Source organism: Tunturiibacter lichenicola (genome assembly GCF_051013355.1).
GTDB lineage: Bacteria > Acidobacteriota > Terriglobia > Terriglobales > Acidobacteriaceae > Edaphobacter > Edaphobacter lichenicola_F.
Window position 1 is genome coordinate 2,533,975 of sequence record NZ_CP132944.1, and the last position, 115,343, is coordinate 2,649,317.

Genomic DNA, 115,343 nt, shown 5'->3' on the forward strand with positions numbered 1-115,343 from the left:
GTCAATCTGCTTATAAGAGAGAATCAGCGTCCCAGTCGTACTGAACGTCATGTCAACGCCGTACTTAGCCGGATTCAGCGTGACACCAGCTAGCTCGGTCCCGCGCAGGTTGATGCGCTTATTCGAAAAATAAGAGAACAAGTTCTCACGAGCATCAGCCCTGCTGCTCGACTGACGGATGATCTTGATGACGTTGTCCAGATGATCCAACGCGATCTGGTAACCAAGCAGAATATGTTCGCGATCACGAGCCTTGTTGAGCAGGAACGCAGTACGTCGCCGCACCACCTCAACACGGTGATCAAGGAACGCACGGATAGCCTGATCTAACGGCAACTCCTTCGGCTGCCCATTATGGACAGCCAGGAAGATCATCGAGAACGACTCCTGCATCTGCGTGTGCTTGTGAAGTTGATTGAGCACGATCTGGTGTTCAGCGCCACGCTTAAGACCAATCACAATGCGCATACCATCGCGGTCAGACTCGTCGCGGAACTCGTCGCGAGCGATATCAGTAATAACGCCTTCATTCACGAGCTCCGCGATGCGCTCAATGAGCTTGGACTTGTTTACCTGATAAGGGATCTCGGTAACGATGATTGCCTGACGTCCGCCGGAGATGTTTTCGATCGAAGCCTTAGCGCGCATCATAAAGCGTCCGCGACCGGTGCGGTAGGCGTTGGGGATATTAGTCTTGCCGAAGAGATAGCCACCGGTCGGAAAGTCGGGCCCGAGGACATGTTCAAGCACCAGATCCAGATCAGACCGGTGATCTTGCGGCGACTTGTTGAGCAGTGAGATACAGGCGTTCACGATCTCGGTGAGATTGTGCGGCGGGATGTTGGTCGCCATGCCAACGGCGATTCCTGAACTGCCGTTGACGATGAGATTCGGGATGCGCGCCGGCAGGACGGTCGGCTCAAGCGAGGACTCGTCGTAGTTGGGAGAGAAGTCGACGGTGTCGTAGTCGATGTCAGCCAGCATCTCGCCAGCGAGACGCGTAAGGCGGGACTCGGTGTAACGCATGGCAGCGGCGGAGTCGCCATCAACTGAGCCGAAGTTTCCCTGGCCGTCTACCAACAGGTAGCGGAGAGAAAACGGCTGTGCAAGCCGAACCATGGTGTCGTAGATGGCCGAGTCGCCGTGGGGATGGTAGTTTCCCATGACGTGGCCGACGACCTTAGCGGACTTGGTGTACTTCTTATTGAACTGAAGGCCCATCTCCTGCATGCCGTAGAGAATACGACGATGAACGGGCTTGAGTCCGTCGCGGACATCCGGGAGAGCTCGTCCGATGATGACCGACATCGAGTAGTCGAGGTACGACCGGCGCATCTCCTCCTCAATATTGATGGAGAGCATGAAGGCCGCGCCGCGCCCCTGCACGGTCGAGGGACCGTCGGGGGGAGAGCCTGCCGGGGGAGGATTGTTGGAGTTCGCGTCCTGCGGGGAGGGTGGGTTATTCGGGTCTTGCGGAAAGAGATCGTCTGCCATGGTTTCTTCTATGATAAATGCTTGATTTGGCGGGGTAAAGCGGACGATAAAGGGGTGATTTTGCAGTTGTTACTTCGTGCAGAAAATGCGGGACTTAGAGCGCTTTTAAATAAGCAAGTCGGAATGGTGGAAATATAAAAAGGGACAGGCTTTTGGCCTGTCCCTTTGAAGCTTCCAATAACTTACTTAGAAGTATAACTTCCCGGACAATTGCATGGTTCGTGCGTTGTTCAGGAAGACCTTGCCAGGCTGTCCGAAGAACGCGTTATCCACTGTCTGGAAGTTGACATAGGTGCTGGTGTTGGAAGTCGTATTGATGTTGTTGACCGTACCCGGAGTGTATTGGGCGTGGTTCAGGACGTTGTAGGCCTGCGCGCCGAACTCGAACGAGTAGCGCTCGCGGAAGGTGATGCGCTTGTAGGCCGCCAGATCGAAGTTATTGATCGGGCGAGTTGCCACCGTATTACGCTGGCCCGTAGGGAGGGTACCAGCCTGAGCTTGGATGTAATACGCGTTCGGGTTGTCTGCAACATAGCCTACTGTGTTCGCAGCGCATGTCGTCGCAGTTGGGTTGGCGTCGGTGGCGCAGAGGTAAGCAAGGTTAGAGGCAAACTGAGGGCTTACCGTGCTGGCGGTCCCCTTCTTGCCATTCGGGTTAATGATAGTCCGATCGATGATTGCACTATCGCCGTTCAGGTTGGAGTTCACGTTAGAGAGCGCAGTTGCGTACTCAGGCGATTCGTACGTGTAGATCGGTGACACCGTCCAGTTACCCACGACATTCTTCAGCAGGAACGAGTTCGAGTGCTTGTAAAGCTGCAGATCGTACACCGCTTCGAGAGAGATGCGATGCGTACGATCCAAAGCTGACCGGCTGTAGTCGGCGTTGACGTCCTGCGAGTTCTGCGGACGGCGCGGCGTGAGTGTGGTTGCAAAGACCTCAGCTGTCGCATCATCCAACGTCTTGCTGTAGGTGTAGGAGAGGTTGGCCTGCAGCCCGGCGGTAAAGTTGCGAGTTACGTTGGCAACCAGCGCGTTGTAGTTGGAGCTTGAGAATGGCTGGTACGAGGTTATTTTGCTGGTGAACCCGCCAAGCCCATCGGCGGGATTGCGGAATTGGGGCAAGATGTTGCCGCCTACTGACTTAGGATTAATTGCGCCCAATGTATTAGCGCCTGCGGGAGCGGTGACCGTTGTGGAACCTGACAAAAGGGTTGGAAGCTGATTCGCTGCGTTGACTCTGGGTTGGACGTTGAGTTGAATCTGAGTGGGCAGGTGGATGCCGCGAGTACCCACATATCCGATCTCAGCCGTATAGTTGGTGGCAAAGGTGCGCTGGATCGTGAGGGTATAAGTCTCGGCGTACGGCACTACTTGATTCGGTATGAAGGCTGCCGTAGATGCGCGCTGATCTGCGAGTCCCGCTGGAGTATTCGGGAAGACTAAGATACCACCGTTTCCTGGAGGCAAACCACCGCCTGCCAGGAAGCCTGGGTCACCCGGCGCGGGATTGCCGGGGTTGCCGACGTCGTTCGTTGAGGAGTACTGGGGTGGGAAGGAGAGCGTGCCCAGGTTATCAAAGAGCACGTCGTATGCGAGACCGAATCCAGCACGCACCGAGGTCTTGTCATCTGGAGCAAAGTTCACGCCGAAGCGTGGAGCAAAGCTCTTACCGGCAGGCTCCGGCTTGGCGAAGTTGATAAGTCCGAGAACTGACGCCGCTGCGTTCAATTGCTGCGCTCGCTCGCCAACCGGGACAGCGGTGAATTCATACCGAAGACCGGCATTAAGGGTGACCTTCGGGCTCACGCGCCATGTGTCGTTCACATAGCCATAGAGCGCTGTCTGATCGCCGTAGTAAGTCAGGTTGCCTGTCGAGCGCTCGCCGAAGCTGGTTGGGGCCAGGTCATGCATGTACTCCGACAGACTGTCCCACTCATAATCGCCGCGGGCACGTTGTGTGAATCCCTGTGGGGAGATGTACTTGCGGCCGTCAAAGCCGAACTTGAGGGTGTGTCTGCCTTTGACGTAGCTGATGTTATCCGTGAATTGATAGAGGTTTTGGATTGTGAACTGAGGTGCGTTGGAATCGGGTCCGAGGTTCACGAAACCCTGATCATCGAAGGTGAGGTTTGGAAACTGATCCAGACCGGGATAGCTAAAGTTTCCTGCAGTCAAAGTATTCGAATAGCGGTTGAAACCGATGCGGGCTTCGTTGGTCAGATTCGGAGTAAACGTGTGGAATTCGCTGAGAGCAATAAGCTGGAACCGAAACGGCTGCTGCGTAAAGAAGATAGGGAATGGAATTGTGCCCGTGGCTGTGTCCGTATCAGAGAGACGGTTGTAGACATAGCGTCCACGGAAGTTGTCTTTGCTCGAGATGGTGTAGTCCACGCTGGCCGTGAATACGTTGAAGTTGGAAGGAGCGCCTGCGGTGCTCTGGTAGTTGCCTAGTGGGATGGACGTGGAGGGTGATGCTCCACCGTAGATTCCGGAGCTCGGATCCAATGCCGTCCCCTGGTAAATATTCAGGGATTGCGGGCCGGTAGACTGGCTGCCGCACGAAACATCTTGGCTGGCGTCGATCGCTGAGCCATTAGGCCCGGTAATCGTTGCAGCAGGGGTGTACTTCAAATATTGAGCCAAATTAGTGGAGTTCAGGCCATAACTGGCAGGCAGGGATTGAAGGGCTGCAATTCCAGCAGCGGTCGGAACGCACGAGAAGATAGCAGGGTTCTGTCCGATCGAGTTGCGTTCATAGTTGGCGAAGAAGAAGAGTTTGTCCCGCACAATCGGTCCGCCGACCTGTCCACCATAGCGATTGTTGTCATAACGCGGATTGATCGCGGGCTTACCTCCCTGCGTTCCGCTCTCGGCGTTCAGATTGCGGTTCTGAAAGTACTCATAGATACGACCATGAAATTTATTGGTTCCCGAGAGGACGTTGGTGTTGAACTGACCGCCCGAAGAGTGGCCGAACTCGGGCGAGAACTGGTTGGTGATCAACGTAAAGTTCTCAACGGAGTCGTTCGGTATATAGATGAGAGGCCCAGTTACAGCCTTATTGTTATTGTCGATACCTTCAATAGTGAAGTTGTTGTTACGGGGACGCTGTCCGCCGATGGATGGGCCGACGCCGATACCGATGCCGCCGCTGGAGGCAACCCCCGGGCTAAGGAGCGAAGCATTCAAAACGCCGAAGCCAGTAGATCCGCCGGATGAAGTGGACGGAAGGTCGGTAAGTTCGACGTTACTGAACGATTGGGTAAGGTTGGTGCTGGTCGTGTCGAGGACTGCGCCTGCCTCAGCCGCAACCTCGACAGTGGCGTTTGCGCCAATGGTGAGGGTCACATTGGTTGTAGAAGTCTTATTAAGTTCGATCACCACGCCGTGAAGCGTATAGGGCTGGAAGCCCCCAGAAGTAATGACGAGATCGTACTTACCTGGAAGTAGGTTGCCAACGCGGAATTCACCGCTGGCCCCCGCCTTAACTTCAACAGCAACTGCGGTTTCTTCATTCGTAGCTTTTACGGTCGCGTTGGAGATGATGGCCCCTGAGGGGTCTTTGACTGTTCCTACTAGGTCGCCACTCGTGGTCTGACCCAGTGCGGCGCCCACGAATGCCATCGTAATGGCGGGTACAAACAGTGAGATATGTCGCATGTCTTATTTTCTCCAGTGCTGGTTGTTAATGAGCCCAAGATTGCAGCTTTGCTTCGAAACATTCTTTTGGAATCTGTACGGATACAGGACACTTGGCAATTCAATAGCCAAATTGACACGATTTAGCTAACTCACCTTGAACCTGATACATGCGCTACTTTCCCCGAAACTCCGATGAAAGTACAAATATGAATCTTTGTAGAATTCTTGGGTTACGTGCGGGCGAAACCGGCATGCGGACTGGAGGGCTCTAGGCCGAATGCGCCAAAGGTGGGGCCAAAAATATTGTTTTCAATAGATTTGTCATCTTTTTGTCCATTTTTACGTTTGAACATCGAATGGAAGCCCTTTTTTGGCATTCGGAACGAGAGCTGATAACGAATGTGCAAATTTATCGATAAATACTTTTTAGATATGAAAACTTCTTTCAAGAAGTGGGTTATATGGTTTTCAAAAGAATTTCCTTCGAAGCGGCCACGGGCAAGCTTGACTCTGACCCCGGTACTCCAAGCTTCGGTATCGTCCCTCAGATCGAAACTCGTCTTCGCTGGTTCTATCCTTTTATAATCATGCGCTTATGAGAAAATCAAGAATTGGACCGAATGGCATTAGACATGCTTGAGCCTTATCATGCTATTCGATATTTACCTTTCCGCCATTATTCTCAGCGTTGTCGTGTATCTGAAGCTTCTCAAAAAATTCTTCTCACGCACTCCAGGGAGCGCCGGTGGAATGTTGAAGGGTCTCGGATTCGCTCTGGTTCTACTCACCACTTCGATTTTTAGCTATGGACAGGCCACGTCGGTGAATGGTGGGTCCATTCAAGGAAGTATCACTGACCCCTCCGGGGCTGTGGTCCCAGACGCGAGCGTTACGGTCCTCGACACCGACACGGGTTCGTCGAAGACTGTTATCACCGACAAAGCTGGGTTCTACAGTGTCGGTCCGCTGAATCCTGGTAATTACACCGTGACCGTTGTAGGATCGGGTTTTGAGCACCTGTCAGTAAAGACGGTGGTGCGCACGGGTACGGCAACATCAGGAAGCTTCAAGCTGACCCTAGGTTCTTCCGCGGAGACGGTTGAAGTGAACGCCGGCGCCCTCCAGATTAATACCGATCAGATCGGTGTAGCGGGCGTTATCACCCGCGAGCAGATAGACTCACTTCCAGTCAATGGTCGCGACATCCTGGACTATGCTCAGTTGCAGCCCGGCGTCATTCTGCAGTCCGGTCAAACCTTCGATCCCACCAAGGCCGGCTACTCAGCTATCTCTGTTAGCGGCGTAGGCGGACGAACGACACGCATTCTCCTCGACGGTCAGGACATCACCGACGAAACCGTCGGTACGACTATCTACAATGTGCCCTCCGGCGCGATTCAGGAGTTTCAGCTCAACCGTTCCACCCAGGACGTCTCAGGTTCAGTAACCTCGACCGGTCAGGTTCTCGTTTCGACGCAATCCGGTACTAATGCCTTTCATGGAAATCTGTTCTACAACTTCCAGGATGCTCGCGCTGGTGCCGCGGAGGTAGGTGGACTGCAGGCTCCCTTCCAGCGCAACCAGTTCGGTGGCTACTTTGGCGGACCGATCATCAAGGACAAGCTCTTCTTTTACGGTGGCGCTGAGCGTATCAAGCAGTCTGAGGAGGATGTGGCCCTCGGAGCTAGCCCGGTGTTCTCGGCGATTCTTCAGCAGTATCCGTTTGTTCCCGCTCCGTTCACCGATACCTTCAGCTATGCGCGTTTGGACTACAACGGTCCAAAGGGAATCCACTTTTTTGTTCGCGGCGTCTACAGCGTCAATTCCGACCTCGCTACCTTCGGCTTGGCTCCCTACCAGCTTTATCAGAATCGCGACAACGTCCCCGGACTTGTAGGCGGAGCCGACTTCACGACTGGCCACTTCACTCACTCTTTCCGTGGCGGCTACGAGAAGTTTCATAACCTGCTCCAGGACGGAACCGCTGGACTGTCCTCTATCTATAATCCGTCTGGGCCGGCTTTGGGCGGCTTAGTCACCCTGACCGGAAGCTTGAATGCTGGTCCCAACTATCTTGCTCCGCAAGGAACATTCCAGACGGACAAGCAGTTCCGTTACGACGGCAGTTGGACCAAAAGTTCGCATACGATCAAGTTCGGCTTCGACATGAATCGGCTCGCCAGCGGAGGATTTGCTGAGTTCTTCGGATCCGCTCTGTTCACAAGCCTGGAGGCCACCCCCAGCAATCTTCCAGCGGGTTTGGATCCAACGAATCCGCTTAACTATGTCGCACAGTATTACTACATCGGCAATGGCAATAGCCTCTTCTCCGAAAGGCCGGGCTTTGGCCTGGCTGGTGGTCTCTCCCCCAGCTGGCGATTTGGTGCTTACGTCGCCGACACCTGGAAAGCGACTCCTTCCTTCACGCTCACTGCCGGTCTGCGCTGGAGCGTCGACACAGATCGCGCTAACCAGGATCTTCCAACTCCACTTTGCTCAAGCGTAGATCCCTCATTGCAGTTCGCTGGTTGCACAGGAAATACTCCTCTCTTCGACCAATATCAGGCCGGTCTCGGCGTACGCACCCACCAGCCCTACGCCAACTTTGGGCCTCAGCTCGGCTTCAACTTCAGCCCGGGAGACCACAAGACGTCACTTCGCGGTGGCATCGGTATCTTCTATGAGAGCAGCGTCTTCAACAACACGGGAAACGCGCGCACAGAGGTTGTAAACTCTGATTTCCCATCACAAAATCAGGCATTTGCTCCTCAAGGAGCATCAAGCATCCAACTGCCAGGCTACGGAACTATCACTTCGGCTCCAGACGGAACTCCCGTCTCTCAGATCCTGAGTGAGCCGATCGGTCAGGCTGCTTTTGAGCTGAACGCAATCAAGGCTGAGTATCAGGCGAAGGTGGCGAATGTTGCTGGCCCCAATCCCTCTTACATCGGCACAGGGAACGCTCTATATGCAAACAGCATATATGGGGGGCAGTACAAGAGTCCGTACTCGATTCAGTTCAATGGCGGCATTCAGCGCGAGCTTGCTAAAGGTCTAATACTGAGTGCCGACTATGTTCACAACGCGACTCTAAAAATTCCACTCACTGTGGACGTCAACCATTCAGGCGCAGCCCGCAACCTCAATGTAGCTGCAGCTAAAAACTCGATTGCTGCGACGACCGCAGCTTTCGGTTGCTCCGGCGGATCGTCGCAGGCGGCTATCAGTTGCGCCATCGCAAACACAGCCAACACCGTCCACCCGGGAACCGGCGCGCAGATTACGGACTTCGCTGCGGTGCAGGTCGATGCGGACGGCAATCCTATTGCCGGCGGTCTCGATTCTTCCGCCGTGTCTTTCAGCGGCGCTTCACCCTTGGCGTACGGACTTACGCCCGCGACCGGAGCAGCATTTGCGGGAGACAATCCCAACGTTGGCGCTGGCAAATTTATTCTTCCTGTTGGACGCTCTGGATATGACGCACTCCAGGTTGTTCTGCAGCAGCAGAAATCTCACCCTGCGCCTGGTATTGTGAGCAGCAACGTCCAGGTCTCTTATTCACTCTCACGCATCGTCTCTGGTAATAACGGGAGCAATCCCGCCGACCAGTTCTTCGCAGGGGCTCTTTCCTACGATAACGATGATCCGAATCGCTACCTTGGCCGCACCCCGCTGGATCATTCCAACGAACTAAGCTTTGGTGGAAGCCTGGGGCTCAAGTACGGACTGCAGGTAGCAATGATCGGTCACTTCTTCTCCGCTTCTGCTGCCTCACTCACTCTCGACAATCTCTCTGGAGCCACAGGACAGATCTTCCAGACGGATGTGAACGGTGACGGAATCGGAGGCGACCTTGTTCCGAGCACAATCCCCGGAGCTTATGAGCACGAGATTAAGGGAGGAAAAGGCCTTAACACCTTGATCAACAACTACAACGCTGCGTATGCAGGTACGCCGACCCCCGCTGGTCAAGCTCTTATTGCCGCTGGTCTCTTCACCCAGGGGCAGTTGCTTGCTGCAAACGGCGTGCAGCAGGCGATCGCATCGGCTCCCAGCAACCCGCTGAACAATGCGGCGCTTCGTACGTTCGATCTGAGTGCAAACTATCCGATCCGTTTCAATCGCTTCCACGAGGGCCTTGCTCTTATTCCTGGGGTTGCAATGTACAACGTTTTCAACATGAGCAACTTTGGCTTTATCCCTGGAATTGTAGGCTCTGCAACAGGAACGCTTTTGAATCAGGGTGATGCTGGGCAACCTGGGTATTACAACGGCACTAGCGACCAAGCCACGCTGAATCAGGCACGCACCACGCGTAACTCAGGCACTTTTGATCAGGGCGGACCTCGCACCACAGAGTTCCAGCTCAAACTCAATTTCTAACAACAATTTTTATTCGAAGGGTGGAGACTTTAGTCTCCACCCTTTTTTTGCGCGTTAAATCTCTGAGGTTCGGATACCGAATCCTGTCGCCGATCTCTCTAGTTTGCAAATCATCAGCGTGAGATCAGCGGCAGATGCGAAGCATTCCCAAGATCTACGACAAGATTGATCGTATATTTATAGTGAAATAGGACCGAGTCTGTCGTATATTAAAAGCATCGCAACTAAAGACAGTTTGTGAAGTTTGACCGTGGATGTGCAGGGTATGACCAGATCTCACGGGTTGTCTTGGCGGAGACCGCGAGAATCTGGAAGCTACAGTCGGAGTGAGTGCGGCTATCTGCATTAAATGGCTCGCCTGCCAAGCTGCTCGTAATCGGCTCAAAATCCACTGCAAATTTGGTACAGCTTCGAGATTCCTTAAGGAATATATCTCCCGCGAGAATTTCGAAGATTAGCGGTCAACGGTGAAACACGTCTGTTCGTGACTGAACCCGTTGACTGGAGTTGGATCGACCGCGAAGATCTACCTTTTCTCTGTCGGAATAGAGAAGTGATTGAACTTCGCGAGCGGAACAGTTATTCGAGGAGATGGGATGAAACGTAATACGCGTAAGATGACAGGCAGCAAGAGGGGCCGAGGGACGATCAGCTGCGGCCGCGGATGGATTGCGGCTGGAACCCTCGCAGCGTATGCGGCGATCGGTGGGACGAAAGTGGCAATGGCGTCTGTTGAGAGAGCGGGTCCAGCAGCCGACGGTGCGGCTGAAGCTACGCTGCCGTTGAAAAAGTTCGATATTGCTGCCGGGCCTCTGGATGTAGCGGTGAAGGCATATGAAAAAGCAACGGGATTAACAGTGAAGATCGTGCTGCCGGCGGGAACAGTGGCAGGGTTCAATTCGCCCGGGGTCGTGGGGCTGTTTCGCGAGGATGAAGCACTCCGGCAGCTGCTAGATGGGACGGGATTGAACTACCGTGTGGAAGATGCTGCAACAATGCTTGTGGGGGTGCAGTCGAAGGATACTGTCTCTGTAACCGAAGCGATTACAGATGCAGTTGCGCTTTCGAAGTTTACCGAGCCGCTCCTTGATACCCCACAAAGCATCACCGTTGTGCCCCAGTTTGTCATGAAGGACGAGGCTGTCACGACGCTGCGGGATGCCTTACGCAATGTGCCGGGTATCAGCTTGGCGGCAGGCGAGGCGGGAGCTCAGGGGGACAACCTCACGATCCGCGGCTTTACTGCGAGGAATGACATTTTCCTTGACGGGATTCGCGACTTCGGGAGTTACTATCGGGACTCGTTCAACTACGAGCAGGTGGAAGCGCTGGAGGGGCCCGCTGGGGTTCAGTTTGGACGAGGGTCAACTGGTGGCGTGATCAACCAGGAGAGTAAGGTTCCTTCGGTGCAGAAGTTTCTGAATGTCCAAACTCTGTTCGGGACTGATAAGACACGGAGGATTACCGGAGACGTCAATCTGCCAGCTTTGCACGTTGTCGGTGGAACGTCGTTTCGTGTCAACGCAATGGGACAGGAAAGCGGCGTTGCAGGACGCGATTACGCGGAGATCCGTCGATTCGGAGTTGCGTCGTCTGTCTCAATTGGATTCAATACCAAGACGCGAGCAACGCTTAGCTACTTTCATATCTCCGAAAGCGATACGCCAGACTATGGGCTGCCGTGGTTCTTCAACGGGGTTGCACCAGGATCAATCCGGCACAATTACTACGGATTGCCTGATGAGAATTATCTCAAGACCAACGATGACATTCTGACACTCAAGGCGGAGCATGAATTTTCTCCGAATCTGAATCTGCATACGATAGCAAGGGCTGCAAACTATCCACGGCAGGCGCAGATCACGGAGCCGCAGATATGCTCGAACGCCCCGCTTAGTGTGCCAGTGGGTGGATTTGTTACGTCTCTGCCGACCTCGGCGGTAAATACGGCGTTGCCTTGCGCATTCACTGCGTCGAGCGATCCAAGTACGATCGTGGTAAACCGCAACCAGATCCAGACGAAGAGCGTCGAGGGAGACCTATGGGATCAGACCGAGGTAACGGCACGATTCCAGACGTTTGGTATAAGACACGCGCTTGTCGCAGGTGTCGAAGGCGGGCAAGAGATCTCGAATCCTATCCGGTCGAGCTATGCCATCAACAAGATCAACACTGTGCCGTCAACGATGCTCGATGATCCAAATGCACAGCAGCCATTTAGCGGTACTGGATACATTTCGTCCATCGTGCATACGAAGTCGGAGAGCGTTGGAGTGTACTTTGTCGACACGATCAAGCTTGGACGGCTGTTTGAAGCTACTGGAGGAGTTCGGTGGGACCGCTTCGATACCGGGTACAACTTGTGGCAGCCGACTCCGCCTGCTGGCGGGATAGTGACGGCGCCTGTGGCTCCGATCAGTCGTGTGGATGAGCAGCCTACTTATCGAGCTGCGTTTGTGTATAAGCCTTCGGCTCGCGGGAGCGTGTACTTCGACTATGGGACAAGCTTCAATCCTGCGGCAGAGTCGCTTAGCTTGAGTGTTGGTCTGGCGAATAGCTCGGCAGCTCCTGAGGAGAACGAGACCTACGAAGTTGGTGCGAAGTGGAGCTTCCTCAACGAACGGCTGATGACAGAAGGAGCCTGGTTTCGCACAGAAAAAGACAATGCGAGGGAGACAGACCCGACCAACTCCAACAATATTGTTGCCGCGGGAAATCAGTTGGTGAAGGGCGTTCAGTTCAGCGTGGTGGGGCGGCTGCCACAGGGAATGGACATCGTTGCAGGCTATGCCTACCTGGATAGCGCGGTGATCTACTCTAAGTTCTTTCCCACGGCGGTGGGCTTTCCGCTGGCAAATGTGCCAAAGCAGACGTTCAATCTGTTTGTGACGCATAAGCTGCCCTGGCGGTTGAATGGTGGCCTGGGAGGAAACTACGTGGGTGCCCGTACCGCCAGTTCTACGGTGCCGTATATACCCACGTCCTACTCTGGTCCGATCAGTTATATCGGTCCGAATGGTGCTCCTGCGGTGCACTATGAGGTGTTGGCGACGGAGATCAAGCAGGTGCCTGGATACTGGATATTCAATGCGATGCTCAAACGGCCTTTGACGGAGCGATTTGAGTTGCAGGCGAATGTGAACAACATTCTGAACCGGTACTACATCGATCTGCCGCATCCGAGCCATCTGGTTCCTGGAGCTGGCGCGAGCGCCTTGATTGGTGTGAACTTCAAGTTCTAACCTTGTTCGTAGATTCTCGTTTGTAGATTGTAGAAGTCGGCTGGAATCTTTCCCGCCAACTTACTTTTTGTTTTGCGAGTTGTTTGCAGGAGTGGGTGGACGATGCTGATTACGATTCCCGATGTGTTGAGTGCTGGTGAGGTTGCGCAGGCGAGGGCGGCGCTCGATGCGGCGGAGTGGGTGGATGGAAAGGTGACGGCGGGGTACCAGGCTAAAAGTGTGAAGGAGAATCTGCAGCTGCCGGAGGGGCATCCGGTGGCGGTGAAGCTGGGGGAGATGGTGCTTGGTGCGCTGGCGCGGTCTCCTTTGTTCATGTCGGCGGCCCTGCCGCTGCGTGTTTTTCCGCCGATGTTTAACCGGTATACCGGCGGTGGGCACTTCGGGACGCATGTGGATACGGCGATTCGTTCGAATGCGACGACCGGTCAGCGGATACGGACCGATGTGTCGGCGACGCTGTTCCTGTCTGGGCCAGAGGAGTATGACGGTGGCGAGTTGTCGGTAGAGGATACGTATGGGGTTCATTCAGTGAAGCTGCCTGCGGGGCATATGGTGCTGTATCCGGCTACGAGCTTGCATCGGGTGTCTCCAGTGACGCAAGGGGCGAGAGTTGCGTCGTTCTTCTGGGTGCAGAGCATGGTCCGGAGCGATGGAGACCGGGCGCTGCTCTATGACCTCGACACGGCGATTCAACGGCTGGCGGTGGATGTTCCGGGAAACGCGGCTGGGGTGCAGCTGACCGGGGTTTATCACAACCTGCTTAGGCGCTGGGCAGAGATGTAGTGCCTGGGGGCGTACCCCCCACCCCCCCCCATACCTATGCGTAAAGCTGCTATTTTCAACGTTTTACCGATTTAGTTCCCTGTAAAAATGTCATTCTAAATGGGTTACGGCCAAATATGTGCAAACAAACGAGTTGCTTCGATTTGATACCTTCCAGATGAAAACTCCTCGCGAGTGACCGGGGTTTTCTGTTTCAATCCCTGATTAAGGATGATAGGACCAGAGACAAATCCATGCGCCATTCGAGTTCACTTTGTCTGGCGCGGGAATTTCGATCGACAGGTGCCCTCTATGCATTCTTTGCCAAAATTTTAGTGAAGTAGAACGTCATAAGAGTGCTTCCTGTGTTCGTGATGCCGTGGAGTACGTTTGCTTCGGAATACATCATGTCGCCGGGTCCTACCTGGGTCGTGACTCCATCGACAACGATCTCGCCAGTTCCTGCGGTGACTATTACGAGTTCCTCCTCGGGGTGACGATGAGGTGGGTGCGGCCGAGAGCCAGGTTCGAGCGTGACTACGCCAGAAGCCAGCGCCGCTAGCTGCAATGTAGGACCGTTAAAGTGGACTCTGGCCTTTGCGCCGGGGCTGTCGCCTACCGCGGGAAGGCCTTCGAGTTTCACGACTGAACTCTTGAGCGGGCTCCCCGTTTGTATGGTGTCAACGTGAGTGATCTGCTGAGACGCCTGTACAAACGCGCTCGGAAGCAGAGCTGTTGAGGCTAGAAATCCTCTTCGATTCATCGTCATCTCCTCGGCTGCTCCGTTAATCTGAAAGCTTATCGTATCTACAAAAGGCTGAATTCTAATTGTGGCGCTGGGCGTAGATGTCGTGCTTCGTACCGGACTGAGGTGAGTGTCGGGGTTTTCGTTTTCTACTCCTGATTTAAGGATAGAGGATTGGAGATAACTCATACGCCACGCCAATCCCCTTATCTGGAGCGGGGATTTGCAGTTTTGGGGCTTGACACGCGATTTTGCTGAGGTTTTTGCTGGTGATTGACTTCAAATTTTGAATTTAGCTTATGGCGCAGCCAACTGCCTATAGGCGACTATCGGGACTATTTCTGGTCGATCACAGAGTTTTTAGAAACGCGATCAATGCTTTGTGGTCTTCTTCGGAAAGATCGAGTCCGAACTCGTGGCCTTTTACGGCAAATGTTTTGACTCCATACGGTTTGAAGCCGGTGGGCACATAGTCGTCACGCAGGCGCGCCGGGTCAAACCAATCTTCCAAGGTGGCACACCACCCGCTATGACCGAACATGCTGCGATACCAGACGCCTTTGAGCGAGGGGACCTTGTAGTAGCCGGTCCCGCGGCGGGTGTTCATGGTGAGGGAGGGATCGGTGCCTACGGAGACGGAAGAGATGTTGTATTTCGCGCGTGCGTCTTCCGCTACGGTGAAGCCGGGAGCGGGGGTAAGCTTGTTGTTGGTGTAGAGGGGCGGGGTATGGCAGCGGGTACAGCCTTCGTTGGCAAAGACTTTTTGGCCGCGGGCGGCGTCGGCGTCGAACTTGTTGGGGTTGGGTGGGGGCTTGAGCGAATAGATGTAGAGAGCAACGGCGTAGAGCTGTTCGTCGCTGTAGCGGCCGCCGACAGCGATAGGGTCGGAGGGGTTTGGAAGTTTGTTGAACGTTGGTATGTCGGCGGGGATGAAGCCATCGAAGCTGGCGAGAGAATCCGCGCCTTGATTGAGGGCGGCGTAACGCATGAGATCGACAATAGAGTGCTGCTGCTGGAGCCCGGTACGATCCAGATAGTGGCGGTCCGCGACTCCGATCAGGTTGGGCACCTGGATAGGCTCGAAGAGACTCCCCCGATGGCGAGCAGCGACCCCGGCAGGGACCGAGGCAAAAAGTGCTCGCATCTGGTCCTCGGAGAGAGACTTCATGCGATCAGCGGGGTCTGGGGTCATCCAAGGCATGCCAAATAGCGCCTCCAAAACTGGGAAAGGAAAAGAGTCTGCCTGCGCCAGCGCGGGGCCGAAGGGAAGGTTTCCCTGTGCCCCTTTGATTACACTGCCGCCTGGCATTACTCGCGTATGGCACATGACACAACCGAACGAGCCTAGCTCGACTGTGCCTTTTTCACGGATGACATAGTGCATAAAGGGCATGATGCCGTCGGGGGTCAGGGGCATGCCGGTCTTTTCGTAGAACGCGGGGTTGGTCACGTCCTCCATGCGAAACCCACCCTTGTGTTCGGTGGAGTAGATAATGGAAGCGTCGAGGACGACCTCGCCGGCCTTGATCCAGTCGGCTTGAGTTTTCAGCTTCGGTTTGTGTGTCGTGCCGTCCCAGAGGACGATTGGCTCCTGTTGCTTGAGCCATTCCATGTATCCTGCAGGTTCGCGGCCGGGTGCGTAGACGGGATACTGCTTGTAGATCGGCCGCACTGGAATTCGGTAGTAGTAGTCGGCTGAGACGTGTTTGGGGGAACCGATTGGATTGGCCAGGGGGACTTCGAGCTTGTCCATCTCCGTGTCGTCCCAGGTCTTTGGAACGGTAAAATTCTTTGTCTGCGAAGACTGGCTAAACATCCCTGCGTGAGGCAGAAGAGTCAGTGCAAGTAGAGTTGGCTTTGCGGCGTGACGCAGTATTGCCCGGATCGTCATGGTGTCCCTCGGGTGTGTCGATTTGGCGACAAGTCCATCACGAACGACTATCTGCTGTGCTGCGGACGCCAGCCTAGTAAAAATGCGACATTTTATATGGGGGTGTTCAGAAAACGACCTAAAATACTTTTATTCAAGACGTTCGTCGATCACGGGCCCGCTGAGAAGGAGGGCACCTCGTGCGCACGATCCAGACAGCAAAGCCTCAACCTGAGCTGAGCGAGTTTATCGAGGTGTTTGCGCAGCGCGAGATGGACTGCGGCGGCGCAGCGTTCTCGCAGCCCAATAGCTCCAGCTTGCAGCAGGGGATAGCCTTTTACTTCGACGGTCAGGCGGTCCTTGACTATCCGGATGGTCGAAGCAGACTTGCTCCAAAGACTTACGTCTTCGGCGGGCTGACGCCTCCTTGCGGAGGCGTCAGTTTTTCCGGTCATGTCGTAGGATTCGCGATTTTCTTGAAGCCTCTTTCGTTATGGCCGCTCTTTCGCATCCCCTCAAGCGTTATTTTCAATAAGGACTACGACGCAGAGGACCTTCTAGGACGAGAGGTCCTGGACATGTGGTCAAAGCTGGCCGAGTGCGAGACCTTCGAAGAGCGCGTCCTTGCGGCCCAGCAGTACCTGACGCCATTTGTCTCTCGCGCGCGTGGACGCACATTGATCGCAAGGACCGCTCATTACATGCTGGACCGCAAGGGCGCGGTCCGCATCGATGAGATCGCAGACCAGGCGAGACTCAGTGTGAGGCAATACGAACGCAGATTTCTGGAAGAGATTGGGTTGACTCCGAAGAGCTTCGCACGAACGACGCGCTTCCAGCATGCGCTTGACGCGAAGCGTTGCTTCCCAAGGCGTACGTGGTTAAGCATTGCCCACGAGTTTGGGTACTTCGATCAGATGCACATGGTACGAGACTTTCAACGTTTGTGCGGCATTGCGCCGAGCGACGTGCTTGATTTGAGCGGTGACATACAGCCTTGGTCGCTTCCAGCGCACAAGACACTGGAACTCAGGTGAAGAGACACCCAACTTATAGGTATAGCTCCGAAATTAGCCGATACATCCCCAGAAACGCGCTTGTCACCACGTGGGCGACAAGCGCGTTTATCGTGTATCAGTCTTGGTTTTTAGATAGGAATGGTTATTCGGCTTTGCCTAGGGTTTTGTCTTTGTAGGCTTTTTGCAGGATGAAGAAGGCTTGCTTCTTTTGACCCTGGTCGGAGAGGAGGCCCTTGCGGTTGAAGTTGTCCTGGATGCCGGGGTTGAGGCGGCGTGGGGAGCGGAAGTCCATCAACAGCCAGGGTGTGGTGCCGCGGAGCTGAGGGATCTTGTTGAGCATCGCGATCTGATGCTTGTAGAGCTCGGCCTGATACTCCTCGGTGAACTGCGCGGGCGTGGTGCCTGCGGGTGCGTGGCGACCGGCTCGGGCTCCGCCACCCCACTCGGACATGATGAGGGGCTTGTCGTAGTGGATGTCCCAGGTGGTGGTGTCGGGGCCGGTGAGGCCTTGCTCGTACCAGCCGATGTACTCGTTGGTGCCGATGACGTCGAGTGCGTTGCCGAGTGGGTCGTCGACGATTTTGGTTGTGCCGGTTGGGGACTTCTCGGTGCGGACGAGGAGGGCGGCGGTGACGAGACGGGTGGGATCGAGTTGGCGGGAGAGGTCGGCCATGGTGGTGAGGTACTTGGTGCGGGCGGGGTTGTTGGGTGTCTCGTTGGCGACGGACCAGAGGATGACGGAGGCTTTGTCGCGGTCGCGGCGTATCATCTCGGTGAGTTGCTGTTTTGATTTGGCGAGGACGGCGGGGTTGTCGAACTGGAGCGCCCAGTAGTCGGGGATCTCGGACCAGACGAGGACGCCGAGGCGGTCGGCGGCGCGGGTCATGCGCTGGTCGTGGGGGTAGTGGGCGAGGCGGACGAAGTTGCAACCGAGTTCTTTGGCCCAGCCGAGGAGGGTGTCGACGTCTTTTTCGGAGTAGGCGCGGCCGGTGCGGAAGGGAGCTTCGGCGTGGACGGAGATGCCGCGGAGGAAGATGGGCTGGCCGTTGAGGAGGATCTGGTTGCCGCGGACTTCGATGGTGCGGAAGCCCATCTCGTCGGTGAGTTTGTCGGCGCCTGAGGAGAGTTCGACTTTGTAGAGGCGCGGGGTGTCGGGGGACCAGAGGGTGAGGGATTTGACGGGGAGACTGATGGCGGCGCGGGAATCGGCGTCGACGGTGGCGGTGGTGGTGGCTTTGAGGTCGGGGATGGCGACGGTGACTTGCGTGCCTGCGGCGGCGCCTTCGACGTGGACGTAGCCTTCGATCAGGCCGTGGTCGGTGCGGCTGAGATGGAGGTCGTAGTCATCGATGAATTGAGTTGGGGTTTCGACGAGGGAGACGTCGCGGGTGAGGCCGCCGTAGTTCCACCAATCGGTCTGGAGGGTGGGGACGCCGTCGGCGATGCGGGTGTTGTCGACGGAGAGGACGACGAAGTTTTTGCCGTCTTTGAGGGCGGAGGTGATGTCGCAGTCGAAGGGAGTGAAGCCGCCTTCGTGCTCGCAGACTTTGACGGTGTTGACCCAGACGAAGGTGCGGTAGTTGGCGGCACCGATGTGGAGGAAGGTGCGGGTGTTGGGCTTAGGTGCGTAGGTGAAGTCCTTCTGATACCAGACGACGCCCTCGTAGTAGAAGAGGTCGGGGCGCTGGGTGTTCCAGTCGCCGGGGACCTTGAGCGTTGGGGCGGTGGCGAAGTTGTAGTCGAGGGGCGGGCCGGCGGGGTTTGGGGTGGCGTTCATGAAGAAGCCGTCTTTGCGGATCTCCTGGTGGAAGGTGTAGAGGCCGGTGGCGTAGGGGTCGACGATGGTGTGCCAGTCGCCGTCGAGAGAGGTGGCGGTGCGGTGGTCGACGTTGACGAGGAGGGTGGTGTTGGTTTGTGCGAGGGCGGGTGTTGCGAGGAGTAGAGCAAGGAGGATGCGGGTGGCGGACTGCAGCATGGATGAGTCTCCGTGGGCGTTTGGACGCAGGTGAGGTGTGAAATGCTCTCCGGAGACATAATACTTCGGTCTTTGAACAATTGCTTGGATTGCTTGCGGGACGGTGTTCTTCGCCCATCTGGCCGATTTTCAACTGCACGACGCGTGCCTTGGCGATGAGGCACTCGTGTGCTCAACTCTTGCTTAACGATGAGCGGTTCTGAGCGATGTTCCTAGTGTATTGGTACGCAATACAGCAGATTCCTCCGCTTCGCTGCGGAATGACAACAAAAAAGGCAAAAGCAGCTGCAACGACAACAGCAGATTCCTCCGCTTCGCTGCGGAATGACAACAAAAAAGAACAGAGCTTTACACCAATGCGCATTCTGCTCTAGTGTTCGGCCTTTGCGTATTCCGTCATTTAGTATTCCGTCTTTTAGTGTTTCGTCTTTTAGTGTTTCGTCTTTGCGTGAAGCTCGCCGATCAGGCTCTTTTGGAAGACAGGATCGAGTTCCGACGACTGGAGGGCGGCGGCATACTCTGATTGGGCTGCCGCTGCGTCACCTGTTGCAGCCAATGCATCGCCGAGGATCATGTGGGCAGTAGGATTGTTGGGGTCGAGGCTCACTGCGGTTCGCGCTTCGCGGATCGTATCTTCGACTTTGTGTTGCTTTGCAAAGTCTTCCGCTGCGTTGATATGCTCGAGTGCAGCGACCGGCCCAAGTGTGAATTGTCCTTGATAGACGTATACTCCTCGGTCAATGGTCGCTGCGGGCTGAACCGATGCAAATGGAGCATACGGGTTTTCCCTGCCGGGTGTGTCTACACCGGACAACTCGCCATCGCTTATTAAGAGCGTGCCCGATATCTTTGGGTCATCACCGAAGCGCATGCTATCGAGTCCCGTCCAGAATGTTACGGCTGTCGGCAGGACATGACAGTTGATTCCATAGTCTCTGAAGTCGACAGGACCTTGTGCGGAATAGGCAAAGTAGCAGGGCTGAGAGGGGTGCGTGTCCAGATAATATTTGACGGATTTGAGCTGCTGGCCCCAGTCCACGTTCGAGTCGGCGAGGTAAAGGTGCGTCTTTGAAGGTCCTCCCCAGGCCTCATTCGCGTAGGCCATCAGTCCGGGACGTGCAAACACTGTTGTGGCGAACTGCCCGAGTAGTAGGACGATAAAAGCATAGGTAAATTTTGGATTTCTGGAGACGAGGTGCGCTGCGCATCCCGCGATCAGAATGTAAAGCAGCGGGAACATCGGGAACAGATGCCTGTATCCGATGCCGAGATCTGACGATGTTGAGAGCAGGAATATAAAGATCGGAGGAATGGTCAGAAAGACGATCTCGCGTCGCATTCGCCAATGCCCACGCAGTACGACAACGATCGTCAGCGCGAATAGAATCAGGAACGGCAGAGTGCTCTTGATGATAAAGGCGCCCGGGAAATACCAACGCGAAGCGCCCGAGTAGTCTCGTCCGAAGAAGTAGCTTGGGATATCGGCTGCTGAGATCTTGGTGTCGGCCAACCCGTAGATATAGGCCTCAGGCAACAGGTGAAGTGTGCTGACTGTCGTCAGTACATGACGAGTCACCGGCGAAGTGAGGCTCTGCAGATACTGTTCGCTCGTTGGGTTCAACTGCAGAGGGACAGGGCGGGCCGCATAGCGGAAGTGATATATCGCCCAGATGCATCCCACTCCGATCACTAAAGCGACTGCAAGCGTGGTGATCACCTGCCGGAGTGAAGCAGATTCGCTGCTCGCTGCTTCATCCTTTGTCAGCCAGTAGTTGATTGCCGCAATCAGGCACAATATCGGAACAATAAACACACCCGTAAACTTGGCCGTCATCGCTAGTCCGACGGCGAGCCCAACCGTGATGAGTCTGCCTACCGTAGGACGTTTTACGTATCTGTAGAACGCATAGACAGCGGCAAGCATCGTGAACGAAGCCCCGATATCTGTTGTCACGTAGGAGCCGTGAGCGATGAAGTTCGGATCCAGACAAAAGAGCAGTAGAGCGAAGAGGGCCGGTTTGTCGCCGAACATCTCCCGTGCGCAGAAGAAGAGCAGCGTGGCGAGCAGAACGGTAAGCAGCGAAGCCATGATGCGGGCGGGAATCAAGGTACGATCGATTCCGTTAGCAGCAAGGAAGCGCTGCCCCAGTACGAAGCCCTCGTTCTTGAAGGGAGCGCCCGTAAATGCAGGCTGTTTGATGTCGCGATGCAAGAGCGGAATTGCGTCCCACATCTTTATCAATGGGGGGACCTCAGGGTTATAACCAAAGTCTCCATGCTCCCACGCGAGCCATCCTGAGTAGAGATGTTGTGACTCATCCCAGCTCACGGAGTCACTCTTTGCTATATGAACGCAGCAGATAAAGAAGAGGAAGATGACGATGGCCGCTGAGATCGTTGTGACCCGGGATAGTGAACGACGCGGCGCGCTCTGAGAGGTGGTGGCTGGGATCATCGTGTCCGTTCTTGCTTATGAAGTCGATTCGTAAGGAAACGATATCGTTCAGATCGCGGTTTGCATAGCGGGCTTGCCAACGAACAGCCGGTTTTTGGTAAGCGATCTCGCCAGAGTGGCTTCGAACGACGCATTCAAACCAGAGAGACGACGGTGAAAAATCTTGGCTAGCTGGTGGTGGGTAGGACTACTTCTGCCCGAGGGAGGAAGAGGGAGAAGATGGTACCGTGACGGACGGGGTCGTCTGTGCTGCGGTAGGTGAGGCGGCCTTGATGGCGGCTGACGATTCCGGAGGAGATCCAGAGGCCGAGGCCGGTGCCGTTGAGGTCTTTGGTGGTGTAGAAGGGCTCGAAGAGGCGCGACTTTACGGCGGGGGACATGCCGTGGCCGGTGTCGGCGATGGTGATGCGAATGCCGGGCCGGGGTTGAAGGTACTCGGGGGAGTAGTCGGTGGCGTCGTGGGCGCGAACGATGAGACGACCGCCGGAGCGCATGGCGTCGATGGCATTGGCGATGAGGTTGTTGAGGACCTGACGGATGTCGTTTTCGAAGCAGAGGATGGTGGTGTCGGTGTCGTAGCGGGCGTCGACCTGGATGTGCGAGTTGGCGAGGCGGCCTTGATAGAGAAGAAGGACGGCGTCGACGAGGTCGGATGCGGTGACGCGGGTGGCGCGGACGGCCTGACGGTGGAAGCGGAGGGTCTGGGTGGCGATCTGGCAGACGCGGGATAGCTCAGACTGTGCGGTGTGGAGGTATTGGCGGGAGATCTCGGGCAGGTCGGACGAGAGGCCGATGAGATAGAGGAGGTTGGTGATGGCCTCGAGTGGGTTGTTGATCTCGTGTGAGATGGAGCTGGCGAGGCGACCGACGGCGGCGAGTTTCTCGCTCTGGATGAGAGCGGCTTCGGCCTTCTTCTGGTTGGTAATCTCGAGGACTACGGCGGCGATCGCTTCGACGGTGTGGTCGGCGTTGAAGACGGGGGAGTAGCTGACGTTGAAGGATCGTTTCTCGCCGGGTCTGCCGGGAAGTTCGCCCTGGAGAAGCTGGTTGCGGACGGGATGACCCGCAGCTGCTGTTTGCAGGAGCTCTTTGAGGCCAGGGAGGGAGACGACGTCGGTGATGACTCGGCCGAGGATCTTCTCTCGGGGGAGGCCGATGATCTCGACCTGACGGTCGTTGATGCGGATGTAGCGAAGGTCGGAGGCGTTGAAGAGGGCGAGGCCGACGGGTGCGGTCTGATAGATGGATTCAAGTTCGGCGCGCTGGCGTTCGGTCTCTTCCTGGCGTTTTTGGAGGGTCTCGGCGAAGGTCTTGCGGTCGTCGATGTCGATGGCGACGCCGAGCCAGTTGAGGATCTTGCCGGAGTCGTCGGGGACGACCTGGGCGCGGACCCACCACCATCGAGGCTGGCCGTCTTTGGCACGAACGAGGCGAGCTTCGAGATCGTAGTCGTCGCCAGTGGCGACAGAGTGTGTCCAGGCTTCGAGGACGCGCTGCTGGTCGTCTTGATGGAAGGCGTTGAGCCAGTTGTGACCGGTGAGACCTTCAATGGTGAGGCCGCTGTAGTCGAGAAAGCGCTGGTTGGCGTAGGTGATGCTGCCGTCGGGGGTTCCCATCCAGATGGCCTGAGGGTTGAGGTCGGCGAGGACGCGGTAACGGGCCTCGCTGGCGACGAGGGCCTCTTCGTTCTTTTTGCGATCGGTGATGTCGATGGTGAGGCCGCGGAAGCGGGTTGGCTTGCCGTCGACAAGGACGGCTTGACCGCGACTCTCTAACCAGAGGATACGACCATCCGCGGCGAGGACCTGGAAGTCCTGCACGACCATGTGGTCACTTTCGGCAGCGGTTTGAATTGCGGCGGCGATGAGAGGAAGGTGCTCGGGCAGAACGATCTTCTTGAAGGCGCGGTAGTCGGCTACCTCAGAGAAGGGATGACCGAATACGGGATAGGAGCCGGTGCCGTAGGTGGCTTTGCCGGTGGCGTAATCGATGTCCCAGGTGGCGGTAAGTGCGGTTTTCTGAACGGAGGCGAGGAGCTCCTGCTGCTTATGGAGGATCAGGTCGGCCTCGCGACGGGCGGTGATGTCGCGGAAGAAGACCACTATGCCGCCGTCGTAGGGGCGGCACTGAATGGCGAGCCAAAGGTTGATGGGATCTCGGGAGAAGGCTTCAAACTCGCCCGGAATGCCTTGCTCCATTGCCCGGTGGTAGTTGTAGCGGAAGGGGCTGTCGGGTAGCGCAGAGCCGGGAAACTCCTTCCAGAGATTCTTTCCGAGGAGCTCGCCCTTGGGTCCGAGGAGCTCTTTGGCGCGGCGATTGAGGAAGGTAAAGTTCCAGTCGTGGTTGAGGCTGACGACAGCGTCGTTGGTGGTCTCGAGGACCTGGCGGAGCTGGCGGGCAGAGGCGTCGCGGAGGAGCTCGGCACCTTTGCGGTCGGTGATGTCGCTGGAGAAGATGATGATGCCGTCTTCGTAGGGGCGGACGGAGACTTTGAACCAGATGTCGAGCGGCTCGGGGTAGTAGGCCTCGAACTCGGTGGGGGTGCGCCGCTCCATGGTGGTGCGATAGTTGGAGAGGAAGGGCTCCTGCTGGTTGGAGGGAAAGCGCTTCCAGAGATTTTCGCCGATGAGGGTGTCGGTTTTGAGGATGGCGAGCGCGGCGCGGTTGGCGAAGGTGCAGTTCCACTGACGATCGATGCAGACGATGGAGTCGGGGAAGACGTCGAAGATTTGTTGGAGCTGACGGACGGCGGAGTCGCGGAGAGACTGGGCGCGCTTGCGGTCGGTGACGTCGCGATAGTAGAGAGCGACACCTTCGTCGGATGGGATGATGTGGACGTCGATCCAGATGTCGAAGGGAGCGTAGAAGTGCTCGATGTGCTGGGCAACGCGAGTCTGCATGACGTTGCGATAGGTGCGCTCAAGGTCGGTGCCGACTGTTTCGGGGAAGAGTTGCCAGTGGGTCTTGGTGTTGATGTCGGAGGGTTGGAGGCGGCTGATGCGGACGGCTTCGGCGTTGGCGTAGGTGACGGTCCAGTTGGTGTTGCAGCAGAGGACGGCTTCGGGTAGCTGCGCGATGAGACGTGCCAGGTGGTCGTTCTCAGCGTCGATCTCACGACGGAACTGTGCGCGTCGATTGAGGATGGCAGGCGATTTGTCGATGAGAGAGTCGGCCATGGCTCACAGCTTTTGGTGAAGCTTCATCTTACAGAGGAATCGTCGCCAGACACAGGTGCTTCGATGTGTGACTCGAGGCGGTCGACGCGGGATTGCAGTGACTGGAGTGCGGCTGAGAGAGTGGCGACTTCGGCTTCGAGTTGGGCGACTCGGGAGGTGCTCGAGCCGGGTGCTTCAGTTTGGCCGGGGCTTCGGTCTGGGCCGGTGGCGGAGAGGTCGGGCGGGCCGCCGAGGAGGTGGGCGTAGCGGGCTTCGCGTGAGCCGGGCTGGCGGGGGAGGATGACGGTGAGTGGGCCGGTGTTTTCGGGGGTGGTCTCGTCGGATGGGGGACGGGAGGCCAGGCGCTCCAGGGTGGAGTTGACGGCGGCGAGGTCGTCGAAGGTGAAGAGGCGGTCGGCACGGCCGCGAAGTTCGCCGGGCGTCTGGGGGCCGCGGAGCATGAGGAGGCAGAGGATGGCGGTCTCGTCGCGGCGGAGGTTGAGGACGGTTCGGATACGGTGCTCGTACTTGGGGACGCGGGCGTCGCGGACGGGGGTTGCGAGGGCGAGGTCTTCGAGGGCGTGAAGTGCCTGGCGGACGTCTTCTTCGGTGAGCTCGAGGACGGGGTCGCGGCTGGAGCGCTGGTTGCAGGCGTTGACGAGAGCGTTGAGGGAGAGGGGATAGTTCTCGGGGGTGGTGATCTCTTTTTCGATGAGGGAGCCGAGGACGCGGAGCTGGATGGGGTCGAGCTGCATATCTACTAGGGTGCCATACGCGAGGGCGCTTGGTGCGATTGATAATTGAAGGACTATGTCTGACGACCAGTTGCTCTTTATTCGTGAAGAACAGGTGAGGGCGGCGCTCTCCTACGACGAGTTGATTCCTGCGATGCGGGTGGCGCTAGTGGATTTTTCCGCTGGACGGGTGGTGCAGCCGCTGCGGACGGTGATGTCCGTGGCTCAATATACCGGTTGGTTTGCGGTGATGCCGGCAGTGTATGGGGACGTGATGGGTGCGAAGATGGTCACGTTTTATCCGAAGAATGTCGATAAGGGGAAGCATACGCATCTGGCGATGATTCAGCTGTTTCGCGCAGATACGGGCGAGCCGCTGGCGATGCTGGATGGGCGGCTGATCACGGAGATGAGGACGGCGTCGGTGTCGGCGGTCGCGGTTGATATGCTGGCGCGACCAGACGCGAAGGTGCTGGGGATTCTTGGGAGCGGTGTGCAGGCTCGATCGCACGTACGGGCGCTGTCGGGAGTGCGGAAGTTTGAGGAGATTCGGGTTTGGAGTCGGTCGGAGGGCAATGCCCGGAGGTTTGCCGAGGAGGTTGGAGGGCGGGTAACGACGGCGGAGGAGGCGGTGTCGGGCGCGGATGTGGTGCTGACGCTGACGAGTTCGCCGGAGCCGGTTTTGTTTGGGCGATGGCTGAAGAACGATGCAATGGTGTGCGCCGTTGGTGCGGTGACGCCGGATCGCAGGGAGCTTGATGACGAGGCGATGCGGGGTGCTGTTGTCGTGGAGTCTCGGGAGGCTGGGATGCGGGAGCCGGGGGATATCTTGCTGGCGAATGCTCATGTGACTGCGGAGATCGGTGAGCTGCTGCTGGGAGGCGTGCTGGACAGGAGGGATCGGCCAGTGGTGTTTAAGTCGGTTGGGATTGCGATTGAAGATGTTGCTGCGGCAAAGCTTGTATATGACAGGGTTACGAACGCGAGTAAGGCGTAAAACGTTGTTGCAACGAAAGGGTTTATGAGGAAGGCTTGTTTGGCGTTGGATGGCCCGTTTGTTGATCCTTATATGACACTAAAGTTACACAAGCGATATAGGTGATTTGTGATGAGTTAGATAGACTTGAAGAAGGAAATGAAGAATGGCGAATCTTATTTGAGCTTCGCATTCCTATCCAAGACTTTGGGAGTTGGCATGCAAATTTTGCGTGGGAGATGTGTCGCCGGAGCTGCAGTTGCGACGATATTGGTTTTTGGGGTAACGGGTTTTTCCTGGGCCAAGACGGCAAGAACAAAGTCGCATGCTGGGCTGCATAGCTCGGTCAACACGCATGCTGTGATCTCGGGCGAAGAGGTTGTGCCGGGGGTGATGCCGGATGAGGCTTCCTCGGGTACGGCATCGAGTGAGTTGCCGGAAGATGGAAAGGCTTACTCGCTGCGGATGACGAATCTGCACACGGGCGAGAGTCTGGATGTGGTGTATCGGGTTGGCGACACGTATGTGCCTGAGGCACTGGAGAAGTTGAATTACTTTTTGCGGGATCACTACACGCAGGATGTGGTGCACTATGAGCCGAAGGAGTTCGATGTTCTGCATGCGCTGATGTCGCGGCTGGGCCGGGCCAGTGGAGTCATCCAAGTGGTCTGCGGGTATCGGACGCCCGAGACGAATGCGGCGCTGCGGCATGGATCGGTGAAGACCGGGGTGGCTGAGCATAGTCAGCACATGGAAGGGCATGCGATCGACCTTCGCATTCCCGGGGTTTCTACGGCGCAGGTGAGGAATACGGCGCTTTCGCTGCATGCAGGTGGGGTTGGATATTATCCGGTGTCCCAGTTTGTGCATGTGGATGTAGGGCCGGTGCGGGAGTGGGCGTTTGGCGCGGCGCCGCGAAAGCCGAGCAGGCGGGTTCATAGTGCTCACTCGGGAACTGTTGCGGGCGAGTAGCTTTGGATTAGAGGTTTCGATTGATTGAGTGTTGTAAGCGGCTCCGGTTTCCGGGGCCTCTTTGTTTTGGCGTGGTGGGTTTGGCTATACTTCGCCGCATGGAGTCTTTGCGGCGGCAATTGAGAGGGGCGAAGTGGGGTTTGCCGTTGGCTCGGGCGGTCGCGGAGGAGATTGGTGGGGATAAGGTCGCAGTTCGAGCGCTGGTGCGGGAGTTGTTTGGGGAGGATGTTGAGGTAAGGAAGCGTGCGGCGGATGTGGCGCGACGAATTACGGAGGTGGATTGTACGTTGCTGGGGCCCTACGCCGATGAACTTGCTGGATTGCTGGAGACGCTGCCGGTGGAGGAGTCTCGGACGCGGTGGCACCTTGGATTGGTTGTGCCTCGGGTGGCGTGTACTCGGTTGCAGCGGCTAAGGGCGGCCCGGACGATGTCTCTGCTGGCAGAGGATGAGAGCAACGTCGTAAGGTGCTCGGCGGTGGAAGGGATGGGGCTGATGTCGCTGCACGAGGATTCGCTGCGGGATGAGGCCGAGGAGATGGTGGAGAGGTACCTGCGCGAGGGGACGGTGGCGATGAAGAGCAGAGCGCGGGGGGTGCAGCGGAGTTGGACGAGGGCGGAACAGAAGAAGAGGTGACGACGCGGGGTGATCGTAGGGTGTTGCGAGTTTTCGTAAAATAGAGGGATGAGGAAGAGTCGTTCGCTGTATGTCACCACGTTGATTGCGGGCGCATTTTTCATGGAGAACCTGGACGGGACGATTATCGCCACGGCGCTGCCGCAGATGGCGCGCAGCTTCCATGTGGGTGCGGTGAATCTGAACATCGGGATGACGGCGTATCTGCTGACGCTGGCGGTGTTCATTCCGATCAGCGGGTGGGTAGCAGATCGGTATGGTTCGCGTTCGGTGTTTGCGTCGGCGATTGCAATCTTCACGCTGGCGTCGCTGTTTTGCGGGGGTTCGCGGACGCTGACCCAGTTCACGCTGATGCGGATTGTTCAGGGAATAGGCGGCGCAATGATGGTGCCGGTGGGCCGGCTGATTGTGCTGCGTAATACGCCGAAGGAGGAGTTGACGCAGGCGATCGCGTATATAACATGGCCGGGGCTGACCGCGTTGGTGCTTGGGCCGGCGCTGGGTGGTTTTATCACGACGTATGCGAGCTGGCATTGGATCTTCTTTCTGAATCTGCCGCTGGGTGTCGTGGCCCTGACGCTGGCGTTGCTTTGGATTGAGAATGTGCGGACGGACGAGCGGCATCCATTTGACTGGCTGACGTTCGTGCTGGGAGGGTTCGCTTCGGTGGGCGTGGTCTATGCGATGGAGAAGCTGGGCGGCGAAGGTGGGGGATGGCAGCTGCCTGCGACGATTCTGGTGCTGAGCCTGTTGAGCGGTACGGTGGCGGTGATGGTTGGCAGGCGAAGGCCGTCGATCTCGCTGATCGACTTCGAATCGCTGCGGCTGAAGACGTACTCGCTTTCGGTGTATGGGGCGAGCGCGTTTCGCATTGCGGTATCGGTGCTTCCGTTTCTGCTTCCGCTAATGTTCCAGATTGCATTTGGGCTGAATGCGTTTCGGTCAGGGCTTTATTTGCTGGCGTTGTTTGCGGGCGACTTGAGCATGAAGGCGTTTGTGATTCAGGCGCTTCGCCGGTTCGGGTTCCGGCAGATTTTGCTGGTGAATGGAGTGATTACGGTGGGCTCGATGATGTTATGCGCGACGCTGACGCCGGCAACGCCGCCCATGCTGATTGTGGCGATTTTGTTCTTTCATGGGGCGTGCCGGTCCATGGAGTTCACCTGCATGACGACGCTGGCGTACACGGAGATTCCGGCGAGGAGAATGAGCCGCGCGAATGGATTTTTGAGCGCCATCATGCAGCTCAGCATGGGGCTGGGGGTGGCGGTGGGGGCGATCACGCTGCGGATGGTGGCGCATGCGCATGGACACTCTGCCGTGACGCCGCAGCTGCGCGATTTTCATGTTGCCATTCTGGTGATGGCGGTGCTGGCGCTGGGACCAGTGGTGGATAGCCTGGGGCTGTCACCGAGTGCGGGCGTGGCGACGAGCGGCCATACGGAGACAGAGCTTGAGGTCAACCCGGTTTGAGGTGAGGACGAAGGGTTGAATGTGTCGATGCGACGGGTGGTCGCGAGCGGTCGTCGAGACAGTCTCTAGCGCATGACATGGGGTAGGCGATGTTGAGCCGGAAGCATTTTTTGAGCGGCTGGGTGTGGAGTTGGTTGAGTTTTGAGTGCACGGGGTTGGTGGCGAGAAGGGCGTGCCTTCGCGCGATGCCCACTCATCGCAAAAGCGCGATGAAGGTGCGATGCGGTTATCAGCGTCTGCCGCCTGTTATCTTTTTCTCTCGATATCTTCCCATGTGTCGCCTTCCATGTAATCTGGGTCAAATTGAGGCGAAACTGGCAGCCATCCTCCCGGTAAGCATGTCGCTTGTTCCGCGAGGGGAGCCATGTATTTCAGAGTATTCGCGTCAAGGTAGTAGCCCATAAAACCACTCACGCCGAGTAGCTGTTTGAATGCCCAACGCATGTCAGTACCAGTGCGTTTGTCTTTGATGAGCCGCATAGATTCGTACGCCACCAAGTCGGCTGGCTGCAATGAAACATTTTTATCCCATTGCCCAGGAATGCACGTCGCTAATCGCGATCCTATATCTACATCTAGGTCCTTCAAAAGATAAAAGGCCTTCACGATGTCTGCTGACAGTTCGTTTCGCTCAAAAATAACGGACAGCTGGTATTCACTGGGCAGCTTACGCATGTATGAGGCAAGCATTGCTATGCACATCTTGAAGCAAGCTATGTATGGATGTCCGAACCGTTCCTGAGCTTGAAGAGAGAACAACTGCCGATAGGCATCTGCATGGATACCCATACTTGTTACCTGAAGATTGCCTCCGCGTTTCTGGAATGCCTTTAAAAGCCTCTTTGAGTACTGCTGCTGCTGGCCCCTATCCCAACCCGCGTATTCTCCATCCCGCGCGTTCAGCGGGGCTGCATGAAATCTGGAGACCCCACACCTTGTGTTTATACCTGTCCAATTATCTTCCAGTTTTTTGAATGTCCTCTCCTCCCCGAGAAGACCCGCAACACAGTAGTTGTGTGGCCTATGTTGTGGTGAATCGTAGCTCTCATCACAGTAGAACCAAAGCATAGCCATCAGTCGCCTCTCCGGGCCGGGATACGGATCATCAGATATCGCCTAAATGGGAATAGAAAACATTGATTTCTCGAAATGCGATTTGATATTTCAAGTATCGTCAGAGATAGCCCCAAATGCAAAGACCGCCATTGCTGGCGGCCTTTGTGTTTCTTGCTGTTTGGCGTGGAGCCACGCGTCCTGCATGCGGTGATTAGTCGCCGGAGACGGTCTCTTCTACTTTGGCGATTGGGGCTGGGGCGGCTTTGATTTCGCCGATGGAGATGAAGCCGGGCTGCTCCTGCTCGCCGAGCACTTCCTTGCGGTAGAGCTTGGCCATCTTGGCGTTTTCGGCGTCCTGCTTGATCTTCGCATCGCGTGCGCGGATCTTTTCTTCGCGGGAGTTCTTCGCGATGCCGGACTTGTCGAAGGTATCGTTGGCGGCGGCGTTGACGTGCTCATCGTTGAGGACGAGGTCGTACTTCGCTTCCTTCTCGAGACCGACCTTCTTACCGCCGGCGAAGATCTCGTGACGGCCATGCTCCTCGTACCACTTGGTGAGGGTGGAGGTCATGTGCATCTTCTCGATGATGTTGCGCCAGCCTACGCCGGTGTTGTACGCGCAGAAACTGATCTCACCCTCTTGTGTGGCGTAGGGGATGATGCACTGCTCGGTGCGGCGGAAGTCGTAGTTGAAGAGGTCCTGGAACCACATGCCGGCGATGAAGAGGAAGTTCCAACGGTCGGAGCGACGCTTCTCGATGTCGGCCATGGTGCGGTCTGCAGTGACCTTGCCGTAGCTGCGGCCTGTCGCGCCGAAGCTCTTGTCGAACTTCTGCAGGAGGTCCTTGATCTTGAAGTGGGTCGGTGCGGCCTCGGGCTTGTAGTTGCGGAGAAGTGCGAGGGTGACGCCGATGATGGAGAGCCACTTGCCGCGGGCGGCGTCGTTGATGCGGGCGACGTCCTTGGCGAGGCGGTCTGCATTGATGAAGGCGGTGACGGGAACTGCTTCCTTGGTCTCCTTGTCGATCATCAGGGCCATCGAGATACCGCAGTTCGGGTGGCAACCGCAGGATAGCTGGCCCCAGTCGCGGTCTGGTCCGTGGACGAGGTCGGCCCAGTCGGAGAAGGTGGACATGAACGAGATGGGGAACCAGTCGCGGGTCGGCTCGCCGAGGCCCGTCTGGTTCTTTACATCGTGCGCGAGGTGCGACAGCGTGTAGCGCTGAGCCTTGCGGCGCTCGTCGGAGATGTCTTCGTCGCGGCCAGTGAAGCTGACCGGCTGGAAGGAGAGGAAGTTGATCTTCTTCGGGTTGTCGAGCGCGAACTCGATGATGCGGCCCACCTGCTCGTTGTTGATACCGTTGATGATGGCGGTAACCGGCACGATGTCGACGCCAGCCTCGTGCAGGTTATGGATAGCCTGGAGCTTCACGTCGAACGAGTTACCGACCTTGCGGTGCGAGTTGGCTGCGTTGCCGATACCGTCGAACTGCAGGTAGGCGTAGCGGAGGCCAGCTTCAGCAGCAGCCTTTGCGAACTCCTTCGACTTGGCGAACTCGATGCCGTTGGTTGCGGCCTGAACGGAGGTGTAACCGACCTTGCGGGCGTAGGAGACGGCGTCGAGGAAGTACGGGGAGAGCGTGGGCTCGCCGCCGGAGAACTGAACCGACATCTGACGACGGGGCTTGATGGTGACCGCGTTGTCGAGCATGGTCTTGATCTCGTCCCAGGTGAGTTCGTGGACGAAGCCGACCTGATTGGCGTCCATGAAGCAGGGGTCGCACATCATGTTGCAGCGATTGGTGAGGTCGATGGTGAGAACGGAGCCGCGGCCGTGGGTGACGGTGGAGGTGCCGTGGTTATGGAGCTTCTCGTCGTTGTGCGCGCGGATGTCGCGGCCGGGGAAGACCTCTTCGAGGTGCTTGAAGAAGGCGGTGTCGATGGACATCAGGTCTTCAAAGTGGCCGTGGATGGGGCAGTCCTTGACCATGAGGATCTCGCCGTTGCGCTCAATGATCTGGGCCTTGATCTCGCCGACCTTCTCGTTGAGAAGGATCTCGTGGGGGAGCTTGCCGTCGACGATCTGCTGACGGATCTCGGGGATGCACCTGGGGCAGAGAGAGTCAGTCGTGCGAGGCCAGCCGAGGGGCGGCTTTTCCTTTTGGTAGCTCTTGAGGAGAGGCTTGTCGCTCCACTTTGGGGTGAAGCTGGCGTTGGGGCTGAATGAGTTCAGCTTGTTGAATACTGCCCAACCTGCTTTTGCTCCGTACGTGAGAGCTTTTTCGGCAATTTTGGCCTTCGGCATTTACTTTGTCTCCTGAGTGTCCATCTAATGTCTGACTGTCGTCGGGGGTATTTTTTTATTTTATCTACTAAGGGTCGTTTTTCATCCTGCTGATCGGATGCTGGGTAGCTCCGGAGGTACGCATGCATTTCAAGATATGTGTCTTCTTTGGTAGCAGATGCGGTGACGATCCTGTTCGATTCACCTCTTAAGAGTACGCAGCCTGGGGGCCATATCGAAGCTTGTGTTATCGAACGGCGAGAATCTGCATTGAATGGCGACGGTGAGCGGTGGATGGGGCGGGTTTTTCCTCGATTTTTTATGGCACGGTCACGGCGTTGTTGCTGCTTGCAATGTTGTTCAGGATTCTCTGGACGAAGATGATACGTATGTGGACGCGGCTGGCGACGTCGGGCAGGAACTCGGTGAGCAGATTATTGACTGGGTCGAGGGCGTAACCGGTGAAGATGCGTTCGACGGTCGATGAGGCGCTGCTGTCGATGCCGGGCACGTACTGATTGGCCAGGACGGCGCCGATGGGGTAGTTGGATAGCGTGGCGTAGTTCGGCATTGGGGAGCCGTCGTCGTGGCGGGCGATGACGGTGCGGGAGACGGAGTAGATGATGCGCCTGGTGAGTGGAGCGTGAGGCATGCGAAGATAACGCGGATCCTGGTGGACGAGGACGGGGATGGCGAAGACGCCGAAGAACTGGGCGGTGGTGTCCTGCAGATAGCTGACTCCGACGGATTTACCGAATCCTTTCAATCCGGGCCCGTAAGCGGAGTGGGAGTCGGCTGCGACCGAGATGGCGGAGATGCCGACGATGGTGCCGAAGTTTTCAGGGTCGGCAAGGTTATGAAGCGCAGCGTAGCCTTTTTCCTGCCAGGTGAGGGGGATCACGATGTTTGTGGTGAGGAACTTCTGGTAGGGATAGATCAGCTCGAAGCAGGGTTCAGGAACCACGCCGACTTTATTCGGATCGTAGTAGACGACCTTTGTCGCGCGGAAGGCGTTGCAGGGCCTGGCTCCGCTGCCGGTGCTTTTGAAGGAGGCTTCGGCTGCGACGACGACGCTTTGCCGGTTTGGAGAGACGGCGCTGGGAGCGTCTGGGAGATCGTCCGGGGGGTCGCCTGAAGCTGAGTCAGCGGGGGCGGACGCGATCTTCATGCTTGTGGGTGCCGATGTTTGCGCTGCTGTTGTGATGGCAGCTAGCAGCAAGACCAAGATCAGCAACCAACGCATACGAATGGCTCCTCGCAGCCTGCTTTCATAAGACGTAGCGGAGGGTCTACTCGGGCTTTTTGAGGTGAACGATCTCGAGTGCCTCGTCGAGAAACTCAGTTACGACAAAGCCGGTCGCGGCGCCGCCCATCGAGGTGCCGAAGGTCTCTAGTGTCTGGGTGAATCCGCGATTGGTTTGAGGGTAGTATGCGTTGGTGAGTGCGGCTCCAAAGACGCGGCCGGAGATGAGGGAGTAGTTGGGTGTGGCGTGTCCGTCGTCTGCGCGGGTGACGACGGCGCGAGTGGCGGAGTATACGACTCGTTTGAAGAAGCTGTGGCCTTTACCCATCTTGTAGTAGCGCGGGTCTTCATGAAAGAGGGGAGCGAAGACGACGTTGCCGAAGATGTTCTGGCTGGTGTTGCGCAGGGCGGCGGCACCGAGGCGCTCTCCGAACGCACCGCTGTCGGTACCGTAGTTGGGACTGCCGTTGACGAGATGCGTGTAGCCGGCGGAGGTGGTCCATCCGATGAGGGAGAATAAGGTGAAGCTCTGCTTGAATCCCATCACCTCTTTGTCGTGCGCGGAGAGGGGTGGGGCGGTTTGTCCGGGGTATATGGTGATATCGCTGCGAGTGGCTAGGATCCTGCGTCTCACCGCGGTTGCGTCAAAGGCTGCGCTCCTCCCTTCTTTTGCGGCACTGTCTGTTGCTTCGGTGGAACTACTCGATTCGCCGATGGAAGGGATGCTGTTTGAGTTGTCGGGAGCATCGGGAAGAGAGAGCATGGCGTTTGTCGTCGCAATCGGCCGGGGCTCCGTTTGTGCCTGTACAGAGAGACTTGTCGATGCGAGGAGGGCGATGATGGCTAATATTTGATTTGCATGTAGGAGCTTTCTTAAAGTCAGTCGTGCTCGTGCAATTGTCAAAAATAACTCCCTTTGAGAATGTAGGATTTCCCCGGCTCGAACTGTATGTACGAGTTGCTGGGCGGGGTTTTTTCCGCGATGCCGTTATATATAACGGACGCGTGAAGCTGGCCGCAAGTTGTCCAGGTGCTGATTTGACCTGATCTGGGGCATGGTTACCACATCGGCACGTTCACACAATCGCTCGCGATGAACGTTGACCTTGCGTTTTCTGCGTCATCTAATCAAATGAGAGAGGTGCGCGTATGGCGACCGAAGAGCCGAAACGACCGTGGGAGCAGCAGTTGCGCGATGCTGCGACGCATCTGGAAGCTGATCTGAAGAACGTTGTGAAGTACATCAACGATGAGGTGGTGCCGGATGTTCGGCGCAATGGCTCGGACGCTCTGCGTACCGCTGCTGCTGAGCTGCATAAGCTGGCGACGCGGATGGACGATCATGCGAGACGGTCGTCAGGCGCACCTCCGCCGCAACCGAAGGATGCGCCAAAGCCGTGATGCGGTCGCGGCTTGTGTCCGCGGCAGTGCTGTCGGCGTGTGCGCTGACGGTGGGCGGCTGTCACAAAGAGACGACGCGAGCGTATCGGCCTCCGCCGCCACCTGCGTCTGGATCGTCTCGTTCGGCTTCGAAGACAGCTCCGAATCATGGCAAGAGTTCGCGGCCGAATACGACGGGGGACACAGCCAGTGCGAAGGCGGCTGCTGTTCCTCCGCCTGCTCCCGCTATAGTGCCAAATAGTTTTGGTAAGCCGGTTTCAAGTGAGGTGGGGATGGCTAGTTGGTATGGGCCACCGTATGCCGGGCGCAAGGGCGCCGATGGAACGGTGTACGACCAGAATGCGATGACCGCTGCGCATCTGACGTTGCCGATGGGGACGATGGTGCGGGTGACGAATCTGGCTAACAATGAATCGGTTGTGGTGAAGATTACGGATCGTGGGCCGTTTGTGCACGGCCGCATCATTGATCTGTCTCTGGCGGCTGCGAAGGCTACGGGAGTGTATCGCGCTGGAGTGGCGAAGGTGAGGGTGGAAGCGTTTGCTCCGCCAGCGCGGGCGAATGCCGATCCGGGTGGGCACTGGTGTGTGCAGGTGGGGGCGTTCGCGCATGAGTCAGATGCGGTGAAGTTGAAGGAAGAGATGATTCGGCGGTACTCGACTGCGAAGGTGATTGAGTTTCCTGGACCGACTGGGCATTGGGTGAGGATCAGCCCGAAGGTGCCGGATAAAGGTCATGCTACTGAGGTCGCGGATAGCATTCATCCAAAGGATCCTGCGGCTCAGCCTTATTTAATTCGGACGGACTAGCGAGAGCGCTGGCGGCGACTCGAGTGATACGGATCCGAACAGTAGATCCCTGCGGGATGACAACAAAAAAGACAGGCAACCGCAAGTGCAACGCCAATGCAGATGCAACCGCAGGCGTTAACAAGGGCTCAGGCCGCTTGGTTAGACGATGATCCGCTTGCCGGTGCGGCGCTCGAGCTCTTGTTGAAATTCAGTGGCGGCGGAGTGGTTTGATGTGTGGGTGATCTTCACACGGTTGTCGCCAAGGACGCTTGTCATGCGTCCGCCCTGCATGGCCTGGATCGACGTGACCTCGTTGTACTGGATGGTCTTCGAGGGTTGGAACCAGAAGCGCTGTGTGACCGCTGTGGGTGTCAGTGTGATGGTCCCGGGCATTTGCATGACCCCGAGAGCGATCGCTGAAATGAAGAGAAGACCCATCCACCACGGGACGGGCTGTTTCTGCGCGGTGGTGATGTAGATGAAGAAGAGAACGTAAGCCGGTAAGGCGATGGCGCGTGACCATGCGAAGAGTGGCTTGATGCGGAAGGCAAGGCCGTCCGGAGTTTGGCTTACTGAACCTTTCGTTAGCCGGCTGCCGTAGAGGAGCAGAATGGCGAGGCCGATTGCGATGCCGCGAATGATGCGTGGGTCGAGATGCATCGTGTTTTCCTGGACTCTTATTTTAGAGTCTGTGTGATTTTATTTTCCTGATAACGCGGGAGGCGCGTAGTAGGGGAGCTTTTGCTGTTCGAGGGTGGCGCGTTTTACGCCGATGTCGTCGAAGAGCATGCTGGGCGCGATGGTGGTCTGGGGGACGGGGCCGAGGGAGTTGGAGACATAGGGGTCGTTGCCGACGGCGACGATGTCGGAGCGGAGGCTGCGGTTGTCGAGCTCGTCGAAGACGGCTCCGCGAACGAGCTGGCGGGTGCCATCGGGGTGGACGAGGTAGAGCAGGCGCGGGAGGAGTTCGCCGCCGAGGGTTTCGACAGCGTAAACATCGCGGCCTTGCTCTTTGGCCATGGTGAGAAGGCGCTTGTTGAGCTCGTTGCTCGAGAGGGGATGGCTGGCTTTGACGAGGATGACGCCGGCGCGCGAGTGCGGTGGCTGTGCTGCGGCGGCGCGGCCGTGGCCGTTCGAACTGGAGAAATCTTTTACTGGTTCGCGGCCGATGAGGAAGTTTTCGAGTTTGCCATTGACGACGATGTCGACTGACTGTGCAGGAACGCCTTCGTCGTCGATGGTGTAGGCGCCGAGGAGAGTCTTGCCGTCGAACTTTGTTTGCAGCGGGTCGTCGGTGACGCTGAGCATCTCGGGCAGTACGCGGGATTTGTAGCTGGAGGAGTATGCGCCGGTGGTGCGGGCGGTGGTGCCCATCTCGGGGCGGTCGGCCTCGATGTTAGGAACGAAGAGGCGGTTGAGGACGTCGTCGGAGGCGTCTCCGCTGAAGAGGACGGGGCCGTGGTAATCGTCGGCTGAGACTACGGGGGCATTGCGGAGCTCCTCGAAGCTCTTGAGATCTTCGAGGGTGCGCTTGCGGAAGGCGGAGGCGCTTTGGAGTTCTTTTGCGGTCGCGGCAACGGTGCCGTTGTCACGGCTAAGACGCATGCCGTCGGCTGCCTGGCCGCCGACGCTGATCGCTCCGTCGTAGCCGGTGTATCCCTGACGGACGGTGGTGCCTTCGGTGTTGACGAGATACCGGTTGAGCGCGATGGCCCGGATGTTGGCGGTGGAGTATTGGACGTGCTCGGCGAAGGGACGAACCTGCGGGTCGGATGCGAAGAGGCCGCTGGCTTCAACGATGCGTCGCTTCCATTCGCTGCGGTCGAGGTCGAGGGTGACGAGAGGCGACACCTGGACGACTGGCTTGACTTGAGCGAAATCCTGTTGGGCCTGGGAGGACTGGAACTGCTTCAATGCGGCCTGTTTGGCGGAGTAGGCGCGGAGGGCGTTTTTGTAAGCGGTGTCGGTTGCGATCCAGAGGGCGTAACGCAGGGCTTCGGGGTTGTCGTCGGTGGGGGCTAGCTCAAGGGTGCCATCGCCGCGGCTGCTGCTGCTGTCGGCTGCGTAGTCGCCTATGCGGACGGTGACGCGGACGATGCGCTGGTGGTTCTCTTCTTCTCGCGTAAGCGCGCCGTAGTTGGCGACGGCCTCATAGCTGGTGAGGTCGTCAAGGCGGTACTCGACGAAGTAGGGTTTCTGCATGCCTGGGAGCAGGAGGGTCTTCTCGCGGTCGAGTTCGGTTCGCATGGCGCGGAGGAGTGGATCGTTTATTGGAGTGGGTGACTCCGCAAAGAGCGTATTTGTAACTAAGTTTGTGCTAATCAGAGTTGCGGATAACAGAGCTGCAGGTAGGAGGCTGCTGCTTATTTGTAACTTTTTTAAGATCAAATTCATTATTGGCCTCCCTTGCCGTTGGCTGGGGTGGTGTCTGCGCCGGGAGGCGGGAGAATGGGTGGGCGTGCCGTACCTTGTGCCTGGCGCTGGGTTTCGATTTCGCTGACCAGCATGGCGGGGGCGACGGCGCTTACTGGGATGCTGCCGGATTCGGCTCCGCAGATGCCGTTGAAGATGTCTTGCTTGTTGTCGGTGGCGAGGATGCGGTTGAGCGCAGCTTGCGGGGTTCCTACGATGCTGACGCCACGAACAAGTTCGTCGGGACGGCCATCGACGTAGACGCGATAGACGACGAGCGGGATGACCTGGAAGGCCTGTGGGGAGCGGCGCGTGGTGACAGCGAAGCCGGAGGAGATGTCTTCGAAGTAGAGGCCGTAGGGCTTCCCTTGTTTTTTTGCTTCGGCCTTCAGCATCTCGCGGAGTTCGGTGTCGCTGACGGTCTTCGACGAAGTGACGATGAGATTGCCTTGGCGGCCGGTGGGCATGTGACCGATCTCGGCGCGGCCGTGGCCGTTCGAGGTCGAGAAGCTGGCGATGGGAAGACGCGACATGAGGAAGGTGTCGAGGATGCCGTCTTTAATGAGGTCGACGCGGCGTGCGGGTTGACCTTCGTCGTCGAAGCTGTAGTGGCCACTGAGTGGGGTACCGTTGAATTCGGCGAGGGTCGGATCGTCGGAGACGCTGAGAAAAGGCGGGAGGATTTGCTTGCCAAGGAGTTTGGTGAAGGTTTGACCTTCGTCGTCACCGCGCTGGCGCTGGCCTTCGAGGCGGTGACCGAGGACTTCGTGAAAGAAGACGGCAGAGGCGCGACCGCTGAGGATTGCTGGGCCGTTGAAGGGTTCTGTGACTGGAGCCTCGCGCAGGGCTACGAGGTTTTTGGCCATGGCGACGGTTTTATCGGCAAGAGTTTTTTGATCGGGGAGGTGAGCGACTTCGTCGGCTTCGAAGGTCTCGGCGCGGAAGAGGTCCATGCCGTCGGCTGCGCGGGTGCGGGCTACGATGACCAGGCGTGCGACGTGGCTGGGTGTGGCGACTTTGGCGCCTTCTGAAGAGACGAAGTAATCGGTTTCCGTGGAGGCTTCGAGGGTGACATTGTTGAAGAAGACGTCGGGATATTGCTTGAAGATGCCGGAGAGATCGCGGATGCGCGTCTGCCAGGCGTTGGTGTCTACAACGAGTGCGGGCGATGGAGGGAGGATCTCTTTGGCGGGAGCTTCGGCGGAGAAGTCTGCGGAGGCGTCTTCTTCTTTAGCGCGTACCTGCTGCTCGGTTTTGACTTTGAGATAGCCGTCGAGCGCTTTGCCGTAGCCGCGGTTGGTGGCGAACCAGAGAGTGCGAGAGATGGCTTCGGTGTCGTTGGTGAGTGGCAGCGGGATGGTGGTGAGGGCGCTGTTGCGATGGTCACCGTGCGTGTTGTCTTCGGCGGCGGCGCCGATGCGAACCTGAACGTCGGCGATGCGGCGATGGTTTTCGCGCGAGCCGTTAATGGCACCGAACTGCGCAGACATACCTATGCTGTCGCTGTCGGAGACGGCGTAGCTGAGGAAGTACGGTTTGGGCTGCTGGGTTGCGTCTGTTGCGTTGTTGCCGAGGGAGTCCATAGCGCGATGCAGTTCGGATTCCATCGTGTCGAGCAGGACGACTGCAGGTGCGGGCTCGGGGGTCTTTGTTGCTGCTACTGCTTTTTGGCCGACGGAGGAGATTGCTACGACCACCAGACCGGCGATGCTGATGCCGGCCACTGCCACTCTTTGTCTCATCATGGGAAAAGGAACTCGTTTCGCGTGCAAATTGCGCCTGTTGCCGAGTTTATCGGAAGTGTCGCAGCGGTGCGCAGAAGCTAAGGGTTGGACGGCCAGTAACGAGTTAAGTTGCGGCGGAGTTAGTTGAAGCTCTCGCGGCGGACGCTAAGCCACACAGTAAGCGCGATGAACTGAGCAAGCAGAAGAGACTGGACTAGACCGAAGGCGGCGTGGGCTCCGTTGTGCAGAGTCAAAGCGAGCAGCGCTATGAGGGTCACGACCATACCGATCAGCATCGCATTTCGGCCATAGTGAGTTGGCGTGAGAGAGGCTGGGCGACGGGCGGGAAGTTTGCTCGTGACGCGGGCGGCAAAGTCTGCTGGAATATGCAACTCGGGAGCGGCCTCGAGTGCGCGGAGGATGTGTTGGTCGAGTTCGTCGATTTCGGTGTTCGATGAGATCGGTTGATTCACGAATTCGTCTGGCATATCGATCTCCTGTCCTTGATTTTATGCTCTTGGATGGCTTCGCGGAGTTTTTTGCGGCCTCGGTGAAGGTGAGTTCTCACGGTGCCGATTGGCATTCCTAATGAGTAGGAGATCTGCTCATAGGTGCGTTCTTCCTGATGGTAGAGGACGATGATGGTTCGCTCAATCTGACTGAGGCGTTGGAGCTGGACTTCGACGGCCTGCTGGAACTCGCGCTCTTCTATTAATTGTTCGGCGTTGCGGTCGGGGTGTGCGAGACGCTCTTCCCATGCGGAGGTTTCGTCGGAGAGGGAGACGTGGGAGCGGTCGACGCGGCGACGGCGCTTCCACTCGTCCTGTGCGACGTTGACGGCGATGCGGTAGAGATAGGTGGTGATGAGGGCTTCGCCGCGGAAGCTGGGGAGGGCGCGGTAGAGGCGGAGGAAGACATCCTGGGCGAGATCGTCGAGGTGTTCGTGGCTACCAGTCAGACGCAGGAGGGTGCGGAAGACCATGGCTTGATGGTCGCGTACCAACTGCTCGAAAGTGAGATCGGTATCCAGGGGTCGGCGTCCAAGCAGTGTTAGACAGTAGAGTGCTCCGAAAGTTTCATGAATGCGAGTGAAACTTTGCAGGAGCGCACCGGTCTAATGCGGGCAGGAAAGGGAGGTAGTGATATGAATTTCTTCTTGAGTCCGTTTGTTGTGCCGGTTGCGGGTTGCCTCGTTGGTGCTGTGGCAATCGTTTCAGGTATATGGTTTGAAGCGCAGAAGCGAATGCTGAGATCGCAAGAGCGCATGACGATGCTTGCGCGGGGCGTCCCGATTGGGGAGATCGAGAAGCTGATGGGGCCCGGTGAAGAGGAAAAGCCCACTCCGAAGGATCCACTGCGTAGCCTGAGCAATGCGCGGCGCACGGCGATTGTGCTGGTCTCGGTAGGTCTGGGGTTGGTGCTGTTTTTCATTACGCTCTACATAATCTTGCAGGAGCGTGCCATATTGTCAGGAGCGGCTGCTGGCCTCATTCCATTGGCGATTGGGATTGGATTCTTTGTTGACTACAACCTGCAGAGGCGCGAGTTATCGCGCTTCGGGTTGGAGGTTGGAGCTGAGTCGTCAGGAGTGGGGTTGGATCGGTAGCGTTTTTCGTTTCGGGTTAGGCTTTGCGCGTGTGCGATGCGATCGTGCACACTGGCTTCGTCAGGAATGGAGCCTTTGGCTGATGAGTTTTCGACGTGTTGTCCTTGCGCTGGTTGTTTGTTTTGTGGCGATGATGAGCGCGGCGCGGGCGCAAGGCACTACTGCAACCGAGGCGGTTGCTTTTCGTGAGGCTGCGCAGAACCGAACGGCTTATGTCCTGCCGCCGGAGAAGTTGAAGCTTGCGAAGGAGCTCTTTCGAGCGCGGGCTACGCTGCATTTTCTGGGTGAGGGGTGGGGGATTCTGCAGCTTGTGTTGCTGCTTGCGCTTGGAGTGCCGGCGCGGATGCGGGATGGTGTCGAGAGACTGACGAAGAGCCGTTGGGCGCAGTGCTTCGCGTTTGTGTTTCTGCTTTTGCTGCTGATTACACTGTTGAATGCTCCGCTTCGAGCTTATCGGCACCACGTGGCGGGGGTGTATGGGTTGTCGGTGCAGGGTTGGGGGAGTTGGGTGGGGGATCAGGCTAAGAGCTTTCTCCTCGCATGGCTGGTGGGTGGTCTGCTGGTGATGGTGCTGTTCTGGGTGATCGGGCGGTCGCCGAAGCATTGGTGGTTCTGGTTCTGGATTCCGACGATGGCTGCGGTGTTGTTTGGGGTGTTTCTCTCGCCGATTCTGGTCGATCCGCTGTTCGATAAGTTCGAGCCGTTGCGGCAGCGTGATCCTGCGTTGGTGGCGCAGCTTGAACGAGTGGTGGCCCGGAGCGGAGTGAGTCTGCCGCCGGAGAGAATGTTCTTCATGCGGGCGAGTAACAAGGTGACGAGCATGAATGCTTATGTCACAGGGTTCGGGCCTTCGAAGCGGTTGGTGCTTTGGGATACGACGATTGCCGGGGCGACTCCGGATGAGCTTGCTGGCGTCTTTGGTCATGAGCTGGGTCACTATGCGCTGCACCACATCGTTATCGGTCTCCTTTTTAGTGCTGTGGGGTTGTTGGTTGGTTTTTTCGTTGCGCAGCGGATGACCTGGTGGCTGCTCGGTCGGTATGGGGCGCGGTGGGGAGTTCGCTCGCAGAACGATTGGGCTTGCCTGGCGGTGCTGGTGCTGATTCTGAATTTGCTGAGTTTTGTGTCGGAGCCGTTTGATAACGCGGTCAGCCGGTCGATCGAACATGCTGCCGATGTGTACGGGCAGGAGGCGATTCATGGCATCGTCGCTGATCCGCAGACGACGACTCAGCAGGGGTTCCAAAAGCTTGGCGAGAACTCGCTGGATGACCCTACGCCGCATCCGTTTGTCGAGTTCTGGATGGAAAACCATCCGTCAACTGCAAGTAGAGCAGCGTTTGCCGCGGCCTATGACCCCTGGACAGCAGGGCAGCATCCGAAGTACTTTCAACCTTAATGAAAGCCACACCGAGTAGTTCGTCATCGTCCTCCGATTGCCTCTTTTGCAGGATCGTCAGTGGGGATATTCCAGCGAACCGCGTCTATGAAGACGAGCTTTGCATTGGGTTTCCCGACATCAATCCCCAGGCGCCGACGCATTTGCTGATCATTCCGAAGCGACACATCGCTTCGGCAGCGAGCGCAGCCGAGGGAGATACAGGGCTGTTGGGCTCGCTGGTGGCGGCTGCCAGCGCGATCGCCCGCAACGAAGGGTTGAGCAAAGGCTACCGGATCGTCATGAACACGGGAGACGATGGAGGGCAGACGGTGAATCATCTACATCTGCATCTGTTGGGCGGCAGAAGGATGACCTGGCCTCCGGGCTAGACGTTCTGATCTGTCCGTGTAGAGTACCCCCTCCCCCCCATCATCTGTCTTAAGTTATTTTGAATGAACTACTTGCTAAATTTGGTAGCTGTAAAAATGTGATTCTGAACGGTTTATAGGTAAATACGAGTAAATAAACGGGTTACTGGATTAAATGGAAAGATCCCCGAATCAGCTCGGGGATCTTCTTGATCGATGTATCCAGTATAGCGGTTGGAGCGTAACTTATACGCCACGCGAATGTGCTGGATTGGCGCGGGTATTCGCGAGTCTGGGGCTTGACAGCACGATTTGGCGGGTTTTACGAGTTATGCCTCGTGGGCGGAACAGCGAAGTGCAAGTGCGGGAGTCTCTCCACTGCGTCGTGCGATGAGGCCGCACGACTTCGGTCGAGATGACACATCCGTGGGGCAGTCGAGATGACACATCTGTGGGCAGGGGGATGCGATGGTAGTGAGGAAACCGCTTTTTTGCGGGTCAAGTGAGAGGCCCGGTAGAGGATCTACCGGGCCTCTCGATTGCATGTTCTTGTCGCAGGTGCCTTTGACAGGTTTTTTCGCTACTGGTTGAAGTTTGGCTCTTCTTCCTCTTCCATGCCGTAGCGGCGGAGGAGGTTGGGAAGGTTTTGCGAGAAGGCTGCGCGAGGCATGACGGTGTCGCATCCTGCTTCGACTGCCTTAGCCTTCAGGTCGCCCTGGAGGTGTGAGAGGAAGCCGATGATGGATGTGCTGCGCTTGAGCTTGGTCTTCAGCTTGGGGATCAGCGTCAGCGGCTTGGCGTTGGCGTTGTTGAGGTCGAAGACGATCAGGCCTGGACGGTCTTCTTCTGCTCCGCTGACGAGCGCGGCGATGGCCTCTTTATCGTTTTTGACGAAGGCGACCTTGACCCCGAGCTTGCGGGCTGTCTCCTGAATCTTGGCGATGAAGAAGAGATCTTCGATGAAGAAGAAGATCTTTGTTGGCGCGTCGTCCGGGATAGGGATGGTGCGGCCCTGAGAGTAATCGATGGGCTGGGAGTCGCTCTGGTAGCTGCTGCGTCCGTGCCCGTTGCTGCGGCTCTGGTAGTTGCCGTTGCTGTGGTCGATGGTGGATGGCGGAGTGTCGGCAAAGTTTCCGTTGACGACGCGATAGCTATGGTCCATCGGGCCGACGAAGCTGCGAGGGCCACGCTGCTGTTGCTTTCCGCCGCCGCCCTTGCGCTTGAAGCCGCCGCTGTTGTTGCCGGGCTGGTGGGTGTCACGGTCGCGGTAGCCACCACCGTTGCTGCTGAAGCCGCCGCCGTTGCTGGCGCTGGCCGTATTGCCGGGATTGTCGGATGGGCGCTGACGGTCGCGGTCGCGGAACTTTTTCTTCCAGCGTTTGCCGCTGGATGAGCCGTTCTGCTGCTGGCCGCCATTGGCCTGAGAGCCCTGGTTTGCGTGAGGCTGGAAGGTTTGAGGAGCGGCTGAGCCCTGAATGGAGCCGATCGGCTGACCAACAACCTGGTCGCCGTTGGACTGTGCGCCCTGTGGGGCATCGCCTTTGTTCTTGCGCTTGCGACGGCGGCGACGGCTGCTTTTGGACTGACCCATGCCGTGCGGGATACCTTGCCCGGCAAATTGCGACTCACCGTCCTGCTGGCCGGGAGACATTGTCGAACCCTGGTGAGAATCTACCTCGGGTACATTCTGCTCTGAAGTCATGCTTCCACTTCCTATTGCTTTCGATCGCAATTAACGGTTCTCTCCCACGCAACGGTCTCTCTTCTCCGCGAGATTTGCGGAGAAGCAACCAAACCGGTATTGCAGCGTCGGATGAAACAGTCTCAAGTTTTACTCGAACGGACGTCTTCTAATTGATTTGGCTACGATCACACCGGCAATACCGGCTACGCACAGCCTGGAGCGCCTGACAGCGGCGAACCTTGGATTTCACCCTCTACCTGTTTTGCGACAGAGTCCGATAAAGCCGGTCTACTGTAAATCCTGTGTTTTTTACCGCCAGACATGCACGCATGGTGCTCATTGACGGTAACACAGTGATCGGCACCCACAGCCGGTCCACAAGGCAACTCCTAGGGTACGCGCAAAAACGATACTTTGCAAGCGGTCTCTTCTGCGACTTTCAGGGTACTGGGCTATTTGAAGGTCGGTTGGGTCAGCTGGAGGCGTAAAGGGCCGCTTCGTGAGAGCGGCCCTTGCTAACTTGATGGCCAGTCGCTGGCCTCCTAAAAACTTCCGATGAAGGAAGCAGACCCGAACTCGTGGTCTACACCATCGATCGGGTGTAGCTTCTTTCGAGCCGGGGGCAGATCATCGGCACACTCCGAATCTCGGAAAGGTGCTGCCTGCCGTGTAAGTGCAATCCAATCACCAAAACTATAACGTTACATTGGCAGGAATATCCTTGTTCAGACATGTTTGTCATTCTGAAAATAGGAGACGAGGCTAAGTTATCTCCGTATTTTGGTAGTTTGTAGCATAATGGGACGAATTGACCCTTGCAGAGCTGGGACCTATAATCTATGTGTTCCGGCAGCCCTCTCGTTTGACACCGATTTGCTTGAGAAAGAGGTCGGGTGATCGAGGTAAAAGATGGGCGTGCTCTGGTCGTCAGGGTACGTTGATCGAGTGGATGGAGGGAACGGCTCAGAAGACCTGCACGAGTGGGTCTGACGCCGGATAAGGTTTGGCCAATCCCCGAAGGAGTACCACACACCGCATGAATCGTACCTTTGCTTTTGCTACCGCTCTCGCTGCGGGACTGACATCCGCTGCTGGAGTGGCACAGACTGCTGGCACACAAGCGCCGGCAGCCGCCTCCACCGCACCTTCCACCCAGGCAGCGCCCCCAGCGGTCGCGCCTCACGCGGTACCGGCGAAGATTGCGCTGATCGAATATGAGCAGGCAGCCGCTGCAACCAACGAAGGTCAGCGTGCCCTTCAGGACCTGCAGAAGAAATATGATCCGAAGAAAAATCAGCTGCAGACGCTAGCTGGCGAAGTAGACACGCTGAAGAAGCAGTTGCAAGCTGCGCCGGCTACGATGACCGAGCAGGAGCGTGCAACCAAGCTGCGCGCGATCGACGCGAAGGAGAAGCAGCTCCAGCGCGATGGCGAAGATGCGCAGAACGCTTACGGGGCTGACCTGCAGGCGTCTGTTGGCGCAGTTGCGAAGAAGCTGGGACCGGTTGTCATTAAGTATGTGCAGGACAATGGCTACACGATGCTGATCGATAACACCGGACAGCAGGGCGGCATGTCTGTGCTGTGGACGCTTCCGGGGACGGACATCTCACAAGCCGTTGTCGATGCGTACAACGCCTCATCCGGCGTGGCGGCGCCAGTTCCTTCCGCACCATCGCCAGCGGCTCATCCGCACGCAGCGACTACACCATCGACCGCACCGAAGGCTGCGGCTCCGAAGCAGTAAAGCTGATATGTTTTTTCTGAGGAGAGGCCTGCTGCCAGGCCTCTTCTTTCTCGAAGAGCCACGCAAATTCAGTTGGCGCAGCTCAGATACGATCGGCCTGTAGAGATGTTCGCACCCGACTTATGAAGCGAAGCTGAAGCTGTAAAGATTTCCCGAACTTATCGAATGATCGAAGGAGTACCACAAACCGCATGAACCGCACTCTTGCTCTAGTCTCCGCGCTTGGCGCCGGATTGATGACCACAGCCGGGATCTCTCAGACACCTGCGGCACCGGCGCCGGCCCCTGCTGGACCGGCCGCACCTGCTGCAGTAGAACCACAGGCCATTCCTGCAAAGATCGCGCTGGTCGCCTTTGAGCAAGCGGTCTTCGCAACCAATGAGGGCCAGCGTGCTGTTCAGTCGATCCAGGACAAGTACAAGCCGAAGAAGGACCAGATTGACGTTCTTTCCAAAGAGGTCGATTCGCTGAAGGCGCAGTTGCAGAGTGCGCCTGCCACTCTGTCGGATGAGGAGCGTGCGTCTCGGCTGCGGAACATCGACGTGAAAGAGAAGGAGCTGAACCGCAATGCTGAGGACGCGCAGACTGCTTACAACGCGGATCTGCAGGAGGCCTATGGCAAGGTGGCTACGAAGGTCTCGGTCACGCTGAAGGATTATGTCGGCAAGAATGGTTACACGCTGCTGCTGGATGTGAGCGGTCAGCAAAGCAATGTGATGTGGGCTGTGCCGAGTACGGACGTAACCCAGGCGGTGGTGACGGCGTATAACGCGAGCTCTGGTGTGGCTGCTCCGATTCCGTCTGGTCCGTCCGCCGCTCCGACAACGGCTCGTCCGCGTCCGACGACTCCGAAGCCAGCAGCGCCGAAACAGTAAGTCTCTGATAAACGAGGTTGACGGGGGAAGAGGCTCAGGAGCCTCCTCCCCCCGTTTCGTTGGATTGAGATTGGACTAAGCACAGGAGTCCTGTGGAAAAACCTGTGGATCGCGGTCGACAGAAAACGCGGAAGGCCTGCAATGGGGTGAGTGTCTCAAAATGGCGCAGTGAGATGCTTGACGCCTAACCTCATGTAAATGATGGTGTTGGTCGACCGTCGGTGTGATTCACCAAGCGAATGACTGAGCACTCACGGCAACTATTGCTATTTCAAGGGTTTCCACAGAACGACGTTACGACCAGGTTACAAATTCCCGCATCTAATTATGTTGCACCCCATAAACTCTCGAGACATTCAGCTGACTAGCCGTTTTTGGGCAAGAGGTTGCGGCGAAGTTCGAGAGCGTTTCCAACGAAAAATTACCCAGGTTACTCTTCGCCTACCTTGAGGACGGCGAGAAAAGCTTCCTGCGGAATGTCGACTTTACCGATACGCTTCATGCGTTTTTTGCCCTCTTTTTGTTTCTCGAGGAGCTTCCGTTTGCGGCTGATGTCGCCGCCGTAACATTTGGCGATGACGTTTTTGCGGATGGCTGTGACAGTTTCGCGAGCGATGACCTTGGAGCCGATGGCTGCCTGGATGGCGACCTCGAACATCTGACGTGGAATGAGTTCGCGCATCTTGGAGACGAGGGCTCGTCCGCGCTGCTGAGCGAAGTCTTTGTGGATGATGACGGAGAGAGCATCGACGGGGTCGCCGCCGATGAGGATATCCATCTTGACCATGGGTGAGACCCATGTCCCGGCGAGCTGGTAGTCGAGTGAAGCGTAACCGCGAGAGACAGTCTTGAGGCGGTCGTAGAAGTCGAGGACGATCTCGTTGAGTGGAAGCTCGTAGGTGATGAGGACGCGAGTGTCGGAGACGTACTCCATGTTCTGCTGACGGCCGCGTTTTTCTTCGACGAGCTTTAAGATTCCGCCGACGTACTCTTCGTTGGTGAGAATCTTTGCGGTGATGACGGGCTCTTCGATCTGCTCGATGTTGCTGGGGTCGGGCCAGCGCGAGGGATTGTCGACTTCAATCGCGCTGCCGTCGGTGAGGGTGATCTTGTAACGCACGCCGGGAGCGGTGGTGATGAGGTCGAGGTCGTACTCTCGTTCCAGGCGCTCCTGAATGATTTCAAGATGGAGCAGGCCGAGGAAGCCACAGCGGAATCCGAAGCCGAGGGCGACGGAGGATTCGGGTTCGAAGGAGAATGAGGCGTCGTTGAGGCGAAGTTTTTCGAGGGCGTCGCGCAGCATCGCGTGCTCGTGCGAGTCGACGGTGTAGAGACCGGCGAAGACCATGCTCTTAATGTCTTCGAAGCCGGGGAGCGCTTCAGCACAGGGGTTTTCGACCGAGGTGATGGTGTCGCCCACCTTGGTGTCAGCAACGTTTTTGATGGTTGCGACGAAGAAGCCGACTTCACCTGCGCTTAGTTCAGCGAGTTCAACGGGCTTTGGAGTCATGACGCCCATGCTCTCGACGTCGAAGGTCTTGCCATTGGACATGACCTTAATCTTCATGCCTTTGCTGAGCTTGCCGTTGATGATACGGGCGAGGACGATGACTCCTCTGTATGGATCGAACCAGCTATCGAAGATGAGTGCCTGCAGCGGTGCTTCGGGGTCGCCCAGTGGCGGTGGAAGGAGCGTGACGACAGCTTCGAGGATGCTCTCTACGTTGAGGCCGGTCTTCGCGCTGACGGCGATGGCGTCGTCTGCGGGGAGGCCGACGGATTTTTCGATCATCTCCTTCGTGCGCTCGACGTCGGCGCTGGGGAGATCGATTTTGTTGATGATGGGGATGATCTCGAGGCCGTTGGAGATGGCGAGGTAGGCGTTGGCGAGCGTTTGAGCTTCGACGCCTTGTGAGGCATCGACGACGAGCAGAGCGCCTTCGCAGGAGGCCAGGGAGCGCGAGACTTCGTAGGAGAAGTCGACGTGGCCCGGGGTGTCGATGAGGTTGAGCTGATAGGTATCGCCGTCGTGCGCCTTGTACATCATGCGGACGGTGTGGGCCTTGATGGTGATGCCGCGCTCGCGCTCAAGGTCCATGGCGTCAAGCACCTGGGCCTGCATCTCGCGGGAGGTCAGCGAGCCAGTTAGCTCGAGAAGCCGGTCAGAAAGAGTGGACTTGCCGTGGTCGATGTGCGCGATGATCGCGAAGTTGCGGATGTGACTTGGATCCATTTTGTAGCTGGGTTGCCTCAGTATCCATGTTAACACCCGCGTGGATGCGGCGAAGGCGTGGCTTGAAGCGGCGGATAAATGCTTTATCCAAATTCAAAAGCGGATGATATTGTTCTCCGCAAGGCAAAAGACCCGATCTTTCCACCATGGGTTGGTGGACATCCCCGGCAGCACACGAGGAGATGTGGTGATTCGATTCGCTGCCGCGATTTTGCTTGCAGTTCTTCCAGGGTGTGGGGTGGCGCAGCGTTTGGATGCTGCGTCGGAGCAAGACGTGTGGCTGGCGGATCGAGGCGAGTTGCCGGATGCGCCAAAAACAGCGCGGATTGAGCCGATGGTGTGGGATGAGTTTGCGGAGGTAAAGACGAGTGATCAGTCGCGTGCTCCTGCGTCTCAATCCGAGGCGACGGAGCCGTATCACTGGAAGGGTTTGCTGCTGCAGTCGTTTGCGTTCGATATGTTGTCGAACGCGACGAGGATTATGACGGCTGATCAGGATGATCGACATATTCTGCTGAACAAGCCATTCTGGTCTGATTATTGGGCTTCGTTACAGCAATTTAATATGCGGCGCTGGAATGATGGCGACAGCATTAAGGTGAACTACATTGGGCACCCGATGGAGGGTGCGATTGCAGGCTATATCGAGATACAGAACGATCCGCGGGGACGCGACCTGATGATCTCGCGCGATCGGCGCTACTGGGATAGCAGATTTCGCGCGTTTCTGTGGGAGACCGTGTATTCGACGCAGTGGGAGATTGGACCGTTTGGAGAGACTGCGATTTTTAACCAAGGCGGGTTTACGTATCCGATCCGATGTCCCAAGCATGATCTGGTGTGCGATGCAACGGCGCCGTACACGAACAATACGGGCTGGGTGGACTTTATTATTACGCCGACGGTTGGCACGCTTTGGCTGCTTGGGGAAGATACCGTGGATCGGTTTATCTCGGATCCACTGGTAAGAAAGCATCCAAATTCATTCGGGATCAAGATGGTGCGCGCTTCGCTGAATCCTCCGGCGTCGCTGGCGAATATATTGCGTGGACGTTTTCCATGGTGGCGCGACTATGAACATCCGAATGACTATGAGTCGTTTGCCGTAGGTAAGTTCGAACGCGCGATGGACGAGGAGCCGAAGGAACATTGGGATTTGAATCCGCACTATACCTCGCTGGGGTTAGGGACATACCAGACGGGGTGTCTTGATTGTCGTACTACGACGACAGGCGCGGGGGTTGAGCTAGGGGTTGCAGTACGGAAGTATCTCGATGTTGTTGCAGATCTGGGAGTGCAGCCTCATGCGAGTCCGCTTTCGTCGCTCAACGTTGGGGGGTCGTTGTTTACGGGAAACTTTGGTGTGCGTTCGGGATATTCGGGGCGGATGTTTGCGCTGAAAGTGACGTTGGCCCAGGGTTTCGCGAGCTACTCTCGGAGTCAGCAGACGCCGCCGACCGAAGCTGATCCGAATCCTCCAACTATGCGGAACTTTAACTTTTCCGCTGTCGCGGCGCTGTCGGGAGATATTCGATTCGGCACGCACTTTGCGTTTCGAACGACGGTGGAGCAGATGCTGATTCGTTACAAGAGTTCTGTGCGTGATCCGCCGGGGATTGGAACGCCTCCGCGGCTATCGTTTCTGTCGCACGATAACTACATCAACTCGACGAACTGGGGGGTAAACGTAGGCCCGGTTCTGCGTTTCTAGTGCGAGTCGAGTGCCAGCGACTTTTGTGTGAGCGCATTTTATGTCTGCGCACCTTACAATTGGCAAGACGATGGCGCGGATGACTTCTAAAACTTTGGTGCGACGTTGGGCGCTGGTGGTGAGCTGTGCGCCACTCGTGATGCTTGCAGGTTGTCCGCAGGATCAGACGTCTGCGCCTGGTAAGGTTCCAGCGCAGGCGACGGCACCAGCGATCACGGCGGGGCCGAACGCGAACGCGGGGCAGGCAGGGCAGCCTGCGGCATCGCAGATTTCGAATGTCGATACTGCTGCCAAGGCTGCGAAGGTGCAGCTGCTTATCAATCAGGCTGAGGCGGCTTACAAGAGTGGGGTGGACAACTATCGCGCGGGGCGTCTGGATGCGGCGAGGTTGGACTTTGACTCTGCCGTCGATTTGATGCTGACCAGCGGGGTGGATTTGAAGACCGATCCTCAGCTTGCCGATGAGTTCGATCATCTGCTGAACGCGGTGAACTCGCTTGAGATGGCTGCGTTGAAGCAGGGGAATGGATTCTCGCCCGTTCTCGAGGCCGCTCCACTGGATGCTGCGAATGAAGTTACGTTTCCGGCGAACGCGGCTTTGACTGCGAAGGTCACTAACGAGTTGAAGACGACGCAGTCCGACTTTCCGTTGGTGGTGAATGATTATGTCGCGGGTTTCATCAGCTATTTTTCAAACTCGCCCGCGGGGCATGCGCATCTGCTGCGGTCGCTGGAGCGCGCGGGGAAGTATAAGGAGATGATCTCGAAGAACCTGCGTGACCAGGGCGTGCCGCAGGATTTGATCTATCTGGCGGTGGCGGAGTCGGGGTTTCAGCCGCAGGCGATGAATGCGCGATCGGGTGCTGGAGGCATGTGGCAGTTTATGCCGACGGGGGCGTATGGCCTGGCGCGCAATGGGTGGTTCGATGAGCGGTTTGATCCGCAGAAGTCTTCGATCGCATATGCGAAGTACATGAAGACGCTCTACAACCAGTTTGGGGATTGGTATCTGGCGATGGCGGCGTATGACTGGGGTCCGGGTAATGTTCAGCGCGCTGTGATGAAGACTGGCTACGCGGATTTCTGGGAGTTGTATCGTCGCGGCAATCTCCCAGCGGAGACGAAGAACTATGTTCCAGGAATCATTGCGGCGATCATCATGGCAAAGAATCCGGAGCAGTATGGGCTGGACAAGATCGTTCCTGATTCTCCAGTGGTTTCGGATACGGTGACTGTCGATTATTCGATCGACCTGCGGCTTGTGGCAGATGTGACCAACTCGTCGCTGCCTGAGATTGTGGCGCTTAATCCGAGTCTGCTGCGGATGACGACTCCGCGCGATATGTCGTTCGATCTCCATATTCCGGTGGGGACGCGTGATGTCTTTGCGGAACGGATCAAGGAGATTCCTGATGACAAGCGCAGCAGCTGGCGCTTTCATGTGGTGAAGGCGGGGGAGTCACTTGATGGCATTGCTACGGGTTTTCATGCGCATGCGAATGACATTGTTGCGGCGAACGGTCTGCCTGCTGGCGGTGGTGTGGATACGGGAGACGAGCTTGTAGTTCCTGTTACGAGTGCTGCTGCGAGTGCGCGGCCGCAGCGGTATGCGGTTCGTCGTGGCGATACGCTTGTCACCGTCGCCGATCGATTTGGCGTATCGGTGGAGGAGTTGCGGCGCTGGAATCATCTGTCATCGAACTCGGTCCGTCCGGGAGCTTCGCTTTCGGTGGCGGAGCCGGTGAAGCTTGCGCCGGGAACACATGTGCGCAGTAGAAGCGCTCGAGGGAAGAGTGGTTCGCATAGCGCGGCGAGCGGTGTTCATGCGGGTTCTGCACACACGAGCTCAAAGCACGCGAGTCAGAAGGGCAGTGGATCTACGAAGACAGCGAAGAAAAATGGCGGGTCGACGAACCAGAGTGCATCCTCCAAAACGAAACCGAAAGCTACACGATAAGCTTCCTCATGAAAAAGATTGCTTGCCTTCGGTAGCGCTTGGATGCATCCTGTTGCTAGAATCTCGTGCCAGGATGTAAAGATGTTTGTTGTGGGTTGTAGCTAGTAAGGCAACGTGAGTGGCGGAAGTAAAGAGCAGTGAGGGGACAACAACGATGACGTTCGAGGACACGATCAAGCTTCATGCAGCTGGAGCCGATGACGACAACAACTATGGCGATGAAGCCGATGACCATGAAGATTCACACCGCTTCGACGACGATGAAGAAGAAGAGGTAACGATGACGTCGGATGACGATGATGAGGAGCTCGACGATGACGACGACGAGCTTCAAGGAACGCATGCCGAGGACGCGAAGCTCTTTGCGCTGCCCCCTTCACCCGTCAACAGCTATGAGCCTCCGACGAAAGAGTCTCAGCTGCCAGTAAAGAGTGTCGCTTCGCAGAGCGCCGTGAAGCCTGCTGCGAAGAAGGTCGCGCCGGTTAAGAAAGCGGTTGTTGCGAAGAAAGTAGCACCGGTTAAGGCTGCTGCCAAGAAAGTCGCTGCGAAGAAGCCGGTGGCGAAGAAAGTCGCTGCGAAGAAAGTTGTCGCGAAGAAAGCTGCGGTAAAGAAATCCGTGGCGAAAAAAGTTCTGGCGAAGAAGGCTCCTGCGAAGAAGGCCTCCGCCAAAAAGGGATCTGCCGCGAAGAAGGTCAGTGCTCTGCGCGGCGGTAAGGTCGCTCCTAAAAAAGCGGCCGGCAACAAGGGCACTGTAAGCAGTAAAAAACTAAAGAAGAGAGGTACTACCTTGGCAACTAAGAAAGCAGTAAAGAAGGCACCAGCGAAGAAGGCAGCAGCGAAGAAGGCTCCTGCTAAGAAGGCAGCAGCAAAGAAGGCTCCTGCGAAGAAAGCTGTAAAGAAGGCTGTAAAGAAGGCTGCAAAGAAGGCCCCAGCAAAGAAGTAAGCACGTTTAAGGCAAGCAAATAGGCCCGGACTCCTCAATTGAGAGCCCGGGCCTTTTTGCGTCTGCTGATACGAATTTACTTTTTGTTGGCGGCGATTTCGGCGAGGACTTCAGTGCTGTGGTTCTGGATGTCCTTCACGTCCCAAACCTTCACAACCTTGCCGTCGGGGGAGATGAGGAAGGTTTCGCGGTTGGCGAACTTGGCAACGCCGAAGTTTTTGACGGGAACACCGTAGGCATCGACGACTTTGTGGTCTGGGTCTGCGAGGAGCTTGAAGCTGAAGGTATCCTTCGAGCACCAGGTCTTGTGGCCTTCGACGGTGTCGAGGCTGACGCCGAGGACGACCGCGTTGGCTGCGTCATACTTGGCGATGTCGCGCTGGAAGTTGTGGGCTTCGATGGTGCAGCCGGTGGTCTGGTCCTTAGGGTAGAAGTAGAGGACAACCCACTTGCCTTTGTAGTCGGTGAGGCTGACGGGCTTGTCTTCCTGGGAGGGCAGGGTGAAGTTGGGCGCGGTCGCGCCAGCCTGTATGGCGTCTGCCGCGGGCGCTGCATGGGCTCTGATGCCTAGGCCGCACGCTGCTGCCACGCCGATGATTACTGCGATCCAAACTGCTTTGCGCATGGTGGTTCCCCTTATGTGTTTCTTTTAGCTGTAGACGAGTGTAAGCCGCATAAGACGCGGGCTGAATGTGTTGTGAGCAATTTTACCCTTCGTCGATGAGCTGTTTACAAAGCCTTGACAATATCTTTACCTGGCAACGATGGCGATGCCGGCATCATTGGCGGCGCTAAGGATCGCTTTGGGATCGAACATGAGGGTTCTGCCCGCTTCGATGGCGAGGCAGGTGGCTCCGGCGGATCTCATGGCTTCAATCGTGGCGACGCCGATGACGGGGACGTCGAAGCGCATGTCTTGATTGGGTTTGGCGACTTTGACGACAGTGAGGGAGCGGCGGAGGGTGGTTGCTGGGTGTGGGGTAGTGCTGATTTCGGTGTCTATCTCGCCGTCTAGAGTGTGATCAAGGGTACGGAAGAGAGCGCCGGCGCGGGCGATGGTGGCGTCGGTGCCTTCCATTGCTTCGACGGCGACGCAGGCCTGCGCGGCGATGACGACGGTCTGGCCGAGGTCGTAGGTGGCGATGGCCTGGGCGACGGTGCGGCCGTAGGTGATGTCCTTTTGCTCCTCTTCGTCTGGGGCGCGGAGGGTGAGGACGCCGGGTTGTGCGAGGAGAGGCTCCAGGTATTGGGTGGACGAGATGAGCTCGATGCCTTCGTCGCCTAGTACCTTTGCGATGGCGCCGAGGAGCATGTCGGTGTTGCGGGTGCGGAGGTTGAGGAGGAGTTTGGCGAGGCGCCAGTCGGGGCGGATGCTGGAGAAGATCTGTTTGTGTTTGACCTGACCGGCCATGGTGGCGCGGGTGACGCCTTCGGACTGGAAGGTTTCGATGAGGCGGGAGAGCTCGCCGAGGGAGAGCCAGTGGACGTGGATGCCGGGGTCGGCTGCGGCGCGGGTGTCAATCTCGGGGTCGGTCTCTTCTTTGATGGCCGCGACGACGACGGTGAGGCCGTGGGCGCGTGCTGCGTCGAGCAGGAGGAAGGGGAAGCGGCCGTTGCCGGCGATCAGGCCTAGTTTCGACATGGATATGTCTAGTGTATGCGGATGTCCTGCCGGACGGGCCCACTTCGCGTGGAGCGGTCACTTCGTGACATGTGTGCCCGGTCTCGGCAATGCAATATGCGAGGGTCCTCCCGTTGGTCGGAATCAGCATAGGCCCGACCAACGGGAGGACCACGTCAGTTCTTCTGCAACGACAAGGTATACACGCCACGAAGTGGCCGCCCCACGCGCAGTGGGTTTCTACAGCTTCTTAAAGTCAAGAGCAAATTTGCCGCGAGGTAAGACCAATCGCTTGTGGGAAAAAGTGATCTTCGGTTGTTGTGGTGAGTTATGGTGCTTTGTGGTTGATCTTTGGTTGTTATTCGGTTTATTCCGGCTATGCCGGCATCTACCGGGTTTCGCGGCATGAATCTTTGCGCGCAAAACGTGGACATAACGTGGTCATTTGCATGGTGAATGTGGACAGCAAGGTGACCCTTCTGTCGCCGGTGGTGTTTCGGATAATGGCGTTTTTGTGACGGCTAAACCATATCTCAAATCGATATGTGGGTAGCCGGGCAATGCGAATTGCCAGGAGCGAAGACCGCTCTCCTTCTCTGTCGAAACTATATGGGCACCCGGCAAACGCAGATTCCCTTCGCGAATGACAACTAGAAAAGCAAAGGCAACAGCAACAGCAACAGCAAAGACGCAGACGCAGACAACGCACCCCTTTGGGGGTAACAACTAAAAAGCGAAAGCGATTCTCTACACCAACTGCGGGCGTTGCGCTCGTTTTGTTTGCTGTTACGGCTGCGCCTCCGGATGTTCCGAGAGACTCAGGGTGTTTCCATCAGGGTCTTTGAACCAGGCTACTTTGGCGCCGGTGGGTGCAGTCCAGATTCCTGAGTCGTCTTGTTCTAAGAACCCGTAGCGTTCGAATTGAACTCCAGCCGTTTTCAGACTTTGAACGACTGAGTCTATCTCGGTGACCTGCCAGCCCAATACTGTGCCTGGTGTCGGCGGTAGCTCCTTGCCCATGCCCAGACGGAGCATGATGCCATTCGCATCGTAGACGAGGGCAAACGGAGGCTCTTCACTAACCAGGCGCAGACCGAGTGTGTCGCCGTAGAAGCTCTTCGCGCGATCCACGTCGATGATGGTTATAAATCCAATGATGTTGTACTCGCGGAGTCCGGAGGGTTTCGTCATGCAGACATCATGAGTGAATAGTTTGAATGGCGCAAGAATGGCAGTATGCCAAAATGTATCGATAATGCGACACAGCAAGATTTTGAGAGACTTTGATCCGAAGAGTGGCGTTTCCGTCTCCACACTCGCCTATGAGTACCCCGCTGGGTTTCAAGTTGCGGAACATGCGCATGGGGCGGATCAGCTCATCTATGCCATTCGCGGAGTCATGGAAGTATTTTCAGGTCAAAGCATGTGGCTGGTCCCTCCACGCTTTGCGCTCTGGGTTCCCGCAAAGACTTACCACCGCATCCACATGCCGGGCACGGTTTCGATGCGGACGTTGTACCTTCGGCCAGGACTGGTGCGTATGCGGTCCTCCGGGAACACCGTACTTTACGTGACCCCGCTGCTGCGTGAACTTATGCTGGAGACCGTGCGCATGGGGAAGCTGCGAACGAGGCAGCATCACGAACGAGCGCTGCGTGATCTGGTTGTTCTGCATCTGGAGTGTGCATCTCCGGTTCCGACGTTCGTGGCGCTGCCGAGAGACGAACGAGCTTTGCATGTCGCCCAGGCTGTGTTGTCGGCGCCTGAACTGACGAAGTCTCTCGCCGCAATTTGCAGGGATGCCGGAGTCAGCGTCAGGACGATTCAGAGGATTTTTCGCACGGAGACTGGCACCAGCTTTGAGGTGTGGCGGCGACAGGTTCGACTGACGAAGGCTGTGGAGCTTCTCGTTCAGGGGCGCTCCATCAAGGAGATCGCCTTCTGCATCGGGTACCGGCAACCGAGCGCGTTTGTTGAGATCTTTCGACGGACGTTTGGCATGCCGCCTAAAGCATGGGCTGCGCGGCTGGAGAAACTAAACCATGATAGCTAGAGGTGGCATCCGCTCTTCTTCGAAACCTTGTCGCGCGATGCTGACGGTGGTTACGGGTGCTATTGCGGATCTCGGCGAAAGCGGTTCGCGCTTCGCGCGAATGCCCACATCTCAAAATCGAGATATGGGGCACCCGGTAGATGTGATGTCGAGGAGCTACTTCGTCTTTGCAACCTCGTCGGCGAGGTGGATGGTGCGACCGGTTTGGGCGGAGCGGCGGGCGGCGTCCAGGATGCGGACGACGGCTACGTTGGTGTCGAGTGAGGTGAGATCGTGTTGGGGCTTGAGGGTGCCGTTGATGACGGCTGCCAGGTAGCTGAGGGAGCTATTCTGTGGTTTGGCGAGTGGGGGTGCGGTCTCAACGTGCTCGGTTGGCTCGCCGTGGAGGCGGATGCGGAGTTTGGCGCCGGGGTCTTTGTTGTCGTAGAGGGTGTCGACGTAGCCGGTGGCGCCGTAGATCTCCATGTCTTTGCGGGAGAAGGGCCAGTTCCATGAGCCCTGGATGATGGCCTGGGCGCGGGGGTAGGTGAGGATGACGGTGCTGTCGTCTTCGACGTTGGGGTAGATCTGCGGCTTGATGTGGAGGGTGACGGCGCTGACGGTTTGGGGGAGTTCGTCGTGCATGATCCAGGTGGAGAGATCGACGCCGTAGCAGCCGAAGTCGAAGAGGGCGCCTGCGCCGTTTTGTTTGGGGTCGGTGAGCCAGCTGAAGAAGGCGGGGCTGACGCCGATCTCCTTGGGGCCTTCGTGACCGTCGTGGACGACGAGCTTGCGGAGGTCACCGATCTTGCCTTCGCTGAGGATGTTTGCGGCGGCGGTGTTGGAGTTGTACCAGGTGGTCTCGTAGTTGGTGAGGACGGGGACGTTGTATTTTTCGGAGAGGCGCTGGATGGCGAGGGCGTCTTCTACCGTTGTGGCGAGGGGCTTCTCGACCATCGCTGCGATGTGGAGGGGAGCGGCCTGCTCAATGGCGGCGCGATGGCCGGCGATGGAGGTGTAGACGAGGATGGCCTGCGGGTGCGTGCTCTTGAGCATCGCTTCTTCGGTTGGGAAGAAGAGGTTGTCGGGGAGGTGGGTGCTGGCGGCGTATTTTTGGCGCAGGGCTGCGTCGGGCTCGGAGATGCCGACGAGGGTGACCTCGGGGTGGGAGGAGAGGGTGTGGAAGAAGCCCATGACGTGGTCGTGGTTGAGGCCGACGACGGCTACGCGGATGGGTGGAGTGGCTTGGGCCTTTGCTGCGAAGGGAAAGATGGAGGCGATGAGGGCAGCGGCGAGGAGGAGGCGGGTTGGAACGGAGGAGATCATGGTTGGACCCGAGTTTCGCTTGTGAGGTGACGATTATTTGATGATGCCGCGTTCGCTGTTGGCGATGAAGTCGGCTAAGTAGGCTACGTGTTCGCCTGCGTTGCCGGCGGCGATGGTCTCGCGGATGGCGGTGAGGGCGTCGGAGATGTTGAGTTTCGAGGCGAGGAGGGTGCGGTAGGCGGCGCGGAGCTCTTTGAGCTGCTGCTGGGTGAAGCCCTTGCGCTCCAGACCTACTTTGTTGAGGCCGTAGGCGTGATTGTTGCGCTCGATTGAGGTGAGGGAGTAGGGAAGGACGTTTTGCGTGATGGTGGTGCCCCCGCCGATGTAGGCGTAGCGGCCGATGCGGCAGTACTGATGGACGGGGCAGAGAGCGCCGACGACGGCGAAGTCTTCGACGATGACGTGGCCGGCGAGGGTGGCGGAGTTGGCGAGGATGCAGCTGTTGCCGATGACGGAGTCATGGCCGATGTGGGTGTAGGCCATGATGAGACAGTCGGAGCCGAGGCGGGTGGTGCCGCCGCCGCCCTTGGTGCCGCGTGAGATGGTGACGTACTCGCGGATGGAGTTGTTGTCGCCGATGACGACGGCTGTGGGTTCGCCTGCGTACTTGAGGTCTTGCGGGGAGATGCCGATGCAGGCGAAGGAGTAGATGCGATTCTTGGCGCCCATGGTGACGTGGCCGGCTTCGTCTCCACCTAGGACGACGTGGGAGACGAGTTCGCAGTCTTCGCCGAGGATGACGTTGGGGCCGATGGTGCAGTAGGGGCCGACCGTGCAGCTTGCGGGGATCTGTGCTTCCGCTGCGACGATGGCGGTGGGGTGGATGCTCACTCTGGTGTTGCCTCAGGTGCTACTTTTTTGGCGACGCGGGGGACGACCTGGCACATGACGGTGGCGTCGCAGACGAGCTTGCCGTCAACGGTGATGGTGCCGCCCATCTTTACGGCTCGGCTGCGCCAGTTGAGGACGGTGACCTCGATGCGGAGCTGATCGCCGGGGGTGACGGGGCGGCGGAAGCGGGCGTTTTCGATGCTGGTGAAGACCATGAGCTTGGAGTCGCGGTCGGGGATCTCGTTGAGGAGGAGAGCGCCGCCGGCCTGGGCGATGGCTTCGACCATGAGGACGCCGGGCATGATGGGGTAGTCGGGGAAGTGGCCCTGGAAGTGAGGCTCGTTGATGGTGACGTTTTTGATGGCGACGATGCGCTGCTTGCGTTCGATCTCGATGACGCGGTCGATGAGGAGGAAGGGATAGCGATGCGGCAGGAGGGACATGATCTCGAGGATGTCCATCGTGGTGGGCAGCGTTGGCTGCTGGTCGGGATTTTGGTCTGGCGTTGGATCGCTCATGGCAAAGATGAGTATAAACGCCGTTTGGAGCAGGATGCTCTGAGGTGTCGCAGGATATTGACCGTTTCGAATTTGCTTATTATTTGGGAGCGGGTTTCTCAGGGCTGATCGAGTCGGCAAATTTTTGTCTCGCGATCACGGAACGGCGTTGTGGACGTACTCTGTTGTAGGGAAAAAGGAGAGGGCGATGGGCGGAGATTGGACTAGACGGGAGTTTCTTGGCCGGTCGGCTGCCGTGGCGGCCTCTCTGGGGTTAGCGGGTGCCGCGGGTGAGATTGGAGCGGAGACTATTGCGCCTTCAGGTCTGCGTGGGCGCTTCCTGACTCATGTTTCGGTGGTGCGGGTGAATCAGATTGAGGTAACTCCTGATCGCTCGATTGGTGAAGATGAGGCGATGGATAACAGGCCGGAGCGCATTCGGTCGCGGCGGGAGGCGTTTCGAGCGGGTTGTCCTGATGGGAAGATGACCTGGGCCATCAGCTGGCTTGCGCTGAAGGACAACCGCAAGATGTACCAGGATATTCGGCGATTGCTCGCTTCGTATCACGATCAATATGGCGACGAGATCACGTTTATTCCTGGCGGCTACTTTGCGCCAATGTATGCGACTCGGGAGGACATCCGTAAGACGATTCATCAAGCACTGGGGATGATTACGGAGATGGTCGGGGGTGGGTATCGGCCCCAGTGTCTGGTGGCGGGATTTATGGATGCAGAGAATCAGCGCCTGCTCGCTGCGGATGAGGGCATTCATGTTTGCCAGGGACAGATCTGGAGCCAGCTGGGTATCGACAATGGGGATGGAGACGGGGGGATCTGCTATCCGTACTATCCGAGTCGCGAGCATTATTTGAAACCGGCTCAGGGGCCTGCGGATTTCATCGACTGTGTTTGTCTGGACGGTTGGACCTGCGATTTTCTGACGGCGAGGCGGAACGGCTTTCAGGGGGGATTCAATAGCAGGTTGGGTGTGGGACCGATCGAGTCGGTGGGGAATCTCGGGGTCGACGTTGGTCGTAAGGAGATGATGGATACCACTGCGGTGCACTTCGACACGGGGTATACGCTGAACAACTTTGGATGGGTGACCGCGATCTGGGAGGTGTCGATTGGCCATGATGCGGATCTGACGTATTGGCTTCAGAGGATACGGGAGAGATGGCCGGATACCAAGGTCCAAACGGAAGGGGAGTTTGGACTGGAGTGGAGGAAGCACAATCCAAATAATGCGAAGCTCAACTATCGGTTCGATGCGAAGGGGACAGGGGCGCCGGGCTCTGAGAAGGATCTGGAGATCCAGTGGTTTATGAATCGCGAGTTTCGGCTGGCGTTGTTACGCGATTGGGTGAAAGATACGCCGCCATTGGCGATCGACTTTACGCGATATGACCTGAAGGCGGAGGAGCCGCACACGCTACAGCGTGAATGGAATTTGATGAATGTGTTGAATCAGAAGGGCACGCGCCCGCAGGACAAGCCGATGCGATTGCGAGATCTACCGCTCGAAGATCAGCGGCGCATCTTTGCGCGATATCCTGAGCTGAAGATTAAGGCTTAGTGGGAGATTCTGTATGGGCAATTGCGCGATGTGCGTGACGATGCCGTCAAAATATCAGTGTTTCCCGATGCCGATTTCTGTCGGTTGACCTAAAATGATCGCCTGGGCCCGCGCCGATCTAAAGGCACATGAAGAACCAGTTCTCAGTAGAGCTATCAGGGGCCACCTCGGCGAAAAAAAATGAATGCTTGATCCGCCCTACCTTTTGGTAAAGGTGCGTCGATGCTTGCTGGAGGGAAGATGCGATCGAACTCCGTAGTGCTGTTATCCCTTACCCTGGTCTCTTGTTCGTTGGCGTTCGCACAGCCTGCGCGGCGGCTGGCGGTTGTGGAAGAGAATGGCCAACTGGCGCGCTCCGTCCCGATCTTTGCATTGGCGGAGGGACAGATCACCGATCAGCTAACGGCGAAGCTAACGGGTAAGCCGGGTATCACTGTGATCGATCGTGCGAGCGTCGACAGGATTATCAAAGAACAGAACTTTCAGAATAGCGATCGTTCGAGTTCGGACACGGCTGTGAAGATTGGGAAGCTGTTGGGCGCGGGACAGATCGTTCTGGTGAATGTGTATGACGGCGGCTTCACGACTCACAACGAAGCGTCTGGCAACACGACGAAGACAATCGGCATCCAGAACTTGCGCGTGAATGCACGTCTGATCGATGTGGAGTCAGGCACGATTCTGGCGGAGCCTGCGTCGCAGTTTCAAGATAGCGTTACTGTTTCCGAGGTCACGGCCGGCTACCAATTCGGAGCTCTTCGGGTGCCTCCGAAGCAGACGGCGAACGGCGATCTGAGGGTGATTCAGAGTAATGAGTGGGCCAAGGCGAGCGACGCGGTTACGACGGATCTGGCTGCCAAGCTGATGGCTGCCTTGGGTGGTGCGGCACCGCCAAAGATGATGTCTCCGCTGGTGGCGGGGATCGCCAGTGGAAGCGTGTATATCAATCAGGGATCGAGTGCGGGCATTAAGGCAGCGGACAAGTTTCAAGTTGTTCGTGAGGTGAGTGTGGGGCTTAACGATCCGGCGACCGGTAAGCCCATCGTGCAGAAGCAGAGCGTGTGCGTGTTGACGATCGTTACGGTGAGTGAGTCGAGTGCGTCGGGCGCCTGCCCTGGGGGAGTGCCCCAGAGCAAGGATGTTGCGGAGCCGATGCACCCTTAGTCTGACTGCTGAGATTTTGGTTGCTCAGGCAGCGGGTGGTGGTGGAAGTTGGGCGCTTGGAGTAGAGCGAGAGATTTCGAGCTCTTCGGGGGTCATGTCGACGGCGACCTCGGCGAAGAGTGGAGTGGTGAGGTAGCGCTCGCCGGTGTCGGGCAGCATGCAGAGGATGGTGGATCCTTTTGGGGCCTCTGCGGCTATGCGAAGTGCTCCGGCAAAGGTGGCTCCGGAGCTGATGCCTACGAAGATGCCTTCCTGTTGAGCGAGTTCGCGACTGCGACGCATGGCTTCGGCGTTTTCGATGCGGAAGACCTTGTGGATGCGGTGGGTATCGATGGCGTCCTGTGCGAGCTTGGGGATGAAGTCGGGGCTCCAGCCTTGCTGGGGGTGTGGCGTCCATGAGGGATGGCTGGCGGATGGGGAGCCATCGGGGTTGTGGGGCTGTTCGAGGCCGCTGGAGACCATTGGAGCTACGTCTGGTTCGCAGAGGATGATCTTGGTCTCGGGGCGTTTTTCGGCGAGGACGCGGGAGACGCCTTTGAGGGTGCCGCCGGTGCCGAAGCCGGTGACCCAGTAGTCGAGGCGATCGCCTTCGAAGTCGTTGAGGATCTCTTGAGCTGTGGTGCGGGAGTGCATGTCGGCGTTGGCCTCGTTGGTGAACTGGCGAGGGAGGAACCAGCCGTTCTTTTCGGCGAGTTCGTTGGCCTTTTTGACCATGCCGAGGCCGCGCTCGGGTGAGGGGGTGATGATGACCTTGGCTCCGAGGAAGCGCATGAGCTTGCGGCGCTCGATGGAGAAGCTCTCGGCCATGGTGACGACCAGGGGGTAGCCCTTCTGTGCGCAGACCATGGCAAGGCCGATGCCGGTGTTGCCGCTGGTGGCTTCGACGACAGTTTGGCCGGGTTTGAGAGCGCCGGTGCGTTCGGCATCTTCGATGACGCCGAGGGCGAGACGGTCTTTGACGGAACCGAGGGGGTTGAAGGCTTCGATTTTGACGAAGAGATTCACGTCGGGTGGGGCGAGCTTGTTGATGCGCACGACAGGTGTGTTGCCGACGGTGCCGAGGATGTTTTCGAACTTCATATCAGTGTGGCTCCTTCTGTCTGACGAGAGTGTATTCAGTTTGGGCCGATTACTGTTTTTTCTTAAGGAGGACTTCGGGGTTGAAGGTGTCGGGGGAGAGATCGACGTTGTACTCGACTTTGAGGAGGAAGGTTTGGCTGGCCATGTCGCCGTTGTGATAGCGGGTGATGGTGAGGGCGGTGGGAAAGCCCTGGATGGTGTGGTAGTCGGCGTACTCTTCGGCGTCTTCGTCGTGGTCTTTGAAGGTCTCGTTGCGCCACTCGAAGGTTCGGCGTAGGGGGAGGTGGGTGGTGGAGTCCATGTCGATGGTGACGGCGTCGTTGTTGGCGCTGAGAATGGTGACCTTGTCGGAGAGGCGTCGTTCGACCATACCAGTGCCCTCGGCTATGACCATGACGTCGGGAGCCTTGAGCCAGACGCGGTAGATGGATTCGATGGAGTGGTCGCGTCGGCGGTAGAAGTCATCGACCTGATCTTTGGGGAGCTCGGCTTTGCCTTTGTAGGTGACCTCGTAGCCTTTGCCTGCGGTCCAGATCTGGACGATGTCGATTTTTTTGCCGGGGAAGATGATGCTCTTGTCGGTGATGAAGCCGATGCGATCGGCGTCGAAGCGATTGGCGGTGGGGAACTGGCGAACGGAGGTGAAGTCGATGACGATGCCGGTGGGAGCGCCGCGGAAGAAACGGGCGGCGTGACCGCGCTCCTGGATGTTGTTGCGGTTGAGCCACTCGTCGCCACCGAGGGCGAGGAGCATCTCGTCGAGGAGATGGCGCCCGCGCTGCTCGGGCGTTTGACCGGCGGCCTGTGTTGGGGCGGCGCTTGGAATCTCGCTGGCCTGCGACCAGAGGGGTTGGGTGGTGATGAGGCTGAGTGCGACCGTGATTCTTAGGGCAAGTTGCTTCATGGGGCTCCGTTCAGCCGACTAGTACCGCGCCACCGTTGACGTTGAAGATTTCGCCGGAGATGAAGCCTGCGAAGGGAGTGCAGAGGAAGAGGATGGGAGCGGCGATCTCTTCGACGTGTGCGGGACGGCCAAGGGGAATCAGGGATAAGAGCTTGCTGGAGATTGTTGGGTCGCTGAGGACCTCTGTTGTGGCGTCGGTGGCGACCCAGCCGGGGGCGACGCAGTTGCAGTAGATGCCCTGGCCGATGAGTTCGGTGGAGAGGCTTTTGGTGAGGCTGATGAGAGCGCCTTTGGTAGCGGCGTAGTCTGCGTGAAAGGCTTCGCCGCGTTGGCCGGCGGTGGAGCTGATGAGGACGATGTGGCCTCGGGCTCCGCCTGGCTGCGCCTGCGACTGGGGCTGGGATTTCATTTGAGCGACTGTGGCTCGGATGACGCCGAAGACGCTGTCGAGGTTGGTGCCGAGGGTGCCGCGCCATTGGGTGGTGGTCATCTCGGAGATGGGGGCGTCGTGCGAGGGCCAGATGCCGTGGTTGAGGATGGCGCAGTCGATGCGGCCGAAGGCGGCGATGGCGGCGGTGACGAGGGCTTCACCGTCTTCCGGAGTGTTGAGAGGTTGATGAATGGCGCGGCAGAGGTCGGGACCGCCGCACTCGGCGACGAGGGCTTCGGCCTGCTGGTCTGCGCTGCGGTAGTTGAAGACGACCTTTGCGCCCGCCTGATGAAAGAGACGAACGGTGGCTGCGCCGATTCCGCGGGAGCCTCCGGTAATGAGAGCTACTTTGCCCTCCAACGACATGGTGACGCCTGAGTTGAGACTATTCGGCATATATTGGACGCTAACGAATCAATCTCCTTGACGCAAGTGCTGTCGACACAGAGAATTTTCTACTAAATCCATTTGAGGGAGGCTCGCTGCCGATGAAGATCGCCGTGGTGATCGCACGCATTCTGCTTGGACTGGTTTTTCTGGTTTTTGGTTCCAACAACTTTTTTCACTTCATGCCGAATCAGCCGATACCCGGGGATGCCGGGGTGCTGGCGGACGTGTTGTTTCGTCATGGGTGGTTCACGTTCCATGGGGTGCTCGAGGTTGTCGCGGGTGTTTTGTTGCTCATCGGACGGTATGTGCCGGTTGCGTTGGTGCTGCTGGGGCCGATCCTTGTAAATATTCTGATGTTTCACCTGACGCTGGCTGCGGGTATTTTGCCTGGGTTGATTTGCACGTTGCTGGAGGTGTTTTTGATCTATGCCTACTGGCCGGCGTTTGAAGGGATCTTTACCTCGGATGGGCGGAGGGTTAGCTAGATACCTGCCGGCCAAGCTGCATGATTGCGGTGCGCTGAGTCATTGTTTTTTCGCGGCGGCTTTTTTTGCGAGAAGGTTCTTGCGATCGGCGATGAGGCGCTTTTGCTGAGATGTTGGCAGGGCGAGGGTGGCGCGGGTTTTCGGCGGGAGTTTGGCGAAGGTGAGGGCGTGGGCTGCGCTTAGCTCTCGCTCCCACTCTGAGCTGCGGAAGACGTCCCAGCGTTCGACGGCGACCCAGAAGATGCGGGCGACGTAGGGGGCGGGAAAGATCCCGTCGATTTCAAGAAGTTCGTTGTAGTGCTCCTGGCCGGCGAGGAAGGAGATGACGCGGGTGCGGCTGTTGCTTTGCTCGAGCCTCATCCATGCGAACATCTTGCCGCCGATGGCTTTGTCGCCAAGCCAGAAGACGAGTCCGCCGAACTGCTGCGTCTCGACGACGTGGGGAAGGGTGAGGAGGTAAGCGCGGATGCGTTCGATGTCCATGCGCGAAGTATAAAGCGTCTTCAGGCTGCTTTGCGACGTGGATTGGGCTTGCCTTGTTTTTCGAGTTTGCTGGCGGCAGCGGCCTTCTGGTCAGCGTGTTTGGTCGCCGCTGATTTTTTGCCCGGCTTTGGTTTGCAGCTTCCCTTCTCGTGTGCGGATTTACCTGGGACTGGCTCGAAGCCGGGCCAGCAGCGAGAGGTTTGCTTTGCGTTGGTGGATTCTTTGCTTGGCTTAGTCGATTTTTTTGCGGTGGTCATGTTGAGTTAGAGGCGTATCAGGCGGCGAACTCTGGTGGTTAGAAAGATTGTTTTTGGCGTGTTTGTATCGGACGAACTATTTCTTGTTGATTTTTATCGTGTGACTACAAGCACGCTGGATACGCCGGATGAGTTTGGGACTACCGGGTGTGCACGACGAATGGGTGCCTGGTTTTAGCGCAGGCGGAGACGGATCGGACCCTTTGCAGTGGAGGGATCAACGATGCGGCCGTGTTGGGTGATGACGATTTTGCCAGCGGCGACGAGACGGCGTGCGGCTGCGCGAGCTGGCTCCATGAGGCCCTCCCAGTCGCGACGCGTTTCAGTTCCTCCGACGGCCTTTGCGACTTCGGAGGGACAGATGGTTTTGACATTGCCGGTTTGACTGCGAGAGGCGCCGCGTTCGGCGAGGAGCGAGAGGATGGCGCCTTCGAGGGCAGCGTCGTCTGCACCGGGTTTGTGGCCGCGGCACTCGTCGCTGCAGTATTTGATGATGTCCCAATCCTTGGCCCACTGCTTGCGCCACTCGAAGGTACGGCCGCAGGTCTGGCAGATCTTTTCTTTGCGCGGGGTGGTGCGTTCGGGTCTGCGCTTACGGTCGGGCATAGGTCTTTGATGCTGGAGCGAGCAGTTTAGAAGAGCGGCGATTTGGAGTTAGCGCAAGGCAGGCGAGATACAATCCATTTACCTTGCAGAGCAGTTGAGGAATGAATGAAGCTATCTGGACTTCTCGGGCTTTTTCTTGGGTTTTTTATTACTTCTTTAGCAATCGCACAAACTACAGATAGAACGGAGTATGGGCGAAGGCAGACGTTTGCTGGATTCTTCGACTATTCCAATGACTCGAGCCACATTGCGCTGGGACAGGCTCCAGATCGCAAGTTTACCGAGGTGGGATTTCAGTACGAGTATCGCCTTGCAGCGAATCGGAGATTTGTCTGGAAGTATGCTGCGGAGTTCCGTCCGTTGATTGCTGAGAGCGATCCGACTGTGACCTTCATTTCTACAATTACTTTGCCGCCACCAGCGACGATATACACTAGCCCGCCGAGCGTGACGCTACGCTGTGTTGCGGGCGTCACCGATTTTTCATTCACGGACCCTGTGACAGGGATACTCCACTCCTCGACATTGACCACAACGTGTGGGCGCCGCTGGACGTATGTCGAGGGTATATCACCGCTTGGGACGCGGGTTAATCTTCGCCCAGGGAGCCGGTGGCAGCCTACGGCCAGCGTGTTTGCAGGTTTGCTACTTTCGGCAAAGAAGATTCCGGTCGAGACGGCAGGATCTTTCAACTTTACCTTTCAGCTTGGCGCTGGCATTGAATACTTTCGGACGCCGACGCAGTCGATTCGTCTTGAATATCAGCTGCAGCATTTTTCGAATGCTTACACTGCGGAGACGAATCCTGGTGTCGATGATGGCCTCTTCAAAGTGACGTACACGTTCGGGAGATGAGGCGCGAAGATGGTTGGGAGGCGCTTTCGTCTTTATACTTGAAGGATATGGCTACGTTTGCTTCGCTCGAAGATCAGCTTGATTTGATAACCAAAGGTGCTGCGGAGATTGTTCCGCTGGAGGCGCTGAAGGAACGCATCACGAAGTCGATTGCAACGGGAGTGCCGATGCGGATCAAGGCGGGGTTCGACCCTACGGCGCCGGACCTGCACCTGGGGCATACGGTGTTGCTGCGGAAGCTGAGGCACTTTCAGACGCTGGGGCATACGGTTATTTTTTTGATTGGCGATTCGACGGCTCTGATCGGCGATCCGACGGGACGGAACGTGACACGGAAGCCGTTGACGCCGGAGCAGATTGCGGCGAACGCGGAGACGTACAAGGAACAGGTCTTTCAGATTCTCGATCGCGAGACGACGGAGGTTCGGTACAACTCCGAGTGGCTGGATAAGTTGAGCTACTACGACATGGTGAAGCTGATGGCACAGTTCACGGTGTCGCAGATGCTGGAGCGCGAGGACTTTCATAAGCGATTCAATGAAGAGCAGCCGATTGCGCTGCATGAGCTGATCTATCCGATTGCGCAGGGGTATGACTCGGTTGCGCTGGAGTGCGATGTGGAGTTGGGCGGGACGGATCAGAAGTTCAATTTGATGCGTGGGCGCGATCTGCAGAAGCACTATGGGCAGCCGCAGCAGATTGTGTTGATGATGCCGATTATCGAGGGGCTGGATGGCGTGCAGAAGATGTCGAAGTCGCTGGGGAATGCGATTGGTGTGCACGAGCCGGCGGGGGAGATGTATGGGAAGTTGATGTCGGTGTCGGATGAGTTGATGTGGAGGTACTGGACGCTGCTGACGGATCTGCGTGGGTCGGAGATTGCGCAGATGCAGACGGATGTTGTGGGTGGGGCGCTGCATCCGATGCAGGCGAAGAAGAATCTTGCGTGGACGATTACGCGGGACTTCCATTCGAAGGAGGAGGCTGATGCGGCTGCTGAGGGTTGGGCGAAGATGTTTCAGCAGCGTGGCGTGAGTGAGGATGTGCCTGTGGTGAAGGTGTCATTGGCGGAGGAAGGACTTCTGAGCGTGGCGGAGAGTGGGGCACCGGAGATTCGTGTGCCGAAGTTGCTCGTGCTTGCGGGACTTGCGAGTTCTGCGGGCGACGCTACGCGAAAGCTGGCAGAGAACGCCGTAAGCGTCGATGGACAAAAGTTCAATGGCAAGCTTCTAAAAGGTGTGAAGGCAGGTAACTCGCACACGCTGCGGTTGGGGAAGAAGAGTGTTCGGGTTGAGTGGGTATGAGCATGTGCTCATCGAGTTGCAAATGCATAGAGACAGAAGCAGATCCCTACGGGATGACAACCAAAAGAACAATCAACGGCAACTACAACGGCTGATTCCTGCTGGATGACAACAAGAAAACAAAACAACAGCAACATCAACAGCTGATTCCTGTTGAATGACAACCAAAGAACAAACAACGGCGACAGCAGTGGCTGATTCCTGTTGAATGACAATCAAAAGAACATGCAACGGCGACAGCAGTGGCAATGGCTAAAGATAAGACGGGCAATTGCAAACGCAGAGTCTTGCGGGATGACATTTCGCAGAGCGTTCAGCGTCTAAAGGATAGTATCGAAATTGGATATTAGCGTTATTGAAGAATCTGCATCTTAGAGAATGTGGGTTTATGAAGAATTTGAAGTTCCATGCATTGCTGGTCGTGTTGGGGAGTTTGTTTGTTGTGGGGACGTTGCCGTTGCACGCCCAGGAGTCGAAGGATTCAAAGGATCCGAGGGAGATTGTTCGGGTTGCAATGAATGCTGAACTGGATGCGGATCTGAACGATCACTCGCACTGGCGTTATCGTGACTCGCAGAAAGATGGGACGGATACGGTTTCGATTGTCGTCGAGACCGGTCATGGTTCCGTGAAGCGATTGATCGAGAAGAATGGAAGGCCGTTGAGCGCAGCGGAGGCCAGGGCTGAGGATCAGCGGTTGCAGAACTTTATTCACGATCCGTCTCAACTGGCGAAGCAAAAAAAAGATGGGCAACAGGATGGGAAGAATGCCGAAGAGCTGCTCCGGATGTTGCCCGATGCGTTTACGTGGAAGGTGGGAAGCGACGATGGGGAGAACCTCACGCTGAACTTCGAGCCAAATCCAAAGTTTAGTCCGCCGGATTTTCAGGGGCGCGTGTTGGGACAGATGGCGGGACAGTTAGTGGTGAATAAAGGCCAGAACCGGATCGTTACGATCCGCGGAAAGCTGACGCAGGATGTGATGATTGGCTGGGGGATACTGGGGCACCTCAAGGGTGGGGGCACATTTCGCGTGGAGCGCAGGGAGGTGACGCCGAAGATGTGGCAGATTGTTGAGACGCATGTGCACATTGAGGGCAAGGCGCTGTTTTTTAAGAGCATCGGTCAGCAGCAGGACGAGGTGCAGACGGATTTCATGCAGATGCCGCAGGGGATCACGCTGGAACAGGCGGCGGAGATGTCCAAAACACTGACCGAAACATTGAAGTAAGTGAAGACGACAGCGGCTCGCTGTATGCTCGGAGACGATGGCACACACTCCCTATCCACAGACTGATCGAGAGCTGATGCGGTTGATTGAGCGCTCGCAGGGGCATCGCGCAGGGTACAAGCAGTTGATTCGTGAGCTTGGTTTAGGTGGTGGGCGCGAGCGGCGTCTGCTGCTGGAGCAGTTGGCGCGGATTACGGCACGCGGGGAGTTGGTAAAGACCGATAGCGAGCAGTGGAGCCTGCCTGCGGCGACGCCTGAGAAGACGAAGCGAGTAAAGCGTGGTGGCGTTGAGATGCCGGTGGAGCATCGGGCGACGCGGGATCGACTGCTGGCGGGGCGGCTCGATCTGCATCGCGATGGGTATGGTTTTGTGAGGCCGAGTGGAAGCGTGGATCGGGATGACGATCTTTTTATTCCGCCGAATGAACTGAATGGCGCGATGCAGGGCGATGAGGTTTTGGTGGACGAAGCGCCGCCGGGGAGGGATGGACGGAGGTCGGGGCGGATTGCGCGTGTACTGAATCGAAGGAACCCGACGGTGGTGGGAATCTTTCACTATGCCCGTGCGCATCGGAGAAGCGCGTGGGATAACGTACCGCTGGTTGATGGAAACTACGTTACGCCGTTGGATGAGCGGATGGCCGGTTCCCCTGGTGGCGGGGCGATTCTGATTCCTGAGGGCGCGGAGGTTCCGTCAACACCAAGGGAGACGCCGCATCGCGTGCTGGGGGAGGAGGCGCAGGCGTCGCAGGTGCATTGGTCGGAGGAGCTTGACCCACATCGTCCGCTGGAGGGGCTGGCGGTCGATGTGGAGATTACGGATTTTCCGACCGTGGGGAGGCCGGCGCGTGGGCGCGTGATTGAAGTGCTCGGACCGCCGGATGCGTTTGGCGTCGATGTCGAGATCATCATTCGGAAGCATCATCTGCCACATGTGTTTCCGACGAATGTGCTGGCGGAGGCTACTGCTTCAGCGGAGCAGACGGTCGAGACTCTCGATGCGGAAGAGATTGGGCGGCGAAAAGATTTTCGTGGTTTGAATATCGTCACGATTGATGGTGAGACGGCGCGAGACTTTGATGACGCGGTGCTGGTGCGACCGCTGCCAAATGGCAATTGGGAGCTGCAGGTTCATATCGCGGATGTGAGCCACTATGTGAGGCCGGGAACGACTCTTGATCTCGAGGCGCGGCTGCGAGGGACTTCGGTTTATTTTCCGGATCGCGCGATTCCGATGTTGCCACCACAGCTTTCGAGTGGCATGTGCAGCTTGCGGCCTGATGAGGATCGGCTGGTGCTGAGCTGCGTGATGGAGATCGATGGGCGCGGCGAGGTGTTGGGATACGAGGTGTGCGAGGGGATCATTCGTAGTGCGAAGCGGATGACGTACACGCAGATTCAGGGTGTGCTGGATGGGAATGCCGAGACGCGGGCGGAGTTTGCGGAGTTAGTGCCAGAGTTTGAGCGCATGTACGAGCTTGCGCTGAAGCTTAATGCGAAACGGCATCGACGTGGGTCGATTGATTTTGATCTGCCGGAGCCGGTGATTCAGTTCGATCCGGACGGGAATATGGAGGCGATTGTAAGGTCGCAACGAGGGTGGTCGCACCGATTGATCGAAGAGTTTATGCTTTCGGCGAATGAGTGCGTGGCGACGTGGATCGAGTCGCAGAGTGTTTCGAGTGTGTATCGAATTCATGAGGTGCCTGATCCGAAGCGGATTGTTGACTTCGAGGAGACTGCGAGTCAGTTTGGATACTCGCTGGGATTCAGTAGTCTGCCGGTGAAACGGATTCAGACGAAGGGCGACCGGCGCGATGCTCGCGGGAGAGACAGACAGGCGAAGACACATGAGGTGGCGGAGTCGATTCCAGTGACGCCGCAGATGTATCAGAAGTTGACGGCGAAGATTGCAGGCAAGGCGGAGGAACGGATTCTGTCGTACCTGATGTTGCGTTCGCTGAAGCAGGCGCGGTATAGCGAGAAAAATGTCGGCCACTTTGCGCTGGCTGCGCCGAGCTACACGCACTTCACATCGCCGATTCGGCGCTATCCAGATTTGATTGTGCATCGTTTGCTGCGGGAGTTAATTCAGAGTGGCGCGAATCCGGCAGGCGCGGCGATTTTGTCGGATGGGCCGCAGCCTTGGGGGGAGAAGCAGGTTGGCGAGAGACGTTCGGAGAAGCTTGAAAGGCCGACTTTGGAGGGGCCGATTGCGGAGGCCGAGTTGGGGGCGATTGCGGCGGAGTCGAGCCAGTCGGAGCGACGAGCCGATGATGCTGAGCGCGAGCTGATTGAGTGGAAGAAGATCAAATTTATGCAGGACAGAGTGGGCGAAGACTTTAATGCCATCATTCTTTCGTGCACGAAGTATGGATTTTTCGTCGAGTTGAATGATCTGTTTATTGAAGGGTTGGTGCCGCTTACTTCGCTGCAGGATGACCGCTATATGTTTCGCGATACAGATCGGCAGATCGTCGGGACGCGCAACGGGCGGGTGTTCAAGATGGGGCAGCGGGTACATGTTCTGTTGGACAGGATCGACCGGCAACAGCGGCGACTGCAGTTTGCCTTGCTGCCGTCAGAGGATGATGTTGCGGTTGCGCCGAGGTCGCTGCGTCGGTCGAAGACTGCGGCGTCGGCGAGCGGAGAACGACCGCATTCCAGTCCGAATCGCTCGGGTAAGAAAGGTAAGACGAAGGCAAAGGCTCGGGAGCGAAATAAGAAGGCGAAGGGGAAGCGGAAGTAGGCTTTGGATTGTTGTTTAGCTGAAGAGACCGGTGAGGAGCAAAAGGAGGGCGATCGTCAGGAGCGCTACGCGGATTTGATGGAGACGATCCCAGCGAGCGCGATCTTTTAGCCAGCCTGCGTAGGGATGCGCTGTGTTCATCCTGGCGATTCGATTGTTGATCGGGACTAGCGTGGTGATGGTGAAGACGATGGTTGCGGACCAAAGAGAGGCAGCTAGTATAAGGAGCAGTCCTGAGCCGCTTGAGATCGGACGATGTTCAAAGGCTGCGCCTGCGATGAGCAGCAATGCAAGGCCGTACCAGAAGGGCATCGCTTTGCCAAGTACTGCGGCTAGTGGCGCGGCGGCTTGGGCGTGAGTGCTGTCGTCCAGTTTTCGTATCTGTGGATGAATGAAGGCGGCAACGGCGAACTCGTTGCCCACCATCGTTGCTGCTAGTGTTGCGGTCGCTATGTCGTAGGCAATAGGCATGCTGTTGGTTGGTGCAGCGCAATTATTCGTACGGCATCGTAAAATAAAAGTTCCAAAGGAGTTCAAAAGAATGGCACACATGGTTTTCGACACACGATTCAAGGCTGAGATGGAAGGGCTGGATGAGCCGCCGTTCGATTCGGACTTTGGCCAGAAGATCTTCAAAAACGTCTCAAAGAAGTCATGGGGCGAGTGGGTGGAGAGGCAGAAGATGCTGTTGAATGAGTACCGTCTGCAGCCCTGGACACGGGAGGCGCAGGAGTTTTTGGTGGAACAGATGAACGAGTTCTTCTTTGGCGAGGGTGGTTCGTTGCCGAAGGAGTATGTGGCGCCGACGACTTAGGTAGAAGACCGTCTGAATTCTCGTAATGATGGCTGGTCGTGTACACTTAGGACTGCAGGATACCCCGCCGTCGCCCGCCTGGGCTGACGTGCAAACCAATAGTCGGGACGTGGCTCAGCCTGGTAGAGCGCACCCTTGGGGTGGGTGAGGTCGCTAGTTCGAATCTAGTCGTCCCGACCATTTCTTCTTGGCTGTTTGTTCAGCTACTTACAGGAGAACCCATTTATTTATCTGTTTCAAACTCGATAAATCAATTAGGTGGACCGTGGAGCGACCTCATTTCACCCGATCGCTTTAGCCTGTCTCTGTAGGTTAGGTTCAGTCATACGTTTGAAACTAGCCACAATATCGTGATGCATTGCATAGTGAACCAGATCTGCGATGGATTTAAAGTTCAGCTTTCGGTTGATATTGATGCGGTGACACTCCGCAGTACGAACACTGATCTTCAGCTCATTCGCTACTTCACGACTCGTCATACCCGTCGCAAGCAGCGCAATAATCTCCTCCTCTCTTCGCGTAAGAGGTGAAGAGGGCCTGGACATTGTCGTCTGCGCAAGTTGAATACGGCCCGTCGTAGAAAATCGGCGTGAAACATCTTGTGAAAAAAAGGAGCGGCCCTGTGAGACCGCTTTGACTGCTTCGACTAAGTCCTGTTCCGCATCGCTCTTAAATACCAGTGCAGAAGCGCCACTACCGAGCAATCGCAGAAGAATCGCATCCGAGTCATGCATCGTGAAGAATATGACGCGGGTAGCAGCCGAAAGGCGATTCAGTTCCAAAGATACCGAAAGACCATCCAGGCGTGGCATCGAGCAGTCAAGTATCGCGATGTCTGGCTTATGTTGACAGGCAAGCCGAATTGCTTCGATCCCGTCAGCTGCTTCGCCGATAACATGCCAGTCACTTTCTACCGTAAGTAGATCGCGTATTCCTCTTCGAATCAGTTTATGGTCGTCGGCGATCAAAATGCGGAGTGTCATAACATCTCCTTCTTTCGAGGTCGATGGGCAGGCTGGCCGAAATCGTCAGACCGTTCTTGCGATGTTGCACCTGTAGAGCGCCTCCGAGTTGGTTGAGGCGCTCCCGCATCCCTTCGATCCCCGTACCAGAGGACCTGTAGGGAACACCCGGCGAGTCTTTGTCGTAATCTCCGACTTCTTCGTTCGCCATCGTCAACTTAAGCCAGTTGGAGTGCCACTTTAGCGAGATACGAATCCGTAGGCTGTGAGAGTGCCTGAGGGTGTTAGCAAGCCCCTCTTGCACAATTCTGTAAAGAGTCGCTTCTACTTCGCTCGGCAGTGAGCCAAGATCTCCGCACAGCGAGAGTTCGACGTCCACGCCGCTTCGATCCTGAAAGCCACGAGTAAGGTCTTCGATCGCGGATGCCAGATCCGCTTCGTATAGAAAAGGTGGATGTAAAAGATACGACGCGCTGCGAATCTTCTCCGAACACTCCTGAGCGAGCTGCCGCGAATACTCTACCAACTTCTTAAGAGACTCCTCGCCACCCTCCACCAAACGCGTCAGCCTGTTCAGGTTCCAATTCAAGGCAGCCAGTTCCTGTGAGGTGGAGTCGTGTAAATCTCGCGCGATGCGTCGCCGTTCTTCCTGTTGAATGATGTCGATCTTCCCGGCTATGTGGCGAGACGCATGAACGCGTCTATTGCGTTCGGTAATGTCCTGATACAGTCCGTACACCCCCATCACTTGACCGTTCACGATGAGCGGCACTCCGTAGATTTCGACGTCTACGATCATGCCGTTCTTCTGACGTCTCTGAGTAACGCAATGGGTGTGGGTTCCTTGCATTACAAGCCTGGTTAGCCGTGCAGCCTCCTCAGCGAAACGAGGCGTGCTGATGAGATCGTCTAGAGTTGAAGCGGCAAGCTCTTGCGGGCTGTATTTGAAGAGACGCTGAAATGCAGGGTTACAGAGTGTATAGCGATGAAAGGAATCGAGTACGACGATTGCAATAGGACTGTTTTCTATAAGCGCTTGAAGATAAATAGAAGAACAACCGCTGTCGTCTTGAGAAGATGAGGCTCCCGGATCGACTTGAAGATACTCGCTTCCTTGCATCTTACCTCCCCTTGCAGTCAGCAATAAATAAGGCGGTTCGAAATAAGCTAAGGCTCTACATCGAGCCAAATAAGCTGGACGAGAATGAGATCAAATTGGGCTAGAGCTTTCACATAAGCTCGGCGTTTTATGTCACTGACGGGAGAATAATTTAAATATATCAAATATCAGATCCGATGATAGAGCCGCTAACTTATCTGAGCTTTTGGGACACTGCTAGCGCCCTGAAACCAACAGCTTGCGTCCCTGCCATTTCACACGCGACTACCGAGCGAAGATGGCCCGCTGAAGAGCATTCGGCCCAAATCGAGATCCGCGATTCTGGCCATGGTTATCGAGTACGAGATCCGTAGATATACGGATACCCCTCAGTACATCTACTAACTGAATTTCACAAAAAACTGTAAAGACCAGCGAATTACGCACGTTTTCTCGTTGTTCCGTGCAATTTCGCCCGCTGCAACCGAATAGTATCGGGTTATTCCTTCCGTAGTCCGAATCTGCTTGAGTCCGCCATCAGTGCAATCAATGCGACGAGAGACCAGTGCCGGTTTTTTCGGAACGGCCGCCGCGATGCAGCGGAACCTGCGGCAAAAAAACAATTCAGCGAGGCATGCATGTCAAAAACGATTGTTAGATTAGCCCTCATCGCCCTTAGCGCTGTATTGTCCCTCTCCTCCCAAAACTCCAGCTGGGCCCAAACCCAGACTACTGGTGCCATCAGCGGTCGTGTAACAGATACAACGGATGCGATTATCGTGAACGCAACCGTCACAGCGAGGTCAAAGACCACCGGTGCACAAAGCTCTGCTGCCACGGATCAAAATGGCAACTATCGCTTTTCCCTCCTTCCTCCCGGCGCTTATGACCTTCGCTACACTGCGGCAGGTTTCAAGACGGAGCTCTCTTCGAATGTCGTGGTCACCGTAACAGAGACCAGCGTGATAAACACGAGGCTGGACACTGGGCAACAACAGGAGACGGTCCAGGTGGATGCCCAGGGCGCGCTTCTGCAATCGAATAACGCAACTTTGGGAACCACCGTACAAGGTTCCACGATCCAGGCACTTCCGCTTGCAGGCCGCAACTACACCCAGGTCCTTACGCTCTCCGGCGGTGTCGTCGGAGCTGTCAACAACGCTGCTGAGCTTGGCCGCGGAACGATCGATGTCTACGTGAACGGCGCGAGCAACATCAGCAACAATTTTGTGATGGACGGCGTAGACATCAATAACTTCGGCAGCGGGCGAGGTGGAGACTTCGTTCAACAGGGCGGAATTCCTATTCCAAGCCCAGACGCCATCGAAGAGTTTCGCATTCAAACCACACTCTACGATGCCGGTTTCGGCAGAGACGCCGGTGCCAACGTGGAAGTAGTCACCCGATCCGGCACCAACCGCCTTCACGGAGCGGCCTGGGAGTTTCTCAGAAACAATATCTTCAATGCCAACGACACCTTCTTGAAGCAACAAGACAAGCCTCGTCCCGACCTCAAGCAAAACCAGTTCGGCGGCAGCATCGGCGGCCCGATCCTCCGCGACAAGTTTTTCTTCTTCGGCTCCTATCAGGGAACACGACAGATCAACGGTCTAAGCTCCAGTTCTCTCGCCTCATTGAATCTTCCGAACCTTTCCAGCAATCGCACGGCCGCAAGTATTGGCGCAGCATCCTGTGGTCAATCCACAGCTAATGGCGGCGTGCAGGTTGCGTGTGACGGATCCAACATTAGTCCTGTCGCCCTCAACCTCCTGAACTTGAAGAACGCCGACGGTAGCTATCTCATTCCCTCGCCAGGGACAACATCCACTTCGGGCTCCAATTTAGCGGTGTACAGCATTCCTGGAAGGTATACAGAAGACCAGGTGCTGGCTAACCTCGACTACCAGGTCACACCGAAGCACCGCCTCAGCGAGCGCTTCTTCTACTCCCGTGATCCGCAGACAGATCCCTTCAGCAGCTGCAGTCCAAGCTGCCCTCCAGGCTTTGCCCTCAAAACCCACTTCACCAATGACGTGGGCTCGCTGAAGCTAACCTCTGCGCTCACCCCCTCCTTTCTCAACGAAGCCTTTGTTGCTCTCATCCGTAACACCGGCGTACTCAACAGCCAGGCCTCCATTACAGATGCGTCACTTGGGCTCACCCCTAGCGACCCTGACTTTCCTCTCCTGCCAATCATCTCCATCCAGGGATTGTTCAGTCTTGGTGGCGGTTTCAATGACTTTTCCAACTCTGCCGTCAACACCTATGAAGGATCGGACCAAGTCTCCTGGAACCATGGGAAACACACCATTCGAGCAGGCTTCGACTACGAGCGGCAACAGTTCAACTTTCACGATCCGGGTCCGCGCCGGGGCTACCTCGAATTTCTGTCCTTTCCTGACTTTCTGCTCGGCATGAGCGCGGCGCAAAACGGAAGCAGCCAGAGTAACCTTTTTCTTAGCGAGGGCATAGCAGGCGACATCTCGAAGAACTTCACTGCCTACGACATGTCTGTCTTCGTTCAGGATGACTACAAGATCTCGCCGCGGCTCACTCTGAACGCAGGACTTCGCTGGGAGCTGAACAGCAACATCGGAGAGTCGGGCGGACGGTTGAGCAGTGTGATCCCGAGCCTGCTCACTCCCAATGCGAGCCTTACTGCGGCAGGAGATTTTGCCGGATGGGTCGTGCCGAACAACTTCGTTGGATCAGTGCCCACGGGAGTAACTCGCCTCGGCGGCAACACCGTCACTGACGATGATCTTCCTCTGCATAACGTCGGCCCTCGTGTTGGATTTGCGTGGCTGCCCTACGGAGATGGAAAAACGTCGGTGCGTGGCGGATATGGCGTTTACTACACACGTCCCAACGGCAACGCGACTCTTCAAGTGCTCACAGCCCCGCCCTTCGTAGGATTTTCTACTCTCGTCGGTGCAGGGAATGCGGCTGCGACCTTTCAGAACCCATTCACCCCTCAACCAACCCCGGGATCCTTTCCTCTACGCACTCCTACCTCGCAGAACGCCGCGACGATCATCGCTCAGAACTACGACTCTCCGATGACACAACAGTACAACGTCGACGTTCAGCAACAGCTGTCCCCTTCGACAGTCTTCGACATCGCCTATGTCGGTACGCGTAGCACACGCCTGCTTGAGAATCGCAACATCAACGAAGCACTCTTCGCCAGCCCGGATGCACCGATCAACGGTGTAACAACGAATACCATTGCCAACGTTTCGCAGCGCGTTCCTTACCTTGGCTTCGCGCCGGGCGGTCTGAACCGCATCGAGTCCTATGGCTTCTCGATGTACAACAGCCTTCAACTGAGCGTCCGCCACCAACTCAGTCGGGGCATCCTCGTGCAAGGTTCGTACACATGGAGCAAGGCACTCACCGATGTTCAGGGCCTCGGCACGAACGCTGTCTTTACCGGCGGCAGTGGCGACAGCAATGATTCGAACGATCGTTTTCAGCGCTTTGGACCAGCAGCATTCAACCGCCCTCAGCGCCTCGTCGTCGCCTATTACTGGGAGTTGCCAAAGTTGCGCAACTCGAATCTCATCACTCGTCAGGTGGTTAACGGTTGGGCCGTCTCGGGAGTAACGACCATCCAAGCCGGCGATGCTCTTACCATCACGGACTCAACCCTGGGCTCCATCTTCGGCTCAGTCAGCTCGGCCCGTGCACAACTCTGTCCCGGAATGAGCGCAGCCAATATTGAGACTCGAGGCAGCGTCACAAGCCGCCTCACGAACTACTTCAACAACAACGCATTCGCTGGCTCTCAAACCGGATGCCCGCTGCCCGTCATAGGGGACGGTCTCGGTTACGGTAACAGTAGTGTTGGAAGTGTGCGCGGTCCCAATCAGGACAACACCGATCTCACCATCTCGCGCAACTTCGGAGTCTTCGCTCCTGCAGAGCAGCGCAAGATCGAGTTCCGGGCTGAGTTCTTCAACGCCTTCAACCACGCTCAGTATTCTGATCCGGCAACTGCTCTCGGACCAGGCAGCTTCGGAACAATCACCAGCAGCTCCGTTGCTCCTCGTCTCATCCAGTTCGCTTTGAAGTACCAGTTCTAGTCAGCACGACGTACCCAATCCGCTTCTAAAGGAAGATCGAATGAAGGCTTTACCTCTAGCTGTAGGCATTCTCGCGATGTCGAGCCCGGTGCTCTCCCAGTCTGCCGCAAAGCAGCTGCTGGCGACACCGTCCACGGTGGTGTGGGGGTACTACTGGTCTCAGGCCCATCCCATCCTCACGGTCCACTCCGGCGACACTGTTCATATGCAGACAGTGTCGTCCTGCGGGCCGCCGTCAGAGCTGATCAAGGCGGGGGTCAAAGAGCAGGACGTCCCGCAGTACTACAAAGACATCTATCAAGAGGTCAAGGATCGTGGACCCGGCGGCCACATCCTCACCGGACCCGTCGCAATTGAGGAAGCCGAGCCGGGCGATGTTCTCGAAGTGCAGATCCAAAGCATCACCATCGACACTCCATATGCCTGCAACGTCTTCGGCCCCAAGAGCGGCTTCCTCCCGGAAGACTTCCCGTATGGCAGTTACAAGATCGTTCCGCTGGACCTTGGCCGTAATGTCGCGAACTTTGCAAAAGGAGTTGAAATTCCTCTCCGCCCGTTCTTCGGCAGTATGGGCATTGCACCGCCTCCCGCCGCAGGCAGAATTGACAGCGCTCCTCCCGGCGAACACGCCGGCAACATGGACAACAAAGAGCTCGTTGCCGGAACGATCCTCTTCATTCCAGTGCATGCGAAGGGGGCTCTTTTTGAAGTGGGAGACGGACACGCCGGCCAGGGAAACGGCGAAGTCGACATTACAGCTCTTGAAACATTTCTCTCAGGCACATTCAAACTAACTGTTCACAAAAATCGCCATCTCGACTGGCCGATGGCTGAAACTCCTACCAGCTATATCCTTATGGGCTTCAGCCCCGATCTCGTGCAAGCCACTAAAATGGCTGTCAGGAACACCATCACCTTTCTCACAACCGAAAAACACCTCAGCCGCGATGAGGCCTACATGCTGGCCAGTACAGCAGTTGACTTCGACATCACCGAGTTAGTTGATGGAAACGTCGGCGTTCACGCAATCTTGCCCAAGCGTCTCTTTGTCTCTTCGACACACTAGATAGAGTGAAGGCACCCGAGAAGGTGCCCTCTCAATCTGGTTACAGGTAGAATTCAGCGTCGTTCGTACAAATTAGCGTAGTTTTTCGCAATAGGGTCGCCTAAACCAAGAGAGAGGGAGATTCACCTTGAAGCGATGGTCGAAAACTTCTGAGCCGACCGCTTAGAGCCATCGTGGTTGGCGCCGAGGTCTAAAGGGACGCACAAAGGAGAAGGGTACTCCCGAACCCTGGAAGTTCGAAAATCGTCCACTCGGGCCGACCATTTACTTTTCTGTTCAAAAAACAAGTTCTTCTTCTTGAACGAATACTGGTCGAGGCTACCGGGAACGAGCTGCCGGTAAAATCGCGCTGCACAACGCCTTATTGAGACAAGTGATTACCCGGTAACCACGTCTGCCGTTTCTGCGCTGATGCGAAAAAGAATGTCAGAGAGAGGAATTCCTGATAAAAATGTACCCGGGCCCCCAAAAACAATAATGTCGTAGCGGGAGTAGGCAAGATTTGATACTCGCTGTGCCGCTTTGTACGAGGCGAGTAATTTTGTTCTTTGATCAATTCGAAGCGGCGACCCCTTTCGTGTTTTAGGCAATGTTCCGAACCACGGAGCCAGAATGCAAGGCGAAGTCAATCAACGTCTCGGCGACTATGAGATTCTCGGCATGCTGGGTGCAGGGGGCATGGGGCGGGTATATCGGGTTCGTCATGTTATCTCCGATCGCATTGAGGCGATGAAGATTCTGCTGCCTGATTTGGCAGGGCGGCAGGACCTGGCGGATCGGTTTCTCCGTGAGATCAAGCTGGTCGCGAGCCTGAACCATCCAAATATCGCTACTCTTTGCACTGCGCTGACGATCGATAACCAGCTTGTGATGGTGATGGAGTTCGTTGACGGCGTGACACTGTCGCAGAAACTTGAAGCGGGGCCGATCCGGATTCCGGATGCGCTGGGATACCTCGATCAGGGGCTTGCGGCGTTAGGATACGCGCACAGCAAGGGCATCATTCACCGTGACATCAAGCCGGCGAACATGATGTTGACTCCTACTGGCGTGGTCAAGCTGATGGACTTTGGGATCGCTCACGCGGATACGCAGCGTGCATTGACGCAGACCGGGACGACGCTCGGGTCGATTGATTACATGTCGCCGGAACAGATTATGGGGCAGGCAACGGATGCTCGCTCGGATCTTTATTCGGTCGGGGTGTCCTGCTACGAGATGGTGACGGGGCAGCGGCCGTTTCGTGCTTCGAGCGATTTCGAGTTGATGGCGGCGCACGTTAAGGAGATGCCGAAGAATCCTATTGAGATACAGCCATGGATGCCGGCGCGCCTGAGCGAGATCATCATGAAGACGATTGCCAAGGCGCCGGAGGATCGCTTTCAAAAGGCCGAGGATCTTCGCGAGGCGCTTCGTAGTGTGAACGTAACGCCTGTTCCGGGTGGCAGGACGATGATGGAACCGCCCGTGTTGACTATGGTCGAGAACCAGGCGATATCAGTCGTGAAGAGCCGTCCCGCGACGATCGTAGAGAGTCATCATCCAACCATGCTCGTGACGAACGCGCGTGATGAGCGCAGGATGACTGAAGTTGCCAGCACCCCTGTCTACTCCCAACCGCCTGTTGCCCTCGCGGTCCGAGATAAAAAGAAGAACACAGCAATTTACGTGATTTGCGGCGCGGTTGTAGCGGTTGCGGCGGCAGCGGTGCCGATCTATCGGATGTCGCATACATCGGAAGATGCGAAGCCGAAACCGGCGGCGGTGGCGCCAGAAAAAGTCGTGACCGCTCCGCCCGCTCCTACACCCCCTGTTACGCGTCCCGTCGTGAAAGTGCCTCCGGCGGCGCTCAAGGCGCAGATGCCGACGGCTGCACCACCGCAGAGACCGGGCATTGTGGCGAACGGTACCGCAGTCGTTGTTTTGAACGGGGCGCAGACTCCGGAACAACCGAAGCTCACTGCTGAGCAGAAGAGCAAGCTCGACGAACTGGAGCCACAAATTGATCAGCTCAACAATCGGGCATCTGCAGTCAATAACAGCCTGAACACGATGCAACATTCCATGCAGAAGGACGGGTTGGCGCTGCGTGGAGATATCGTTGCTCGCCAGATGAGCATGAATACCAATCTCGGCAAGGCAAAACAGGCCTTCGCTCAGCAGGATCCGGATCGCGCGTCACGCTATGCGGCGCTGACCGAGACGGACGTGAAGCAGCTCGAAACATTTTTAGGACGTTGAATTGTTATTGAGGTGAGTCCGATGAACAGACGTGGGGCCTCCAGTACGTTTCGTCTTCCTTCTAAGAATGTCAGGACGCTGTTGGTATTGACGCTGATGGGTGTCTGTGCGGTGACGTCGATGGTTGCGCAGCAGCGAAGACGCATTGCTGTCATGAGCCTGGATGTTAGCCCCGACGCAAAACAGAAGGCGGCTTCCCAGTTCGGCATGCAGAATGATTTGGGAGCGACTCTGTCTGATCTGATCATCAATCGACTGGTCGCGGATGGAAAATTTATTGTCATTGAACGGGCAGCGCTCGACAAGATCATCAAAGAACAGAACTTCTCGAACAGCGATCGCGCTGATCCGAGCACTGCAGTGAAGTTAGGGAAGATCGCCGGCGTCGATGCGATTGTGATTGGATCGATTACTCAGTTCGGTGGTGAATCGTCGAAGAAGGCTACGAATATTCCCATTAGGATTCACGGCCTAAATGTGCCGTTGGCGAATAGTCAAAAGACCTCAACGGTAACGGTTGGAGTTACGGCCCGAATGATCGATACCAGTTCGGGCTCCATCCTCGCTTCGGCGACGGGCTCCGGGACATCGAGCAAGACCACGACTGACTCGAACACCGGCGGCGCAACAAGCACAACAAGTGCGAGCGACTTCGCAACACCTGCGATCAATGACGCTACAACCCAGGCAGTGACTCAGGTAGTTACTCAGATTGAAGCGGCGCCTCTGCCGACGGTAGCTGCTGCACCGCCGCCACCGCCCACTCCTGTGGTTCCGCGGACCAGCTACACCGGCACGGTTGCGGATGTCTCCGGTACGACGCTTATTCTCACTGTTGGGACCACGGGCGGCGTCAAGGTAGGAGACACAGTAGTGATCACCAGACCTACGCGGAAGATCAAGGACCCCAAGACGGGAGCGGTTATCAAGGTGCTGAGCGACAAGCTTGGAGAGGCAAAGATCACCGAGGCTGACAATAAGACAGCGACCGCAACGTATAGCGGGACGGCGGTCATCAAGGTTAGTGACGATATAAGTTTTCAGCCGTAGACTGCGGCTCGACAATCTTCCTGGGCGCTGCATCCGTTCTCTGGTCGGGCATAAATTGATTTAATTTTCTGCTCGACCTGACGTAGAGGAATTAGATTATGCCGGCTTCTTCGCCGATGTCGTCCACGCGTACTATCCGGATCGGTCGCTCACCCGATTCCGATGTCGTCATCGATCTTCCTATGATCTCGTGGGAACATGCGCGAATCATCTCGGAGAATGGTGAGTTCTTCATCGAGGATCTTCGCTCGAGCAATGGCACGTCGCTGAACCAGATCGGTAACAAGATCTCACGAAGCCGCATTCAGATGAACGATGACGTTTATCTGGGATCATTGAAAGTTCCCGCTTCGCGGCTGCTCAACAGCTCAGGTACCGCGATCGGCGCGCCCGCCCCACAGCCCGTCGATCTGCAGGAAGAGACCATTATCATCGGCCGCGATCCTCAGTGCGGCGAGCCTCTGGATGATCCACTCGTCTCCTGGCATCACGCGAAGATCAGTCGCTCGGGCGGCTCCGTGTTTCTGGAAGATCTGTCCTCACGAAATGGCACGTTCCTCAACGGCATCCGCATTACCAGCAAAACCGAACTCCGTGAGGGGCAGGAGATCGGCCTGGGCGGCTTTCAGTTCAGGCTGGTGGCTAACGGCAAGCTGGAACGCCGCGAGTACCATGGCAACGTCTCTATCTCCGCTGTTGGTGTGTGTGTTGCGGTTGGTGGCAAGCGCCTTCTCGATCCCATCTCTCTCACGGTCTATCCGTCGGAGATGGTTGCATTGATGGGCCCGGCGGGAGCGGGCAAGACCACGTTCCTCAAAGCGCTCAACGGCTACACTCCGCCGGAGGCTGGCAGCGTTCTCTTCAATGGCGTGGATCTTTATCAGTCCTACGATCAATTTCGCCAGCAGATGGGATATGTCCCGCAGGATGATATTGTTCACTCGCAGCTGACGGTCAGGGAGGCGCTTTACTTCTCGACCAAGCTCCGCACCGATCTGCGTGATGACGAGATTGAGGCGCGCATCGACAAGATTCTCGATGAGCTTGGCATCCTGGACAAAAAAAATACGCTCATCGGATCGCCAGAGAAGAAGGTTCTCAGCGGTGGACAACGTAAGCGGGTCAACATCGCTATGGAACTGATCACCAATACGCCGGTGCTGTTCCTTGACGAGCCTACCTCTGGGCTCTCGTCGTACGATGCCGAAGGCGTGGTCGATCTTCTAAAGCGACTGGCTGGTGAAGGCAAGACGATCATCACGACAATTCACCAGCCAAGCATCGATGTCTACAGAAAGTTCGACAATCTGATCATGATCTCGCGGGATCGCGGCGGTTGTGGATCGCTTGCATACTATGGTCCGGCCTTTCCGGATTCGATTGAGTTCTTCCACCCACCGGCGCAACAGCAGGCAGATAAGAGCACACTCAATCCGGAGATGCTTCTCACTGGACTCTCAAAAGAGCCTACTGCTGATTGGGTGAAGCGTTTCAACAAATCGCGATACCAGAAGATGTTCATCGACGATCGGGCGGGCAAGGTCAAGGGAGAAGGCGCGCAAAAGGAGGTCTCTTCGACGCGAAGTCTGGGCTTTGGTCAGTGGTGGACGCTGCTTCGTCGCAACATCGTTCTCAGAACGCGCGATCGTGCGCAGCTCATCATTACTTTGCTTCAGGCGCCTCTGTTTGCTGTATTGATTGCGCTCGTCTTCGGTACGGTCAAGGATCCTGAGAACCTTTCGAAGACCTTGAGTGTCCCTGCAGCGGGGGCCGCTGTCGCCATGGCGAAGGCGCAACAGGACTTCGGCCAGCTGAGCGGTAATCTTGTCGGCATCGAGTTCCTACTTGTCGTCGCGGCGATCTGGTTCGGCTGTAATAATGCCGCGCGTGACGTTGTCGGTGAGTGGTCAATCTACCAGCGCGAGCGCATGGTCAATCTAAAGTTGCCGTCGTATGTCTTCTCGAAGTTCTTTGTGCTTGTTGGCCTTTGCATCTTCCAGTGCTTGACACTGCTTACCGTCGTCTATTTTGCCTGCGGCCTGCGCGGCAGCTTTGTGCGCGAAGCTACTATTTTGATTGCTTCATCGCTCGTCGGAGCGGCACTCGGGCTCGCCATTTCGGCGCGAAGCTCCACGACCGAAACTGCGATTGCGCTTCTTCCAGTGGTACTTCTTCCGGTCATCACACTGGGCGGGGGCATTCGCGCGATTTATAAGATGCCTGTACCTGCGCGGCTTATGAGCTATGTCGCGCCCTCGCGATGGGCGTTTGAGCGAAACATGATCGATGAGGCAAAGGGCCATGTCTGCGGCTATCTGCCGGGTCCGCTCAGGTGGGATTCTTGTCCATCCGGTGGCAAAGGAGTCGATGCCGCCACGGTACAAGTTCCAGAGGCAATCACGACTGTCGATGACATCCGCCAACCCGCGGCGCCAACCGACGGGAAGACTTTGCGGTACTCCTTTCTTGAGTCTCTCGGAGTTCTGGGAGCGATGTTGGTGGTCCTACTTGGATGTGTGCTTGGCTTCTTGAAGATGCGCGATATCCTGTAAACAGCATTCACGTACATTCATGGAAAACGAAGAGACCACTCCCCACCAACGAGCCAGCCAGATCACTAGCGTCGATTATGTGGGGGAGTCGACGGGCTTTTCGTCGAGCTTGCGGTGTCATCCTGGGTTAGTTCGCGAAGAAAATCAGGATTGCGTCGGTCGCTTTCAAATTCCGCTTGGCGAGATCTTTCTTGTGCTGGACGGAGTTGGTGGTCGAAGTGGCGGGGCACGAGCATCGACACTCGGACTCGAAGAGTACGGACGTTTTCTGGCTGGGTTGCCCACTGAAACGGACCCGCTGGACGGTTTGCAACGAGCTACTACATGGGTCAAGGAGCGGCTGGAAGAAGCCAAAAAGTCCGGCCCACCTGAGATGCAGGAGATGGCATCGACCGTCGCGCTCGTACTGATCCACGAGGGAGTGGCATACATCGGACACATTGGAGATTCTCGGGTGTACCGAGTCCGAGGCGGCCAAGGCACACAGCTGACACGAGACCATTCGGTTGTGGAGAGAATGATCGTCGAAGGACTTCTCTCTGAGGAGCAGGCGCAGACGCATCCGAGCTCCCACATTCTGACGCGCAGCCTTGGCCAGCCTGACGCATCGCTCGAACTGTCCTCGCATCAGGTTCGGGCTGGCGATGTGATGCTTCTTTGCTCTGACGGGCTTTGGGCATACGTACCAGCTGCTGAGGTGCAGCAGGCACTCGTCAAGCCAGGAGCAAGCACGGCATCCATCGCCGACGCGCTGCTTCATCTCGCGCTTGCGGGCGAAGCGGGAGACAACATCAGCGTGGTAGTGCTTCGAGCTGGAGAAGCCTGGAAGGAAGCAAATCGAACACAAACTTCGACAGGCAAGCGCATTAGTCAAAAACAGCTTTTAGCCGCGCTCGCGATCACGATGCTGCTGGCAGGAGCTGCGGCCTATCTTTTTCTCTAGAGTGTGTGAGCCGCTCAAACGTACGCTGCCGAACAGGTCAACCTTTCGAATTGTGCAGAGCAAGTAGTTTGTAAGCAGTGAGATTGCCTTCGTGCTTTGTCGCGACTTCCAACGGTTCTACCTCAAGGTCGCGCCACAGTTTTTCGTAGATCTGCGGGCTGATGATGATCTCGCTCAATCCAGCCGCGGCGCAGTAGCGCGTCGTCATGTTCACTGCATCGCCGATGATGGTGAACTCCATACGATCGACCGAACCAATGAAGCCGTGAATTACCTCGCCCGTGTGGACGCCGATGCCGATCTCGCAAGCCCGTTCGCCCTTCGCCTTACGCCTCTCACTGACTGCCCGGGTGACCTCCATCATATCGATGGAAGCCTTTGCGGCCTCCTCGGCGTGACGTGGATGAGCCTCCGGGCTTCCAAAGACGACAAGCAATGCGTCGCCGATAAACTTGTCGATGGTCCCCTGGTGACGGAAGACACATTCAACCATCGCGGCAAAGTAGTCGTTGAGCAGCAGGAGCAGGTCGTCGGTGTCCATGCTGGCGGCCATGATGGTGAAGCCTCTGATATCGGCACAGAGGATCGACACATTCGACCGCTCGCCGCCTAATTTGAGTCGTCCAGCCTGTGCGCGTTGAATAAGGTACGTACGCACCTGCGGCGAGAAGTTCGTCATCAAACGTTCCAGCACGTGGATCTTTTGCGCGACCTCTGCTTTCAGGTCGCGATTCGCGAGAACAAGGCCGATCTGGTGTCCAAGCGATGCGGCGAGGAAGAGGTCCTCCGCAGTCAACCGTGATGCAGCACTCTTCGAGTTCAGGCAGATGACTCCGAATGATTTGCCGTCGGCGATGATAGGTGCATAAACTCCGGACTCCAGGTGACTCTCGAACTGCGTCTTGCTTAGATTCTGCTGGCGCTGCCAGATGAAAGCCTTCTTCTCCTTAAGCGCTTGGAGTGCGGATGATTTGCTCAGCGAGACATTTCCACGTGGCATGTGCGCCTTTAAATCGAGGTCACCTGTTATGGGATCGACAATCAGGATCGCACCGTGCGTCGCTCGGGGAATAAAGCTAAGGATCTTTTCGGTCAATGCCTGCAGGAGCGTGCTCATGCTTCCGCTCGGACCGGCCTCCCAGGCGAGTTCACAGAGCGTGGCGAACTTCGGCCCCACGATGCTCCAGTTGATCTGGGATTCTAGAACCGTATTCGCATCCAGCGTGTGAAGGACGATATCCCTGGTCTCGGGCCCGTGGAAGTTTGGTGAAACCACAAACGGCGAGGGAACTGGTGGCGCAGGCGCGGGAGAACCCGGGCGCAACAGACTCGATATGAGCTGCGCAGCTATTGCCGGCGTAATGCCAAAGAGGGGATATAGCTCTTTGCTGCACATGAGAAAGCCGCCGGCCAGATGACGCAGGCGGGTGAGAGAGATCGACTCCTCCGTTGCGGCGATGCCAGCCTGTTCGAACGCTCGTTTGCATATCTCTGACCTTGAGATTGCGGCACCGCTGGATTGATGGGATGGCATCGCCATCATGTGCTGCACGTCTGCAGGCGTCTGCAAGCGTTGAAGGATTTCGTTGGCTTTCAGTCCAAATGATTCGAACGACTTGGCCACCTCGGCCAACTCCGGCGCAGTGTCCAGGTCTTCGAAATGAGCGGTATCTCGCAGCGTCGTGAGAGAGAAAATAGTGGTAAGAAAATGTTTCGGCTCGATAAGAGTCTGGTCGCGTTTCGCGATTAGCGCGGCCATTCTCCAAACCATCCAGATTGCGGGGGAATAGTTCATCGTCCCCTCAGCTTTGAATGCTCCATAGCGGTCAAAATGACCCTTTCGTGGTCATAAATGTGGGCGACCATTCCATTGCGAGCTACCGACGGCTAAACGAGCTGGGCTACCGATTCTGTACGCGTCATTATATGCAAAGGCCGTCAGGGCATGCGCAAATAATCGAGCGCAAGGTGGGCAATGAGATTGGTTAGCTAAATCAAGCTCCGCCAGCGTGCGATGAATACCCACAGTGACGATGCTGGTAGAAGCGCTGTCGACGGAATTGAGAGCAGATCCAATCTTCCCGATAGCACTGGGCGGCGGGAGCTTCTCTGATCATTCTTTGCGTTGGAGCCTGCTGCGTACTAAACTTTAGAGTAGGGAAGAGTGGCCGAGTGGTTGATGGCTCCAGTCTTGAAAACTGGCGTACCTGAAAGGGTATCGGGGGTTCGAATCCCTCCTCTTCCGCCATTTAGTCTGTTCAGAACATTTATGAGCGCGAGATGCTCGCGAAATGTTGTCGAATCACGCGATTTCGTTACATCTAGCTCAAAGCGGTGCGCCAGAGATTTCGCGATCCGTTCCTAACTCAGCCAAAATTTGCCCGTTTCTCCGGTCGGCTCATCGCGGAGATTATCCTGCATGAATCTTCTTCCGCCTCAAACAATCAGGAATCCGCACCGCCCTCGCCTCCTCCTCCGCCAAAGCCGACCCTCTGGACTGTTTATCGCTCTTCCTCCGTGCCCACCTGGCGCTTACGAAGAAGGCCCGTAGTGGGTGAGGGCGCTTTGGTCGAAGCGTTCGAGGAGTTCGGCTACGTCCTTGTAGACCTCGATGCAGCCCGCGTCGAGGAGTTCTTGGCGGGACCAACCGCCGGTGGTGACGCCGATGATGCGAATGCCTGCCACGCCGCCGCATGGAGAGACGCCTTCGCCGTCATCGACAGAGCCAGTTGCTTTCGATGAGGGTTCCGTCGATGTCGGATAGGACGGCTCTACCATGTGACCCACCTTTGGGGTCTCAGGCGGACGAGTAAGCGCTATGTTGGCGAGCTAAATCCCCCGCGAGAGCGAAGAGTGGGTCAAGCCAGTTTTTCGTGTCGGGTTCAGAAGGGACGGTTAGGTACCCGCCCTGCCCGTTCTATAGGTTTTTAGCTCTGTTACCGGTGACGAGGCGCAAGAGCAAGGTGAGAAGGATTGCGCCGACGATGGCGACTATGACGGTGTAGATCAGGCCGCCTGATCCGGCGTAACCGAGCTTCTGCATGATGAAGCCACCTACGATAGCTCCGATGATGCCGATGACGATGTCACCGATTGCGCCGTAGCCGCTGCCCTTCATAAGTTTGCCGGTAAGGAAACCAGCGATGAGGCCAACAATGATCCACCAGATAATAAACATTTCTTACTCTCCTGAAGGTTGGGATAGGGGCCTGAGCAGCCGTGCTTGGCGTGGCGTTCGGATCGATACCTGCGGCTCACATTCGACGGGTGCACTCTGTCAGAGAACATTCTCTCCTGGGGAGTTGTTCGTGTTTAGTATTTTGTGCCTGGATTTGTTCATAAAGCCTAGTTGGATTATGTCGGCTCGGGAGGGAAGGCGGTTCGTGAGTTGTGCAGATTTTTTTGGGCGGGGTGTTGTGGTGTTTTACAGGGGGTTTTGCGTAAAAGAAGTGTTTTGAGGTGGTGTTTTGATGGTGAAATCGTGGTGAGTTGCGTGGTGGATGTGGTGTTTTGATGGTCACTAATTTGAGGCATGAATCATGCGCCACGTTTTTGAGATTTAGTTTTGGGTTTCCCGTTTTGGGAATTTGGTTTGTGGCTAAGGGCAGGGCTGGTGCCGATCACGTGTTCTCTTCCGACACCCAGAGGGCGCACGAAGAGGGTCAACTCTGCCGGCTTGGTGGAGTTGACCTGTTCCCGGCGTTCTAAGCCTACTGGCATGGTTGGATTTTATCGGTTCGGGAGGGAAGGCGGTTCGAGCTTCGCACGAATGCCTAAATCTCAAGATCGAGATATGAGGGCACCCGAAGTTAGATCTGGGCCAACCACCACCCAAGGCTAGATGTGGGCCACCCGCCCAAATGTTAGACTGTTTTGCCATGCCACACGGTGCCACAACCCTGCTGAGCGAGAAGCTGGACGCTGTCGCGATCGACATTGAGGCCATCGACCGGCTGATCAACTCGGAGCCGCTGGACACATCCGACCAGCTACTCGCGCTACGCACGATACAGGAGTTATATCGGCGCCTTGCCGACGACCTGCGTGTCGCCATCTCCCTCTTCGAGTGAATCTCATAGCGAACCTGAGAGAGGAGAGCGGTTCGTGCTTTCGCACGAATGCCCACTCATGCGGTGAGACTGCATGAATGGGGCACCCAGGGTTGTGGGTTGAGTTTATGTATGAGCCACCCGCCCCATGAGAGAATTGGTCTGCATTCGATGAAAACTGCCAGAAGCCTTGTTATGAGAGGACCGATTGCCTAGTCGCCTGACTATCGATAAGTTTAGCGTAAGGAACTTTCGAAGCATAATAAGCTGTGACGTTGACTTGGCGCCTCTCACTTTTTTTGTGGGAGCAAACTCGTCTGGAAAAACAAGTTTTCTCGATGCACTAAGTTTCATTTCCTCTGTAGTAAGCACATCCCTCAAGAGAGCAGTTGCTGATCGCAGAGGCGTACATCCGATTCTTCACTACCCTCCAACCTTTCCGAGCGCATCTGAATTTAAATTCTCCATTTCTTCGACATCCGGAACAGCGTTCAAATACGATCTTTCCCTTGTGTTTGAAAAAAGTGGTGAGGCCTCGGTGTTGCGTGAGGAATGCCGAATCAGAACTTACGAAGGGATCGAACACTTTTATCTTGTCGAAAATGGATCAATAGAAGGTTCTGCGCCAAAATTTCCTGATTTCGATGCTGAGTTTACTCTTTTGTCTAAGGTCTCTGCCTGGGCTGAATACGACGTGCTCTACGGCCTGCTAGCTGGGATGATGATTGTAGAACCCGCAACAACTGGCGTATATGAAACTGCAAGGCGATTATGGGAGCGTTCAGGGAAAATGAATAAGGCTTTAAAAGCCATTCGGCAAGGGAATTCTCTGGCGTCAAGTGATTCCGAACATTCTGAACAAAGTCTAACTGCACGTTTCAAAAAATTACAAACCGATCATCCTGAACGTTTAGAAATAATCCTTCAGTATTTGCGAGCGATTGCTCCACCATTTGATCGAATTCAACTTCACGAAGCTAATGATCTTACATGGTTGAGGTTTATTGATAAATTCCCTTCAGGTAAGCAATCGTCATACGACATGGCCTCTGTTTCATCTGGTCTCTTAAACTCAGCTAATTTACTCGCACAATTGTTCAATTCAAATGATGTTGACAAACCAATGCCGCCGATCGTTGTTGAAGAACCGGAAGCTCTCTTGCATCCAGGGGCGATCCACGTTATCAGAGAAAGCTTTTTTGAAGCGAGTGAAATTCGCCAAGTTTTAGTTACAAGCCACAGCCCCGAATTATTAGATGAAATTCCACCGGAATCAATTCGCAGTGTTTACAGAGATGAAGCGGGCACGCACATCATACCCTTAGACGAAGCAACTAAATCCGTACTCAAAGATCAGCTGTACACCGCTGGCGAGTTGCTGCGCCAAGGCGGCCTCATAAGGCGGCCCGATTGATGGCAAATGTAATGTTGAAGGTCGGTATCATCGTTGAAGGTGAAGGAGAAGTAAAGGCGGCCCCACTTCTTATCAGGCGCCTCGCGCAATCTCGAAACCCCGCCCAAGAACTATCTACGGAAGTGCGCAGAATTCCAAAAAGCAAGCTTTTGAGGCCCTGTGAATTCGAAAATGCAATTGAGGTATTGTCGCGGCAAATAGGTAGATCGAATCCGATTCTCGTGGTCCTTGACGCCGACGACGATTGCCCAGTCGATCTCGCACTCGGGCTATTGTCGCGAGCCCGGACAGCACACGGTGATATCAAAGTTTCTCTCGTCGTTGCTAATCGTGAATACGAAGGTTGGTTTTTGGCTGCCGCTTCATCCTTGGCACGCAAGGGTCATATTAGGTCGCCATTCAAAATTGTCGTCAATTGTGAATCCGTGCGAGGTGCGAAAGAATGGATTACGACACAAAGATCTCAGGGTGACCCGTATGTTCCCACTCGTCACCAGGCAATATTTTCTGCTGTCATTGATCTTAACGAAGCTAGGGGCGCTCCATCCTTCCGCAAACTAGAAAAAGAAGTTGCCCTGATGATAGATGCGCATGTAAACAACCATTCGTGAAACATGTCTAACTACTAGTTCACACGTTGGGTGAACTGTCGCGAATACCAGAGGTGATGACGTTTTCGAATTCACTCTTATGGGTCAATAAGGATTGCGTCAGGTTATCTTCAACAATGCGCGTCGTCGTAATTGCTGAAATGGACGAACTACTCCACAGTGACGGATTTCGCTAGGTTTCGGGGTTGGTCTACGTCGCAGCCTCGGCGGACGGCTATGTGGTAGGCGAGGAGTTGGAGGGGGACTACTTCGAGGATGGGTAGGAGTAGTTCGGGGGCCTGGGGGATGTAGATGGTCTGCTCGACGAGCTGGCTGATCTGGTGTCGCCTTCGATGGCAATGGCGATGACGCGGCCGGAGCGGGCGGTGACCTCTTGAATGTTGGAGAGGGTTTTTTCGTACTTGAGGACGCTGGAGGGATCGTTGGGGTTCTTGGTGGCGATGCAGACGACGGGGAGGGATTCGTCGATGAGGGCGTTGGGGCCGTGCTTCATCTCGCCGGCGGGGTAGACGGCTCTACCGCCTCGTGCGATCGACGTGGTTCATGCAGTTGGATCTTGGCGGTGGATCGCCTGAACGCACGTCCCTGAGAAAAATCTTTGCAGAGTTCTTCTCGGCTGAAAAGGATGCCCTATTTGTTGTCGGCCAGCAGCCCGTCAAAGAGCATAGAGATACAACATCCTGTCAGCGCTCGAGTGGCTCAAGCAGAGGGGCGCTCGGCTTTACTTCCTCGATCGCTGGAATGAAATCCGGCAAGATCTTTGCCTTCGCTGCTTGCTCATACGCGTAGCCGTATCCGAGCAGACGCGCTTCGCTCCACGCTGGCCCAATGAAGGATAAACCTACCGGAAGTCCCAGCACCGCGCCCATGGGCACGGTCAAGTGCGGATAACCCGCCACCGCAGCTAGTCCGCCCGCACCTCCACCGCTGATCTGATCTCCGTTCGCAACGTCTATTTTCCAGGCTGGCGGCATGGTTGGGGACACCAGCGCATCCAGGTGGTTTGCCGCAAGCATTGCATCGATCCCATCGTGTCCGGCAATCCTAAGAGACAACGCGCGTGCAGCTTTGTAGGCAGGATCGTCCAGCCCCTTTGTTGCCTCGGACTTTATGAAGGTTTCCTGACCGAAGAGGGCGAGCTCGCGTTGTGCGTGATTTGTGTTAAATGCGATCACGTCAGCGAGCGAGCGCGTCTTCACAGTCTCGGGGGTTGTCGCGAGATAAGCGTTCAGATCCGCCTTTAGCTCAGTGTGGAGCACTAAAGTCTCCGCTTCGCCGATCTTGTCCCGGTCCTTCAGTTCCGTGATATCGACAAGGGTCGCGCCCTGCTTTTTCAGCACCGTCAGCGCCTGTTCAAACACCTCGTCGGTCTTCACAGACCAGCCTGTTGCGAAGCGCAGCACACCAATCCGCGCACCCTTTAGAGCATAGGGCGTTAGCGCCGCCAGATAGTCGGCAATGTGCGCATCGGCGTCCTTTGTTGCCGAGTCCGCGGTGTCTGTACCCGCAATTACGCTGAGCACCCGCGCCGCGGTTGTAACATCCATAGCAATCGGCCCGGCGGTGTCCTGACTATGACTAATAGGGATGATCCGCGTCCGACTGACCAGACCAACTGTAGGTTTCAATCCAACCACGCCGTTCACAGCCGCCGGGCAGGTGATCGATCCATCAGTCTCGGTGCCGATGGCAGCCTCAACCTCGCCCGCGGCCACCGCGGCCGCGCTGCCGGAGGAGGAGCCACAAGGATTCCGGTCTAGAGCATACGGATTGCGCGTCTGGCCACCCACCCCGCTCCAGCCTGAGATCGAAGCATTGGAACGAATATTCGCCCACTCAGACAAATTTGTCTTACCGAGAATCACCGCATCCGCCCCGCGAAGGCGAGCAACTAGAGGCGCATCGCGATGCGTTACGTTGCCGAGGAGCGCCATGCTCCCAGCGGTTGTTGGCAGCGGCCCATCCGCTTCGATGTTGTCCTTCAGCAAAATTACGTGTCCGTAAAGCAGCCCCCGCGCCTTTCTCTGCCGGTCGATTGCTCTAGCCTGCTCAAGCGCCGTCGGGTCGAGCGCGAGCACCGCATGAATCTTCGGATCTAGTGTCTTTACTCGCGCCGTTGCTGCCTTGGTCGCCATCTCAGCGCTGGACGGTTCATTCGCGGAGGTGTTTGGAGCTAAAGTCTGCGCAGCGCACGAAACCGTTAACAAAAGGGTGAGCAAAGTTGAAGTCATGTCGTATGTTCTCACCTTCAAACACGGCATGCTAGATCACTACTCACGAATCTCTGGGTTAGTCAGCACAAAGTCCTTCATCCCGGCGGGTAATGGCGCAACTGTTACCGACAAGCTCACCACACAACGGGCGACTGATCCGGCGACCACTACGATAACCATGTACCTTAGTTGCGCCATGAACCAGAAATACCCGCACCACTACTCCGGGCGCTCGCGCACACCCGGAACGGTGATTGCAGACTCAGAGATCTGTGGCAAATGATCATCAGGATCTGCCTCGGGCACTGTGCTGAGACCATCGATGAGGAGATCGATCTCAGGAATCTCGAAGCCAATCGCCTCGAGATCAAAATCGAGTTCCAGTTCGGAGAGGATCTTGAGTTGCTCGCCGAGCATCCGCTCATCCCAGGAGGAGTTCTCCGTCAAGCGGTTGTCGGCGAGCAACGTGCGTGGGACTCGGTGAGATGACTCAGACAAATCGCGGGTACGGTGTCCCATCCGAGCTTGCGCGCGGCCATGAGTCGCCCATGACCCGCGATGACCTTCTGCTCGTCATCGATCAGCAGCGGTACGTTGAATCCAAACGACTCGATGCTCTGAGTGATCTGGCGGACTTGTTTGTCGCTGTGAACCCTGGGGTTTCGCGGATCGGGTTTCAGCGATGTAGTACGGAGATAAGTAACTTCCAATTGCGTTATCGGCGATTGCATTTTTTCACCTTTGTTCCTGAAGCAAAGTAGCATACGCATTTAAATGACCTCTCTCTGTCTTGGCGCCGAGACTGACGCCAACGCCAATTCTTCTATTCGATGTTCTCGATAATCGCCTTGTTTGGAGCGGGCTTTAAGCAGATTGAGGGCAAGCGACAATTCTTGGCGCCGACGGGCGCCAAGGAGTCGATTTTCACTATCTAGTTTTTTGCCTATTCTCGAGACGGGAAGCTTGCGGAAGCCGACGTCTGGTCGGCGTCAAGAGCCACTGGAAGTCTTCAACCTGTCCGTAGTAGTCAAGGTCGATGGCCGCGTGTTTGGGATCGTCTGGAACTTTTGGCGCATGTGAGGACGCCACGGCTATTCCGGTGCGGAGTCCAGGAGAATGCCTCATCCATATCCGAGGGACCTACCGACGAGAAGCGGCCGCGCTGCTAGTTACTGGATTGACGTCCTTAAATGCGCTGGAGCTTTTGAAGATTAAGCCAACCAAAATATTCTTGATCGTGAGTGCAGCCGGAGCTGTGGTTAGTACGCGATCGAGATTGCGTGTGCTCACGACGCAAACGTACTTGCAGTCGTCCGATTCGAGACTAGAGATCGTAGAGCTAAATGCAGAAGAGCTTCGTTTAGATCTGCGCAGCGGGTGGTCTAAGCCCGCCGGGCGAATGCGCGGCCAAATTTGAGCCGAGTCCCATAGCTTCCCGGACTCATTGCGGAACTTTTGTATTGCTGCGTTTAAGCCCGGATGCGTATCGAGGAGCGCGTCCGCACCTGGTGCAGCATCCTCCATCTCCGCCCCGTATAAGATGTGCGTAGCCCTTCACCGCCCAGAGAGGGACGCGCCCATGGAATTGTCGAGTATCCCGAGGAGAATCTTCGCGACGACACTGTGTTTCATGGGAGCCAGATTTACTGCCCTTGCAGCAGGTATCCCGCTTATTGATTCAGAGATTACAGGCTCTTTCTATTTTAAAATACTAGTCCTCGTCGGCGAGGGTGCCTGCCACGGCAACTCGGTCGCGAGTGCGCTTCATCCATGGAGACTTCGAGTTCGGATTTCCATTCTTGCATTCGCAGCGGCGCTGACCGCGCTGTCTATCCTACCGCCGATAGCACACGCGGATAGTCGAACCAGTTTCCCAAGTGTGACACAACAATCTCATCGAGCCCCTCCTGGCGTTCGATTGCCGGTAATCGATGGCAATGATATACGCTTCTCGCGCCTCTCCACGGCTCAAGGCTTGTCCCAAACTAGAGTCAGTCAGATCGTAGAGGACAATCGGGGATTCATCTGGTTCGGAACACAAAACGGTCTGGATCGTTATGACGGATATGAATACAAGGTATTCACCCACGATCCTGCACGTGAGAACAGCTTAGGCTGTGTTTTTATCCATTCGCTATTCAAGGATCGCTCCGGCGCACTCTGGGTCGGGTGCAATAGCACTCTGGACAGGTTCGACCCCGTTACAGAAACATTCACTCACTATCAGATCGACACCCGGGGTCAAGGCGAAGTCGCGAACGCTGTCGACCAAATCAGTCAAGATCGAGCCGGCATGCTTTGGCTGGCAACTGGAAAGGGCCTACTCAGGCTAAATCCAGACACTGGCGAAATCACTCATTACGTCCACGACCTGTCAAACACGTTTAGCCTGAGCAGCAATAGAGTTAAATGCACTCTGGAAGATAGCAGTGGCCGATTTTGGGTGATCGACGGCGATGACCTTGAAGAGTTTGATCGTGACCGCGGACGGGTCCTCCTGAGAATCCAATGGGGTGAGAGCACACATTACGCTTCTCTTTATGAGGATCACCGTGGTGTCCTGTGGGTTATTTTCACAGGCGGGAATGGGAGCGGAGTAGCCGTCCTTAATCGAAATATCAATCGTCTGATTTCTTATTCGCTTTATGACAAAGAATCTGGCAAAGAAATACGCGATGGGTTTTTGGCAATGCTTGAAGACAGGAACAAAACGCTCTGGTTCGCAAGCCTCGGTGCCGGATTGCTGAAGTTTGACCGCGAGCATCAGATTTTTATCCGTTATCAGAATCATCCCAACGATCTAGAGAGTCTCGCCGACGACCGAGTGATCTCGCTATGCGAAGACCACGAGGGGAATATTTGGGCGGGCTTGCATGCGAGGGAGCCAAACTTCTTTCGCACTGAGAATCAACCATTCATGCGTCTGTCTCGTAACCAAAACAATCCCGACAGCCTCGGTGAGACGTTCGTGAACACATTCTACGAAGATCACGAGGGTGTCTTGTGGACGGGGAGGACAGGCGCTCTAAATCGCATTGATCGTCGATCTGGGCGATCCATTTCTTACCTTCCTCCTGGACCGAGACTCTCAAATGACATAATCGCGATCAACGAAGACGCTTCGGGAGTTCTCTGGGTAGGCACATTCGACTGGGGGTTAAGCCGGTTCGATCGAAGGACAGGCCACTATAAAACTTACCTGCACGAGCCAGGCAACTCATCGAGTTTGAGTAATAACACCGTGAGTCAATTGCTCCTGGATCATAAGGGCACGATGTGGATCACAACCTGGAACGGTCTTGATCGATTTGACCCCAAGGCCAACAGTTTCGTTACTTTTAAGCGGGATAAGACGAGTGACGAGGAGGCGTATTTCAATATTGTAGAGGATCAAACCGGGTATTTCTGGATGGGTAGCAGGGGGGCGCTTAACCGTTTCGACCCGAAAACGCATCAATTCACTGTTTATCCATACAAAGCCGGTGATGCCAAATCTCTGAGTAGCGACGAATCCGTTAATTCAGTCTACGTAGATCATTCGGGGACCGTTTGGGCCACCACTCCAAGCGGATTGAACAAGTTCAACCGCGAAAGCGGAACGTTCACTCACTACTTCGTGAAAGATGGTCTGCCCTCTAATTGCCTGAGCTGTATTCTCGGAGACAAGGCAGGCATGATTTGGATGGGCACGAGTCAGGGTCTATCCAGATTCGATCCGATCGCGAATAAGTTTACGAACTACTCCACAGTCGATGGGTTACCCGGTAATGACCTTACAGGTTGGGGGGGCGCTTGCATCAAGAGTCGAAGCGGCGAGATGTTTTTTGGCGGGTTTAGCGGCGACGTGGCCTTCTTTCCCGATAAGGTTGTGGATCGACGTGATCCACTTCCCCTGGTTCTGACCGATTTTCGGTTGGCTGGGCATTCGGTAGAGGTTGGGAGCAATTCTCCTCTCCAGAAGTCGATTAGCTACGCCAATGATGTGACACTCAGTCACGACGAAAACATTTTTTCACTGAGTTTCGCAGCCCTCACTTATTTCAATCCTGCTGCTAACCGGTATCGATACAAGCTGCAGGGGCTGGAAGACAATTGGACTGAAGTTGGCAGCGATCGGAGGAATGCGACCTACACGACTTTGCCAACTGGCAAGTACACATTCCTCGTGCAGAGCGCCACCAGACAAGGAGCTTGGGGCGAACCTGGCGTAGCACTAACAATCAGTATCTTGCCACCGTGGTGGGCCACTACCTGGTTTAGGTTATTTGTCGTTGTGTTCATCCTTGCCATAGTTGGTTTGCTCTACAAATTGCGCCTGAGACAGTTGGATCGGGAATTCAATGCGCAGTTGGATGCGCGCGTCGCCGAGCGGACACGCATCGCGCGGGATTTACACGATACTCTGCTGCAGTCTTTTCATGGCCTGATGTTTCGGTTTCAAGCGGCTCGCAACATGTTGCCGCGCAGTCCGGAAAATGCAATGCGAACTCTCGACCAAGCGATTTCAAGCACACGGACTGCTCTCACCGAGAGCCGCGACGCAATTCACGACATGCGTTCCGACCCGTTTACAGATGGAGATTTGGCTGAGTTGTTGGAGGCAGAGAGTAAAGAACTAGCGGCAGTCCCGGGCGCAAATTTGAACTCGCCAGCTTTCCGAGTTATCGTGGAAGGCGAACCGCAAAAGTTAACTCCCGACCTCCATGACGAAGTGTACAGAATCGCTCGAGAAGTGATGCGAAATGCCTTTCGGCACGCTGCTGCCTCTAAGATCGAAGCCGAAATCCGCTACGACAGGAATCAGCTTCGTTTGCGAGTGCGCGATGATGGTAAAGGTCTCGATCCCAAGGTACTCGAGGTGGGCCACCGGCCTGGCCACTGGGGCCTGGCGGGCATCCATGAACGCGCGCAGCAAATCGGAGCGCAACTTAGGATCTGGAGCGAAGCCGGAGCGGGAACAGAAATTGAATTGACGATACCCTATATCAAAGCCAAAAATGGGCGTAACGATTCCAGATTCAAGCTATTTCGCAAGGACAGAGCGCTGTGAGCAACGTTCCCGATCTAATCCGAGTTCTCAGCGTAGACGACCATCCTCTCCTGCGCGAAGGGATTGCAACGCTAGTGAATGCCGAAGCTGACATGAAGTTGGTCGCGGAGGCTTCCAGCGGACAAGAAGCGGTTCAACTGTTCCGGTTGCACCGTCCGGATGTAACCCTGATGGACCTTCAGATGCCAGGCATGAATGGTACGGAAGCTATCGTCGAAATTCGACAGGAATTTCCCGATGCGCGCGTCATAGTGTTAACGACCTACACAGGTGATGCTCAAGTATTGAGGGCGCTGAAAGCAGGTGCCCGTGGTTATTTGCTAAAAGTGGATGTTCATCTCGAACTCCTGGACGTGATTCGCGCCGTCCATGCCGGACAAAAAAAAATTCCTCCTCAAGTGGCAGCGGAACTGGCTGAACATGCCGGGGATGATTCTTTGAGTCAGCGCGAAATCGATGTGCTACGCCTGATCGCCACCGGACACTCCAATAAACTGATTGCTGACCGACTCTCGATCGGCGAATCAACCGCCAAAACCCATGTGGCAAATATATTGTCCAAGCTGAGCGCCAATGATCGAGCTCATGCGGTCACCATTGCGACAAAGCGTGGAATTATCGACCTGTGAATCGGCCGAAATGAGGATTCGGCGATCGCCTTTCCAGCCGTTTCCAGCGATGTTGCAAGACTATATCCTTGTGTCGAAAAGAGGTGTGTCTGCAACGTTTATTCTCAACCTTCGCTAACGGATTTCCTGGGATCGGACTGCTGCTCCAGCGCTCAATTACGGCGGCCGCTATCGGATGTTCTGTGTTTGCACGTTTTCACGGGATGCCACAACTCGCCTTGATAACACTGCTAATAGTGGACAGTATTGCTGCGCTTCTTATCCTCGTGGGGTTGTGGACCCCAGTTGCGGGCACTCTGATAGCGTGCTGTGAGTTTGGGATCCTTGTCTCAGGAGCCGGAGAGTTCTGGCTTCATCTTGTCCTGGCGACCTTTGGAGCTACTCTCGCTATGATCGGGCCCGGCGCTAGGTCTATCGATGCGCTTCTTTTCGGCAGAAAACAGATCAAGTCCCTCCCTCATTAGTAGTCAACTGCGGTGGGGATCGCAACGGAGTCGCCCAATCTGATGATTTTTAAAGCGTGCGATTTGCCGTTTTCTGGAACGGCATAACTGATGACCTCAAAAGCCCCCGATTTGCCGTTTCTGAAACTCCGCAATCAGCACACAATAACGTCAATCGAGCAGACGGCACAGCTCAAATTTAGCGAGCCACCTCGAAGCCACGGGCGTGGCCTGAACGTGATCCAAGAACAGCAATGCGATTCGGGAGGTTCCATGCAATCCATTCGAACTTTCATGACAACCCAGGCAAGTCCCGCAACCTTTGTACCAATAGCGCAGACGGAATTTCAATATCACTATCAACACAACTCCGAAGGTGAAAACGGCCCGAGTGTGTCTCTGCAGGTTAGATCAAGGACTGCGACGAAAGCGGCCCATAGCAGCTTGCCTTCCGATTGTTTGGGAATCGGTTGCAAAGAGATCCATACAAGCGCCAAGCCGCGATTCGAAGATAGGATTGTGCATATTGTTCGGAATGATCCCGCGGGAACCAAAAGTCTTGCAGACTTCTTTTTGTCGGAGAGATTGAGCGTTGTTACTTTCAGGACCGCTGCGGATTACATGACGGCGCCACGGGACGATCGACCGACGTGCTTGATCCTCGATTTGGACCTTCCCGACCTGCACGGGCTAGATATTCAAAGCAGACTAGCAGATAAAGGTGCTCCTCCTGTCGTCTTTGTTACATCACATTGCGATCCCATCTTCGTGGTGCGCGCAATGAAGAGTGGAGCAATCGACTTCATGCTGGAACCTGTCGACTATGGCAACCTCATGTCGGCCGTTGAGCTGGCTTTCATCGAAGACCTGAAAAATCGTAATGCGCGCATCGAGCTTTCTTCTTTGCTGGCGAGGTGGTGGTCTCTTACACCAAGAGAGGCAGAAGTCTTTCACTATACCGTTGCAGGCCTCCTGAACAAGCAAGCTGCTGCGGAGTTGGGCGTCGCAGAGAATACCTACCAGGTTCATCGGGGCCGTGTCATGCGAAAGATGGAAGCAAATTCACTTGCAGACCTTGTACGTATGTCTACGAAACTCGAACCAATACTTCCGAAGCCCTGCCGTACCAGAATTTGCTATGGGACGGCCGTCGAAGTTCCCGTGAGAATCGAGAAGCTTCGACCACACTTGCAGTCAAAACGTAACGAATCAAAGAGAGCGAGTGCACTCAAGCCTTATTGATCACAGAAGCTGCAGCCTCAACGACTGCGATGTCCTGCTCTATCGTTCCCGCGCTGGCGCCTACGGCGCCGATGATGTCGCCATTGAAGACGACAGGAATTCCACCACCAAATATGACAACCTTTCCAGCGTTACTCTCTTGAATGCCATAGAGCGGCTGACCCGGCTGAGAAAGTGCCGCTAGATCGGATGTTTTCTTATCGAAGATTCTGGCGGTCTTCGCCTTATCGATGGCGAGATCTATGCTGCCGATGAGCGCTCCATCTTGACGCACAAACGTCAAGAGATGTCCACCTGCGTCAACAACTGCAATATTGTAGGCAATCCCTAACCTCGCAGCCTCTGCTTCTGCCGCACCTATCATTCGTTTTGCATCATCAAGCGTTAGCGTGTCATAGGCTCTCGGCATATACTCTCCTCCATTCCTAGTTGATCCTGGCCATCGTATGTAGGTCTGACGGTTATTCCAAGAGCTTTTGACGATCTGCTAATGTACCGCCGTGCCACCCTTTAGGCGCATAAACGACATTCCATGCCAAACCTAAGCCGGAGAAGGCCGAGCTGTATATTCACTCTTCATGGAATTGCAGGTTATCAAGTCTGGAATTACAAACAAATACGTGCTGCGATTCGAGACATCGTGTGTAGCTCGGATATCGATATACCAACTTGAAGTACGTCCGCTATAACCGCTGCAGACCATACAGGTCATTGGCTTTGGAGATTGAGAAGAGGATTGTTCTATGAGCTCGGTGACGATAACTGCAGAGTTGCAGGTAGCGCCGGACAAGGTTTGGCAACTCATCGGCGGCTTTGGCTCTCTACCCGACTGGATACCCTTCGTAACTCAATGTGAGCTCACCGATGGCGGTCGCGTCCGTCACCTTACGGCGGCAGACCAGAGTTTCATTGAGAAGTTGGAAAAATATGATTCCGAAGATCGCAGCTATAGCTATTCCATTGCGGAATCGCATTTCCCGGTCACCGATTATCTATCTACACTACGGGTAACCGCGATTGATTCTGGGCACGGTTCTCGAGTGGATTGGTCCGCTCGCTTCACTGCAGAGGCCGTCGGCGAAGAAGAAGCACAGGGGATCTTCAAAACCATTCTTTCCGATGGTCTGAACGCACTCATCGCACATTACGCAGGCAAAGAATAGAACGACCACCTGCGCACGAAATTCTTCGAATGATACGCGCCATTCTGTACCGCTAATCCAGGGGCGGGGCGAACTTCGCCTGGTACTTTTTCACAGACGGCACCGATCTCCTGTTTGCGAGTCAATTGAAACAGGGTCTTCTTAGGTTGTTTGATCCCAAGAAAGGAGTAACACAATATGCTGGCTGCCAGGATGCGTGAGTATCATAAACCCCTCGTAATCGAAGACATCAAGGTTCCCGACATACTACCCGATCAAGTCTTGGTTAGAGTTGGCGGGGCCGGTATGTGCCGTTCGGACGTGCAGCTGATCGACGGTTACTTTGCGGAAGCCCTGAAAACCAAATTTCCTATTACACCTGGACATGAAATTTCAGGTCTTGTTTCAGCAATCGGGGATCGGGTGCCTGAGTCTGCGCAATTGGCTGTCGGAGATCAGGTCGTGGTTGCCGCAGGTTGGGGGGATGGGATTTGCCGTCAATGCCGTTTAGGGAATGAGCAAATTTGCGAGCATGGGAGTTGGCCAGGGTTCGGACCTCCGGGAGGCTACGCCGAATTCGTTCCAGTTCCATATAGACAGCTTATCCGTGTTGAGCAGAGATTAAAGTGGGAAGAACTTGCACCTCTAACAGATGCAGGTGTGACACCTTACCGTGGAATTAAGAAATTGAGGGCGGCAGGTGTGTTTGGCCCCGATCGAGTGATGGGCGTCTTTGGAGCAAGCGGACTGGGAAGTTACGCAGTTCAATACGCTAAGTTGCTCTCCTCGGGCGCTACCGTCGTTGTATTCGCCAGGAATGATGAAAAACTTGCGATTGCAAAAGAACGTGGGGCGGACGTCACAATCAATACTCGCGGCAAATCGCTTAACGATATCCAGGGCGAACTGTTCAAACTGACCGGACATCGCAAACTTGATGCAGCCATCGACTGCGTTGGGGCCGAGGAGACCATTCAGGCCGGCATCGGTCTGCTCGCTACAGCTGGAGCATTCGTATCGGTTGGGTTGGTGGGCACTAGGATTAATATTCCGCTGTTCCCTTTTACCGCTAGTGAACTGACCTATCACGGTTCATTCTGGGCTAACTACGCTGATCTACAGGAAGTACTGGCTCTTGCACAGAAAGAAAAAATTCAGCACTCCATCAAGCGAATCAAATTTCAAGACGTCAATGAGAATCTTGAATTGCTTCGTGCTGGAGACATCATCGGTCGCGCGGTGATCGTGTTCGATGTCGATTCAGATTCACCGGCGCCTCATAAATAACCAAGGCGAAATCGGGGAAATTTAAAAGGGTACCGCGAGGTACTCTTTTTGATTCTCCACTCAGATAAATCTAGTCAGGTCCTTTGATACCACAACCCGTCGCCAAGTCATGAACCGTCACATCCAATCTATGAACACAAGCTGGGCCGGCAAACAGCAGCCCCGCAACCTTTTTTGCGGTCTGTGCGCCTCTAAACCAGATATCCGCGCGCCGTCGCTATGCCGACGGCATGAGTTCGATCAGATGCTCCCAACTTGAGCATGATGCTCTTCATGTGCGCTTTGACGGTCGCCTCTGTAATCGATAGATGTGAGGCGATTATCTTGTTCGACAATCCTCCGGCTACTTCTCGAAGCACCTCAACTTCGCGGTCGCTGAGTTCATCTTCGGCGTAATGGTCAGCGAGTTCAGCTGCGACCTGCGAAGGTATGTATCGCTTTCCGGCGTAAACCGTGCGAATCGCCTCCAACAAATCTCGCCGGATCATGCTCTTTAAAATGTATCCAGTTGCGCCGCCTTTGAGGGCACGTCGAGCCAGGACATCACCTCCGTAAGTGGTCAGCACGATTATCCGGGCTTGTGGATGTTCTCGCCGGATGCTGGCGATTGCTTCTAGTCCGTTCATATCTGGCATCTGCAGGTCCATCAGGGTGACGTCCGGCAATAGGCTGCGGAAAATCTCGATCGCTTCGCGACCACTCCCTCCCTCCCCGACGACTAGCATGTCCTTTTCGTCCTGGATTACAGCCGAGATGCCGGCACGCAGCAAACTGTGATCGTCGATCGTAAGAATTCTTATTTGTCTCATGGTTGACCTCTCCGTGCAGGTGCTCCAAGACGGCTGTTTGATAGTTAACTAAACTGCAGCATTATTTCGTGGAAATGCAAGCGCGGCTGGAATTACAAGCTCGATCTCAGTACCGGCGTCAGCGCGAGTCCATATCTTCAGCTCAGCACGAATTGCCTTGGCTCGTTCGTGCATGCCGATAAGACCCCAATGACCGGGGCGACCGTTGGCTAACAAGTCATCCTCTATGCCGACGCCGTCATCTCGAACGCGGATGCGCAGGAAGTTGGAGTCATATACGATCTCGACTTCGATCCTCGCAGCCGACGCGTGTCGAAATGCGTTTCTCAACGACTCTACTGCGATGTCGTACGCTTCATCCTGCACGGCGGACTCGAGCGGCCTTTGCGCGCCAATGATGGTGAGGACAAAATTAGCAGTATGGTCCTGGCTAAGTTCTCTTCCGCATTTTTCAATTAGCTTCGGAAGCTCATCCTCTTCCGTCGAGCGCTGGCGAAGTTTGCGAACACGTTGACGTGCTTCGGATAAGGTCTCATCCGCACGGTCAAGCACCTCCTCCATTGTCTTCCGTAGTGGGTCCTGAACATTCAGCTTCTTCGCGACTCCTTGAACCTGTAATGCAATCCCCTGGAATCCCTGTAGAAGCGTATCGTGCAACTCACGTGCGATGCGCTCCCGCTCTTGTACCTGGGTCAGTATGCGTTCCTGAGCATTTGCTGTAGCTTGCTTTAGCCGAAGAAGGTAAAGTCCCCACAACAGTCCGGCGGCAATAATTACCATTCCGGCTCTGAACCACCAAGTCTGGTAAAACGTGGGCTGAATAACAAACTCAGTCACAGCCCCGGTATTGTTCCAGACACCGGAGTTATTGCACGCAATTACATGAAATCGATATTTGCCGGGGGTCAGGTCCGTATAGAAAGCCTGGCGCCGCGTGACGGGCCCTTGCCAGTCTTTGTCATGGCCTTCGAGAAAATAACGGAAGAAAACTTTTTGAGGGATGGAAAAGCTTAGACCCGTGTAATCGATCTCCAGATTGCGTGGGTTGGGCGGAATGTGAGGCCGTCCGACTGCCTGATATAGTGTACCGTTCGCAATCAATTGTTCAACATGGACCGGCGGCGGCAGGCGATTCTCGTAGACGCGGTCAGGATCGATCGACTCGATCGTATTCCCATTTGCAAACCATAATCTTCCGCTGGGCGCTAATGACATTTGTGGCTGAGTACTAAAGTGCCTATTTGTCTCAACTCCATCTGACATATCGAAGGTGATCACCTTTGGCTGGAGTAGCTGACCGATGCGCCATTTTTGGAGTTCGGAAGCTTCCATCTTCAAGAGGCCACATCCGGATTGCATCCATAGCGAGCCATGGCGATCCTTAATGAAGGATAAAAGGTGGTTGCACGGAAGGCCGTTGTCTTGGTTGAGAAGTTGCCACCGTTTTTGATCCCAGCGAAGCAATCCATCCGCCGTCGCTAGCAGTAACGGATCAGCGGCATCGGAAATAACGTCCAGCACTGAGGTGGAAGTCTGACCGTCGGGAAGAGCATAGTCTTGTATTATGCCGTTTTTGTAGCGCATCAGCCGCCCGGTTCCAATGAGAATTCCTCCATCCTGATCTGCAACGAGAAGGCCTAAATTAGTTAGGCGATGCGGTAAAGGAACTTCCGCCTGGACACGTCGATCTCTGATGAAGAGCAGGTGCGTTTCAGAGAGTGCCAGAATGGTATGAGTGGAATCTTCAATGATTGCTGGAGTCGAATCGAGGCGGAGAACTTGCCCATCCCGGTCGAGGACTTTCTCAACTCTCCCCTCCTCATAGACCGATAACGAATTGCCAAGTCCGAGCCACAGGGCGCCGGCGTGATCCTGAAACATCGATTCGATTTTTCCGGGAAACTCAGGGCCCGGCGCGAATCGCAGATTTGGCCTGGGCCGCAAAATATCGGCTGATCTTTCCCCATCCCATTCCTCGCCGTCGTACGCTCCAGCCCATACGAAGCCGTCCCTCGAGGCAATCACAGCCGTAGCGTGGGCACTACTCAACCCTTCATCCTCTGAATACATCGTGGCAGGCAAGTTTCGAAACATATCCATCCCGCCATCTGTCGAAATCCAAATATTTCCCTCGTGATCCTCCATGATCCGAGCGACCTTGTGACCCGACAGGCCATTAGGTTTGGAAAAATGATCGACGGAGCCTCCGGAGACTCGGTAGAGTCCATCGTTCTCGGTACCGATCCAGACCGCTCCATCTCTGTCGACCAATAAAGCATTGGCTCTGAGACTGGAGCTGTGAAATCCTGCCGTCGAATACTCACTCCACGCTCCATTGTGGAGGTGCTGCACTCCAAACTGTGGGCCAACACCATCCATCGCCGCCCACACGTCGCCGGAATGATCCACGGCAACATCCACTATCGTAGGATGTTTGATCCCATTCAGATACTCTGTAGCCTTTGTTCCTCGTTTCCAGCGATACAGGCTTTCTCCGGCGATCCATAGGTAACCTGCCTGGTCTTCAGTGATGCCGGTGCCCTTCTTCGCCGGCATTCCGTCCGACGGCCCGTAACAACGCAGGCCGCCACCGGCGACTTCGCACACCGCGCCTTTACCCTCTGGGACCCGGTAACGAGTCACCCAAACCTTTCCAGCATGATCTTCCAAGATGGCATTGATACCTGCACGATCAGTCGGCTCCTGAATAGATAGCTTTCCGTCTATGACGCTAGCTAATCCTGCGCTTCCTCCAACCCAAAAAGTTCCATCGTGCGAGCCGAATAAAAAAGTTACCGACCTCCCTGCCCTTGGACCTTTAGGCGGCTTCCACTGAACGAATTGGATGCCATCGAAGCGAAGGAAACTTCCTCTACCTACCGTCCAGATGTAGCCATCTGCGGTCTGCGCTAATTCGTCAGCCGGCAATATGAAGCCGTCCTGTGTCCTCCAAGCCGTATGGCCATATTGGGAGATGAGCCGATTCGGATCGAGAGCACAAGCGTGGGTTGCCCAAAAAAGAGTCCCTACTACTAAGAGACACAGTAATTGCCAAAAACTTATTGAGTAGTTAGCCTCGTGCGGTTGCGTCGTCACGTCGTCCTCAATGAAGATTCTTCACGCATCTTCGGAGCCATCTGGGCACCTAGAGAAACCGCCCGCGTCACATCGAGCTCGGACCGCTTCTGTATGAGAACTCGTAGCTCTTGACTGCCATATGCGGAGAAACCGAGTATAGGGTGTCGGATCAATCCTCATATTAGCCGAAAGTATAGTCGTACAATGACCCAATTAGACTGGCCCCTGCGAATCGCAACTGATACTTTAGATTGCCGTGCAGAGACTTTTCTCCATCTTTCCAGCAGGAAGCGCCGGTGTCGCCCTTATCGTTTTGCGCTCCATCGTCGCAGTAAGGGTCTTCGCTGAGGCGCGGACACATTCGACCACGGACTGCGCGATCCCACTTGATATTCTCGCGTCAGTGGTGGGATTGAGTCTGTTTCTTGGCTTTTTGACGCCCTACTGCGCAGCCGTATGTTGCGTGGCGGAGCTCACGATCGTGGCGATGTCATGGGCACCGGATGTGTTTTCGCTCTGGATGTCCGCCCTGACGTCTGGGTCCGTTGCAGTGCTGGGCCCCGGCGCATACTCGGTGGATGCCAAGATCTTCGGTAGAAGATTGATTGAAGTGCCGTCTGGGAAGAAACCTCATTAGAGGCGTCGGGCCGAAACTTAAAGGGTTCCGAGGTGCCGATGAATGGCTGCTACCACAACGGACCCCTCTCCAACGGCAGAAGCAACGCGCTTGACCGATCCAGATCGGACGTCGCCAACTGCAAAGATTCCGCGCACAGACGTCTCGAAGAGCCCTCGTTCTTCAGATCCGAAAGATGTTCGCACAAACCCATTCGGATCGAGGTCTACGCAGTCTCTCAACCATGCGGTACATGGGTCTGCCCCGATCATTACAAAGAGATGCTCTGTTTCAAAACGAGTAATTTCTTCGTTAGCCACTGACTGCCACGTTACATGGCTCAGACGACTGGATCCTTCCAGACTCACCACCTCGGAACAGGGATGTAACGTGATCGACTTCGAGGCATGGATCCGCTGCACTAGATAGTCTGACATTGTGCTGGAGAGGTGCGGACCGCGAATCAACATGTGCACATGGCTTGCGCGCGTGGACAAGAACATTGCGGCTTGTCCTGCTGAGTTACCTCCACCTACCATCACCACCGGAAGACCAAGGCAAGAGTGAGCATCGATCGGAGTTGCCGAGTAGTGAACGCCAGTTCCTTCGAAGCGCTCCAGGCTTTTAACATTCAGCTTTCGATACCGCGCGCCAGTGGCGATCACGACAGATCTTGCTGCAACCGTGCTGTCGTCATCCAGGCTTACTAGAAAGGGCTCTTCGGAACAATCGATGCTTGCTGCGGTTCTACAAATAGCTACCGTTGCTCCAAATTTTTCAGCTTGCACTTGCGCCTGTTTTGCGAGCTCAGCGCCGGAAATGCCATTGGAGAACCCCAGGTAGTTCTCGATTCTCGAACTGGTCCCGGCTTGGCCACCGGCTGCATAGTTATCCAATACAAGCGTGCGAAGACCCTCCGAGGCCGCGTATACAGCGGTCGCGAGGCCTGCCGGCCCCGCTCCAACAACGAGAACGTCCCATGTAATTCCTTCACGCACGTCCTCCGATATGCCAAGCTTGTCTGCCAGAGCACGCAGTTCGGGACGCTTCAAAATCCACTTCCCCGAGATCACCGCAGGGAGATCAGAGTCCCGCAAACCTCTCTCCTGAATGATCGCTTGCCCATCGGAGGAGCGCTGCGTATCGATCACGCGAAATGGATAGGAATTGGCCGCTAGAAAACGTGCGAGCTTCTCTGAATGACTGCTTTCTCCATCAGCGATCAATGTCAGACCGCCAACTCCAATCTGAACGAACCATTGCCGGCGTTGCACAATTGTCCTGACGACTAGTTCGCCGATATCGGGCTGTGCGATGAGGAACTCTCGTAGGCGCTCTCTCGGAATTCGGAGGACACTGCTCCCTTTCAATGCGCGCGCTGCGATCAGCGTCTCCCTTTGATTCAAGAGATTGAGCTCTCCACTGAACTCACCAGGTTCGAGGGTGATGAATTGCTCTTCTCCGTTGATCGGCTCCGGCCAAAATGTTTGGACTATCCCTTCCAGCACGATATAAAGATCGGCAGCACGCTCGCCCTGGCGGTACAGCCGCGTATCGGAGGTGTAGCTCCGCTGAATCCCGTATCGTGCGGCATTCGCCAGCTGGTCCGGGGACAACTTCGCGTAGGCTCCGGGAGGAACTGTGAACGGATGTAAGCGCTCGATACCTTCAAACGTAGCCATCATGCCTCCAGAAATACCTTAGGTTCTGAGAGCATAGAGCGTTCGTCTCACACTCGCCATTCCAGCTTCATTGAACGGTTTGGGAATTCACTGAACCGGCCCGAGAACGCACCATACCAACTCTCTGCGAAGGCTATTCTGCGCACGTGAATAGCGGTTCGTCTTCCATGATCCTCGTATATTGTCCTTGCTCTCAACCTTGCATCGACATTCGTTGACCCAGCGCTGGCCTATCAGCAATGAAATTTAACATCGATCTGTAAACAGCGACTTTTTCCATTAACTCACCTCATGTTCCATGAACATGGAATTGGCATTCTCATCTGGAAATATCAAAGTGATTCAGTGTTGGTTTCGCAGGTGCGCTGGCGAATCACTCTCGGAAGCATCGGCCCCGAGCGCTTTTGCTGAGCATCAGCACGACCCGATCCACTGACGCTGGATCGGACACGAACATCGTGAGGAGTTGTATTCCTATGGAGAAAGTGCAGCACGCACCATCGGGTCGTTACGTCAGCCGAGAGACCTGCATTATCACTTCACCAAAACCATCGCCGTCGCGTTCTACAAACAACCCAAGATAGGAAAATAATATGACGAAATTCGCACAAACAGTGCTTGCAGGAAGTATCGGAGTAGCCACCGCCTTCGGGGGGGTGAGCCATGCGCAGACCGCGCCACCACCCGTCAAGAACATTCTTTTGGTACACGGCGCCTTCGCCGACGGGACGAGTTGGGGGAAGGTGATCCCGATCCTCGAGGCACGAGGCTTTCATGTTATCGCCGTGCAGAATCCACTCACTTCATTGGCGGATGACGCAAATGCCACGCGCCGCCTGATTGCATTGCAAGATGCTCCGGTGATCCTTGTCGGTCACTCCTGGGGTGGTGCTGTCATCACCGAGGTCGGCGATGACCCCAAGGTCGTTGGGCTTGTTTACGTCGCAGCATGGATGCCCGACGTTGGTAAATCCGCAAACCAAACCAGCGAGCCATTCGGTCCAACCCCAGTGCTCAAAGAAATCAAAGTCGATGCGCAGCATTTCGCCTCGCTGTCTGAAGATGGCGTCATCAATGACTTTGCGAATGGACTACCTATGGCAGAGCGGCGCCTCGTGCTTGCGGTTCAAGGACAGACTTACGGACCGATGTTCGATGAGAAGCTGACCCACGCAGCCTGGAAATCAAAGCCTTCGTGGCACGTGATTTCGATGAATGACCGCACTTTGAGCCCCGCCATGGAGGAGGACGATGCGAAACGCTCCGGTGGCGTCGCCGTCAAGCTTCCCACCTGTCATGTAGCAATGTTGCAAGAGCCGGAAAAGGTCGCGGACGTCATCACCGAGGCCGCCAAAAGTTCTCTTAAAGCAACTAAACCTTAGAGCAACGGGTGGAATGAACCTGTTGCAATGCATTCACCACATTACCTACTCACTTAAGGAGTAACTATGTCGAAGAGTCTTCCTCGCAAAGCAATCATCGCAATCTCCA

General features: G+C 56.1%; 88 protein-coding genes, 2 tRNA genes and 1 pseudogene (2 of these 91 only partly in view). 46 read left to right on the plus strand and 45 right to left on the minus strand.

Features of this window, described 5'->3' with window-relative positions; all coding sequences use genetic code 11:
• Positions 1–1,494, minus strand: partial view of a DNA gyrase subunit A gene (gene gyrA / locus RBB82_RS10890; protein WP_433975154.1) — the 5' portion only. The gene continues 1,407 nt to the left of window position 1, outside the view; 1,494 of the gene's 2,901 nt are visible here — the first part of the coding sequence; its start codon is at positions 1,492–1,494; its stop codon lies beyond the left edge, outside the window.
• 186 nt (positions 1,495–1,680) lie between these two features.
• A complete protein-coding gene (locus RBB82_RS10895) occupies positions 1,681–5,157 on the minus strand; it encodes a TonB-dependent receptor domain-containing protein (RefSeq protein WP_433975155.1) in 3,477 nt (1,158 codons plus the stop codon).
• Between the two features lie 630 nt (positions 5,158–5,787).
• Between RBB82_RS10895 and RBB82_RS10900 the strand changes: the two genes are divergently transcribed.
• The 3 genes from RBB82_RS10900 to RBB82_RS10910 all read left to right on the plus strand — a co-directional run bounded on the left by RBB82_RS10900 (position 5,788) and on the right by RBB82_RS10910 (position 13,547).
• Positions 5,788–9,522: a carboxypeptidase regulatory-like domain-containing protein gene (locus RBB82_RS10900; RefSeq protein ID WP_433975156.1), complete on the plus strand. Its 3,735-nt coding sequence runs from the start codon at positions 5,788–5,790 to the stop codon at positions 9,520–9,522.
• Between the two features lie 596 nt (positions 9,523–10,118).
• Positions 10,119–12,764: a TonB-dependent receptor domain-containing protein gene (locus RBB82_RS10905; RefSeq protein ID WP_433975157.1), complete on the plus strand. Its 2,646-nt coding sequence runs from the start codon at positions 10,119–10,121 to the stop codon at positions 12,762–12,764.
• Positions 12,765–12,866: 102 nt separating this feature from the next.
• The gene (locus tag RBB82_RS10910) at positions 12,867–13,547 is read left to right on the plus strand and encodes a Fe2+-dependent dioxygenase (protein WP_433975158.1); all 681 of its coding nucleotides are present in this window, start codon (positions 12,867–12,869) and stop codon (positions 13,545–13,547) included.
• Positions 13,548–13,836: 289 nt separating this feature from the next.
• Here RBB82_RS10910 and RBB82_RS10915 read toward each other — a convergent pair whose 3' ends face one another.
• Both RBB82_RS10915 and RBB82_RS10920 read right to left on the minus strand, forming a co-directional pair.
• A complete protein-coding gene (locus RBB82_RS10915) occupies positions 13,837–14,289 on the minus strand; it encodes a cupin domain-containing protein (RefSeq protein WP_433975159.1) in 453 nt (150 codons plus the stop codon).
• Positions 14,290–14,620: 331 nt separating this feature from the next.
• Positions 14,621–16,162 (minus strand): hypothetical protein, encoded by a 1,542-nt coding sequence (locus RBB82_RS10920; RefSeq protein WP_433975160.1) that lies wholly within the window; start codon positions 16,160–16,162, stop codon positions 14,621–14,623.
• Between the two features lie 179 nt (positions 16,163–16,341).
• Between RBB82_RS10920 and RBB82_RS10925 the strand changes: the two genes are divergently transcribed.
• Positions 16,342–17,178 carry a helix-turn-helix domain-containing protein gene (locus RBB82_RS10925; RefSeq protein WP_433975161.1) on the plus strand — a complete coding sequence of 279 codons (837 nt, stop codon included), beginning with the start codon at positions 16,342–16,344 and terminating at the stop codon, positions 17,176–17,178.
• Positions 17,179–17,302: 124 nt separating this feature from the next.
• On the opposite strand, the gene RBB82_RS10930 is transcribed toward RBB82_RS10925, so the two are convergent.
• The 4 genes from RBB82_RS10930 to RBB82_RS10945 form a co-directional block, all read right to left on the minus strand.
• Positions 17,303–19,135 (minus strand): glycoside hydrolase family 2 protein, encoded by a 1,833-nt coding sequence (locus tag RBB82_RS10930; protein ID WP_433975162.1) that lies wholly within the window; start codon positions 19,133–19,135, stop codon positions 17,303–17,305.
• A 430-nt stretch (positions 19,136–19,565) separates the two neighbouring features.
• Positions 19,566–21,590 carry an ArnT family glycosyltransferase gene (locus RBB82_RS10935; RefSeq protein WP_433975163.1) on the minus strand — a complete coding sequence of 675 codons (2,025 nt, stop codon included), beginning with the start codon at positions 21,588–21,590 and terminating at the stop codon, positions 19,566–19,568.
• 167 nt (positions 21,591–21,757) lie between these two features.
• Positions 21,758–24,766 (minus strand): PAS domain-containing protein, encoded by a 3,009-nt coding sequence (locus RBB82_RS10940; protein ID WP_433975164.1) that lies wholly within the window; start codon positions 24,764–24,766, stop codon positions 21,758–21,760.
• Between the two features lie 23 nt (positions 24,767–24,789).
• Positions 24,790–25,500, minus strand: coding sequence for a YceH family protein (locus RBB82_RS10945; protein ID WP_433975165.1), 711 nt, complete (start codon positions 25,498–25,500; stop codon positions 24,790–24,792).
• 55 nt (positions 25,501–25,555) lie between these two features.
• Here RBB82_RS10945 and RBB82_RS10950 point away from each other — a divergent pair, with 55 nt between their 5' ends.
• The 4 genes from RBB82_RS10950 to RBB82_RS10965 all read left to right on the plus strand — a co-directional run bounded on the left by RBB82_RS10950 (position 25,556) and on the right by RBB82_RS10965 (position 29,535).
• Positions 25,556–26,476 carry an ornithine cyclodeaminase family protein gene (locus RBB82_RS10950; protein ID WP_433975166.1) on the plus strand — a complete coding sequence of 307 codons (921 nt, stop codon included), beginning with the start codon at positions 25,556–25,558 and terminating at the stop codon, positions 26,474–26,476.
• A 198-nt stretch (positions 26,477–26,674) separates the two neighbouring features.
• The gene (locus RBB82_RS10955) at positions 26,675–27,427 is read left to right on the plus strand and encodes a YcbK family protein (RefSeq protein WP_433975167.1); all 753 of its coding nucleotides are present in this window, start codon (positions 26,675–26,677) and stop codon (positions 27,425–27,427) included.
• 107 nt (positions 27,428–27,534) lie between these two features.
• Positions 27,535–28,062, plus strand: coding sequence for a hypothetical protein (locus RBB82_RS10960; protein WP_433975168.1), 528 nt, complete (start codon positions 27,535–27,537; stop codon positions 28,060–28,062).
• A gap of 48 nt (positions 28,063–28,110) precedes the next feature.
• Positions 28,111–29,535, plus strand: a complete 1,425-nt coding sequence (locus tag RBB82_RS10965) for an MFS transporter (RefSeq protein ID WP_433975169.1) — start codon at positions 28,111–28,113, stop codon at positions 29,533–29,535.
• 246 nt (positions 29,536–29,781) lie between these two features.
• Here the strand turns inward: RBB82_RS10965 and RBB82_RS10970 are convergent, their stop codons facing one another.
• From RBB82_RS10970 to RBB82_RS10985, 4 genes are all read right to left on the minus strand, one after another.
• The gene (locus tag RBB82_RS10970; RefSeq protein ID WP_433975170.1) at positions 29,782–30,609 is read right to left on the minus strand and encodes a hypothetical protein; all 828 of its coding nucleotides are present in this window, start codon (positions 30,607–30,609) and stop codon (positions 29,782–29,784) included.
• A gap of 193 nt (positions 30,610–30,802) precedes the next feature.
• Positions 30,803–32,896, minus strand: a complete 2,094-nt coding sequence (locus tag RBB82_RS10975; protein WP_433975171.1) for a radical SAM protein — start codon at positions 32,894–32,896, stop codon at positions 30,803–30,805.
• 298 nt (positions 32,897–33,194) lie between these two features.
• Complete coding sequence (locus tag RBB82_RS10980; protein WP_433975172.1) at positions 33,195–34,118, minus strand: hypothetical protein; 924 nt, start codon at positions 34,116–34,118, stop codon at positions 33,195–33,197.
• Positions 34,119–34,164: 46 nt separating this feature from the next.
• Positions 34,165–34,881: a hypothetical protein gene (locus RBB82_RS10985; RefSeq protein ID WP_433975173.1), complete on the minus strand. Its 717-nt coding sequence runs from the start codon at positions 34,879–34,881 to the stop codon at positions 34,165–34,167.
• A 386-nt stretch (positions 34,882–35,267) separates the two neighbouring features.
• On the opposite strand from RBB82_RS10985, the gene RBB82_RS10990 reads away from it, so the two are divergent.
• On the plus strand, positions 35,268–35,519 hold the full coding sequence (locus tag RBB82_RS10990) for a hypothetical protein (protein ID WP_433975174.1): 252 nt from the start codon (positions 35,268–35,270) through the stop codon (positions 35,517–35,519).
• A complete protein-coding gene (locus tag RBB82_RS10995) occupies positions 35,519–36,328 on the plus strand; it encodes a septal ring lytic transglycosylase RlpA family protein (protein ID WP_433975365.1) in 810 nt (269 codons plus the stop codon). The genes RBB82_RS10990 and RBB82_RS10995 overlap by 1 nt, the downstream gene beginning before the upstream one ends.
• 141 nt (positions 36,329–36,469) lie before the next feature.
• Here RBB82_RS10995 and RBB82_RS11000 read toward each other — a convergent pair whose 3' ends face one another.
• From RBB82_RS11000 to RBB82_RS11020, 5 genes are all read right to left on the minus strand, one after another.
• On the minus strand, positions 36,470–36,970 hold the full coding sequence (locus RBB82_RS11000) for a hypothetical protein (RefSeq protein ID WP_433975175.1): 501 nt from the start codon (positions 36,968–36,970) through the stop codon (positions 36,470–36,472).
• 39 nt (positions 36,971–37,009) lie between these two features.
• Positions 37,010–38,704: a metallopeptidase TldD-related protein gene (locus RBB82_RS11005; protein WP_433975176.1), complete on the minus strand. Its 1,695-nt coding sequence runs from the start codon at positions 38,702–38,704 to the stop codon at positions 37,010–37,012.
• The gene (locus tag RBB82_RS11010; protein WP_433975177.1) at positions 38,704–40,467 is read right to left on the minus strand and encodes a TldD/PmbA family protein; all 1,764 of its coding nucleotides are present in this window, start codon (positions 40,465–40,467) and stop codon (positions 38,704–38,706) included. Before RBB82_RS11010 ends, RBB82_RS11005 begins: the two co-directional genes overlap by 1 nt.
• A 119-nt stretch (positions 40,468–40,586) precedes the next feature.
• Positions 40,587–40,934, minus strand: coding sequence for a hypothetical protein (locus tag RBB82_RS11015; protein ID WP_433975178.1), 348 nt, complete (start codon positions 40,932–40,934; stop codon positions 40,587–40,589).
• Positions 40,916–41,449, minus strand: coding sequence for an RNA polymerase sigma factor (locus tag RBB82_RS11020; RefSeq protein WP_433975179.1), 534 nt, complete (start codon positions 41,447–41,449; stop codon positions 40,916–40,918). Before RBB82_RS11020 ends, RBB82_RS11015 begins: the two co-directional genes overlap by 19 nt.
• Before the next feature lie 141 nt (positions 41,450–41,590).
• On the opposite strand from RBB82_RS11020, the gene RBB82_RS11025 reads away from it, so the two are divergent.
• The 3 genes from RBB82_RS11025 (at position 41,591) to RBB82_RS11035 (ending at position 43,822) form a co-directional block, all read left to right on the plus strand.
• A complete protein-coding gene (locus tag RBB82_RS11025) occupies positions 41,591–42,052 on the plus strand; it encodes a DUF6249 domain-containing protein (protein WP_433975180.1) in 462 nt (153 codons plus the stop codon).
• Between the two features lie 82 nt (positions 42,053–42,134).
• The gene (locus RBB82_RS11030; RefSeq protein ID WP_433975181.1) at positions 42,135–43,451 is read left to right on the plus strand and encodes a M48 family metallopeptidase; all 1,317 of its coding nucleotides are present in this window, start codon (positions 42,135–42,137) and stop codon (positions 43,449–43,451) included.
• Positions 43,451–43,822 (plus strand): histidine triad nucleotide-binding protein, encoded by a 372-nt coding sequence (locus tag RBB82_RS11035; protein ID WP_433975182.1) that lies wholly within the window; start codon positions 43,451–43,453, stop codon positions 43,820–43,822. The genes RBB82_RS11030 and RBB82_RS11035 overlap by 1 nt, the downstream gene beginning before the upstream one ends.
• Before the next feature lie 559 nt (positions 43,823–44,381).
• On the opposite strand, the gene RBB82_RS11040 is transcribed toward RBB82_RS11035, so the two are convergent.
• Positions 44,382–45,503 (minus strand): response regulator, encoded by a 1,122-nt coding sequence (locus tag RBB82_RS11040; protein WP_433975183.1) that lies wholly within the window; start codon positions 45,501–45,503, stop codon positions 44,382–44,384.
• Between the two features lie 1,018 nt (positions 45,504–46,521).
• Here RBB82_RS11040 and RBB82_RS11045 point away from each other — a divergent pair.
• Positions 46,522–47,232 (plus strand): OmpH family outer membrane protein, encoded by a 711-nt coding sequence (locus RBB82_RS11045; RefSeq protein WP_433975184.1) that lies wholly within the window; start codon positions 46,522–46,524, stop codon positions 47,230–47,232.
• A gap of 191 nt (positions 47,233–47,423) precedes the next feature.
• Positions 47,424–48,107, plus strand: coding sequence for an OmpH family outer membrane protein (locus tag RBB82_RS11050; RefSeq protein WP_433975185.1), 684 nt, complete (start codon positions 47,424–47,426; stop codon positions 48,105–48,107).
• Between the two features lie 430 nt (positions 48,108–48,537).
• Here RBB82_RS11050 and lepA read toward each other — a convergent pair whose 3' ends face one another.
• Positions 48,538–50,340, minus strand: coding sequence for a translation elongation factor 4 (lepA, locus tag RBB82_RS11055; protein ID WP_433975186.1), 1,803 nt, complete (start codon positions 50,338–50,340; stop codon positions 48,538–48,540).
• Between the two features lie 187 nt (positions 50,341–50,527).
• Between lepA and RBB82_RS11060 the strand changes: the two genes are divergently transcribed.
• The 3 genes from RBB82_RS11060 to RBB82_RS11070 all read left to right on the plus strand — a co-directional run bounded on the left by RBB82_RS11060 (position 50,528) and on the right by RBB82_RS11070 (position 54,951).
• Positions 50,528–52,051: a hypothetical protein gene (locus RBB82_RS11060; protein ID WP_433975187.1), complete on the plus strand. Its 1,524-nt coding sequence runs from the start codon at positions 50,528–50,530 to the stop codon at positions 52,049–52,051.
• A 79-nt stretch (positions 52,052–52,130) separates the two neighbouring features.
• Positions 52,131–54,008, plus strand: coding sequence for a transglycosylase SLT domain-containing protein (locus RBB82_RS11065; protein ID WP_433975188.1), 1,878 nt, complete (start codon positions 52,131–52,133; stop codon positions 54,006–54,008).
• 154 nt (positions 54,009–54,162) lie between these two features.
• Positions 54,163–54,951, plus strand: coding sequence for a hypothetical protein (locus tag RBB82_RS11070; RefSeq protein ID WP_433975189.1), 789 nt, complete (start codon positions 54,163–54,165; stop codon positions 54,949–54,951).
• 76 nt (positions 54,952–55,027) lie between these two features.
• On the opposite strand, the gene RBB82_RS11075 is transcribed toward RBB82_RS11070, so the two are convergent.
• The 3 genes from RBB82_RS11075 to RBB82_RS11085 form a co-directional block, all read right to left on the minus strand.
• On the minus strand, positions 55,028–55,576 hold the full coding sequence (locus tag RBB82_RS11075) for a peroxiredoxin (protein ID WP_433975190.1): 549 nt from the start codon (positions 55,574–55,576) through the stop codon (positions 55,028–55,030).
• A 126-nt stretch (positions 55,577–55,702) separates the two neighbouring features.
• A complete protein-coding gene (locus tag RBB82_RS11080) occupies positions 55,703–56,593 on the minus strand; it encodes an LpxI family protein (protein ID WP_433975191.1) in 891 nt (296 codons plus the stop codon).
• Positions 56,594–57,358: 765 nt separating this feature from the next.
• Positions 57,359–57,763: a VOC family protein gene (locus tag RBB82_RS11085; protein WP_433975192.1), complete on the minus strand. Its 405-nt coding sequence runs from the start codon at positions 57,761–57,763 to the stop codon at positions 57,359–57,361.
• Positions 57,764–57,827: 64 nt separating this feature from the next.
• Between RBB82_RS11085 and RBB82_RS11090 the strand changes: the two genes are divergently transcribed.
• Positions 57,828–58,625, plus strand: a complete 798-nt coding sequence (locus RBB82_RS11090) for an AraC family transcriptional regulator (RefSeq protein WP_433975193.1) — start codon at positions 57,828–57,830, stop codon at positions 58,623–58,625.
• A gap of 156 nt (positions 58,626–58,781) precedes the next feature.
• Here RBB82_RS11090 and RBB82_RS11095 read toward each other — a convergent pair whose 3' ends face one another.
• The 3 genes from RBB82_RS11095 to fabZ are packed head-to-tail and all read right to left on the minus strand — an operon-like array spanning position 58,782 to position 61,279.
• Positions 58,782–59,930, minus strand: coding sequence for a Gfo/Idh/MocA family protein (locus tag RBB82_RS11095; RefSeq protein WP_433975194.1), 1,149 nt, complete (start codon positions 59,928–59,930; stop codon positions 58,782–58,784).
• A 33-nt stretch (positions 59,931–59,963) separates the two neighbouring features.
• Positions 59,964–60,761, minus strand: coding sequence for an acyl-ACP--UDP-N-acetylglucosamine O-acyltransferase (gene lpxA / locus RBB82_RS11100; protein ID WP_433975195.1), 798 nt, complete (start codon positions 60,759–60,761; stop codon positions 59,964–59,966).
• Positions 60,758–61,279 (minus strand): 3-hydroxyacyl-ACP dehydratase FabZ, encoded by a 522-nt coding sequence (gene fabZ, locus RBB82_RS11105; protein ID WP_433975196.1) that lies wholly within the window; start codon positions 61,277–61,279, stop codon positions 60,758–60,760. The genes lpxA and fabZ overlap by 4 nt, the downstream gene beginning before the upstream one ends.
• Before the next feature lie 187 nt (positions 61,280–61,466).
• On the opposite strand from fabZ, the gene RBB82_RS11110 reads away from it, so the two are divergent.
• Positions 61,467–62,837 carry a DUF3863 domain-containing protein gene (locus RBB82_RS11110; protein WP_433975197.1) on the plus strand — a complete coding sequence of 457 codons (1,371 nt, stop codon included), beginning with the start codon at positions 61,467–61,469 and terminating at the stop codon, positions 62,835–62,837.
• A 240-nt stretch (positions 62,838–63,077) separates the two neighbouring features.
• A complete protein-coding gene (locus RBB82_RS11115) occupies positions 63,078–64,001 on the plus strand; it encodes a CsgG/HfaB family protein (RefSeq protein ID WP_433975198.1) in 924 nt (307 codons plus the stop codon).
• 24 nt (positions 64,002–64,025) lie between these two features.
• On the opposite strand, the gene cysK is transcribed toward RBB82_RS11115, so the two are convergent.
• The 3 genes from cysK to RBB82_RS11130 are packed head-to-tail and all read right to left on the minus strand — an operon-like array spanning position 64,026 to position 66,811.
• Positions 64,026–65,081, minus strand: a complete 1,056-nt coding sequence (cysK, locus tag RBB82_RS11120; RefSeq protein WP_433975199.1) for a cysteine synthase A — start codon at positions 65,079–65,081, stop codon at positions 64,026–64,028.
• A gap of 49 nt (positions 65,082–65,130) precedes the next feature.
• On the minus strand, positions 65,131–65,985 hold the full coding sequence (locus RBB82_RS11125; RefSeq protein WP_433975200.1) for a hypothetical protein: 855 nt from the start codon (positions 65,983–65,985) through the stop codon (positions 65,131–65,133).
• 10 nt (positions 65,986–65,995) lie between these two features.
• A complete protein-coding gene (locus RBB82_RS11130; RefSeq protein ID WP_433975201.1) occupies positions 65,996–66,811 on the minus strand; it encodes an SDR family NAD(P)-dependent oxidoreductase in 816 nt (271 codons plus the stop codon).
• A 92-nt stretch (positions 66,812–66,903) separates the two neighbouring features.
• Between RBB82_RS11130 and RBB82_RS11135 the strand changes: the two genes are divergently transcribed.
• Positions 66,904–67,290: a DoxX family membrane protein gene (locus RBB82_RS11135; protein WP_433975202.1), complete on the plus strand. Its 387-nt coding sequence runs from the start codon at positions 66,904–66,906 to the stop codon at positions 67,288–67,290.
• Between the two features lie 39 nt (positions 67,291–67,329).
• Here RBB82_RS11135 and RBB82_RS11140 read toward each other — a convergent pair whose 3' ends face one another.
• From RBB82_RS11140 to RBB82_RS11150, 3 genes are all read right to left on the minus strand, one after another.
• Complete coding sequence (locus RBB82_RS11140; RefSeq protein WP_433975203.1) at positions 67,330–67,773, minus strand: MmcQ/YjbR family DNA-binding protein; 444 nt, start codon at positions 67,771–67,773, stop codon at positions 67,330–67,332.
• A gap of 20 nt (positions 67,774–67,793) precedes the next feature.
• Positions 67,794–68,030, minus strand: a complete 237-nt coding sequence (locus RBB82_RS11145; RefSeq protein WP_433975204.1) for a hypothetical protein — start codon at positions 68,028–68,030, stop codon at positions 67,794–67,796.
• Positions 68,031–68,204: 174 nt separating this feature from the next.
• Positions 68,205–68,636 (minus strand): DUF3253 domain-containing protein, encoded by a 432-nt coding sequence (locus tag RBB82_RS11150; protein ID WP_433975205.1) that lies wholly within the window; start codon positions 68,634–68,636, stop codon positions 68,205–68,207.
• Between the two features lie 105 nt (positions 68,637–68,741).
• On the opposite strand from RBB82_RS11150, the gene RBB82_RS11155 reads away from it, so the two are divergent.
• The 4 genes from RBB82_RS11155 (at position 68,742) to RBB82_RS11170 (ending at position 74,775) form a co-directional block, all read left to right on the plus strand.
• Positions 68,742–69,491, plus strand: a complete 750-nt coding sequence (locus RBB82_RS11155; RefSeq protein WP_433975206.1) for an acyloxyacyl hydrolase — start codon at positions 68,742–68,744, stop codon at positions 69,489–69,491.
• Between the two features lie 47 nt (positions 69,492–69,538).
• Positions 69,539–70,795: a tyrosine--tRNA ligase gene (gene tyrS, locus RBB82_RS11160; RefSeq protein ID WP_433975207.1), complete on the plus strand. Its 1,257-nt coding sequence runs from the start codon at positions 69,539–69,541 to the stop codon at positions 70,793–70,795.
• 388 nt (positions 70,796–71,183) lie between these two features.
• Complete coding sequence (locus RBB82_RS11165; protein WP_433975208.1) at positions 71,184–72,026, plus strand: hypothetical protein; 843 nt, start codon at positions 71,184–71,186, stop codon at positions 72,024–72,026.
• Positions 72,027–72,063: 37 nt separating this feature from the next.
• A complete protein-coding gene (locus RBB82_RS11170; protein ID WP_433975209.1) occupies positions 72,064–74,775 on the plus strand; it encodes a ribonuclease R family protein in 2,712 nt (903 codons plus the stop codon).
• 15 nt (positions 74,776–74,790) lie between these two features.
• Here the strand turns inward: RBB82_RS11170 and RBB82_RS11175 are convergent, their stop codons facing one another.
• Entirely contained in the window at positions 74,791–75,246 is a 456-nt protein-coding gene (locus tag RBB82_RS11175; RefSeq protein ID WP_433975210.1) for an anthrone oxygenase family protein, read from the minus strand.
• A gap of 70 nt (positions 75,247–75,316) precedes the next feature.
• Here RBB82_RS11175 and RBB82_RS11180 point away from each other — a divergent pair, with 70 nt between their 5' ends.
• Both RBB82_RS11180 and RBB82_RS11185 read left to right on the plus strand, forming a co-directional pair.
• The gene (locus RBB82_RS11180) at positions 75,317–75,589 is read left to right on the plus strand and encodes an oxidative damage protection protein (RefSeq protein WP_433975211.1); all 273 of its coding nucleotides are present in this window, start codon (positions 75,317–75,319) and stop codon (positions 75,587–75,589) included.
• Positions 75,590–75,692: 103 nt separating this feature from the next.
• Positions 75,693–75,769, plus strand: a tRNA-Pro gene (locus RBB82_RS11185).
• A 101-nt stretch (positions 75,770–75,870) separates the two neighbouring features.
• Here the strand turns inward: RBB82_RS11185 and RBB82_RS11190 are convergent.
• Together RBB82_RS11190 and RBB82_RS11195 are read right to left on the minus strand one after the other, a co-directional pair.
• Positions 75,871–76,572 carry a response regulator gene (locus tag RBB82_RS11190; RefSeq protein ID WP_433975212.1) on the minus strand — a complete coding sequence of 234 codons (702 nt, stop codon included), beginning with the start codon at positions 76,570–76,572 and terminating at the stop codon, positions 75,871–75,873.
• Positions 76,538–77,671 carry a PAS domain-containing sensor histidine kinase gene (locus RBB82_RS11195; RefSeq protein WP_433975213.1) on the minus strand — a complete coding sequence of 378 codons (1,134 nt, stop codon included), beginning with the start codon at positions 77,669–77,671 and terminating at the stop codon, positions 76,538–76,540. Before RBB82_RS11195 ends, RBB82_RS11190 begins: the two co-directional genes overlap by 35 nt.
• A 617-nt stretch (positions 77,672–78,288) precedes the next feature.
• Here RBB82_RS11195 and RBB82_RS11200 point away from each other — a divergent pair.
• From RBB82_RS11200 to RBB82_RS11225, 6 genes are all read left to right on the plus strand, one after another.
• Positions 78,289–81,735 carry a carboxypeptidase regulatory-like domain-containing protein gene (locus RBB82_RS11200; RefSeq protein ID WP_433975214.1) on the plus strand — a complete coding sequence of 1,149 codons (3,447 nt, stop codon included), beginning with the start codon at positions 78,289–78,291 and terminating at the stop codon, positions 81,733–81,735.
• Positions 81,736–81,775: 40 nt separating this feature from the next.
• The gene (locus RBB82_RS11205) at positions 81,776–82,801 is read left to right on the plus strand and encodes an acetamidase/formamidase family protein (RefSeq protein WP_433975215.1); all 1,026 of its coding nucleotides are present in this window, start codon (positions 81,776–81,778) and stop codon (positions 82,799–82,801) included.
• 612 nt (positions 82,802–83,413) lie between these two features.
• On the plus strand, positions 83,414–85,042 hold the full coding sequence (locus tag RBB82_RS11210) for a serine/threonine protein kinase (protein ID WP_433975216.1): 1,629 nt from the start codon (positions 83,414–83,416) through the stop codon (positions 85,040–85,042).
• 21 nt (positions 85,043–85,063) lie between these two features.
• The gene (locus tag RBB82_RS11215) at positions 85,064–86,092 is read left to right on the plus strand and encodes a CsgG/HfaB family protein (protein ID WP_433975217.1); all 1,029 of its coding nucleotides are present in this window, start codon (positions 85,064–85,066) and stop codon (positions 86,090–86,092) included.
• Positions 86,093–86,190: 98 nt separating this feature from the next.
• Positions 86,191–88,644, plus strand: a complete 2,454-nt coding sequence (locus tag RBB82_RS11220; protein ID WP_433975218.1) for an ATP-binding cassette domain-containing protein — start codon at positions 86,191–86,193, stop codon at positions 88,642–88,644.
• Between the two features lie 19 nt (positions 88,645–88,663).
• Positions 88,664–89,587: a PP2C family protein-serine/threonine phosphatase gene (locus RBB82_RS11225; protein ID WP_433975219.1), complete on the plus strand. Its 924-nt coding sequence runs from the start codon at positions 88,664–88,666 to the stop codon at positions 89,585–89,587.
• 37 nt (positions 89,588–89,624) lie between these two features.
• Here the strand turns inward: RBB82_RS11225 and RBB82_RS11230 are convergent, their stop codons facing one another.
• Positions 89,625–91,382: an adenylate/guanylate cyclase domain-containing protein gene (locus tag RBB82_RS11230; protein ID WP_433975220.1), complete on the minus strand. Its 1,758-nt coding sequence runs from the start codon at positions 91,380–91,382 to the stop codon at positions 89,625–89,627.
• A gap of 363 nt (positions 91,383–91,745) precedes the next feature.
• Between RBB82_RS11230 and RBB82_RS11235 the strand changes: the two genes are divergently transcribed.
• A tRNA-Ser gene (locus tag RBB82_RS11235) sits at positions 91,746–91,835 on the plus strand.
• Positions 91,836–92,119: 284 nt separating this feature from the next.
• Here RBB82_RS11235 and RBB82_RS11240 read toward each other — a convergent pair.
• Positions 92,120–92,365, minus strand: coding sequence for a hypothetical protein (locus RBB82_RS11240; RefSeq protein ID WP_433975221.1), 246 nt, complete (start codon positions 92,363–92,365; stop codon positions 92,120–92,122).
• A 139-nt stretch (positions 92,366–92,504) separates the two neighbouring features.
• Positions 92,505–92,765, minus strand: coding sequence for a GlsB/YeaQ/YmgE family stress response membrane protein (locus RBB82_RS11245; protein WP_433975222.1), 261 nt, complete (start codon positions 92,763–92,765; stop codon positions 92,505–92,507).
• A gap of 700 nt (positions 92,766–93,465) precedes the next feature.
• Between RBB82_RS11245 and RBB82_RS11250 the strand changes: the two genes are divergently transcribed.
• The 3 genes from RBB82_RS11250 (at position 93,466) to RBB82_RS11260 (ending at position 95,661) form a co-directional block, all read left to right on the plus strand.
• The gene (locus tag RBB82_RS11250; RefSeq protein ID WP_433975223.1) at positions 93,466–93,657 is read left to right on the plus strand and encodes a hypothetical protein; all 192 of its coding nucleotides are present in this window, start codon (positions 93,466–93,468) and stop codon (positions 93,655–93,657) included.
• Positions 93,658–93,844: 187 nt separating this feature from the next.
• Positions 93,845–95,050: an AAA family ATPase gene (locus RBB82_RS11255; RefSeq protein ID WP_433975224.1), complete on the plus strand. Its 1,206-nt coding sequence runs from the start codon at positions 93,845–93,847 to the stop codon at positions 95,048–95,050.
• Positions 95,050–95,661, plus strand: coding sequence for a hypothetical protein (locus RBB82_RS11260; protein WP_433975225.1), 612 nt, complete (start codon positions 95,050–95,052; stop codon positions 95,659–95,661). The genes RBB82_RS11255 and RBB82_RS11260 overlap by 1 nt, the downstream gene beginning before the upstream one ends.
• A 149-nt stretch (positions 95,662–95,810) precedes the next feature.
• Here RBB82_RS11260 and RBB82_RS11265 read toward each other — a convergent pair.
• The 4 genes and pseudogenes from RBB82_RS11265 to RBB82_RS11280 all read right to left on the minus strand — a co-directional run.
• Positions 95,811–96,169, minus strand: a pseudogene (locus tag RBB82_RS11265) (SIS domain-containing protein); the annotation flags it as partial.
• Between the two features lie 175 nt (positions 96,170–96,344).
• Complete coding sequence (locus RBB82_RS11270) at positions 96,345–97,892, minus strand: amidase (protein WP_433975226.1); 1,548 nt, start codon at positions 97,890–97,892, stop codon at positions 96,345–96,347.
• 201 nt (positions 97,893–98,093) lie between these two features.
• On the minus strand, positions 98,094–98,321 hold the full coding sequence (locus RBB82_RS11275) for a hypothetical protein (RefSeq protein WP_433975227.1): 228 nt from the start codon (positions 98,319–98,321) through the stop codon (positions 98,094–98,096).
• On the minus strand, positions 98,318–98,605 hold the full coding sequence (locus RBB82_RS11280) for a ParB/Srx family N-terminal domain-containing protein (RefSeq protein WP_433975228.1): 288 nt from the start codon (positions 98,603–98,605) through the stop codon (positions 98,318–98,320). Before RBB82_RS11280 ends, RBB82_RS11275 begins: the two co-directional genes overlap by 4 nt.
• Before the next feature lie 1,187 nt (positions 98,606–99,792).
• Between RBB82_RS11280 and RBB82_RS11285 the strand changes: the two genes are divergently transcribed.
• The 3 genes from RBB82_RS11285 to RBB82_RS11295 all read left to right on the plus strand — a co-directional run bounded on the left by RBB82_RS11285 (position 99,793) and on the right by RBB82_RS11295 (position 105,238).
• Positions 99,793–102,924 (plus strand): sensor histidine kinase, encoded by a 3,132-nt coding sequence (locus RBB82_RS11285; RefSeq protein WP_433975229.1) that lies wholly within the window; start codon positions 99,793–99,795, stop codon positions 102,922–102,924.
• Positions 102,921–103,553 carry a response regulator gene (locus RBB82_RS11290; RefSeq protein WP_433975230.1) on the plus strand — a complete coding sequence of 211 codons (633 nt, stop codon included), beginning with the start codon at positions 102,921–102,923 and terminating at the stop codon, positions 103,551–103,553. The genes RBB82_RS11285 and RBB82_RS11290 overlap by 4 nt, the downstream gene beginning before the upstream one ends.
• Before the next feature lie 737 nt (positions 103,554–104,290).
• Positions 104,291–105,238: a response regulator transcription factor gene (locus RBB82_RS11295; protein WP_433975366.1), complete on the plus strand. Its 948-nt coding sequence runs from the start codon at positions 104,291–104,293 to the stop codon at positions 105,236–105,238.
• On the opposite strand, the gene RBB82_RS11300 is transcribed toward RBB82_RS11295, so the two are convergent.
• A complete protein-coding gene (locus RBB82_RS11300; RefSeq protein WP_433975231.1) occupies positions 105,225–105,647 on the minus strand; it encodes a GlcG/HbpS family heme-binding protein in 423 nt (140 codons plus the stop codon). The genes RBB82_RS11295 and RBB82_RS11300 overlap by 14 nt on opposite strands.
• A gap of 334 nt (positions 105,648–105,981) precedes the next feature.
• Here RBB82_RS11300 and RBB82_RS11305 point away from each other — a divergent pair, with 334 nt between their 5' ends.
• Together RBB82_RS11305 and RBB82_RS11310 are read left to right on the plus strand one after the other, a co-directional pair.
• On the plus strand, positions 105,982–106,401 hold the full coding sequence (locus tag RBB82_RS11305) for an SRPBCC family protein (protein ID WP_433975232.1): 420 nt from the start codon (positions 105,982–105,984) through the stop codon (positions 106,399–106,401).
• 177 nt (positions 106,402–106,578) lie between these two features.
• Positions 106,579–107,667, plus strand: a complete 1,089-nt coding sequence (locus RBB82_RS11310; protein WP_433975233.1) for an NAD(P)-dependent alcohol dehydrogenase — start codon at positions 106,579–106,581, stop codon at positions 107,665–107,667.
• A 191-nt stretch (positions 107,668–107,858) separates the two neighbouring features.
• Here RBB82_RS11310 and RBB82_RS11315 read toward each other — a convergent pair whose 3' ends face one another.
• Together RBB82_RS11315 and RBB82_RS11320 are read right to left on the minus strand one after the other, a co-directional pair.
• Entirely contained in the window at positions 107,859–108,476 is a 618-nt protein-coding gene (locus tag RBB82_RS11315) for a response regulator (protein WP_433975234.1), read from the minus strand.
• Between the two features lie 48 nt (positions 108,477–108,524).
• Positions 108,525–111,119 (minus strand): sensor histidine kinase, encoded by a 2,595-nt coding sequence (locus RBB82_RS11320; RefSeq protein WP_433975235.1) that lies wholly within the window; start codon positions 111,117–111,119, stop codon positions 108,525–108,527.
• Positions 111,120–111,810: 691 nt separating this feature from the next.
• Between RBB82_RS11320 and RBB82_RS11325 the strand changes: the two genes are divergently transcribed.
• Positions 111,811–112,191, plus strand: coding sequence for a hypothetical protein (locus RBB82_RS11325; protein WP_433975236.1), 381 nt, complete (start codon positions 111,811–111,813; stop codon positions 112,189–112,191).
• Positions 112,192–112,208: 17 nt separating this feature from the next.
• Here the strand turns inward: RBB82_RS11325 and RBB82_RS11330 are convergent, their stop codons facing one another.
• On the minus strand, positions 112,209–113,855 hold the full coding sequence (locus RBB82_RS11330; protein WP_433975237.1) for an FAD-dependent oxidoreductase: 1,647 nt from the start codon (positions 113,853–113,855) through the stop codon (positions 112,209–112,211).
• 590 nt (positions 113,856–114,445) lie between these two features.
• Here RBB82_RS11330 and RBB82_RS11335 point away from each other — a divergent pair.
• Together RBB82_RS11335 and RBB82_RS11340 are read left to right on the plus strand one after the other, a co-directional pair.
• Positions 114,446–115,234 (plus strand): alpha/beta hydrolase, encoded by a 789-nt coding sequence (locus tag RBB82_RS11335; protein WP_433975238.1) that lies wholly within the window; start codon positions 114,446–114,448, stop codon positions 115,232–115,234.
• Positions 115,235–115,300: 66 nt separating this feature from the next.
• On the plus strand, positions 115,301–115,343 hold the 5' end (the start) of the coding sequence (locus tag RBB82_RS11340) for a hypothetical protein (protein ID WP_433975239.1). The gene runs 692 nt beyond the window's last position; the window shows 43 of its 735 coding nt (coding positions 1–43); its start codon is at positions 115,301–115,303; its stop codon lies beyond the right edge, outside the window.

Bases quoted from the DNA above. Each gene is read 5' to 3' on its own strand.
- RBB82_RS10895 (WP_433975155.1), bottom strand. From the start codon at position 5,157: ATGCGACATATCTCACTGTTTGTACCCGCCATTACGATGGCATTCGTG.
- RBB82_RS10900 (WP_433975156.1), top strand. From the start codon at position 5,788: ATGCTATTCGATATTTACCTTTCCGCCATTATTCTCAGCGTTGTCGTG.
- RBB82_RS10905 (WP_433975157.1), top strand. From the start codon at position 10,119: ATGAAACGTAATACGCGTAAGATGACAGGCAGCAAGAGGGGCCGAGGG.
- RBB82_RS10910 (WP_433975158.1), top strand. From the start codon at position 12,867: ATGCTGATTACGATTCCCGATGTGTTGAGTGCTGGTGAGGTTGCGCAG.
- RBB82_RS10915 (WP_433975159.1), bottom strand. From the start codon at position 14,289: ATGAATCGAAGAGGATTTCTAGCCTCAACAGCTCTGCTTCCGAGCGCG.
- RBB82_RS10920 (WP_433975160.1), bottom strand. From the start codon at position 16,162: ATGACGATCCGGGCAATACTGCGTCACGCCGCAAAGCCAACTCTACTT.
- RBB82_RS10930 (WP_433975162.1), bottom strand. From the start codon at position 19,135: ATGCTGCAGTCCGCCACCCGCATCCTCCTTGCTCTACTCCTCGCAACA.
- RBB82_RS10935 (WP_433975163.1), bottom strand. From the start codon at position 21,590: ATGATCCCAGCCACCACCTCTCAGAGCGCGCCGCGTCGTTCACTATCC.
- RBB82_RS10940 (WP_433975164.1), bottom strand. From the start codon at position 24,766: ATGGCCGACTCTCTCATCGACAAATCGCCTGCCATCCTCAATCGACGC.
- RBB82_RS10945 (WP_433975165.1), bottom strand. From the start codon at position 25,500: ATGCAGCTCGACCCCATCCAGCTCCGCGTCCTCGGCTCCCTCATCGAA.
- RBB82_RS10950 (WP_433975166.1), top strand. From the start codon at position 25,556: ATGTCTGACGACCAGTTGCTCTTTATTCGTGAAGAACAGGTGAGGGCG.
- RBB82_RS10955 (WP_433975167.1), top strand. From the start codon at position 26,675: ATGCAAATTTTGCGTGGGAGATGTGTCGCCGGAGCTGCAGTTGCGACG.
- RBB82_RS10965 (WP_433975169.1), top strand. From the start codon at position 28,111: ATGAGGAAGAGTCGTTCGCTGTATGTCACCACGTTGATTGCGGGCGCA.
- RBB82_RS10970 (WP_433975170.1), bottom strand. From the start codon at position 30,609: ATGGCTATGCTTTGGTTCTACTGTGATGAGAGCTACGATTCACCACAA.
- RBB82_RS10975 (WP_433975171.1), bottom strand. From the start codon at position 32,896: ATGCCGAAGGCCAAAATTGCCGAAAAAGCTCTCACGTACGGAGCAAAA.
- RBB82_RS10980 (WP_433975172.1), bottom strand. From the start codon at position 34,118: ATGCGTTGGTTGCTGATCTTGGTCTTGCTGCTAGCTGCCATCACAACA.
- RBB82_RS10985 (WP_433975173.1), bottom strand. From the start codon at position 34,881: ATGCTCTCTCTTCCCGATGCTCCCGACAACTCAAACAGCATCCCTTCC.
- RBB82_RS10990 (WP_433975174.1), top strand. From the start codon at position 35,268: ATGGCGACCGAAGAGCCGAAACGACCGTGGGAGCAGCAGTTGCGCGAT.
- RBB82_RS10995 (WP_433975365.1), top strand. From the start codon at position 35,519: ATGCGGTCGCGGCTTGTGTCCGCGGCAGTGCTGTCGGCGTGTGCGCTG.
- RBB82_RS11000 (WP_433975175.1), bottom strand. From the start codon at position 36,970: ATGCATCTCGACCCACGCATCATTCGCGGCATCGCAATCGGCCTCGCC.
- RBB82_RS11005 (WP_433975176.1), bottom strand. From the start codon at position 38,704: ATGAATTTGATCTTAAAAAAGTTACAAATAAGCAGCAGCCTCCTACCT.
- RBB82_RS11010 (WP_433975177.1), bottom strand. From the start codon at position 40,467: ATGATGAGACAAAGAGTGGCAGTGGCCGGCATCAGCATCGCCGGTCTG.
- RBB82_RS11015 (WP_433975178.1), bottom strand. From the start codon at position 40,934: ATGCCAGACGAATTCGTGAATCAACCGATCTCATCGAACACCGAAATC.
- RBB82_RS11025 (WP_433975180.1), top strand. From the start codon at position 41,591: ATGAATTTCTTCTTGAGTCCGTTTGTTGTGCCGGTTGCGGGTTGCCTC.
- RBB82_RS11030 (WP_433975181.1), top strand. From the start codon at position 42,135: ATGAGTTTTCGACGTGTTGTCCTTGCGCTGGTTGTTTGTTTTGTGGCG.
- RBB82_RS11035 (WP_433975182.1), top strand. From the start codon at position 43,451: ATGAAAGCCACACCGAGTAGTTCGTCATCGTCCTCCGATTGCCTCTTT.
- RBB82_RS11040 (WP_433975183.1), bottom strand. From the start codon at position 45,503: ATGACTTCAGAGCAGAATGTACCCGAGGTAGATTCTCACCAGGGTTCG.
- RBB82_RS11045 (WP_433975184.1), top strand. From the start codon at position 46,522: ATGAATCGTACCTTTGCTTTTGCTACCGCTCTCGCTGCGGGACTGACA.
- RBB82_RS11050 (WP_433975185.1), top strand. From the start codon at position 47,424: ATGAACCGCACTCTTGCTCTAGTCTCCGCGCTTGGCGCCGGATTGATG.
- lepA (WP_433975186.1), bottom strand. From the start codon at position 50,340: ATGGATCCAAGTCACATCCGCAACTTCGCGATCATCGCGCACATCGAC.
- RBB82_RS11065 (WP_433975188.1), top strand. From the start codon at position 52,131: ATGACTTCTAAAACTTTGGTGCGACGTTGGGCGCTGGTGGTGAGCTGT.
- RBB82_RS11070 (WP_433975189.1), top strand. From the start codon at position 54,163: ATGACGTTCGAGGACACGATCAAGCTTCATGCAGCTGGAGCCGATGAC.
- RBB82_RS11075 (WP_433975190.1), bottom strand. From the start codon at position 55,576: ATGCGCAAAGCAGTTTGGATCGCAGTAATCATCGGCGTGGCAGCAGCG.
- RBB82_RS11080 (WP_433975191.1), bottom strand. From the start codon at position 56,593: ATGTCGAAACTAGGCCTGATCGCCGGCAACGGCCGCTTCCCCTTCCTC.
- RBB82_RS11085 (WP_433975192.1), bottom strand. From the start codon at position 57,763: ATGACGAAACCCTCCGGACTCCGCGAGTACAACATCATTGGATTTATA.
- RBB82_RS11090 (WP_433975193.1), top strand. From the start codon at position 57,828: ATGCGACACAGCAAGATTTTGAGAGACTTTGATCCGAAGAGTGGCGTT.
- RBB82_RS11095 (WP_433975194.1), bottom strand. From the start codon at position 59,930: ATGATCTCCTCCGTTCCAACCCGCCTCCTCCTCGCCGCTGCCCTCATC.
- fabZ (WP_433975196.1), bottom strand. From the start codon at position 61,279: ATGAGCGATCCAACGCCAGACCAAAATCCCGACCAGCAGCCAACGCTG.
- RBB82_RS11110 (WP_433975197.1), top strand. From the start codon at position 61,467: ATGGGCGGAGATTGGACTAGACGGGAGTTTCTTGGCCGGTCGGCTGCC.
- RBB82_RS11115 (WP_433975198.1), top strand. From the start codon at position 63,078: ATGCGATCGAACTCCGTAGTGCTGTTATCCCTTACCCTGGTCTCTTGT.
- cysK (WP_433975199.1), bottom strand. From the start codon at position 65,081: ATGAAGTTCGAAAACATCCTCGGCACCGTCGGCAACACACCTGTCGTG.
- RBB82_RS11125 (WP_433975200.1), bottom strand. From the start codon at position 65,985: ATGAAGCAACTTGCCCTAAGAATCACGGTCGCACTCAGCCTCATCACC.
- RBB82_RS11130 (WP_433975201.1), bottom strand. From the start codon at position 66,811: ATGCCGAATAGTCTCAACTCAGGCGTCACCATGTCGTTGGAGGGCAAA.
- RBB82_RS11135 (WP_433975202.1), top strand. From the start codon at position 66,904: ATGAAGATCGCCGTGGTGATCGCACGCATTCTGCTTGGACTGGTTTTT.
- RBB82_RS11140 (WP_433975203.1), bottom strand. From the start codon at position 67,773: ATGGACATCGAACGCATCCGCGCTTACCTCCTCACCCTTCCCCACGTC.
- RBB82_RS11145 (WP_433975204.1), bottom strand. From the start codon at position 68,030: ATGACCACCGCAAAAAAATCGACTAAGCCAAGCAAAGAATCCACCAAC.
- RBB82_RS11150 (WP_433975205.1), bottom strand. From the start codon at position 68,636: ATGCCCGACCGTAAGCGCAGACCCGAACGCACCACCCCGCGCAAAGAA.
- RBB82_RS11155 (WP_433975206.1), top strand. From the start codon at position 68,742: ATGAAGCTATCTGGACTTCTCGGGCTTTTTCTTGGGTTTTTTATTACT.
- tyrS (WP_433975207.1), top strand. From the start codon at position 69,539: ATGGCTACGTTTGCTTCGCTCGAAGATCAGCTTGATTTGATAACCAAA.
- RBB82_RS11165 (WP_433975208.1), top strand. From the start codon at position 71,184: ATGAAGAATTTGAAGTTCCATGCATTGCTGGTCGTGTTGGGGAGTTTG.
- RBB82_RS11170 (WP_433975209.1), top strand. From the start codon at position 72,064: ATGGCACACACTCCCTATCCACAGACTGATCGAGAGCTGATGCGGTTG.
- RBB82_RS11175 (WP_433975210.1), bottom strand. From the start codon at position 75,246: ATGCCTATTGCCTACGACATAGCGACCGCAACACTAGCAGCAACGATG.
- RBB82_RS11180 (WP_433975211.1), top strand. From the start codon at position 75,317: ATGGCACACATGGTTTTCGACACACGATTCAAGGCTGAGATGGAAGGG.
- RBB82_RS11190 (WP_433975212.1), bottom strand. From the start codon at position 76,572: ATGACACTCCGCATTTTGATCGCCGACGACCATAAACTGATTCGAAGA.
- RBB82_RS11195 (WP_433975213.1), bottom strand. From the start codon at position 77,671: ATGCAAGGAAGCGAGTATCTTCAAGTCGATCCGGGAGCCTCATCTTCT.
- RBB82_RS11200 (WP_433975214.1), top strand. From the start codon at position 78,289: ATGTCAAAAACGATTGTTAGATTAGCCCTCATCGCCCTTAGCGCTGTA.
- RBB82_RS11205 (WP_433975215.1), top strand. From the start codon at position 81,776: ATGAAGGCTTTACCTCTAGCTGTAGGCATTCTCGCGATGTCGAGCCCG.
- RBB82_RS11210 (WP_433975216.1), top strand. From the start codon at position 83,414: ATGCAAGGCGAAGTCAATCAACGTCTCGGCGACTATGAGATTCTCGGC.
- RBB82_RS11215 (WP_433975217.1), top strand. From the start codon at position 85,064: ATGAACAGACGTGGGGCCTCCAGTACGTTTCGTCTTCCTTCTAAGAAT.
- RBB82_RS11220 (WP_433975218.1), top strand. From the start codon at position 86,191: ATGCCGGCTTCTTCGCCGATGTCGTCCACGCGTACTATCCGGATCGGT.
- RBB82_RS11225 (WP_433975219.1), top strand. From the start codon at position 88,664: ATGGAAAACGAAGAGACCACTCCCCACCAACGAGCCAGCCAGATCACT.
- RBB82_RS11230 (WP_433975220.1), bottom strand. From the start codon at position 91,382: ATGAACTATTCCCCCGCAATCTGGATGGTTTGGAGAATGGCCGCGCTA.
- RBB82_RS11240 (WP_433975221.1), bottom strand. From the start codon at position 92,365: ATGGTAGAGCCGTCCTATCCGACATCGACGGAACCCTCATCGAAAGCA.
- RBB82_RS11245 (WP_433975222.1), bottom strand. From the start codon at position 92,765: ATGTTTATTATCTGGTGGATCATTGTTGGCCTCATCGCTGGTTTCCTT.
- RBB82_RS11250 (WP_433975223.1), top strand. From the start codon at position 93,466: ATGCCACACGGTGCCACAACCCTGCTGAGCGAGAAGCTGGACGCTGTC.
- RBB82_RS11260 (WP_433975225.1), top strand. From the start codon at position 95,050: ATGGCAAATGTAATGTTGAAGGTCGGTATCATCGTTGAAGGTGAAGGA.
- RBB82_RS11270 (WP_433975226.1), bottom strand. From the start codon at position 97,892: ATGACTTCAACTTTGCTCACCCTTTTGTTAACGGTTTCGTGCGCTGCG.
- RBB82_RS11280 (WP_433975228.1), bottom strand. From the start codon at position 98,605: ATGCAATCGCCGATAACGCAATTGGAAGTTACTTATCTCCGTACTACA.
- RBB82_RS11295 (WP_433975366.1), top strand. From the start codon at position 104,291: ATGACAACCCAGGCAAGTCCCGCAACCTTTGTACCAATAGCGCAGACG.
- RBB82_RS11300 (WP_433975231.1), bottom strand. From the start codon at position 105,647: ATGCCGAGAGCCTATGACACGCTAACGCTTGATGATGCAAAACGAATG.
- RBB82_RS11305 (WP_433975232.1), top strand. From the start codon at position 105,982: ATGAGCTCGGTGACGATAACTGCAGAGTTGCAGGTAGCGCCGGACAAG.
- RBB82_RS11310 (WP_433975233.1), top strand. From the start codon at position 106,579: ATGCTGGCTGCCAGGATGCGTGAGTATCATAAACCCCTCGTAATCGAA.
- RBB82_RS11315 (WP_433975234.1), bottom strand. From the start codon at position 108,476: ATGAGACAAATAAGAATTCTTACGATCGACGATCACAGTTTGCTGCGT.
- RBB82_RS11330 (WP_433975237.1), bottom strand. From the start codon at position 113,855: ATGATGGCTACGTTTGAAGGTATCGAGCGCTTACATCCGTTCACAGTT.
- RBB82_RS11335 (WP_433975238.1), top strand. From the start codon at position 114,446: ATGACGAAATTCGCACAAACAGTGCTTGCAGGAAGTATCGGAGTAGCC.